At 27.5% G+C, this 98,298-nt stretch carries 93 protein-coding genes, 2 tRNA genes and 1 riboswitch; of the genes, 24 read left to right on the top strand and 71 right to left on the bottom strand.

Going from position 1 to position 98,298, the window contains the following annotated elements; genetic code table 11:
- Positions 1-85 precede the first annotated feature (85 nt).
- From secF to R5Z65_RS01255, 5 genes are all read right to left on the bottom strand, one after another.
- Positions 86-970 (bottom strand): protein translocase subunit SecF, encoded by an 885-nt coding sequence (gene secF, locus R5Z65_RS01275; RefSeq protein WP_317366554.1) that lies wholly within the window; start codon positions 968-970, stop codon positions 86-88.
- Between the two features lie 12 nt (positions 971-982).
- Positions 983-2,362, bottom strand: coding sequence for a protein translocase subunit SecD (secD, locus tag R5Z65_RS01270; RefSeq protein ID WP_317366553.1), 1,380 nt, complete (start codon positions 2,360-2,362; stop codon positions 983-985).
- Positions 2,363-2,490: 128 nt separating this feature from the next.
- On the bottom strand, positions 2,491-3,852 hold the full coding sequence (gene scfB, locus R5Z65_RS01265) for a thioether cross-link-forming SCIFF peptide maturase (RefSeq protein WP_317366552.1): 1,362 nt from the start codon (positions 3,850-3,852) through the stop codon (positions 2,491-2,493).
- 199 nt (positions 3,853-4,051) lie between these two features.
- Complete coding sequence (gene scfA / locus R5Z65_RS01260) at positions 4,052-4,195, bottom strand: six-cysteine ranthipeptide SCIFF (RefSeq protein ID WP_317366551.1); 144 nt, start codon at positions 4,193-4,195, stop codon at positions 4,052-4,054.
- 101 nt (positions 4,196-4,296) lie between these two features.
- Complete coding sequence (locus tag R5Z65_RS01255; RefSeq protein WP_317366550.1) at positions 4,297-4,698, bottom strand: TIGR04086 family membrane protein; 402 nt, start codon at positions 4,696-4,698, stop codon at positions 4,297-4,299.
- 121 nt (positions 4,699-4,819) lie between these two features.
- Here R5Z65_RS01255 and R5Z65_RS01250 point away from each other — a divergent pair, with 121 nt between their 5' ends.
- Positions 4,820-5,656, top strand: coding sequence for a PHP domain-containing protein (locus R5Z65_RS01250; RefSeq protein WP_317366549.1), 837 nt, complete (start codon positions 4,820-4,822; stop codon positions 5,654-5,656).
- A gap of 9 nt (positions 5,657-5,665) precedes the next feature.
- The gene (gene smpB, locus R5Z65_RS01245) at positions 5,666-6,136 is read left to right on the top strand and encodes an SsrA-binding protein SmpB (RefSeq protein ID WP_317366548.1); all 471 of its coding nucleotides are present in this window, start codon (positions 5,666-5,668) and stop codon (positions 6,134-6,136) included.
- Positions 6,137-6,522: 386 nt separating this feature from the next.
- On the opposite strand, the gene R5Z65_RS01240 is transcribed toward smpB, so the two are convergent.
- Together R5Z65_RS01240 and R5Z65_RS01235 are read right to left on the bottom strand one after the other, a co-directional pair.
- Positions 6,523-6,681, bottom strand: a complete 159-nt coding sequence (locus R5Z65_RS01240; RefSeq protein ID WP_317366547.1) for a hypothetical protein — start codon at positions 6,679-6,681, stop codon at positions 6,523-6,525.
- 80 nt (positions 6,682-6,761) lie between these two features.
- Positions 6,762-7,493 carry a pseudouridine synthase gene (locus tag R5Z65_RS01235; RefSeq protein WP_317366546.1) on the bottom strand — a complete coding sequence of 244 codons (732 nt, stop codon included), beginning with the start codon at positions 7,491-7,493 and terminating at the stop codon, positions 6,762-6,764.
- Positions 7,494-7,617: 124 nt separating this feature from the next.
- Between R5Z65_RS01235 and R5Z65_RS01230 the strand changes: the two genes are divergently transcribed.
- Both R5Z65_RS01230 and tpx read left to right on the top strand, forming a co-directional pair.
- Complete coding sequence (locus R5Z65_RS01230; protein WP_317366545.1) at positions 7,618-8,031, top strand: endosialidase; 414 nt, start codon at positions 7,618-7,620, stop codon at positions 8,029-8,031.
- Positions 8,032-8,289: 258 nt separating this feature from the next.
- On the top strand, positions 8,290-8,775 hold the full coding sequence (gene tpx, locus R5Z65_RS01225; protein ID WP_317366544.1) for a thiol peroxidase: 486 nt from the start codon (positions 8,290-8,292) through the stop codon (positions 8,773-8,775).
- Positions 8,776-8,844: 69 nt separating this feature from the next.
- Here the strand turns inward: tpx and dnaB are convergent, their stop codons facing one another.
- From dnaB to R5Z65_RS01185, 8 genes are all read right to left on the bottom strand, one after another.
- On the bottom strand, positions 8,845-10,209 hold the full coding sequence (dnaB, locus tag R5Z65_RS01220) for a replicative DNA helicase (protein ID WP_317366542.1): 1,365 nt from the start codon (positions 10,207-10,209) through the stop codon (positions 8,845-8,847).
- Between the two features lie 8 nt (positions 10,210-10,217).
- Positions 10,218-10,667, bottom strand: coding sequence for a 50S ribosomal protein L9 (gene rplI / locus R5Z65_RS01215; protein WP_317366541.1), 450 nt, complete (start codon positions 10,665-10,667; stop codon positions 10,218-10,220).
- A complete protein-coding gene (locus tag R5Z65_RS01210) occupies positions 10,668-12,368 on the bottom strand; it encodes a DHH family phosphoesterase (protein WP_317366540.1) in 1,701 nt (566 codons plus the stop codon). It lies immediately after the preceding gene.
- Positions 12,369-12,426: 58 nt separating this feature from the next.
- Positions 12,427-12,738, bottom strand: coding sequence for a MazG-like family protein (locus R5Z65_RS01205; RefSeq protein ID WP_317366539.1), 312 nt, complete (start codon positions 12,736-12,738; stop codon positions 12,427-12,429).
- 169 nt (positions 12,739-12,907) lie between these two features.
- Positions 12,908-13,741: a YihY/virulence factor BrkB family protein gene (locus R5Z65_RS01200; protein ID WP_317366538.1), complete on the bottom strand. Its 834-nt coding sequence runs from the start codon at positions 13,739-13,741 to the stop codon at positions 12,908-12,910.
- A 115-nt stretch (positions 13,742-13,856) separates the two neighbouring features.
- On the bottom strand, positions 13,857-15,068 hold the full coding sequence (locus R5Z65_RS01195) for a D-alanyl-D-alanine carboxypeptidase family protein (protein ID WP_317366537.1): 1,212 nt from the start codon (positions 15,066-15,068) through the stop codon (positions 13,857-13,859).
- Between the two features lie 127 nt (positions 15,069-15,195).
- Positions 15,196-16,995: an ABC transporter ATP-binding protein gene (locus R5Z65_RS01190; protein ID WP_317366535.1), complete on the bottom strand. Its 1,800-nt coding sequence runs from the start codon at positions 16,993-16,995 to the stop codon at positions 15,196-15,198.
- A 2-nt stretch (positions 16,996-16,997) separates the two neighbouring features.
- Positions 16,998-18,740, bottom strand: coding sequence for an ABC transporter ATP-binding protein (locus R5Z65_RS01185; protein ID WP_317366534.1), 1,743 nt, complete (start codon positions 18,738-18,740; stop codon positions 16,998-17,000).
- Positions 18,741-19,100: 360 nt separating this feature from the next.
- Between R5Z65_RS01185 and R5Z65_RS01180 the strand changes: the two genes are divergently transcribed.
- On the top strand, positions 19,101-19,928 hold the full coding sequence (locus tag R5Z65_RS01180; RefSeq protein ID WP_317366533.1) for an AraC family transcriptional regulator: 828 nt from the start codon (positions 19,101-19,103) through the stop codon (positions 19,926-19,928).
- A 193-nt stretch (positions 19,929-20,121) separates the two neighbouring features.
- Here the strand turns inward: R5Z65_RS01180 and R5Z65_RS01175 are convergent, their stop codons facing one another.
- The 6 genes from R5Z65_RS01175 to R5Z65_RS01150 form a co-directional block, all read right to left on the bottom strand.
- Positions 20,122-20,469 (bottom strand): type II toxin-antitoxin system PemK/MazF family toxin, encoded by a 348-nt coding sequence (locus tag R5Z65_RS01175; RefSeq protein ID WP_317366532.1) that lies wholly within the window; start codon positions 20,467-20,469, stop codon positions 20,122-20,124.
- Positions 20,470-20,631: 162 nt separating this feature from the next.
- The gene (alr, locus tag R5Z65_RS01170; protein ID WP_317366531.1) at positions 20,632-21,771 is read right to left on the bottom strand and encodes an alanine racemase; all 1,140 of its coding nucleotides are present in this window, start codon (positions 21,769-21,771) and stop codon (positions 20,632-20,634) included.
- A 37-nt stretch (positions 21,772-21,808) separates the two neighbouring features.
- Positions 21,809-22,456: an outer-membrane lipoprotein carrier protein LolA gene (locus R5Z65_RS01165; RefSeq protein ID WP_317366530.1), complete on the bottom strand. Its 648-nt coding sequence runs from the start codon at positions 22,454-22,456 to the stop codon at positions 21,809-21,811.
- A 70-nt stretch (positions 22,457-22,526) separates the two neighbouring features.
- Positions 22,527-23,819 carry a methionine gamma-lyase family protein gene (locus R5Z65_RS01160; protein ID WP_317366528.1) on the bottom strand — a complete coding sequence of 431 codons (1,293 nt, stop codon included), beginning with the start codon at positions 23,817-23,819 and terminating at the stop codon, positions 22,527-22,529.
- Between the two features lies 1 nt (position 23,820).
- The gene (gene miaA, locus R5Z65_RS01155) at positions 23,821-24,762 is read right to left on the bottom strand and encodes a tRNA (adenosine(37)-N6)-dimethylallyltransferase MiaA (RefSeq protein WP_317366526.1); all 942 of its coding nucleotides are present in this window, start codon (positions 24,760-24,762) and stop codon (positions 23,821-23,823) included.
- Positions 24,763-24,868: 106 nt separating this feature from the next.
- Positions 24,869-25,069 (bottom strand): bL28 family ribosomal protein, encoded by a 201-nt coding sequence (locus R5Z65_RS01150; protein WP_317358429.1) that lies wholly within the window; start codon positions 25,067-25,069, stop codon positions 24,869-24,871.
- Between the two features lie 234 nt (positions 25,070-25,303).
- Between R5Z65_RS01150 and R5Z65_RS01145 the strand changes: the two genes are divergently transcribed.
- The 9 genes from R5Z65_RS01145 (at position 25,304) to R5Z65_RS01105 (ending at position 38,345) form a co-directional block, all read left to right on the top strand.
- Positions 25,304-25,660 carry an Asp23/Gls24 family envelope stress response protein gene (locus R5Z65_RS01145; RefSeq protein WP_317366557.1) on the top strand — a complete coding sequence of 119 codons (357 nt, stop codon included), beginning with the start codon at positions 25,304-25,306 and terminating at the stop codon, positions 25,658-25,660.
- A gap of 19 nt (positions 25,661-25,679) precedes the next feature.
- Entirely contained in the window at positions 25,680-27,311 is a 1,632-nt protein-coding gene (locus R5Z65_RS01140) for a DAK2 domain-containing protein (RefSeq protein ID WP_331677987.1), read from the top strand.
- Positions 27,312-27,381: 70 nt separating this feature from the next.
- On the top strand, positions 27,382-29,436 hold the full coding sequence (recG, locus tag R5Z65_RS01135) for an ATP-dependent DNA helicase RecG (protein WP_317366524.1): 2,055 nt from the start codon (positions 27,382-27,384) through the stop codon (positions 29,434-29,436).
- 163 nt (positions 29,437-29,599) lie between these two features.
- Positions 29,600-30,151, top strand: a complete 552-nt coding sequence (rsmD, locus tag R5Z65_RS01130; protein ID WP_317366522.1) for a 16S rRNA (guanine(966)-N(2))-methyltransferase RsmD — start codon at positions 29,600-29,602, stop codon at positions 30,149-30,151.
- A gap of 20 nt (positions 30,152-30,171) precedes the next feature.
- A complete protein-coding gene (gene coaD, locus R5Z65_RS01125) occupies positions 30,172-30,657 on the top strand; it encodes a pantetheine-phosphate adenylyltransferase (RefSeq protein WP_317366520.1) in 486 nt (161 codons plus the stop codon).
- 1 nt (position 30,658) lies between these two features.
- A complete protein-coding gene (locus R5Z65_RS01120) occupies positions 30,659-31,183 on the top strand; it encodes a hypothetical protein (RefSeq protein WP_317366519.1) in 525 nt (174 codons plus the stop codon).
- A 26-nt stretch (positions 31,184-31,209) separates the two neighbouring features.
- Positions 31,210-32,091, top strand: coding sequence for a YitT family protein (locus R5Z65_RS01115; RefSeq protein WP_317366518.1), 882 nt, complete (start codon positions 31,210-31,212; stop codon positions 32,089-32,091).
- A gap of 186 nt (positions 32,092-32,277) precedes the next feature.
- Positions 32,278-37,173 (top strand): M60 family metallopeptidase, encoded by a 4,896-nt coding sequence (locus tag R5Z65_RS01110; protein ID WP_317366517.1) that lies wholly within the window; start codon positions 32,278-32,280, stop codon positions 37,171-37,173.
- Between the two features lie 26 nt (positions 37,174-37,199).
- Positions 37,200-38,345: an S-layer homology domain-containing protein gene (locus R5Z65_RS01105; RefSeq protein WP_317366515.1), complete on the top strand. Its 1,146-nt coding sequence runs from the start codon at positions 37,200-37,202 to the stop codon at positions 38,343-38,345.
- A gap of 135 nt (positions 38,346-38,480) precedes the next feature.
- Here R5Z65_RS01105 and R5Z65_RS01100 read toward each other — a convergent pair whose 3' ends face one another.
- The 16 genes from R5Z65_RS01100 to R5Z65_RS01025 form a co-directional block, all read right to left on the bottom strand.
- Positions 38,481-39,158, bottom strand: coding sequence for an ABC-2 transporter permease (locus R5Z65_RS01100; RefSeq protein WP_317366513.1), 678 nt, complete (start codon positions 39,156-39,158; stop codon positions 38,481-38,483).
- Positions 39,159-39,172: 14 nt separating this feature from the next.
- A complete protein-coding gene (locus R5Z65_RS01095; protein ID WP_317366512.1) occupies positions 39,173-39,808 on the bottom strand; it encodes an ABC-2 transporter permease in 636 nt (211 codons plus the stop codon).
- The gene (locus R5Z65_RS01090) at positions 39,805-40,659 is read right to left on the bottom strand and encodes an ABC transporter ATP-binding protein (RefSeq protein WP_317366511.1); all 855 of its coding nucleotides are present in this window, start codon (positions 40,657-40,659) and stop codon (positions 39,805-39,807) included. The genes R5Z65_RS01095 and R5Z65_RS01090 overlap by 4 nt, the downstream gene beginning before the upstream one ends.
- Positions 40,660-40,661: 2 nt before the next feature.
- Positions 40,662-41,036, bottom strand: coding sequence for a GntR family transcriptional regulator (locus R5Z65_RS01085; RefSeq protein ID WP_317366509.1), 375 nt, complete (start codon positions 41,034-41,036; stop codon positions 40,662-40,664).
- A 224-nt stretch (positions 41,037-41,260) separates the two neighbouring features.
- Entirely contained in the window at positions 41,261-42,019 is a 759-nt protein-coding gene (dapB, locus tag R5Z65_RS01080; protein WP_317366507.1) for a 4-hydroxy-tetrahydrodipicolinate reductase, read from the bottom strand.
- Between the two features lie 372 nt (positions 42,020-42,391).
- Complete coding sequence (gene dapA / locus R5Z65_RS01075; RefSeq protein ID WP_317366506.1) at positions 42,392-43,273, bottom strand: 4-hydroxy-tetrahydrodipicolinate synthase; 882 nt, start codon at positions 43,271-43,273, stop codon at positions 42,392-42,394.
- A gap of 23 nt (positions 43,274-43,296) precedes the next feature.
- Positions 43,297-44,295, bottom strand: coding sequence for an aspartate-semialdehyde dehydrogenase (locus R5Z65_RS01070; RefSeq protein WP_317366504.1), 999 nt, complete (start codon positions 44,293-44,295; stop codon positions 43,297-43,299).
- 247 nt (positions 44,296-44,542) lie between these two features.
- A riboswitch (Lysine riboswitch) is annotated at positions 44,543-44,720 on the bottom strand.
- A gap of 41 nt (positions 44,721-44,761) precedes the next feature.
- Complete coding sequence (locus R5Z65_RS01065; protein ID WP_317366503.1) at positions 44,762-45,145, bottom strand: hypothetical protein; 384 nt, start codon at positions 45,143-45,145, stop codon at positions 44,762-44,764.
- A gap of 13 nt (positions 45,146-45,158) precedes the next feature.
- On the bottom strand, positions 45,159-46,076 hold the full coding sequence (locus tag R5Z65_RS01060; RefSeq protein ID WP_317366502.1) for a D-alanine--D-alanine ligase: 918 nt from the start codon (positions 46,074-46,076) through the stop codon (positions 45,159-45,161).
- 23 nt (positions 46,077-46,099) lie between these two features.
- Positions 46,100-46,996 (bottom strand): DUF4931 domain-containing protein, encoded by an 897-nt coding sequence (locus R5Z65_RS01055; RefSeq protein WP_317366501.1) that lies wholly within the window; start codon positions 46,994-46,996, stop codon positions 46,100-46,102.
- 10 nt (positions 46,997-47,006) lie between these two features.
- Entirely contained in the window at positions 47,007-48,650 is a 1,644-nt protein-coding gene (locus R5Z65_RS01050; protein ID WP_317366500.1) for an ABC transporter substrate-binding protein, read from the bottom strand.
- Between the two features lie 22 nt (positions 48,651-48,672).
- Complete coding sequence (locus R5Z65_RS01045; protein WP_317366498.1) at positions 48,673-49,239, bottom strand: lytic transglycosylase domain-containing protein; 567 nt, start codon at positions 49,237-49,239, stop codon at positions 48,673-48,675.
- A gap of 2 nt (positions 49,240-49,241) precedes the next feature.
- Positions 49,242-49,847, bottom strand: coding sequence for a dephospho-CoA kinase (gene coaE, locus R5Z65_RS01040; protein ID WP_317366496.1), 606 nt, complete (start codon positions 49,845-49,847; stop codon positions 49,242-49,244).
- Positions 49,834-52,473, bottom strand: a complete 2,640-nt coding sequence (gene polA, locus R5Z65_RS01035) for a DNA polymerase I (protein WP_317366495.1) — start codon at positions 52,471-52,473, stop codon at positions 49,834-49,836. Before polA ends, coaE begins: the two co-directional genes overlap by 14 nt.
- A 201-nt stretch (positions 52,474-52,674) precedes the next feature.
- Positions 52,675-52,747, bottom strand: a tRNA-Lys gene (locus tag R5Z65_RS01030).
- Between the two features lie 7 nt (positions 52,748-52,754).
- A tRNA-Phe gene (locus R5Z65_RS01025) sits at positions 52,755-52,827 on the bottom strand.
- Between the two features lie 167 nt (positions 52,828-52,994).
- Here R5Z65_RS01025 and R5Z65_RS01020 point away from each other — a divergent pair.
- From R5Z65_RS01020 to R5Z65_RS00975, 10 genes are all read left to right on the top strand, one after another.
- On the top strand, positions 52,995-53,225 hold the full coding sequence (locus R5Z65_RS01020) for a hypothetical protein (RefSeq protein WP_317366494.1): 231 nt from the start codon (positions 52,995-52,997) through the stop codon (positions 53,223-53,225).
- Between the two features lie 19 nt (positions 53,226-53,244).
- Positions 53,245-54,903 (top strand): glutamine--tRNA ligase/YqeY domain fusion protein, encoded by a 1,659-nt coding sequence (locus R5Z65_RS01015; protein ID WP_317366493.1) that lies wholly within the window; start codon positions 53,245-53,247, stop codon positions 54,901-54,903.
- Positions 54,904-54,938: 35 nt separating this feature from the next.
- Positions 54,939-56,264 (top strand): MATE family efflux transporter, encoded by a 1,326-nt coding sequence (locus R5Z65_RS01010; RefSeq protein ID WP_317366492.1) that lies wholly within the window; start codon positions 54,939-54,941, stop codon positions 56,262-56,264.
- 47 nt (positions 56,265-56,311) lie between these two features.
- Positions 56,312-57,676: an LCP family protein gene (locus R5Z65_RS01005; protein WP_317366491.1), complete on the top strand. Its 1,365-nt coding sequence runs from the start codon at positions 56,312-56,314 to the stop codon at positions 57,674-57,676.
- A gap of 252 nt (positions 57,677-57,928) precedes the next feature.
- Positions 57,929-59,164, top strand: coding sequence for an NAD(P)/FAD-dependent oxidoreductase (locus R5Z65_RS01000; RefSeq protein ID WP_317366490.1), 1,236 nt, complete (start codon positions 57,929-57,931; stop codon positions 59,162-59,164).
- A 12-nt stretch (positions 59,165-59,176) separates the two neighbouring features.
- Positions 59,177-60,763 (top strand): FAD-dependent protein, encoded by a 1,587-nt coding sequence (locus R5Z65_RS00995; protein WP_317366489.1) that lies wholly within the window; start codon positions 59,177-59,179, stop codon positions 60,761-60,763.
- 99 nt (positions 60,764-60,862) lie between these two features.
- Positions 60,863-62,773 (top strand): molecular chaperone HtpG, encoded by a 1,911-nt coding sequence (gene htpG / locus R5Z65_RS00990; RefSeq protein ID WP_317366488.1) that lies wholly within the window; start codon positions 60,863-60,865, stop codon positions 62,771-62,773.
- A gap of 140 nt (positions 62,774-62,913) precedes the next feature.
- Positions 62,914-63,444 carry a hypothetical protein gene (locus R5Z65_RS00985; protein ID WP_317366487.1) on the top strand — a complete coding sequence of 177 codons (531 nt, stop codon included), beginning with the start codon at positions 62,914-62,916 and terminating at the stop codon, positions 63,442-63,444.
- Positions 63,416-63,964, top strand: a complete 549-nt coding sequence (locus R5Z65_RS00980; RefSeq protein ID WP_317366486.1) for a 5-formyltetrahydrofolate cyclo-ligase — start codon at positions 63,416-63,418, stop codon at positions 63,962-63,964. The genes R5Z65_RS00985 and R5Z65_RS00980 overlap by 29 nt, the downstream gene beginning before the upstream one ends.
- 13 nt (positions 63,965-63,977) lie before the next feature.
- Positions 63,978-65,003 (top strand): 3-deoxy-7-phosphoheptulonate synthase, encoded by a 1,026-nt coding sequence (locus tag R5Z65_RS00975; RefSeq protein WP_317366485.1) that lies wholly within the window; start codon positions 63,978-63,980, stop codon positions 65,001-65,003.
- A gap of 114 nt (positions 65,004-65,117) precedes the next feature.
- Here the strand turns inward: R5Z65_RS00975 and sigK are convergent, their stop codons facing one another.
- The 34 genes from sigK to plsX all read right to left on the bottom strand — a co-directional run bounded on the left by sigK (position 65,118) and on the right by plsX (position 97,810).
- Positions 65,118-65,759 carry an RNA polymerase sporulation sigma factor SigK gene (gene sigK, locus R5Z65_RS00970; RefSeq protein ID WP_317366555.1) on the bottom strand — a complete coding sequence of 214 codons (642 nt, stop codon included), beginning with the start codon at positions 65,757-65,759 and terminating at the stop codon, positions 65,118-65,120.
- A gap of 247 nt (positions 65,760-66,006) precedes the next feature.
- Positions 66,007-67,245 (bottom strand): stalk domain-containing protein, encoded by a 1,239-nt coding sequence (locus tag R5Z65_RS00965; RefSeq protein ID WP_317366484.1) that lies wholly within the window; start codon positions 67,243-67,245, stop codon positions 66,007-66,009.
- 277 nt (positions 67,246-67,522) lie between these two features.
- The gene (locus R5Z65_RS00960; RefSeq protein WP_317366482.1) at positions 67,523-67,996 is read right to left on the bottom strand and encodes a hypothetical protein; all 474 of its coding nucleotides are present in this window, start codon (positions 67,994-67,996) and stop codon (positions 67,523-67,525) included.
- Positions 67,997-68,186: 190 nt separating this feature from the next.
- The gene (locus R5Z65_RS00955) at positions 68,187-68,855 is read right to left on the bottom strand and encodes a hypothetical protein (protein ID WP_317366481.1); all 669 of its coding nucleotides are present in this window, start codon (positions 68,853-68,855) and stop codon (positions 68,187-68,189) included.
- 31 nt (positions 68,856-68,886) lie between these two features.
- Positions 68,887-69,294, bottom strand: coding sequence for a DUF1292 domain-containing protein (locus R5Z65_RS00950; protein WP_317366479.1), 408 nt, complete (start codon positions 69,292-69,294; stop codon positions 68,887-68,889).
- Positions 69,295-69,387: 93 nt separating this feature from the next.
- Positions 69,388-69,945 carry an SMC-Scp complex subunit ScpB gene (scpB, locus tag R5Z65_RS00945; RefSeq protein WP_317366478.1) on the bottom strand — a complete coding sequence of 186 codons (558 nt, stop codon included), beginning with the start codon at positions 69,943-69,945 and terminating at the stop codon, positions 69,388-69,390.
- Between the two features lie 3 nt (positions 69,946-69,948).
- Positions 69,949-70,701 carry a segregation/condensation protein A gene (locus tag R5Z65_RS00940; protein WP_317366477.1) on the bottom strand — a complete coding sequence of 251 codons (753 nt, stop codon included), beginning with the start codon at positions 70,699-70,701 and terminating at the stop codon, positions 69,949-69,951.
- Positions 70,702-71,334 carry a site-2 protease family protein gene (locus R5Z65_RS00935; RefSeq protein WP_317366476.1) on the bottom strand — a complete coding sequence of 211 codons (633 nt, stop codon included), beginning with the start codon at positions 71,332-71,334 and terminating at the stop codon, positions 70,702-70,704.
- A 12-nt stretch (positions 71,335-71,346) separates the two neighbouring features.
- Positions 71,347-73,320, bottom strand: a complete 1,974-nt coding sequence (gene mutL, locus R5Z65_RS00930; protein ID WP_317366475.1) for a DNA mismatch repair endonuclease MutL — start codon at positions 73,318-73,320, stop codon at positions 71,347-71,349.
- A 16-nt stretch (positions 73,321-73,336) separates the two neighbouring features.
- Positions 73,337-75,976: a DNA mismatch repair protein MutS gene (gene mutS / locus R5Z65_RS00925; protein ID WP_317366474.1), complete on the bottom strand. Its 2,640-nt coding sequence runs from the start codon at positions 75,974-75,976 to the stop codon at positions 73,337-73,339.
- Between the two features lie 14 nt (positions 75,977-75,990).
- Positions 75,991-76,389, bottom strand: coding sequence for a YlbF family regulator (locus R5Z65_RS00920; RefSeq protein WP_317366473.1), 399 nt, complete (start codon positions 76,387-76,389; stop codon positions 75,991-75,993).
- A gap of 28 nt (positions 76,390-76,417) precedes the next feature.
- Positions 76,418-77,764 carry a tRNA (N6-isopentenyl adenosine(37)-C2)-methylthiotransferase MiaB gene (miaB, locus tag R5Z65_RS00915; RefSeq protein ID WP_334309011.1) on the bottom strand — a complete coding sequence of 449 codons (1,347 nt, stop codon included), beginning with the start codon at positions 77,762-77,764 and terminating at the stop codon, positions 76,418-76,420.
- Between the two features lie 274 nt (positions 77,765-78,038).
- A complete protein-coding gene (gene pknB / locus R5Z65_RS00910) occupies positions 78,039-80,174 on the bottom strand; it encodes a Stk1 family PASTA domain-containing Ser/Thr kinase (RefSeq protein WP_317366471.1) in 2,136 nt (711 codons plus the stop codon).
- Between the two features lie 10 nt (positions 80,175-80,184).
- Positions 80,185-80,910 carry a Stp1/IreP family PP2C-type Ser/Thr phosphatase gene (locus R5Z65_RS00905; RefSeq protein WP_317366470.1) on the bottom strand — a complete coding sequence of 242 codons (726 nt, stop codon included), beginning with the start codon at positions 80,908-80,910 and terminating at the stop codon, positions 80,185-80,187.
- A gap of 15 nt (positions 80,911-80,925) precedes the next feature.
- On the bottom strand, positions 80,926-81,957 hold the full coding sequence (gene rlmN / locus R5Z65_RS00900) for a 23S rRNA (adenine(2503)-C(2))-methyltransferase RlmN (protein WP_317366468.1): 1,032 nt from the start codon (positions 81,955-81,957) through the stop codon (positions 80,926-80,928).
- An 11-nt stretch (positions 81,958-81,968) separates the two neighbouring features.
- A complete protein-coding gene (rsmB, locus tag R5Z65_RS00895; RefSeq protein WP_317366467.1) occupies positions 81,969-83,300 on the bottom strand; it encodes a 16S rRNA (cytosine(967)-C(5))-methyltransferase RsmB in 1,332 nt (443 codons plus the stop codon).
- A gap of 149 nt (positions 83,301-83,449) precedes the next feature.
- Positions 83,450-83,722, bottom strand: coding sequence for a hypothetical protein (locus tag R5Z65_RS00890; protein WP_317366466.1), 273 nt, complete (start codon positions 83,720-83,722; stop codon positions 83,450-83,452).
- Positions 83,709-84,302 (bottom strand): rhomboid family intramembrane serine protease, encoded by a 594-nt coding sequence (locus R5Z65_RS00885; RefSeq protein WP_317366465.1) that lies wholly within the window; start codon positions 84,300-84,302, stop codon positions 83,709-83,711. Before R5Z65_RS00885 ends, R5Z65_RS00890 begins: the two co-directional genes overlap by 14 nt.
- A 44-nt stretch (positions 84,303-84,346) precedes the next feature.
- Positions 84,347-85,576, bottom strand: a complete 1,230-nt coding sequence (locus R5Z65_RS00880; RefSeq protein ID WP_317366463.1) for an ABC transporter permease — start codon at positions 85,574-85,576, stop codon at positions 84,347-84,349.
- Positions 85,577-85,590: 14 nt separating this feature from the next.
- The gene (locus R5Z65_RS00875) at positions 85,591-86,808 is read right to left on the bottom strand and encodes an ABC transporter permease (RefSeq protein WP_317366461.1); all 1,218 of its coding nucleotides are present in this window, start codon (positions 86,806-86,808) and stop codon (positions 85,591-85,593) included.
- Entirely contained in the window at positions 86,808-87,515 is a 708-nt protein-coding gene (locus tag R5Z65_RS00870; protein ID WP_317366460.1) for an ABC transporter ATP-binding protein, read from the bottom strand. Before R5Z65_RS00870 ends, R5Z65_RS00875 begins: the two co-directional genes overlap by 1 nt.
- A 12-nt stretch (positions 87,516-87,527) precedes the next feature.
- Positions 87,528-88,937, bottom strand: a complete 1,410-nt coding sequence (locus R5Z65_RS00865) for an efflux RND transporter periplasmic adaptor subunit (RefSeq protein ID WP_317366459.1) — start codon at positions 88,935-88,937, stop codon at positions 87,528-87,530.
- A 126-nt stretch (positions 88,938-89,063) separates the two neighbouring features.
- A complete protein-coding gene (gene ruvB, locus R5Z65_RS00860) occupies positions 89,064-90,056 on the bottom strand; it encodes a Holliday junction branch migration DNA helicase RuvB (protein ID WP_334309010.1) in 993 nt (330 codons plus the stop codon).
- A gap of 12 nt (positions 90,057-90,068) precedes the next feature.
- Positions 90,069-90,665: a Holliday junction branch migration protein RuvA gene (gene ruvA, locus R5Z65_RS00855; RefSeq protein WP_317366457.1), complete on the bottom strand. Its 597-nt coding sequence runs from the start codon at positions 90,663-90,665 to the stop codon at positions 90,069-90,071.
- Positions 90,666-90,674: 9 nt separating this feature from the next.
- Entirely contained in the window at positions 90,675-90,854 is a 180-nt protein-coding gene (locus R5Z65_RS00850; RefSeq protein ID WP_317366456.1) for a DUF4250 domain-containing protein, read from the bottom strand.
- Between the two features lie 373 nt (positions 90,855-91,227).
- Positions 91,228-91,896: a diphthine--ammonia ligase gene (locus R5Z65_RS00845; protein ID WP_317366455.1), complete on the bottom strand. Its 669-nt coding sequence runs from the start codon at positions 91,894-91,896 to the stop codon at positions 91,228-91,230.
- A complete protein-coding gene (locus tag R5Z65_RS00840) occupies positions 91,893-92,945 on the bottom strand; it encodes a histidinol-phosphate transaminase (protein ID WP_317366454.1) in 1,053 nt (350 codons plus the stop codon). The genes R5Z65_RS00845 and R5Z65_RS00840 overlap by 4 nt, the downstream gene beginning before the upstream one ends.
- Before the next feature lies 1 nt (position 92,946).
- Entirely contained in the window at positions 92,947-93,894 is a 948-nt protein-coding gene (cbiB, locus tag R5Z65_RS00835; RefSeq protein WP_317366453.1) for an adenosylcobinamide-phosphate synthase CbiB, read from the bottom strand.
- A gap of 1 nt (position 93,895) precedes the next feature.
- A complete protein-coding gene (locus R5Z65_RS00830; RefSeq protein ID WP_317366451.1) occupies positions 93,896-94,504 on the bottom strand; it encodes an HAD-IB family phosphatase in 609 nt (202 codons plus the stop codon).
- Between the two features lie 11 nt (positions 94,505-94,515).
- The gene (locus R5Z65_RS00825) at positions 94,516-95,040 is read right to left on the bottom strand and encodes a cob(I)yrinic acid a,c-diamide adenosyltransferase (RefSeq protein WP_317366450.1); all 525 of its coding nucleotides are present in this window, start codon (positions 95,038-95,040) and stop codon (positions 94,516-94,518) included.
- 78 nt (positions 95,041-95,118) lie between these two features.
- On the bottom strand, positions 95,119-95,583 hold the full coding sequence (locus tag R5Z65_RS00820) for a DUF5721 family protein (RefSeq protein WP_317366448.1): 465 nt from the start codon (positions 95,581-95,583) through the stop codon (positions 95,119-95,121).
- Positions 95,584-95,649: 66 nt separating this feature from the next.
- On the bottom strand, positions 95,650-96,324 hold the full coding sequence (gene rnc, locus R5Z65_RS00815; RefSeq protein ID WP_317366446.1) for a ribonuclease III: 675 nt from the start codon (positions 96,322-96,324) through the stop codon (positions 95,650-95,652).
- Between the two features lie 149 nt (positions 96,325-96,473).
- The gene (gene acpP, locus R5Z65_RS00810) at positions 96,474-96,701 is read right to left on the bottom strand and encodes an acyl carrier protein (RefSeq protein WP_317359104.1); all 228 of its coding nucleotides are present in this window, start codon (positions 96,699-96,701) and stop codon (positions 96,474-96,476) included.
- A gap of 92 nt (positions 96,702-96,793) precedes the next feature.
- Positions 96,794-97,810, bottom strand: a complete 1,017-nt coding sequence (gene plsX / locus R5Z65_RS00805; protein WP_317366444.1) for a phosphate acyltransferase PlsX — start codon at positions 97,808-97,810, stop codon at positions 96,794-96,796.
- Positions 97,811-98,298 lie beyond the last annotated feature (488 nt).

Genomic DNA, 98,298 nt, shown 5'->3' with positions numbered 1-98,298 from the left:
AAATAAATAGACTATCTATAAAGATAGCCTATTTACATATTTTTTAAATATAAAATTTTTATAAAATCTCTAAATATTAATATATTTAACTATTTTTTGTTTTAAAATTATTTAACATATACCATATAGGACCTGCTATAAATATAGATGAATAAGTTCCACAAATAATACCAATAGCAATAGGTAAAGCAAATACTTTAACAGATTCTACACCAAATATATATAAACTAATTACAGTAAAGAATGTAGTTAAAGATGTAAATATAGAACGTCTTAAAGATTGATTTATACCATCATTTATAAGTTTTTCATCTATTTTACCTGCTCTGCCTTTATTTTCTCTTATTCTATCAAAAATAACTATTGTAGCATTTATAGAATAACCAAGGACAGTAAGTATAGCAGCTATAAAAGCATCGTTTAAAGGTACTCTAAAAATTGCATAAAATGCTACTAATATTAAAGCATCGTGTAAAAGAGCAATTATAGCACTAGCTCCTGTTTTAAAGTTTTTAAATCTAAAAGAAACATATATAAGCATAGCTATACAAGACACTACAATAGCTAAAATAGATGACCTTTTCATTTCACTACTTATTGTAGCGCTTATATCTCTAATAGAGTAATCTTTATCAGTTAAGCTATATTTTTTTGATATAGCATCTGTAAGAGCAACTCTTTCCTCTTGATTTAATGAACGCATTTTTATAATAACACTTTCACCATTACCAACAATCTGTATTTGAGCATTATCTATGTTTACACTATCTTTTAATAAATTAGCTATATCTTCGTTTTTAACCTCTTTACCACCTAAAGATACCTCAATAGATGTACCTCCTGTAAACTGTATATCATAATTAAAAAATCCTTTACCTTGACTATTGTTATAAAACATAAATCCAAGTCCAACAGCTATAATAATAATGGATATAGCAAAATATATATATCTATTTTTTATTATATTCATTTTAAAGCCTCCTTATTTACCACCATATAATTTAGGCGATTTTATCCCTGCATTAACCATAGCTTTAACAATTATTTTTGTAACAACTAAAGCTGTAAACATAGAAAGAACTATACCAAGCATTAATGTTTGAGCAAAGCCTTTTATAGGACCACTACCAAGCCAGTATAAAACTGCACCGGCTATAAGAGTTGTAATGTTACTGTCTAATATAGCAGGAAATGCTCTAGAAAAACCTTTGTCTATGGCTAATTTTAAAGTTCTTCCTTGTAAAATTTCTTCTCTTATTCTTTCAAATATAATAACGTTAGCATCAACGGCCATACCAACAGATAATATAATACCAGCTATACCGTGTAAAGTTAAAGTTATGTTAAGACCATTTAAGAATATAAGCTCTAAAAGTATATATATAACAAGTGCAAGGCTTGCTGCAAACCCTTTTGCTCTATAGAATAAAATCATAAATACTAATACTAAAGCTATACCAACAGCACCACCTGTAATACTTGTTTTTAAAGCATTAGCCCCAAGTGTTGCACCTATTGTGTTCATTTCTAATATTTCAAGCTCAAAAGGTAAAGACCCAGCTCTTATTAAAGATGCTAGTTCTTCGGCAGATTCTATATCAAAGTTACCCTCAATAATGGCTTTACCATCTGGTATAACAGCATTAACAGTAGGTGCACTTATAATCTCATCATCAAGCATAATAAGTATAGGCTTTCCTATGTTAGCCTCTGTTGCAATTTTAAAGTCTTCTTTACCTTTTTCATTAAATTCTAAGCTTACTACTATTTTAGATTGGCCACCTTGGTCTGTATATGCTTGTTTTTTAGCATTAATAACATCTTCGCCTTTAACAACAACTTGACCATTAATATCTACAAAAGATAATTTAGCAGTTTGTCCTATTTCAGATACAGCAGTTTCAACATCATCAATCCCAGGTATTTCTACCCTTATTCTTTTGTCGCCTTCTTGATAAACATTAGCCTCTGTCCAGCCTTTTCTATCAAGCCTTTGTTGTATCATAGAAATAGCAGACTCCATTTTTTCTTTCCAAGATGCTTCACCTAAAGATTCTACATCTTCTTTTTTGTCAGATTCTTCTTCGCTTTCATTTTGGCTACTTTCTTCGCTAGATACTTCTTTAGATTCATCTTCTACCGTTGTATCGTATTCGCTAGAAATTTCTTTATTATTACTTTCTATTTCTTCTTGTGCTTCATATACAATATAAACACCACCACTTAAATCAAGGCCTTTTTCTATGTTTTTATAGCTAAGTATATGCCCATTTCCGTATCCATTGTAAGATGTATAAAAAAGTACTCCAGTAATAATAAATATTATAAAAAGTAGTAATACATTTTTATTTTTTGTTTTCATATATTTACTCTTCCTTTCTTGTTTAAGCTATTAATAGTTAAACAATACTGTATATTAATTACTTATTTTTTATATTTATAGTATGTTCTATTTTTTTAATAATATTTTTAAAATTGTTAAGTCATATTTTAATCTTGATTTATAGCTTCATAAACTTTCATCATTATAGAACATTCTGTTCTTTTCTTTTGCATTTCACAGCCTATATCATAAGGCGTAACTAAGTCGTTGTGCATATTATTAGAGCTAGCAGCACAGCCACCACTACAATAAAATTTTGCCCAACAGCTTTTACAAGCAGGTTTAGAGTATACATTTATACTTTCAAAATTTTGTCTAATATCTTTTCTTAAAACACCCTCAAAAACACTACCCATTTTAAAATCATCTTGTCCTACAAATTGATGACAAGGGAATAAATCTCCCTCTGGTGTAACAGCTAAATATTCTGTTCCAGAGCCACAGCCAACTAACCTTTTATATGCACAAGGGCCACCAGTTAAATCTATCATAAAGTGGAAAAAGTTAAATCCTTTACCTTCTTCTTTTCTTTTAATCATTTCTTTAGCCAAACTTTCATATTCTTCAAATATTAAAGGCAAATCTTCTTTTCTTATGGCATAGTCTTCTGTTTCTTCTGTAACAACAGGCTCTACACTAATTTGCTTAAAGCCCAAATCGGCAAGATGTAACACATCTTTTGCAAAATCAAGGTTATTTCTTGTAAAAGTACCTCTTACATAATAATCCATTTGGTTTCTATCTTCTGCCATTTTTACAAATTTAGGAACAATATTGTCATAGCTACCTTGCCCACCAGCACGCACACGCATTTTATCATTTATTTCTTTTCTACCATCTAAGCTCAAAACAGCATTGTGCATATGCTCATTTATATAGCTAGCTATTTCATCATTTAATAAAATACCGTTTGTTGTCATAGTAAATCTAAAAACTTTGTTATGTTGCTTTTCTACACTTCTTCCATATTCTACTATTTCCTTAACAACATCAAAGTTCATTAAAGGCTCTCCACCAAAAAAGTCTATTTCAAGGTTTCTTCTAGAGCCAGAATTTTCTATTAAAAAGTCTATAGCCTTTTTACCAACTTCAACACTCATAAGAGAACGTTTACCGTGGTATTCTCCTTCTTCTGCAAAGCAATATTTACATTTAAGGTTACAATCGTGGGCTATATGTAAACATAGTGCTTTAACAACAGGTTGCCTGTTATCAACCTCTGGTATAATTCCAGAAAATATATCTGGAGAAAATAAAATTTCATTTTCTTCAAGCTCTTTTAACTCTTTATAGGCTTCTTTTATATCATTTTCGTCATATTTTTGTTTTAATATATTAGTTATATTTTCTAATGTTTCTTTCTTATAATAGTCTAATATATCATAAGAAACATCATCTACACAATGAACAGAACCACTATTAACATCTAATACAATGTTTAACCCGTTCATTTTATACTTATGTATCATTTTAATCCCCTTTCAAATATATTATTAAAATAATACTTCACTATTTTATAGCTAGATATCCAGTATAATAGAGCATAATTTAAATAATACTATCCTATTAAAGTATCCTTACTAAATTTTTATTATTTTAATATATTTTTAATAGTACTTACTAATAAACCATAGCTTAAAATAGCTTAAGCTATGGTTTATTAGTAAATTATTGTACCATTTCACATTTTTGGTTAGCAACTGTACAAGATGTTTTACAAGCAGATTGACAAGATGTTTGACATTCACCACAACCACCTTTTGCCATAGTGCTTTTAAGTAATTTAGTGTTTAACGTTTTAATATGTTTCATTTTGTATCCTCCTAAAAATGCTAAGTTTAATTTATGTACAAAATATTATAACACAACTTTCATATTTTTTCCACTTTTTTTTAATAATTTAACCTTTAAAATTAGTTTTTTCTAGTATTTATTCCAATGATACCACCTATCCCACCAGCAGATATAGACAATATAATAATCATTATCATTTTAGATGTTATTTTCATAACAGGTAAAACACAAAAGCTAATCATAATCATAATAATAGCATATACTAACCCTACTATCATTCCAAATAGTAGCCCCTTGCTATTTACTCCTTTAGATGCTATAAAACCACCTATTAATACAGATACAACAGTAGTTATCATTACAACCATTTGAATGTTTTTTTCTGTTACTTCTGTATATGCTAGTAATATTCCATATACAATAAAAACTATTACGGTTAATAAATATGAAAAGACAGTGCCTTTTGTTAAAGACAATATAGCATTATTCCCTTTATTACTGGTTTTATTATTATTTGCCATAAATATCCCTCCTAATAAATATATTTTTATAAAAAACTTTTTCATTACTATTGTATTAATTTAAAATTTGTTTTATGATATTAATAGTTTATTTATAAAATTTATTAAAGGAGATGTTTTTATGATAGACCTTCACACACATTCTACTTATTCTGACGGTACATATAGCCCAAAAGACCTTATAGAGCTAGCATATAAAAATGGTATCAAAGCAATAGCTATAACAGACCACGATACAATAGAAGGTATATCTTATGCTAAAGAAAAAGCAAAAGAGCTTAATATAGAGCTTATTAATGGGGTAGAATTTTCTGCAAACTATAAAGGTATAGAAATACACATTTTAGGCTATTTTTTAGATATAACTAATAAAAACCTTTTAAATTTACTAAAAGATTTAGAAAAAACAAGGAATAAAAGAAATTTAGAGCTTATAGAAAAACTAAACAATATAGGGCTTGATATATCTTTCGATTATGTAAAATCTTTATCAGGTTCAGGGTTAATTACAAAAGCACATTTTGCAACTGCATTAGTAAAAAAAGGCTATGCAAAAACAAGAAATGATGCCTTTAGCCTATATCTTGGTAAAGGTAAACCGGCATATGTACAAAGAGTTTTAATATCTTATAAAGATGCAATAAACTTTATACATAATGCAAATGGTATTTCTGTTTTAGCACACCCTATAATATATAAATTATCAGAAATGGATTTAGAACTAGCTATAAAAGACTTAAAACATAGTGGACTTAATGGTATAGAATGCTATTACCCTTCCAATACATTAAAACAGACTAATTTTTTACTGTCTTTAGCCAAAAAATACAATTTAAAAGTAACAGGTGGTAGTGACTTTCACGGAGAAAATAGACCAAATGTATCATTAGGAAATATTTTTTTAGAAAAACAACTAGATTATAAAATATTAGAAGACTTAAAATCTATAAGGAGGTAAATATAAAATATGAAAGATAAAAATAATATAAAAATAATATCACAAAATAAAAAGGCATATCACGACTACTTTATACTAGAAACTTACCAAGGGGGCATAGTTTTAAAAGGAACAGAAGTAAAATCTTTAAGAGCAGGAAGATGTAACCTTAAAGATAGCTATATAAAAATAGAAAATAATGAGGCATATATAAAAAATATGCACATAAGTCCATACGACCACGGCAATATTTTCAACCACGACCCTTTAAGAGATAAAAAACTTCTTCTTCATAAATATGAAATTAACAAGCTAATAGGTGCTTCTACAATAGATGGGCATACACTTGTTCCTACTAAAATATATTTTAGTGGTAGCTATGTAAAAGTAGATGTAGCAATAGCAAAAGGTAAAAAGCTATATGACAAACGTCACGATATAGCTAAAAAAGACCAAAAAAGAGAAGCAGAAAAAGACTTTAAGCTAAAGCTACAAGCATAAATAAAAAGCTCATTGTAAATACCATAATAACTTAACCTAAATAATATTTTTATTAAATAAAACCTAATAGCTACATATAGCCACTAGGTTTTTATTTAAATTATTTAGATGTTAATCTAACTGTTTTTAATACTAATATATAAAAATTTTAACTCTTTTATGTTAATAAAAATAATTCTATAAGCAAATAAATATAAATGCCCAAATCAAAGATAAAGCAAGCTCAATAATACTTCTATATTGCCTTATTATATATCTCTATGTTATATTTTTAAAACAAGTATATAACTTTCATTTTAAAAATATAACTATCTTACCTTTTTTAAGTGTATATTTATATTTTATATTTTTCTTAATTTTAAATACTATTTAATAAAAAAGTATTTTTATTGTTCATTTTCTCTTAATATTCTAGTACTGTCATTAATATTTTCTACAAATCTACTATTATTTATAATAACAACTATACTCATTAAAAAAACTCCAATAATAATAAGTAACCCTGGTGTTATCTTACTTTTCTTTTTAACTTCTTCTTGAAACATTAACCTACCTCACTTTTATGATATAAAATATTATATTATTTTTCATACTTATTTAAACGTAAAAAATATATAAATGTTTTCTATTTTCCGATAAATTTTTCAATAATTCTCATTTCTTCGTCATTAGCTAATCTATACTCCCCTTCTTCAAGGTTTTCATCTAACTTTATGTTATCAAAACTAGTTCTTTTAAGGTAAACAACCTTTCTACCAAAAGCTTCAAACATTCTTTTTATTTGATGATACTTTCCTTCTCTTATAGTAATATTTACTTTAGAAAAATTATCGGCACTATATTCTATAGATAATTTTGCAGGCAAGCACTTATACCCCCCACCAATAACTACACCTTCTTTAAATTTTTCTATATGCTCTTCAGTTATTTTACCATTTATATGGGCATAATAAGATTTTTCAATATGTTTTTTAGGGGATAATGTGTTATGGGCAAATCTTCCATCGTTAGATAGTATTAAAAGTCCAACTGTATTCTTATCAAGCCTACCAACAGGGAATAATTTCATTTTTTTGTATTTTTCTTCTAATAAATCTATTACAGTTTTTTCGTTTTCATCTTCTGTAGCAGATATAACCCCTTTTGGCTTATTTAGTATAATGTATATATATTCATCATAAGATACAACTCTTTTATCAAAAGTTACAACATTTTTCTCCATATCTATTTTAGTATCACATTTTATACAAGGGCTACCATCTACCCACACTCTTCTAAATTTTATATAATCTCTAACCTGACTTCTACTACCTATACCAGCATTAGACAAAAATTTATCTAGTCTAACAAGTGCCATTTATTTCCCTCCTAAAATATTCTATATTTTTTTATATACAAATCATTTGTCTTTTGATATAATTATAATATATTTTATTTATTATGTCGATTATTTTATAAAATTTATTTAGGAGGATTAAACTATGTCTGCAATACAAGAAGGAATTACTTTAAATGAAGACAAAACATTAAGCTTTGGTAATTACGAAGTTACAGAAAAAATTAAAATTACAGATTTTAACGTAGATGGCAATATATATAAAATTAGAACGCATAATGAAGTTACTAGGCTTTCTAAAAACGGTAACCTGTTATTAGAAACAGTGCCAGGTGCTACAATACATAATTTTTATGTAACAGAAAAAGAAGCTAATTTTTCCATAGAAGGCTTAGGAGATACTCTTGTAACATTAGAGCTTGAGCCTAACACAAACTATTCTTTATTTATAAATGATGTTAATATAGATAAAATAAAAACAAACCTTTCAGGTAAAATAAATTTTAGTACAACTCTTTCTAAAGAACCACAAGAAATAAAAATTGAAAAACATAGCTAATATTTTATTATATATAGGTTATACTTTATTGTATAACCTAATTTTATTATTACAATTAAGATATGACTTATATTTTAAATGGAAATTATATATGATTTTAAATAAAAAGTAACCAAAAATATATAGTTTATATCTTTATATAAATTATACAAAAATACAATAAATAGATATTTTTTTAAAATTGCTATTGACTTATTTTAATTTAAAGTGTATTATTTTACTATACATTAATTTATTTTAGATAGGAGATTGATTTTTATGAATATAACTTTCGCTGGTAATCCTTTAACATTAAAAGGTAAAGAAGTTAAAGTAGGAGATACAGCTCCAGACTTTTTATTAACTAATACAGATTTAAACGATGTTTCTTTAGCAGATACTAAAGGCAAACGTGTATTTGTTGTTGTTCCATCTTTAGACACACCTATATGTGATATGTCTGCAAAAAGATTTAATGAAGAAGCTGCAAAATTAGACAACGTTTCTATTTATGTTGTATCTATGGACTTGCCTTTTGCACAAGCAAGATGGTGTGGGGCTACAAGTTCAGATAAAATAACTACTTTATCTGATTATAAACATAGAAGTTTTGGAGAAAACTACGGAACATATATTAATGAGCTTGGTTTATTAACAAGGTCTATTTTCATAGTAGATGAAAATAACAAAGTTATTTATGTAGAATATTCTAGTGAAGTTAAAAACGAACCAAACTTTGACGCTGCTTTAGCTGCTTTAAAATAATTTTTATATAATTGTAATCTACTTATTGTATTTAATAAAGGGTATGGACTAATCCATACCCTTTATATTTTATAAATCATTATATGTTCGTTCTAAATTAGCAAATTTTGTATATTGCCCAAGCCAGCTAAGGTTTACTGTACCAACAGAACCATTTCTTTGTTTAGCAATAATAACTTCTGCCTGTCCTCTTTTTTCTGTTTCTGGGTTGTAATATTCTTCTCTGTATAAAAAGCAAACAAGGTCGGCATCTTGTTCTATAGCACCAGACTCTCTAAGGTCAGATAACATAGGCTTAGGAGGTTTCCTTTGCTCCACTGCCCTACTAAGCTGAGATAGTGCCACAATAGGTACATTTAACTCTCTAGCTAACCCCTTTAAAGAACGTGATATATTAGATATTTCTTGTTGTCTATTTTCATTTTTACCACTACCGTTCATAAGCTGAAGATAATCTATAACAACAAGCCCTAAATTTTTTTCTTTTTTTAATCTTCTACATTTTGCTCTAAGCTCTGGTATAGTTATAGCAGATTTATCATCTATATATATAGGTGCATCAGATAATGCACTAACAGCCTCTGCTATTTTATACCAATCATCAGATTGTATATCACCTGTCCTAAGCTTTTGAGCATCTACCAAAGCCTCTGTGCAAATCATACGGTTTACCAGTTGTTCTTTAGACATTTCTAAGCTAAAAATAGCAGTTGTAACATTTTTATGAAGGGCTGCGTGCTGTGCTATATTTATAACAAAAGCAGTTTTACCCATAGAAGGCCTACCAGCTATAAGTATAAAGTCAGAATTTTGCAGTCCAGATGTTTTCATATCAAAATCTACAAATCCTGTTTCTATACCTGTTACTTTACTTTTATTCCTAAAAAGATTTTCTATATTTTCAATAGATGTTTCTAGTACCTTGCTAATAGGAGAAAAGTCATCTAAATTAGAGTTATCACCTATGTTATCAACTATTTTTTCTACCTTTTCCACAATATTTTCTATTGTTTCTGTATTGTCAAATGTCAAAACATTTATATCTTTAGATGCTTTTAAAATTTTTCGTCTTATAGACTTTTCTTTAACTATATCTGCATATTGCTTAGTTAAAGCACTTGTAGAAACTATATTATAAAGCTCTATTATATATTCATATCCACCTACATTATTAAGCATATCCATAGCCTCAAGCTTATTTTTTAATGTAATAACATCTACATTATGGCTATTAGAGTACATACTTATCATAGCTTCAAATAATATCTTATGTTCGGGACGGTAAAAATCTTCTGCTTTTAGCATTTCATAGGCAATAGATATACCATCTATATCAAATATCATACAACTAAGAACAGCTTGTTCTGCCTCAAAATCATTAGGTGGTATTTCAGGGTTTATGTTAGGGTTTATGTTAGGGTTTATCTCTGCCATATTTATACCTATTTTTGTTCGCTAATAGTTACTTTTAATGTAACAGTAACCTTAGGGTGTAGTTTAACACTAACTTCTTTTTCACCCAATGTTTTTATAGGGCTTGATAAAATAATTTTCTTTTTATCTACTTCTATACCTGCTTGTTCTTTTAAAGCAGTAGATATTTCTTTATTTGTAACAGTACCAAAAAGCTTTCCATTATTTCCAAGTTTTACATTCATTTGTAACGTTTTAGCCTCTATTTCTTTACCAAGAGCCAAAGCATTATCGTATTCTTCTTGTTTTTTAGCATCTTCTATTTTTTTAATATTATCCATTTTAGTAAGATTGTTTTTATCTGCTAATACAGCTAATTTTTTTGGCAATAAAAAGTTTTTAACGTATCCATCGTTTGCATTTATTATTTGGTCTTTTTTACCTACACCTTTTACATCTTCAAGTAATATAACTTTCATTTATTCTTCCTCCTTAAAATATTCATCTATTGCACCTTTAAGCATATCCATAGCCTCATCAACGGTAACATCTTTTATTTGTGTAGCAGATATAGATTGATGCCCACCACCGCCAAGTTTTTCCATTATTATTTGTACATTCACTTCTCCAAAACTTCTAGCACTAATAGATATGCCATTATTTACTTTACAAAGTACAAAACTAGCATTTATATTGTCTATGTTTAATAGCTCATCACAAGCCTGTGCCACCACTAGTAATGGGTTATCTATTTCATTTTCTAATACTGCTATTGCCATATCCTCTCTATATAACTTCATATTAGATACAACATTTGCTCTAGCATTATAACTTTCTATACTATTTTTAAATAATTTTTTAACTCTAATAGTATCAGCACCTTTTTTCTTTAAAAATGCTGCTGCTTCAAATGTTTTAATACCTGTCTTAAATGCAAAGTTTTTAGTATCTACTATAATACCTGCAAGTATAGAATCTGCCTCTACTTGTTTTATAGGAATATTTTTATTAATATACATAAGCATTTCTGTTATAAGCTCACAAGTAGAAGAAGCATATGTTTCGTGGTATGTTAAAACAGCATTTTCTATATAATCTGTTCCTTTTCTATGATGGTCAAAAACTACTATTTTTTTAACTTTATCTACAAGCTCAGGGCATTCACAAAGTCCTTGTTTGTATACATCTACTATTATTAAAAGTGTCTTTCTATTAACAAGCTTTAAAGCCTCCTCAGACGATACAAAAACATCTTTATACTTTTCATCTTTTATTACTCTGTCATATAAATATGATACAGAAGATGTTATATCATTTAAAACTATTTTACAACTTTTATCTAATGCAGAAACAATAGAGTATACACCAATACCTGCCCCCATACAGTCTAAATCTGTATGCCTATGGCCCATAATAATAACATTTGATGCGTCTTCTATAAGCTCTGTTAGAGCATATGCTTTAACTCTTGCTCTAACTCTAGAGTTTCTATTACCTTCTTTAGAATGTCCACCAAAAAATTGATAGTTTTCACCATCTTTTATAATCACTTGGTCTCCACCACGGCTAAGAGCAAGGTCTAAAGATACTCTGGCAAATTCCATATTTTCATCTAAGTTTTCGCCATTTTTACCTATACCTATAGATAATGTAACAGGTATAGTATTTCCCATATCTATTTCTCTAATGCTATCTAGTATATCAAATTTATTTTCTTTAAGTTCTTCTAGTCCTTCTTGAGATAAAATAATTATATACTTATCCTTTTCAAATTTTTTAACAACCCCACCCAAATCTTTAGCCATTTTTTTTATTTTTCTATCTACAATAGCAAGTATAAGAGGGTGTCTAAATTCTTCTAAACTATCTAAAACTTCATCATAACTATCTATAACAAGTAATCCTACTGTTGTTTTATCTTTATCTAGTGTTTTTATTTCACTAAAAAATAAGTCATAATTTTGCTCATTTTTTCTTAAAAGAACATTATACCCTATTTGATTAATAATCACTTGTTGTTCTTCTTTATTAAAGTTAAAATCTTCTATTATATCTTTTATGTTAGCCTTTTCTTCTATGTAAGGTATAATATTTTTTTCAAAAGCAATATTGTAAGAAACAAACATTCCATCTGGTGCTATTTTTAAAGCACTAAAAGGTATATTATCAAAATTTTTCATAATAAATCCTCTCCAATAAATTCTTTATCAAAAAGATTAAGAAAAATAACTTCCTGCATCATAGTTTATTAAAATATCTTAAAAGTTCTTTTACATCTTCATTAAAAATGTCAGTTTCATCTAAAACACCTATTTTTAATTTTTTATTTATTTTCAAAAGTAATGTTTCTGGGCTTATGCCAATCTTTTTAGCAAGTATATATATTAGTATAGTTAAATCGGCAAATATTTCTATCTTATCTGCTTCTGTGCTGTCAGGTTGTATAAAACTATTATGTAAGTCAGACACCCCTGCTAATATTTGCCCTTTTAATATTTCTATCATTCTAATATTTTTTGTAATATCTAGCTGATTATCAAAATTTATCATAATATCCCCTCATAAAATACTTTTCATTAGTCATAATAATATTTTACTAGTTTATGTATATTTTATCAAATATTATAAAAAACAAAATTTTTCAAAATAAATTACATTTAAACTTTTATTAATATATTTTTTTATTTTAACACATTTTATCTAACTTTTCAACATTTATCTAACTTTTAAACACCTTCTGTTTTTCTAATATAGCATTAATTTGCCCCCCCAAAAGCAAAACCAATGAAATCATATTTATCCATATAACTAACACAAATATACTCCCTATACTACCATATATTTTAGAATACCTAGAAAAATTGTTTATGTATATGTTAAATCCTTTAGATAATATGAGCCAGCTAAAAACAGATATTAAAGCTCCTGGCAATATGCTTTTTAAGGTTACATTTCTCGATATAGATATTTTGTAAATAACTAATACCATAACTAATAAAACAAGCCCTACAAGTATATATAAAAATGCACTATCTAAAAAATATGGTATAAATTCTAAAGGTGTATATTTTATTATTAAATCTCGTATATAATCGCTAAATATAAAAAGTAACAAAGAAAAATTTACCAATATAGCAAATATAAATACTAGCATAACACTTGTACCTCTTTTTAATATAAAACTTCTATTATCTTCTTGCTCATATGCTCTATTTAACCCTTGTATTATAGAATTAAAGCCAGTTGATGCACTATATATAGTTATTAAAAAACTTGTAGATAGTAAACTAACGCTTTTTGTCTGTATAACTTCTTCTAAAAATACTATTAATATATTTTCGATAGGCTTAGGTAGTGTTTTGCTAGCTTCTATAATATATTCTTCTAAATTAAGATTATAAAATCCAAGAAGCGTCATAAGAAATATTATAAAAGGAAACATTGCTATAAGTAATTTATATGTTAAAGCATTAGACATTAACATAAGCTCATTTTCAGATGCCTTTTTTATTAAAATTTTTATAAACTTTATAAATTTTAAAATTTTATTCATATTCATCACCATTTTATTTATTAAATATTTTATAATAATTATATAATAATTATTATAAAATTAAAAGTAAGTATAAATCTATTAATAAATTTATACTTACTTATATTATATAATATTATACTACCCAATCAATTATTAATTTTTTTAAAATATCATTTAAAGAGGCTTTTTTAACATCTTCTTGTGCCAAAATATCTACTCGTCCAATCTCATTACCTTCATAGGTATAAATAACCTCACCTATTTTAGTACCTTTAGTAATAGGAGCTTTTATACCCTCTAATATTTGTATATCTTTTTGTATATCAGTAGATGCACCCTTTTTAATAACAAAATTTACAGGCTTTTCTATAACACCATTTACAGTAGGCTTTTCTCCTTTATATACATTTGCATATCCCATATTTTTACCTTCTTCATCACATTTTACAACTTGATAGTTAGCAAAAGCGTAGTCAAACATTTTAGTCACTTCTTTAAATCTTACTTTAGGGTCTGGAGATGCCATAACAACAGCTATAACAGAAAGACCATTTCTTTCTGCACTACCAGATAAACAGTATAAGGCCTTTTTAGTAGAGCCTGTTTTAAGACCCGTTGCCCCATCATACATTTTTAATAATTTATTTGTGTTTGTAAGTCCAAATTCTGTTTCACCTTTTTTTGTTTTATGGGTAATAGTATCTTGCCATTTTGTTGTAAATTCTTTTATATCTGGATATTTTGTCATAAGCTCTCTGCTTATTATAGCTATATCTCTAGCACTCATATAATGGTTTGATGTATCTATATCTAGTCCACAGGCATTTTCAAAATTAGTATTTTCCATACCAAGCTCTTTAGCTTTTTGGTTCATAAGTTTTACAAATTCTTGTTCACTTCCTGCTATATGCTCTGCCATAGCAACAGCAGCATCATTTGCAGATGCTATAGCTATAGACTTTGTAAGAGTTTTTACATCTTGCTTTTCCATAGGCTCTAAAAATATTTGCGAGCCTCCCATACTAGCTGCGTATTCACTAACTGTTACAATATCTTCCCATTTTATTTTTCCATTTTCTATAGCTTCATATATTAAATAAAGTGTCATCACTTTTGTAACACTAGCTGGGGAAAGCTTTTCATCTGGATTTTTTTCATATAATACTTTACCTGTTGTAGCCTCTATAAGTATTGCAGATTTTGCTAATACATCTAATTGATTTTCGCTTCCATTTTGTTGTTGATTTTGGTTTTGTTCTTGTTCTTCATTAGCTAAAACTAAAAAACTATTAGTATTAAACATAAATATTGATAATAATAAGAAAATTAATATTTTTTTGTTCATATAATAACCTCCCATAAAATTTACCTATAAATTTATGTTTTACTAAAATTTTAATTTTATTCATATATATTCAAAAAGGCTATAGATAAAATCTATAACCTTTCTTATAAACTATTTTTAAAAGTAACTACTTTTCATCTTCTTTTTTCAAAAATTCGTATTGAGACATATAAAGTTTGTAGTAAGCGCCCTTTTTAGCTATAAGCTCATCGTGAGAGCCTTTTTCTATTATTTGTCCCTTATCTACATAAAGTATACAAGTACTATTTTTTATAGTAGATAATCTGTGTGCTATAATAAATGACGTTCTATTTTTTAATAACCCTTTAAGTCCCTCTTGTAATGCTATTTCTGTTTCTGTATCTATGCTAGATGTAGCCTCATCAAGTATTAATATTTTAGGATTTGCAAGAAGAGCTCTAGCAAAAGATATAAGTTGCTTTTGCCCAGCAGATAACCCACTTCCTCTTTCTTTTACAGTTGTGTTGTATCCGTCTTCCATATTCATTATAAAATCGTGTGCACAAACAACCTTTGCAGCTTTTATAACTTCCTCATCAGTAGCATCTTGATTGCCATATCTTATATTATCCATTATAGTACCAGAAAATATAAAGCTTTCTTGCATCATAACACCCATTTGTGTTCTTAAAGATTTTATAGTTACACTTTCTATATCTATATCATCTATGTATATATGTCCAGAATTTATGTTATAAAATCTACTTAATAAATTTACTATTGTTGTTTTACCTGCTCCTGTTGGTCCAACTATAGCAAAACTTTCACCTACATTTGCTTTAAAGTTAATACCATTTAATATATTTTGCCCTTCTTCATAAGCAAAACATACGTTATCAAATTTAACTTCACCTTTTATCTCTGGCATTTCCACGGCATCATCTCTATCTTTTACATCTACTGGCTCATCTATTGTTTCAAATATCCTTTCAAGATAAGATACTGCCGTAACTATACTGTTATAAAAACTAGCAATAGTATTAATAGGTGCCCAAAATCTCCCTATATATGATATAAATGCTACAACTGTACCTGCTGTTATAGCTATAGAGCCACCTGTTACCCAGTATACGCTTAAAACATATATTATAGCCGTTGTTATAGCAGATATATTTTCTATGGCAGGTCCTAGTAAAAAGTTGTATTTAACAGCCGTCATCCAGCTACTTCTGTAATTGTCGCTAAGCCTATTAAATATTTGTCTATTTTCTTTTTCTCTAACAAAAGACTGAGTTATTCTAACGCCATTTATACTTTCAGATATAAAGGCATTAAGGTTAGATTGTTTGTTGCTAGCCTCTTGCCAAGCTTTTCTCTGCCTAGATTTTACATACCATACAAGAGCAGTTAGCACTGGTAACCCTAACATACATACTAATGTAAATCTAACATTTATATATAACATAAAACCTACTATAAAAAATAATGAACCAGCTTCTGTCAAAACGTTTATAAGCCCTGTTGATAATAAATCACTTAAATTATTTACATAATTTACTATCCTTACTTGTATTTTACCGTGTGGTCTATTATCAAAATATGTAAAAGGTAATTTTTGTACGTGTTCAAAAATATCTTTTCTTATTTCAAATATAATGTTTTGCCCCATTTTAGTCATTACTTGTGTTCTTATTTTTAAAACAATAGATACATAAACTGATATAGCCAAAATATATACACTAAGCCTTAATATTTGGTTCATATCTTTGTTTGGTATAGAAACGTCCATAGCCTCCATAAATATAACAGGTATAAACATAGTAGCTATACTAGATGTAGCCATAAGAAATAGTATAAATACTATTGTTAGCTTATATGGTGCTACATATTTTCCTATTCTTTTCAACTTTTCTATATCAAAAGGGGTTTCTAAATTTTCATCTATCTCATAAGTATTTCTAGCCATTTTTATAACCTCCCTTCTCTAAAATCTCCATATTGGTGATGGAATACAGAATAGTAATAACCCTCTTGTGCTAAAAGCTCCTCGTGTGTACCTCTTTCTACTATTTCCCCTTTATCTAATACAAGTATTAAATCTGCCTCCATAATAGAAGATATTCTATAAGCTATTAACACTTTTGTACATTCTTTATCAAGAAGTTTTAAGTTTTCTTGTATCATATGCTCTGTTTCCATATCAAGAGCCGATGTTGTATCATCTAATATAAGTATAGATGGCTCTTTTAATAAGGCTCTAGCAAGAGATATCCTTTGTTTTTGTCCACCAGATAAGCCTACACCACGTTCTCCTACTATTGTATCATATCCCTCTGGCATCTTTTCTATAAAGTCGTGAGCACCTGCTGTTTTTGCAGCCCATTCTACCTTTTCAAAAGGGCAGTTAGGGTCGCCATAAGCAATATTTCCCTCTATTGTATCAGAAAATAAAAATACGTCTTGCATAGCCATACCTATGTTGTCCCTAAGCCAATATATATCTATATCTTTTATAGGTATACCATCTATTGTTATTTCCCCTTCTGTTGCATCATAAAATCTACTTAAAAGGTTTACAGCAGTAGATTTACCAGCACCTGTAGCACCTATTATACCTAAAGTTTGCCCTTTTTTAATAGAAAAACTTACATTTTTTAATATATCAAAGTTTTTGTCATCTTCTGGTTGATAAGATACATTTTTAAACTCTATATCTCCGTATAAACTATGGTTAGACACAGCCTCTATAGGTCTTCTTATTTTAGGTTGGTCTTTTATAGTTTTATATATTTTATCTAAAGATGTTAAAAACCTTTGAGTATCATTTATATACCAACCAGACATTCTAAGTGGGTAGTTTAACATCCAAAGGTAGTTATAAATAACTATTAATCCTCCAACTGTTATACTACCTTGTATAGCCATTTTACCACCTACAAACATTAAAACAACAGTTAGAGCATTAGATAAAAATTCAAATATTGGTATATAATTGCTCCATACTCTTGTTGATTCTAGCTGGCTTTCTCTATAAGCCTCATTTTCTTTATTAAATTTTTGTATTTCATAGTCTTCTTTTGCAAAAGCTCTAACCATACGGTTACCACTAATGTTTTCTTGCACAAAAGAATTTAAACTAGAAAAACAATCTCTTATCCTTTCAAAATATTTTTCTACGTGTTTAAACTGGATTAATGTTAAAACAAGTGTAAAAGGCAATACTAATATCATATAAAGACCTATCTTTACATTTACGGTAAAACACATAATAAGTGCCACAACAAAGTATATAATAGCTTCATATATAGCAAAAAATGTAGCTGTAAAATGTCTTATAGCGTCCATATCGCCTATTTGTCTAGACATTAAATCCCCTGTTCTATTTCTATTAAAAAACGCAAAATCTTGTCTCATAAATTTTCTATACACTTTATCTCTCATATTGTATAAAATATCTTGAGAACATTGTTCAAACAATACTAAATAATACCATCTTATAGTTGTCTTTATTATTGTAGAACCTATTAAGCCTATTAATACATATTTAAGCATACTTACATCGCCTTTTTGCATTACATCATCTACAAATATACCTATTACATATGGATTAACAAATGATAATAAAGTAGCTATAGTAACCAAAAATAAGCCATAAATATACCTTTTTTTATAAGGTTTAAAAAACGAATAAAACCATTTAAAGGCTTCCATATTATTCTCCTCCTATTATATTAAAATCAATTTTTAGGATACAATGTATCCAAGGTAAAATGTTTATAATATTTTCTTTATAAAGATATAAGCCGTATAATAATTATAACAAAAATATTATAATGTATTTTTACATTATAAACATATTTATTTAAAAAAAAATGTACTTTCTTGCTTTAATAATGTAATATATTGTGCTTTATTTTAATATTATCTTTTATAATACTATACAATTTTAATATTATCTTTATATTGATTTATTACAAAATTATTACTATTTTGTGCTTTCATTGATAATTAATTTTTTATATTGTATAATATAATTAGCTAAATATATTTATATAGATTGCAGGTGATTTTGTGTACATAACAGATATAGATTTTTCAGACTTTAACCCAAATATGCTATTTTGTGTTAAGGGTACTAGACAAACAAAAGAATGTAGCCATAAACATAACCATATGGAAGTTGCATATATTATGTCTGGCAAAGCTATCTTTAATATAAATGGGGTTTCTTACAATGTAGAAGAGGGTGATATTATTTTAATAAATCCAGAGCAATATCATTATGGTATGCCCATCTCTACGGAAAAACCAAGCCTAGAATTTTTTGTTGGCTTTTCCAACTTTAAATTTAATAATATGATAGAAAACACTCTATTTTTAAACGAATACCCCATTATAAAAACTACACTTTCATCAAGAAAAAGGTTTTTAGATTTAATATCAGATATAATGGAAGAAAACTCCTTAAGCCAAACAGGGAAAGACTTTATGCTCCAATCTTACCTTACACAATTTATCTTATTGTCAATTAGAGAAAAACAACAAGAAAATACAACAGTGTCAGAAAATAAAAAGTCTACAATTGGTAAAGAGATACAAACATATTTTCACGAGCATTTTGCAGAAAAAATATCTCTTGAGCAAATAGCTAAAAATTTATATTTAAGCCCTTTCTATATTTCAAAAGTATTTAAAGAAGAAATAGGAGAAACACCTATAAATTACCTTATAAAAATAAGACTAGAAAACGCCAAAGACTTACTATTAAAAAAACAAGATTTAAGCATAAAAGAAATATCTTCTATTGTTGGCTATGATGATGCCTACCACTTTAGTAAAAGTTTCAAAAAATATTACGGCCTATCTCCTGCCGAATATAAAAAATTGCATATATCATAGCTATTATAGTACATTTTATGCTTTTTAATCAATTTTTCAATACTTTGTATTAAAAAACAAATATTCCTATATATTTTTATTAGTAAAAATTAATACAAACACCTGTATATAATTTTCCCTTTAAAAATATAAGGCATATCTTAATTGTATTTAATAAAAACACCATAGTATTAAATACTATGGTGTTTTTCCCTTATGTATTAAGCCCTAAACTAATTAATAATGCCTTATCTACCTTGCTCATTATAATATCATCTAAATGACCTATTTTTTCCTTTATTCTCTTTTTATCAATAGTCCTTACTTGCTCTAGCAAAACTACAGAATCTTTTATTAATAGATATTTGCTACAATCTATTTCTATATGTGTTGGTAGCTTTGCCTTATTTATCTGAGATGTTATAGCAGCACATATAATAGTAGGGCTATATCTATTTCCTATATCATTTTGCACCACCAAAATAGGCCTTACACCGCCTTGTTCGGAGCCTACAACAGGGCTTAAATCTGCATAAAAAATATCCCCTCTTTTCACAATCATTTTTTTTCACACTCCGCATCAATTTCAATCTGTATGTATATATTCATAATATCACCTACTAATCTATTTATTAATTTTATTATGAACATATTTAAAAATATTTATACTATCATAAGTATAAATAATATAACTTATTATTATTTTGCAAGTGTATTTTAAAATCTATTTTTTTATCTTTAAAAACTCATTATTTTTTATATAAACACGAGGTACTCTTTTCCCTATATTACATACTATTTCATAGTTTATAGTATTTTGTAACCTTGCTAATTCCTCTGCTGTTATATCTTGCCCCATAAGTGTAACTATATCCCCTTGTTTTATATTAGGTATATTAGTTACATCTATCATAAATTGGTCCATACAAATATTTCCTACCACATTTGCATAATACCCATTTACAAAAACTCTAGCTTTATTACTTAATATTCTTGCATATCCGTCAGCATAACCAACAGGTATAGTTGCTATTTTAGTTTTTTTATTGGTAAAGTATGTACGACAATAACTAACGCTAACATTAGGCTCTATTTCTTTTACATATGTTACATAAGTTTTTAGGCTCATAGCAGGTTTTATATCTATATTTTTTAAAACTTGTGTTGACGGGTACATACCATACAATATAATACCTGCTCTTACCATATCTAACCTATACTCTTGTAAATCTAAAATAGCTCCACTGTTAGATACGTGTTTTATAAGATTATTAATACCTCTTTTTTCTAATTTATCTATAATCCACATATATTTTTCAAATTGCTCTTTAGTAAAATTTTTATCTTCCATATCCGATGTTGCAAAATGTGTAAATATTCCTGTTATATTTATATAAGGCAATTTTTTTATAGCCATTATTTCTTCTATGCTTTCTTCTGTTGGCAAAAATCCTAGCCTGCTCATACCTGTGTCTATTTTTATATGTATATCCACACTTTTTTTTATTTTTAAAGCCTCATCAGATAGCTTTTTAGCAATATCATAAGAAAAAATAGTCTGTGTAATATTATATTTTATAACTTGTAAAAGCTTGTATTCTATTGTGTTACCTAAAATTAAAATAGGTTCAAATATATTATTTTTTCTAAGCTCTATCGCTTCATCTATTATAGCTACTCCTAGCCAATCTGCCCCATTATAAAGAGCAGTTTTTGCCACCTCAACTGAACCGTGTCCATAGGCATCTGCTTTTACAATTGCCATTATTTTTGTTTTTTCATCTACACTTTTTCTAATATTAGCCATATTATAAGCTATATTGTCTAGGTTTATCTCTGCTATTACTCTTTCATACTCTATCATAAATATCACCTTCTAAAGTTTATAATAATATATGATACTAATTTTCTGGTGTGTTTGCAATATTTTCTATATTAAATTTGCTATCTTCTATTTTAGGGTTATATACAAAACTATTGTATTTAACTAAAACTCTTTCTTTACCATCTTTGTCATATATAACTAATTTTTCTGGAGATTTTGTTTCATTATTTATCCAAAGCTTTTCACTATCAAAATATTTGTTACCACCTGCTATTTTGGCTTCTAGTACAGAATATATACTATCGTCTATATTAGCTGTTTCTAATGCTATATCTTTACTTTTTAAATGATTTTCTAAAAATGAAAAAAGACATATTTCTTTTCTAGCCATTTTGTCTTTATCCCCTATAGATATTTTGCTATCTAAACTAGGGTTGTACTGCCAGAGTATATTTCCATCAAAAAGTATTATATTCCCTTTTACATTATCTGGTGCCGTTGTTTCTATGTAATACCTACCATCATTTTTAGCTTGTTGGCTTATTGTATATGTATTTTCTCCTTTATTAGAATAAAAAGTTACCTCTGCATTACAAGAATAAGACTCCATATTAACAAATTTTTCTTGTACGCTAGCGTAATCATCATTAGAATTATTTCCTTTTGAACAACCTACCAATACAAAAGTAAGCATAATAAAAAAAGATTTTTTTAGTATTTTCATATTATTCTCCTTATCTATTTTTTATAAATATACTAAAAAAATCTTATTGTATGCTATTTTTTTATAAAAACTACAATCCTAAGTCTATACCTTTTTTATACATTTCATCTATTGCAAGTATTATCCCCACCTTGCTATGAAACCAAGTAAGTCCTCCTTGCATATAAACAGTATAAGGTGGCTTTATAGGGGCATCTGCACTAAGCTCAATAGAAGAGCCTTGTACAAAAGCTCCAGCAGCCATTATAACAGGACAATCATATCCTGGCATATCCCAAGGCTCTGGCACTACAAAACTATCAACAGGAGCACCCTTTTGTATACCTTGACAAAAAGCTATAACCTTGTTTGCATCTTTCATTTGTATAGCTTGTACTATATCGCTACGCTTTTCTAAGGCTTTAGGTATTACATCATATCCTAAGTTTTCAAATATTTTAGCACAAAATACAGCTCCTTTTAAGCTAGATGCAACAACAGTTGGAGCTAAAAATAGCCCTTGTATTAAAGCACCAGTAACGCCTAAAGAAGGGCCTACTTCTTTTCCAAGGCCTGGAGCTGTTAGCCTATATGCACAATTATCTACATATTCTTGTTTTCCTACTATATATCCTCCCACAGGTGCAAGCCCACCACCAGGATTTTTTATTAAAGACCCAACAACCAAATCTGCCCCTACCTCTGCTGGCTCTATAATATCTACAAATTCTCCATAGCAATTATCCACCATACATATAATATCTTCTCTTTCAGCTTTTACTATTTCTATTATTTTTTTAATTTCTTCTAATGTAAGGCTAGGACGATAGCTATACCCTTTAGAACGTTGTATAGTTACCATTTTTGTTTTATCTGTTATATTTTTAGCTATATTATTAAAGTCTACACTTCCGTCTTCTAGTAGCTCTAACTGTCTATAGGATATACCGTGTTCTTTTAAAGACCCTTTTGTTTCTCTAGCATACCCTATTACTCCCTCCAATGTATCATAAGGCTTTCCTACTGGAGAAAAAAGCTCATCTCCATATCTTAAATTGCCAAACAAAGCAACTGTTAAGGCGTGTGTACCAGATATTATTTGAGGTCTTACCAAAGCACTTTCTGCATTAAATACGTCTTTATATATTCCCTCTAATGTATCTCTGCCTATATCATCATACCCATATCCTGTTGTCATACCAAAATGACAATCGCTAAGTTTATTTTTTTGCATAGCCTGTAACACTTTATACTGGTTTATTTCTGCGTTTTTATCTATACTGTCAAATATACTTTTAATGCTTTCTTCTGCATCTTTACAAAAAGCTAAAACTTTTTCATCTACATCAAATTTTTCTTTTATATAATTGTATGCTACGTCCATCTTATTCTCCTTTGTTAATAAATATATCTTTCATATATTCTGATAATATTTCCTCATCTTTAAAACTACTAGTATCTATCCATATAGAATCTTGTGCCTGATGTTTAAACCAAGTAACCTGTCTTTTGGCAAAATGCCTTGTGTCCCTTTTTATTATTTCTATGGCATAATCTAGCGTATACTCACCCTCTAAATATTTTATTATTTCTTTATACCCAATCCCTTGCATAGATACAAGCTCTTTTTTATAACCTTTATCTAATAGATTTTTAACCTCATCTACAAGCCCATCTCTTATCATTATATCCACTCTTAAATTTATTCTATCATATAATTTTTTTCTGTCCATATTTAATACAAAAAATGTTGTGTTATACTCTTTTTCTTTTTGTTTTTCTCTTTCGTTATGTATAGATATTTTTTCTCCTGTTAGCTTATAATATTCTAAAGCTCTTATAACTTTTTTTACATTATTTTTATGTATATCTTCTGCCGATTTTTTATCTATTTCCTTTAGCATATTATGTAAAAAATCATTTCCCTTATGTATTGCTATATTTTCTAGCTCTTTTCTGTATGTATCATCTTTATCAGTTTTTGTAAAGTCATTGTTGTAAATAACAGAGTTTATATAAAATCCAGTGCCACCTACTAATATAGGTACTTTCCCTTTGCTATGTATCTCATTTATATACTTTGTTGCCCTTTCCTTAAAAACGGCAATAGAAAAATCTTCGTCTGGATAAAACTCATTTATTAGATAGTGCTTTATCCCCTTTGTTTCTTCTTCTTTTATTTTTGCAGTACCTATATCCATATATTTATATACCTGCATACTATCTGCCGATATTATTTCTCCATTTATTTTTTTAGCTAATAAAACAGATGATGCCGTTTTACCACAAGCTGTAGGGCCTGCAATAACTATAAGTTGTTTTTTCATAGTCTACCTCTTTAATATTAATTTTACTTAATAAATTTAAAGTTAATAAGTGAAAAGGCTTTTTGTCAATAGTTAAAAATAAACAATTGACAAAAAGCCCAAAATATTATATCGCACGAGTAACTTTATTAGAACGTAAACATCTTGTACAAATATTGATAGATTTTACAGTCCCATTTTCAATAATTTTAGTTTTTTTAACATTAGGTTTCCAAGTTCTGTTAGCACGACGAGAAACTTGGCTACGGTTAATGCTAATTCTATGACCAGTACGAACTGATTTTTCACAAATTTCACATTTAGCCATTACTACACCTCCTTAATAGGTTTAAAAATCATCGTTTAAAATTATAACAGATTTTTTTCTAAAAATCAACCTTTATATTAAATTTTTTTACTAAGTTTAAAAAATTATTAATTGTAAAGCTTAAAATTTTTATTTTTATAATAACCTTTAATATAGTTGATAAATATATCTTTTTTGGTGTATAATATAATAAAACTTTGTTATAATAATAAAACTTTTTATGGAGGTAAATATATTATGGCTAATATAGAGAATCAATTAGGCACAATTAATATAGAGCCAGAGGCTATTGCTAAAATAGCAGGGCTTGCTACAACAGAGTGTTATGGTATAGTTGGTATGGCAAGTAAAAATATGAAAGATGGTATAGTTAAGCTTTTAAAAATAGAAAGCCTTACAAAAGGTGTTAAACTTCACATAGATAACAACAAACTTATAATAGATTTACATATTATTGTAAAATATGGTACTAATATAAAAGCCGTAGCAGAAACTATTATAAGTACAGTTAAATATAAAGTAGAAGAGGCTACAAGTATGCAAGTTTCTTCCATAAATATCTTTGTTGAAGGCATAAAAATAAACGATTAACTTAGGAGGATACAAAAAATTGAAATTATTAATGATAGATGGACATAAACTAAAAAAATTTATTATATCTGGTGCTAATAAGCTTAATAAAAACAAAGAAAATATTGATGCTTTAAATGTTTTCCCTGTTCCCGATGGAGATACTGGTACAAATATGTCTTTAACTGTATTATCTGCTGCCAAAGAAGTATCAAAAGTAAATTCTCCTAATATACACGATGTTGCTAAAGCCCTTTCTTCTGGCTCTTTAAGAGGTGCTAGAGGTAATTCTGGCGTTATATTATCTCAGCTTTTTAGAGGTTTTTCTAAAGCCTTAGAGGGAAAAGATATAGCAAATGCCAAAGATATAGCAAACGCTTTTACAAAAGGTATGGAAACAGCTTATAAAGCTGTTATGAAGCCAAAAGAAGGTACTATCCTTACCATATCTAAAGCCATAAGCGAAAAATCTTTAGAAATGGCAAACAAAACAGAAGATATTATGGAAATGATGAAAGAAGTAATATCTTATGCAAATACTGTATTAGATAAAACAGTTAATATGCTCCCAGAGCTTAAACAAGCTGGCGTAGTAGATGCTGGTGGAAAAGGACTTTTAAACATACTAGAGGGTGGATTATTTGATAATGATACCTACATAGAACTTGACTTAACACTACCTAAAGAAAACAACCCCCCTAAAAATATAGAAAATGTAGATATAAAATATGGATATTGTACAGAGTTTTTTATTAATCTTAACAATAATAACCCTAATATAGAAAAAGATTTAAAAGACTTTTTAGAAAATGTTGGAGATTCCATAGTATTAGCTAGTGATGATGATTTTATCAAAATACACGTTCACACAGATAACCCTGGTAAAGTTTTAGAACGTGCTTTATTGGTAGGTAGCCTAGATAACATAAAAATAGAAAATATGAGAACACAACATACTAATCTTATAGATTTTAACGTAAAACAAGAAGATACTAAAGCAGATGAGAAAGAATTTGGTTTTGTATCGGTGTCTATTGGAGATGGTATAAATGAGCTTTTTAAAGAATTTGGTGTAGATGAAATTATACAAGGTGGGCAAACTATGAACCCTAGTATAGAAGATGTTTTAATAGCTGTTGAAAAAGTTAATGCTAAAAATGTATTTATATTGCCTAACAATAAAAATATTATACTAGCAGCCAAACAAGCTAAAGAAGCTTATAATAAAAAAAATATTTGTGTTATAGAAACTATTAGTATAACACAAGGCTTTGCAGCTCTTACTAGCTTTTTACCTACTGCTAGCTTAGAGCAAAATGTAGAAAATATGCAAGATGCCATAGAAAGTGTATCTACGGGGCAAGTTACATTTGCAGTTAGAGAAACAAAAATAGATTGTTTTGATATAAAAGAAAACGATATTTTATGTATGCTAGAGGGCAAAATTAACAATGTAGATAAAGATATACAACAAGGTACAAAAAATCTTATTGATGATATGATAAAAAATACACAAGACCCTAGCATTATTACTATATACTTTGGTGAAGATATAAAAGAAGAACAAGCCACACAATTAGAAGAATATATTAACGAAAAATATGACTATCTTGATACAGAAATTATATACGGTGGCCAGCCTTTATATTATTATGTAATTTCCGTAGAATAAAAATATGTTAATTATAAAGGAGCTAAAAAGCTCCTTTTATAATTTAAATAAACTAACTTAGGAGGCTAAAATGTTATTATCCGATAATATTATAAGCATAAAAAATATAGGAGAAGAACGTTCAAAAAAATTACAAAAGTTAGGTGTATTTACAGTAAATGACCTTATAGAATATTTCCCTAGAGATTATGATGATAGAAGTAATGTATGTAAAATAAAAGATATAGAGCTAAATAAAATAAACACAGTAAAAGGTAAAGTTATATCTAAGCCAGAAACAACTAAAATAAAAAATATATCTATTACAAAAATACGCATAGATGATAATACTGGATTTTTAGAAATTGTTTGGTTTAATCAACCATACTTAAAAAATACTATAAAATATAAATCAGACTACATATTTACAGGTAAAATAATACAAAAATATGGTAGAACACAGATGGAATCTCCAGATTATGAAATAATAGATGAAAGAGAATTGCTATCTAGTGGACGTATAGTACCTATTTATGCCTCTACATATAAATTTTCACAAAAACTTTTTAGAGAAGTAATAAACCAAACTTTATCTAATGTTAAAGAGCAAATAAAAGAGTTTTTACCAGATGAAATATTAACACAAAATAACCTTTGCTCTAGAAAGTTTGCCATAGAAAATATACATTTTCCTAAAGATAATAAAAGTTTTTTTATAGCAAGGAGAAGACTAGTTTTTGAAGAGCTATTTTTATTACAAACAAAACTTTTACAAATAAAAGGTATTTTAGAGCATAAAAAATGTAATGTTAATATAAAAAATACAAATATTACACCTATCTTAAATATGCTACCCTTTAAACTTACAGATGCTCAAAATAATGTGCTAAAAGAAATATTAGAAGATTTAAATAAAGATAAAGCTATGAACAGGCTTATACAAGGAGATGTTGGCTCTGGCAAAACTGTTATAGCACAAATACTTGCATACATAACAGTAAATAATGGTTATCAAGTAGCTATAATGGCTCCTACCGATGTTTTAGCAAGCCAACATTTTGAAGGGTTTAAGGCAATATTTGATAATCTAAATATTAAATGTGTTTTTTTATCTGGCAACCAAAAGGCTAAAGAAAAGAGAGAAAATTATGCTCTTATACAATCAGGAGAAGCTAAAATTATAGTTGGAACACACGCTATTATACAAGATAAAGTTGTATTTAACAACTTAGGAGCAGTTATAACAGATGAGCAACATAGGTTTGGTGTTAAACAAAGAGAAATTTTATCACAAAAAGGAGAAAATCCTCATACACTTGTTATGACAGCAACCCCTATACCTAGAACATTAGCACTTATTTTGTATGGTGATTTAGATATATCTACAATAGATAAATTACCTCCAGGTAGACAAAAAATAGATACTATATTTGTAAACTCTACATATTATCCTAGAATATATAATTTCATTAAAAAAAATGCAGACGAAAAAAGGCAATCTTACATTATATGCCCTATGATAGAAGAAAACGAAAAAATGGAGCTAAAAGCTGTTTTATCATATACAGAACAATTAAAAAATGAAATATTTATTAATTATAGTGTAGAATGTATTCACGGAAAAATGAAAAATGCCGAAAAACAAGAAATAATGGATAATTTCTATAAAGGAAAAATAGATATTTTAGTGTCTACCACTGTTATAGAGGTTGGTATAAACGTACCTAATGCAACAATAATGATTATAGAAAATGCAGAAAGATTTGGTATATCTCAGTTGCATCAGCTTAGAGGACGTGTTGGTCGTGGTAGTGATAAATCTTATTGTGTTTTAGTAAGCGATAGCAAAAGTAAACAGTCTAAGCAAAGGCTAGATACTATGGTAAAACATAGCGATGGATTTATATTAAGTGAAAAAGACCTAGAGCTTAGGGGCACAGGCGACTTTTTTGGAACAAGACAACACGGTGTACCAGATATGAAAATAGCTAACTTGTATAAAGATATGGAAATATTAAAGCAAGTGCAAAAAGCTTCCATTACTCTATATAAAAAAGACCCTCTACTTATAGATAATATAAATAAACCTCTAAAAGAAAAGATTGACCAATTTTTCAATACTATAAATAACACAGTTTCATTATAGCAATATTAACAGAATATAACATTTATTGTCTTTTGTTTTTTTGTCTATTTTTTATAAAAATTGTATATATTTTTATAAAATTTTCCTTTACTAATATATTAAAATTAGTTATAATTAAAGATAATGACTTATATACTACTCAATTTTTGAAAGGAAATTTTTTATGCGAGTTATTTCTGGCTCTGCTAGAGGCCTTAAGCTAAAATCTCCAGAAGGTTTAAACACTAGGCCTACTGCTGATAGAATAAAAGAATCTTTATTTAACATAATTTCACCATACATATACGGCTGTTCTTTTTTAGACTTATTTAGTGGCAGTGGTGCAATTGGTATTGAGGCCCTATCCCGTGGTGCAAAAGACGCTACATTTGTAGATTTTAATAAAGATAGCATAAATATAATAAAACAAAACATATCTTTAGCAAGGTTAGAACAAAAATCCACCGTGTATAATATAGATGTGTTAAACATTATAGATATGCTAGCTAAAAACAACAAAAAATTTGATATAATATTTTTAGACCCACCATATGATAAAGGCTTGCTATTACCTACATTAAAAAAAATAGAACAATTTAAGTTATTAAAAGAAGATGGCTTTATTATTTGTGAGCAACATATAAAAGAACCCGAAATAATATTAGACAAGCTATATACATATAGAACTAAAGAATATAAAATAACAAAAATGGTGTTTTTAGAATATAAAAACTAATTTAACAAGGAGGTTATTTTTTGAAAGCAGTTTATCCTGGTAGTTTTGACCCACCTACAAACGGACATTTAGATATAATAACTAGAGCTAGCAAACTAACAGATACACTTATTGTAGCAGTTTTAAATAACCCTTCCAAAACTCCTATGTTTTCTACTAAAGAAAAAATAGAAATGTTAGAAGAGCTTACTGAAAATATACCAAATGTAAAGGTAGCTAGTTTTTCTGGCTTATTAGTAGATTTTTGTAAAGAAATGGATTGTAAAATAGTAATAAGAGGACTACGAGCCCTAACAGATTTTGAATACGAATTTCAAATAGCCCTTACTAATAAAACACTAAATAAAGAAATAGAAACTCTTTTTATGCCAACAGATACTCAAAACCTTTGGTTAAGCTCTAGTGTTGTTAAAGAAATAGCTATATTTGGTGGCAAATATGATGCTATGGTTCCCAAAATTGTAAAAGATAGATTAGAAAAAAAAGTTAATAGAGGAGAATGTTAATATGCAAGAGTATACAAAAGTAGACGATTTAATAGATGAGCTATTTAATTTAATAAGTGAAAGTAAAAGTGGTAGCCTCTTTGGAGGAAAAGGTATAGATAAAGATGAAGCATTTAATATTTTAGAAGATATTAGGTATAATTTACCTAGAGAGCTAAAAGAAGCTAAAAAAATAATTGATAATGCAGATAAAATTTTACAAGATGCCAACCTAGAAGCAAATAAAATAATAAAAATGGCAGAAGAAGACGCTCAATCTATGGTTAGCGAGCATAACATAACTAAAATGGCAAAAATAATGGAAGAAAACAAAAGAAAAGAAATGAAAGAATATGTTACAGAAATGAGAGATGGTGCTATAAACTATGCTGATAGCTGTCTTTTAGATGTAGAAAAAATATTACAAGATTCTTTAAAAGAAATTACATACATAACAAAAAATATGGAAGAACGCCTTTCTCAAGAGCTAGAAAGAGTGTATGCCAATAGACACGAAATAAAAATGGAAGATTTATATAATAATTAAAATAGGAGCTTAAAAGTAGGATAAAAATGGGTAAACATCTTAAAAATAATAAAAAAATAGCACATATATTTACTATAATCTCTGTTATAATATCAGCATTATTACAAACATTTATAATAAAATCATTTATACAACCTGCAGGCTTATTATCAAGTGGATTTACAGGCGTTGCAATATTAATAGATAAAATATCCACAGCGTTTTTAGGAAAATCCATATCTATTTCATTTTCATTACTAGCTTTAAATCTACCTGTTGCACTATTATGCTTTAAAGCTATTAGCAAACGCTTTGTGCTTTATTCTTTACTACAAGTATTTCTTAGTAGTATATTTTTAAGAGTTTTAGATTTTAAACCTTTTTTTAGTACAAGTGATGATATATTAAATGTTATATTTGGTGGATTTTTATATGGTATATGTATTGTTTTGGCCTTAAAAGGTCGTGCATCTACTGGTGGTACAGACTTTATAGCACTTTATGTATCCAATAAAAAAGGAAAATCTATTTGGAACTATGTATTTATATTTAATGTAATAATATTATGTATATTTGGTATCTTATTTGGTTGGACAGAAGCAGGATACTCTATATTATTCCAGTACGTTACAACTAGAGTTATATCTACTTTCCATCAAAGATATGTACGCGTTACATTACAAATGACTACTTGTAAACCTAATGAAGTTGTAGATGTATATATTAAGAACTTTAGACACGGGTTATCCTGTGTAGATGCTATTGGTGGTTATAGCAAGAAAAATGTTACTGTTATACATACCGTTGTATCTTCTTATGAAGTGCCAGAAATTGTAGAAACAGTAAAAATGGTAGACCCATATATAATTATTAATAGCTTTAAAACAGAGCAATTCTACGGAAGATTTTATCAAGCTCCTTTAGATTAATTTTATAGCTAAGCTACCTCTAGGGGTAGCTTTAATTGTATACAAAATATATTATTTTATGTATAATTGCATAAATATGGACTTTTTTATTTATATATGGTATAATATAACAAATAATCTGTATAATTTAATTACTATTTTATATAAATTATTTATTTTAATAAATATACTGGAGGTGTTTTTTTTATGAAGAAAAAACTTTTAACATTAGGACTGTCTTCAACATTAGCATTAAGCTCTGTAATGCCAGCTTTTGCTAATTCTATCGCACCTAATGTTGATAAAACATATATAGAAACGGCTATTGGTTTTAAATATCCCGAAACTATATCAAGTTTAAAAGAAAAAAATCTTAAAGCAACTTTAAAAGGACCTGTTAATCTAAGTATAGATTTAAATGCCTTTTTACAAAATCCTAAACATTCTGATAATATTGGGGGATATAATGTTATATCAGAAAGCATAATAGAAAATGGCAAAATTACTGTTTTAAAATTTACAATACAAGGGCTAGATGCTAAAGATGGTTATACACTTCAAATAGAGGGTAAAAACTATGTGTCAACTGTTGTAAATTTAAGTACTGCTAATTATTCTAAAAGGGTAAACATTGGCACAGATGTAAATATGCTTCTTGGTGATGTAAATAAAGATAATAAAGTAGATGCTTCTGATAGGAAGATACTAGAAGACAATCTTAATGCCAATAATTTAGAGTACGACCTTAATAATGACGGAAAAATAACAGTATCTGACATAGCTATTGTTAATTCTAATATGAAGCCTACTACACCTGTTAAAACTTTCGATACAGAAATAGTTGCTTCTAAAGTTATTAAAAATATTAATTCAGATAAATTTAATAATATTACTAATGAAAATGGTAGCAACATATCAGAAATAAAAGGCAATTTAGAAAATATTTTTAATAATAGTGGTAGTATTTCTTTTAAAGCTAAAGAAAAAGAAAATAATATTTCTATACCTTTAGAGTTTAACAAACCTCAAGAAATGTCTAGTATAGAAGTAAAAATACCAGTAGGAGCTGATGATGCTCAAGTTATTTTATATGATGAAAATGATAAAGTTATAAGCACATCTATAGAAGAACCTAATATCTCTACATTTACTAGTATGGAAAGAAATACTTCCAATACATTAACTAGAGAATCAAATAATAAAGAAAAAGTAGTTGTTGTTAATCTTGGGTCTAGACGCCCTGTCAAAAAAATAACTATTAATGTTGTGCCTAATAAAGATAATGAATATGTAGTTTTAGAAGAAGTTAAAATTATAGGCGACATAGTTAATGAAAATATAATACAAGATAACACAGTAAAAGATGTTAAGGCTATGGCTGGTAGCGAAGAAGTTACTCTATCTTGGAAAGCTGTGCCTAATGTTACAGGATATAAAGTATACTATGGAAAAAGTGCTGATAATTTAGATAATGTAGTTACAACAGATATTACAAATATTAAAATATCTAACCTTAAAAATCTTCAAACATATTATTTTTGCGTAAGTGCTACATCTGGAGATTGGGAGAGCAATAAATCGGAGATTGTGTCTGCAACACCTCAACCAGAGCAAGCACCAAATAGACCAGACTTTGTAAAAGGCATTGCTGGTGATGGCATTATATCTCTTAACTGGAAAAATGCTAAAAATGCCAAAACGTATAATATCTACATAAAAACAAAAGAAGATTCTGCTCCTAAAAAAGTTAAAAGTGGCATAACTAACACAAGTTATAATCTAACTGGACTTACAAATGATGTAGAATATACAGTATATGTTACATCTCAAAACAGCGTAGGAGAAAGTAGCTTTTCAGAGCCTGTACAAGCAACTCCAAAAAGAGAGGTTATAGTTATACCTACATTACCTACAAAAGATAGAATTTCTAATGATAATATAGAAAAAGTAGAAATGTTCCACCCTCATTATGCAGATGAAACACTACACCCAAATGGCTTTGACCCTAAATTATTAATAGATGAAGACTTTTATACTAGTTGGGTAGCAAGAAGCTATCAGGAAGTTAATGCTTTTACATTTACTTTCAAAGAACCTAAAACAATGGATTATTTAATATGGGTGCCTAAGCTAAATGGTAATTATAGAAATGCTAATCTAGGCTACACTATTAAGGTATGGACAGAAGACAATATAAATGGCAATGGTACTGTTATATCAAATAAAACAACTATAACAGAACGTTTTGAAAATAATAGCTATTATGCCTTTACATTTCCTAAAACAGAAAATATTAAAAAGATTTATATACAACTACACGAAACACCTGGTAGCATACGTGTAAACGCTTCAGAAGTAGCATTTTATGATTATAACAACTTGCCTGATAGAATAGATGCACTTTTTGCAAATGGCTCCAGAACAAAATTAGCTAATAACATTAAGCAAGAACAAATAGATGCCCTTAGAGCAGAAGTAAATACTGTGGAAGGCTTTGTTGTTGATAGGAATATTTTATTAAAAGAGCTTGACATAGCTCAATCACTTTTAAATAAAAATGAAGAAAATTTAGGATTTATTAAAGACAATGTATTTTCTATAAATCCTGAAGAGGATAATAAAAATTTTGGTAAAGCAATAAATAACTGGCAACCTTTAGGCCTAGTAGGTATTGCTAATGAAAAAGTTGCCATATATGCAGATATTCCAGAAGGTGAAAGTGTTTCCCTTGTTCCTACACAATTTTTTGAACAAGCAGACTCTCTTTATAGCTCACCTATCACACTAAAAAATGGTAGAAATATTATAACTATACCAAAAATAGGCAATGTTAATAGAGATAGGGGTGGCTCATTATATATAACATATAGTGGCAAAAATCCTTCTGATGTTAAATTGCAAGTTATAGGTGCACACAAAATACCTTATTTAGAGCTTAAAGACTTATATAGCATTACACCAGAAAAAGCTAAAGAAAGAATATCTAAATTTGTAGAAGACCTTACAAATTATATCCAAAATGGCTTAAAAGGTAATTTAGAAATAAACCCTCTTAACCATACAGAAATATCTTTACCTAATGTGTTGTTATCTTTACCTGCTACAAAAGTTCTAGAAGGTATTAACAAAGATTCAAGCACATTAGAGGATAAAACAGATAAAATGTATAAAAATGTACTTGCTTGGGAAGAACTGCTAGATGTAATCTACCAAACTTACGGTATAGATGACCATAAGCAAAATAGCTTACAAACAAGAAATAATATTCGTTATATGAAAATGTTTGCAGATGCCTTTATGTACGCTTCAGGAAACCACATAGGTGTACCATATGATTCTGCTTATGGCTTAATGAATGGTAAACCTATATCAGAGCTAAATGGCCAAGACCAAAATAATCTATTTGGTTGGGGTATAGCTCACGAGATTGGACACGTTATGGATAAATTAGGAAAAGCAGAAGTTACTAACAATATTTATTCATTAATGGTACAAACTTATGACGGCAACCAAAATATTTTAAAATCCAGAATAGAGCTTAACGATGGTTACGACAGAGTATTTAAAAAAGTTTCCGATGGAAAAGAAGGGCTTCCTAACGATGGCCTTACACACCTTGCTATGTATTGGCAACTTCATTTAGCTTATGATAATGGGGATAACCCATTTAATTTCTACAATAGATTACATAAAGAATTTAGAAATACATCTCTTAGTGATATGAACCAATTTGCTATGGCAGCTAGTAAAATAGCAAATAAAGACTTAACAGAATTCTTTACAAGATGGGGTGTATCTTTATCAGATGAGGCTAAATCTAATATGGCTCAATATTCAAAAGAAGACAGAGCTATATATTATCTTACTGACGAATCTAGAAGAGCAAGGTTAAATGGTACACAAGATAATAAAAATGTAGATGTAGATGCTACTGCTAAACTTCAAAATTCACAAGATAGTAAAAATGATAAAGCAAAAGAAGTAATTATTACAATTAATAATAAAGATGATAGCCTACAAGGTTATGAAATATTAAGAAAAGGTTCTAACGATAAAGACTTTAAACCTATTGGATTTACTAAAACAAACACTTATGTAGATTATATAGGCTCTGCTAATAATTTAACATTTACTTATGCAATTAGGCCAATAGATATTTTAGGTAACCCTAGTCCAATAAAAACAATCAACCAAGTTAGAATATCTTATGATAATACAATAGAAAAATCTTTATATACAATTGATGAAAACCAAATTGTAACATTTAAAGAACCTACTATTGTTACTGGTATTAAAGTTACACCTAAGTCTGAGGGTACTCAAATTCCAAATAGTGGCAATTATAAAGTTTTTGCTGATATAGTTGACAACATATCTCAACCACCTACTGCTAATGAAGATTTTGTATTAGCTAAAAATGGTGATTTTGCAAACAACTTTGCAACTACACCTAATACATATATAAGCTACTTTAATAAGCCAAATTCTAGTGAAGATAAAATATGGGCATATGACGTTACAAAATTAAAATTAGAAGGGTTTGATACTAATAACTACAACATAGAATTTTTATCCTATCCAGGAGATAATGTAGAATTTATGGAAATGGGTATTGGTAGATTATCCAATGACTATAAATATGGTGAAAATTCTGATGATTTTATTCCTAAAGATTCTTTAGTTATTGTAGGTAAATATAGAGGTAACTCTGTTTTAAGTAATGTTTATATTAAAGGTATATATTCTACACAAAATCCTATAAGTGAAGAATCTAAAATAGAAGAACGCCCTGTTGGTGGTTACACTCTTATGTTCGACACATTAGATGAAGATGGTACTATTACATCTTCTACTGCCGAAGGTATATTTATATTTGTACCTCAAATACAAGGAGAGGGAGAAAATAAAGGATACGAAAGCATAAGCGATTTACCAATAGAGATAATGGCAGAAATGTGGCAAGGTAAATTTAATGAAGATGGTTCATTTACTAAAGAACGTTTAACAAGTGACACTACTTGGGTTTCTATGCCTACTGATGAAAGCCTGCCTACAATAGTTCTCCAAGGTGGCAAAAAGGATTTAAAAGTAGATTTTAAATAATTATAAACATAAAAGGAGTTTTTACAGTGATAAAAAAATTATTATTTAGTAGCTTAATAACTTTATTATTTGTAACAAATGTTTTTGCATCAAATAATTCTGTAACAATAAATGTAAAAAATAATGTTGCAAATATAACTTTATCTGGCTTAGATAAAAATGTAAATGCGTTACAGTTAGATATAGTAGATGAAAATGGTAACACTAATGTAAACTTTAGCCCTGATAAAAATTTTAAATACCAATTAGTAAAAGAAAGCAATAATTCTGGTAAAACTACTATATCCATAGTTTTAGATGATAATAATCTTACACAAAATGGTACATTAAATATCGGTATTTTAACATTTAAAAACAAACCTAATTTATCAAAAAATGTTAAACTAGAGCTTGTAAATTTAGATGCAGATTTAAAAGGAAAATTGCTAGATGTTGTAGCTACTGTTAATGTAGATGACACTACAACATCTAATAACAACAATACTAGTAATAATAGCTCTACTAATGGTGCAATTATAGGTACTACTTCTAATAATGATGAGAATAATAAAACAGAAAATAATATCTCAGATAAAAAAGAACCTACTAAAATAGATATAAATGCTATGTATCCTGTTGTTAAACAATCTAACTTTAGCGATATATCTAATCATTGGGCTAATGAACCTATAAAATATCTTGCAGATAGAGGTATTATAAATGGTATGAATGATACTACATTTGCTCCTAACAATAATATTACTAGAGCAGAATTTATAACACTTCTTGCAAAAATGGATAATATAGACATCAATAAGTATAAAGCAGAAAACTTTATAGATGTATCTAAAGATGCTTGGTTTAACCCTTATGTAGATTGGGCAGCTAAAAGTGGTATAACAAGTGGTATAACTTCTACTACATTTGCTCCTAATGATAACATTACAAGAGAACAAATGGCCGTTATGATAGAAAGATTTTGTAATTATAAAAACTTTAGCCTAAATAAAAATAAAGAACAACTAAACTTTATAGATACTAATAATATATCTAGCTATGCTAGTTCTTCTATTGCTAAAGTTCAACAAGCTGGTATAATAAATGGTAGACCAGATGGTAGCTTTGCTCCAAAATCAAATGCAACTAGAGGCGAATCTGCTCAAATGCTTTATACTATGCTTACTATACAATAATATAATTTATAACTAAACAAAATATTTAAAAATTAATATAAAATTTTAATAAAATATATTAAAAAATAAAAGACTATGAATTTGTTTATATTGTCCATTTTTACGGACTTATTAAAATTCATAGTCTTTTAACTTTTAACATAAATTTTTCTTATATTTTAAGCAAGTTATTTTATATACTTTACAAACTATTATAGCTGATATAAAAGTACATATTAATCCACATATTAAAAACATATCTTCAGATAATATATCACTGCTAAAGTCAATTTCTAAAATATTTTTAAATAAAATTAACATTAAAAATATTAATAAAAAATTTAATAATAATGAAATAACCATTCCAATTAAATTTGAAACTATAATAGATGCTAAGTTATTTTTTAAAGATATAAAAATTAAATATGCTATTGGGAAATATACATAATAAAAATTAAATACAAATATATATAATGAATAATACTTTATCTGACTTAATAAATCTACCTCCCATTTAATAAAAATTGAACCTACAATACAAATAAATAAAAGTATTGTTGTAATAGATAACATAAATAAATATTTTGCCATTATAATTTTATTAATATTTATAGGTAATGTATTTAAATACATATTAAAGTTATTCTCATTATTTAATAGCTCTTGTTTTAAAAAGGTATTTACTATAATAATAAATATAACAATCGATGTTGAAAATTCAAAAAATGGTACTTTTAAAAATTTGTATAATATCATAAAAAAAATAGTTGAAATAATAAAACTAGGTATATCATCTTTCATTTGATAAAATTCTTTTAAAACTATCCCCTTCATATTTATCCACTCCTCTAAAGCTCTTTTTTCAAATATTTATTAGTAGTTATTAAATAAGAAAATATATAAACACAAATAGAAATAATTAAATATCCTAATGTTATTACCCTTATATTTAAAACATTTAATTTAAGTATAATAATATAAATACCACTTATAAATAAAGCCATAAAAGATACTAACGTTGATAAAAATTTATTTTCTTTATTTTGCAATATAGATGCTGGAAATAAAATACCCGTTGTAATTAGTCCAAAACCAAAGCTATTTAAAATTAACATTAAAGGATTATAATTTAACTCAATATCTACAACTGATTTTATATGTATAAAATATTCTCTAATAAAATAAAACATAGAAAACATAGTAGTTATAATAAAACTTGAAATTAACCCTACTATATAACCTGTATTTATAATTGTTTTTCTTCCTAAAGGAGTGCTAGCCAAAAATATTTCAAAGTTTGTATTTTTTCTTTTTAATATCAATGCTCCATATAAACTCGCAAATATATAAGAAACTAAAGGTGCTACTATTATTTCTGGATTTGAAAATATAGGTATATATAAAAAATATATAAATAAAGTTACAATTATCCCAGATAAAATAGCTTTTTTTTCATAAAAAAATTCTATCATTAAGGCTTTCATACATTATCCCCCTTTGTATATATAACCATTAGCTCGTCTATTGTGCAAGTATCAATAATCAAACTAGGGTATTGTTGTTTTATATGTTCTCTGTCATTTAAAACAGCATCATAACCATAGTTTTTCTTTATCTTTTTTAAAATATATTTATTATCTATCTTTTTTAAGTCTTCTTGGCTACATTTTAATATGCCATATTCATAAATTATTTTATCTTTACTTTCAAAAAATATAACGTTTCCTTTATCTATAAATACTATATAATCTGCCACCTTTTCCAAATCACTTGTAATATGCGAAGATACTAAAATGCCTTTATTCTCATCTTGTATAAAGTCTAAAAAAATATCTAATATCTCTTCCCTAACAACAGGGTCTAAGCCACTTGTAGGCTCATCTAAAATTAAAAGCTTGGCATCATAGCTTAAGCTAACTATTATAGATAATTTCATCTTCATACCTTTAGAAAATTGTTTAAACTTTTTATCAACAGGTAGCTCTAGCTTTTCAACATACTTAAAATATAATTCTTCATTCCAATTTTTATAAATATTTTTAAGTATGTTGTTAAGATTTTTTACAGTTAATGTTTCTGGGAAAGTATCTCCATCAAAAACTACACCTATATTATTTTTTATTTTTTCATTAATATCGCTATCTCCCAATATAACAACTTCTCCACTATCTTTTTTAGCTATATCTAATATTGTTTTTATTGTAGTTGTTTTACCTGCACCATTTCTACCTATAAGCCCAACGATACTCCCTTTTGGTACATTAAAACTAATATTTTCTATACCTACATCTTTATATTTTTTAGTTAAATTTTTCACTTCTAATACATTGTCCATACCTACTCCTCCTCAAAAATAATATCAACAATTTCCTTAAATTCATCTAAAGTAATATTAGATGCTTTGGCAATAGCTATACATTCAACTAACTTTTGTTCTATAAGCTTAAAGTTTTTTTCTTTTAATCTTTCTTTATTAGTGGAAGATACAAAAGTACCTTTGCCAGAAACTGTTGTTATAAAGTTTTCTTTTTGCAAATCTTCATAAGCCCTTTTTGTTGTAATAACACTAACTTTTAAATCTTTTGCTAAAGCTCTTATAGAAGGTAAGCTATCCCCTTCTTTTAAATCTCCATTTAAAATACTCATTCTTATTTGGTATGCTATTTGCTCATAAATTGGTTTGTTAGAACTATTTGATATAATTATCTTCACATATAACCTCCATATCATATAATATAAATCGTATATATCTTATATATACACTATATACAATTTATCAAGTTTTGTCAATATAAAGTTTTTAATTTTTATAATCAATTTTTTAGGCATAAAAAGAAAACTTGACCCCTGTTTATCTTTTTTATTAAAAAAATAAGTTATACCTTAATTGATATTAATAAAAAAGACAGCTATTTCTAGCTGTCAAAATTAATACATTATAAACTATCCATTATATCTTGCATATCATATTTCCCAGCAGGCTTATTAGCTAAAAACTTGCTAGCCTTTACTGCACCAATGGCAAATACCTCTTTAGAATGAGCAAAATGTGTAAATTCTATTATTTCATCTTTACCTGCATATATAACAGAATGCTCACCTACAATGTTTCCACCTCTAATAGCAGATATACCTATTTCTTTGTTGCTTCTTTTTTCTCTTACTTGGCTTCTATCGTACACATAGTCAAATTTATTGTCCATAGACTCGTTTATAGCATCAGCAAGGAGTAATGCTGTACCACTAGGTGCATCTATTTTTTGGTTATGGTGTTTTTCTATTATTTCTATATCAAAACCATTTTCATCTAATATAGCCGATGCTTTTTTTAATAGACTAGCTATAAGGTTAATACCAAGGCTCATATTAGCAGATTTAAAAACTGGTATATATTTAGATGCTTCTTCTATTTTTTTAATAGTTTCATCATTAATACCAGTAGTACATATAACAACTGGCATTTTTTTATTTACACAATAGTCTATAAGCCTATCAACTGCTGTGGCTGTAGAAAAATCTATAATAACATCTGCCTCTATATTACAGTCATTTATATCTGAAAAAGTAGGAAAAGTTGCATTGCTAGGGTTTATATCTATCCCTGCCACTATTTCACTATTTTTATCATCTTCTACTATTTTACAAATTGCTTGTCCCATTTTACCGTTACAACCGTGCATTATTATTTTTGTCATATTATCACCTCTTTTAATTAGTCATCTTTAATCAATTTTTTAAATACTAAGTCATATCTTAATTGTAATAAACAATTTTTTAAATACTTCGTATTAAAAACCACATATTCCTATATATTTTTATTCTTAAAAATTAATACAAAAACACGTATATAATTTTTCTTCTAAAAATATAAGTCATATCTTAATTGTAATAATCAATTTTTTAAATACCTCGTATTAAAAACACATACTCCTATATATTTTTATTCTTAAAAATTAATACAAAAAACGTATATAATTTTTCATTTAAAAATATAAGTCATATGCTAATTGTAATAAACAAGCCTACCCTAAAATTTAGAATAGGCTTTTGTTTAAATTACTTATTTATTATATTAGCCCATAGTTTTTCATAGCATTTTTTAAAACTATAACATCTTGATCTTCCATATCTATAAGAGGCTCTCTAAAATATGCTTTACCATATCCTATAAATTCTAATGCAGTTTTTATAGGTATAGGATTTACTTCACAAAATAGAGCATTAGAAAGCTCTATTGCTGATAGCTGTAAATTTTTACTTTCTTCAAAATCTCCATCTAAAAATTTTTTTACAATATTATGAGTATCTTTAGGTATAATATTTGACATAACAGATATAATACCTTTACCACCAATAGATAATATAGGTAAAATTTGGTTGTCATTGCCAGAATAGATATAAAAATCTTTAGGGCATATGCTAGCTATATCTACAACTTGAGATATATTACCACTAGCCTCTTTTATAGCTACAATATTATCTATTTTTGATAATTCCAAAACAGTTTTAGGCAAAATGTTAAGCCCTGTTCTAGAAGGTACATTATAAAGTATAATAGGTAAATTTACACTTTCTGCTATTGTTTTGTAATGATTAATAATACCTTTTTGAGTTGTTTTGTTATAATAAGGTGTAATTATTAAAAGCCCATCTACACCAACTTCTTCACACTTTTTACACATTTTAACGCTTTTCATTGTGTTATTACTGCCTGCACCTGCTATAACTGGTACACGCTTTGCAACCTTATCTACACAAAATTTAACAACTTCAATGTGTTCTTCTTCTGTTAAAGTGCTAGCCTCACCTGTTGTACCGCATACAACAATTGCATCTGTGCCATTTTCTATTTGAAAGTTTATGAGCCTTTCAAACGTATCAAAATCCACTGTTTTATCTTCTTTAAAAGGGGTTACTATTGCAACACCTGACCCTGTAAAAATACTCATTTTTTCCACCTCTTTTATTGGTTTTAAATCATTTTATTTTTTATAATATATTCTGCTATTTCAACAGCATTAGTTGCTGCACCCTTTCTTATGTTATCTGCAACAACAAACATATTTATACCACTATCTAGGCTTTCATCACGTCTTATTCTTCCTATGTATACTTCATCTGTGCCATTAGCTATTGTAGCTAAAGGATATTCATTTTTTGTGTAGTCATTTAAAACTACAACACCTTTCATATTTTCTAAATCTTTTATTAGCTCGTTAATATCAAATTGCTCATAAAATTCTACATTTATAGATTCGCTATGAGAATTTTCTACCGGAACACGAACAGTAGTTGCTGTAATTTTTAAGCTATCATCGTGTAATATTTTTCTAGTTTCATTTATCATTTTCATTTCTTCTTTTGTATACCCATTATCTAAAAAGTTATCAATATGTGGTATACAATTATTAGCAATAGGGTGTAAAAACATTTTAGGTTCTTCCCCTTTTAAGCCATTTTGCAAATCTATTATACCTGCTCTACCAGCACCAGAAACAGCCTGATAAGTAGAATATACTATCCTTTTTATTTTATATTTGTCGTGTAAAGGTTTTAATGCAACAACTGCCTGTATAGTGGAACAATTAGGGTTTGCTATAATACCTTTATTTTTGGAAATATCTTCTGGGTTTACCTCAGGTACAACAAGAGGCACATCTTTATCCATTCTAAACTGAGAGCTATTATCTATTACAATACAACCTTTACTAGCTGCTATAGGAGAATATATTTTACTTGTTTCCCCTCCTGCAGAAAATAATGCTATATCTATCCCTCTATCAAAAGAATCTTCTTTAAGCTCCTCCACTTCATATTCTTTACCATTAAAAGTTATTTTACTACCTGCACTTCTTTTAGAAGCAAATACATAGAAATTATTTATAGGCAAATTTTTTTCTTCTAAAACTTTTAAAAAAGTTCTTCCAACCATACCCGTAACACCAACAACAGCTAAATTTACTTTTTTCATAAATATTATCTCCTAAAACATAATTCTCAACTTTTTGGATATTTAATACAAAAATAGATATTTTTAAATATTTTATTGATAAAAATTAAAGCAACAAATATCTATAAGTTTTTAATAAAACAAGTATTTTACTATAAAATATAACTCATATCTTAATTGTATTTAATAAATAAAAGACTGACTAAAAAGCCAGTCTGAAAATTTTATAGAACTAGCCAAAAGGCTAATAAGGATACAATTGTTCTAACTTTCAGATAGCTCTCCGTCAACAAAAAGACGACAGTCGTATAGCTCTTAACTAATACAACCAGGCATAAAACATTTAGGTATTTTAAACCTTCGGCATTTTTTCCTTTTAGTATATTTCTTTTGTCCCTAAATACATCTACATACTTACTGATAAAAAACGCACCTCTATCATTTTTTATATAATAACATTTAAATTTTTTTATGTCAATATATTATATTATGTTTCAACAATTTTATGCTTGTTTTTTCTTCTATTTATTAAAAATACTATTAAAAATATTGCTAATATAAAAGTTATAGAAGTTGCCAATAATAAGCATATAATAGCTATAATCATATAATAGTTGTTGCCTTCACCTTCTACATTTCCATTGTCTCCATTTTGGCTTTTTATAATATCAATTTTTTTACCCTTATTTTTGTTTTTAATATTACTGTTAATATTTTTATTTCCACCACTATTTTTACCAAATGTTACAATATTTCTATTTCCACCATTTGTCGATACATTTATATTTCTTCTTGGAGAATTAAATATTGTCATTATAAAAAGTGCTAAAAATAAAAATATTGCTAAAATCATAATTATCTTCTGTTTCATAATATCACCCTATCTATTTTGCAAAATCTATAATATCATTTAAAAAGTCTTTTAATGTGTTATTACATAAAGTTATACCTTTAGGCAATAAGCTTTTATCAGTAAATCCTGGTATTGTATTTATCTCTAAAACATATATATCGTCATCTTTTATAATAAAATCTACATTGGCATAACCCTCACATTTTAAAATATTAAAAGATTTTTTAGCAACTTCTTGTATCATTGTTTGTAAAAATTTTGGTAATTTAGAAAAATATATATTAGTATCTTGGTTATATTTTGCACTATAGTCAAATATATAACTATCTGTATTAATATCTAATATAGATATAATGTTAAGCCCCTGTTTATTTTGTACAATACTACATATGGCTTCTTTTCCGTCTATAAATTTTTCTATCAAAATATCATCATCTAAATTTTTTATATAGTTTATAGCTTCAAACACTTCATCTATATTTTTAGCAATTTTTATCCCTATACTAGAGCCACCTTTATTAGGCTTAACTATTAAAGGATAAATAAGCTCATCTATTTCATTTTTATATAAATAAGGGTTCTCATCTTTTTTTATATACACATAGTCTATAATAGGTATATCGTTAGCTTTTAATATAGTTTTGGAAAGATTTTTATCCATACATATCCCACTAGATAATGCTTTACTCCCTACATATTTTATATTTAGCATAGATAAAAGTGCTTGTATAGTTCCATCTTCTCCTATACCTCCGTGCATAAGGTTTAAAACAATGTGAGGGTTAAAATCTTTTATAGCTTTTATAAGTGTATCTATATCTATTACATCAATATCTAAAATATTATATTTTTGTGTATCAATATTTTTTATAACATTTTCAAAAGATTTTAAAGATATTTCTCTTTCTAAAGACGTTCCACCTTTTAAAATCATAAGATTAGTTTTCATAAAACCCCTCCAAAACTATAATACTATATTTTTCTTAATCTTTTTGCTGCATCTTTTGGTAAAACAGAATTTACAAACATACCTGTAGAAAATTCAAATCCACCTAAATACCCCATTCTAGGTATAATCTGTATAAAAAAATGATATTCATATTTAGCTCTAAAGCCATTTTGTACGCTTATATTATAGTCTAAATCATTATATACTAAATTTAGCTTAATCAAGCATTTTTTTAGTATACTACCTAGCTCATTTAGCATATAATCATCTAAATATTTAATATTAGTAATATGCTTTTTGGGTATAATATTTATCTCATAACAATATAAGCTATCATCAGGACAAAATGCCAAAAATTCATTATTTTCGCACACTAAATTATCTGTGTAGTCCATACTGCAAAAATAGCATCTTCCATTATCTTTTTCATATTCTTTTAGTGTATCTAGCATATACTTTTGTCTATTAGGTAACATAGATAATGCTAAAATTTGCCAATGAGAATGTGATTGAGATGCACCAGCATTTGCCCCTTTATTTTTAAAAATCTGCACGTATTCAAGCTTTTCATCTTTTTCTAAAATATTTAATATATCTTTCATAGATTTTATCAAATAGTACATATGCTCATCTGTATAATCTACTATATTTTTTTGGTGTTCTTTTGTATCAATTAATACATAATGTATTCCATATTTTTCTCTATTTATATCTATTATAGGGTACTTATTATCTATTATCCTTATTTCCTTATTAAAGCTTGTATATATAGGGTTAGATGTCATATGTTCATTTTCTATACAAAATGGACATATTTCTATCGGTGTTTTTAGGGTATTTTTTTTAATGCTTTGTGGCCTATTTGCCCTATCTAAAGAATAAATAACATACTCTCCAGTTAAAAAATTTTTTTTAATCATTTTCCACTTCCTATTCTATATACCACTTTTCTATATTGTTAAATTGGTTATAAATATTAGGCTTTTTATCACCTTTTACTGTATAATCTGTAAGAAGTATTTCGTCCTTAAAAAATATCCCTACAACTGGTAATTGCTCTGCAAAATACTGTTGCATATCTATAGTAGCTTTAATAAAGGCCTCTTCAGATGTAGCTGTATATATATTTCCAACTAAAAAGTCCATTCTAGCATCTTTAAAGTTTTGGTAATTAATGCCACCTTCACCTGTTCCCGAAGACATTAAAAAGCTTTTTAAATTTGGCACTATGCCAAAATCTATACCAGCTAAAAACATATCAAAATTACCTTGCTCTAAATCTTTTTTATATTCTTCAAAAGGTTTTTTTACAATATTAACATTTATACCTATTTGTGATAACCTTTTTTGTATAAGCTCTGCAGATTCTACTCTTTCTTTATTTTCTACATTAACTAATATACTAAAATTAGCCATATCTTTTGTAATATTTGCTTTGCCTAGAGCCTCTATAGCTTTTGGTACACTATATTCATATGTTTCTATATCTTTATAAGCTAAAAATGTAGTAGAGTTTATAGGTGCCAAAGATTTTACTCCATTATCTAAATATATATTTTTTATTATTTCATCTTTAGGTATAATATAAGCTATAGCTTTTCTAATATCTATATTTTTAAATATTTGTTTGTCAAAATTAAAACCTAAATATTCAAAGTTATTACTAATTATATTAGTGCTTATTTTTTCTCTTTTATAATTTAAATTCCCCCAGCTAGAAAAATCTATATTCAAACTATTTATTATGTTTTTTTCAAAAGCATATAAATCTGTTTGTCTATCTGGTGTTATTATTATTTTTATAGTATTAATATAAGGTGTTCCTTTAAAAGATGTTGTTTTTTCTAATATAAGCTCATTTGCCAGCCTATAACTAGAATATTTAAAACTTCCACTTCCTATGGGTTTTAGGCTTCTACTATTTTCTATATCTAAATTATTTTTATAATAATGGATAGGTATAATAGGAAAGCACAAATTATACCTATAAAAGCTATAAGGCTCTGTATAGTTTATGATAACTTGATTTCCTTTGTTACTATATGATGCTACATTATCTAATGCACTTTTATATAAAGAATTTGGTATAGATTTTATAACATCTAAAGAAAATATAACATCTTTAGCTGTTAACTGTTTTCCATCGTGCCAGTATATATCATTTCTAATATCTATATAAACTGTTTTACCATCTTCAGACATAGAATAAGAGCTAGCTATGTTAGGTACAGGCTTTAATGTATCACTATCTATGCTAAATAATGGTTCAAAAATAAGCTTTAATATATTATCTATTGTTACATCTTCATTTACTAGAGGGTTTAATGTTTTTGGCATACGCATAGAAAGTACTAATTGTCCACCTTCTACTGGTATTTCTTGTTTTGGCTGTATATTATTTTCTTCACTTGTTGCTTCTGGTGTTGTTTCTTTAATAGAATTTATTGTATCATCTGTTTTGTTGTCTATTGTATTATCAAATTGTGTAACAGTTGTTTCTGTTATAACATTGTCTTTACAACCAGCTAAAACAATAAAAACAAAAATAACAAAAAACAATTTATATATTTTCATATTTCCTCCAAAGTATTTTATCTTAAAACCAATATTTTAATAATATGCTATAACCTTTTTTAAATATTTTTATTTTCTTTATATATTTATCTGTTTCTTTAAAAGGTATTGTGTGTATATATCCATCTTTAGAATATTTATCATCGTTAAGCCATCTATAAACATTAGTACTTCCTGCATTATAAGCACAAAGTGCCAATGTTTCATCTTCAAATTTATTTATTAGTTCTTTTAAATAATAGCAACCAAGATTTATATTAATTTCTTCATCATATAGCATTTCTTTAGAAAAATTTTCTATTTTTATCTTTTTTGCAAGCCACTCTCCTGTTTCTGGCATTATTTGCATAAGCCCTATTGCCCCTTTATTAGATATAGCCTCTTTATTAAATCTACTTTCTGCATTTATAACTGCAAAAACTAGCTCTTTTTCTATACTATATTTTTTAGCATATTTTTCTATTATATTTTGATGTTTTACAGGTAATATATAATTTACAAACCATATAAATAACAGTATTAATATAATAAAAAATATTATTATTTTAAAAATTTTTATTATTTTCTTCCCATTTAAGATATAAAACATTATCAAACTTTCCTTTTTAATCTTTGTTTTATTATTTCTTCAAGATTTGCTCCGTCTTCATTAAATATAATAAAATTAGCATATTTTTTATTTTGTTCAAAAGGTGTCTGGCTATTTATTCTTTTTATCAATATTTCTTCCGATAAATTATCTCTTTTAACAAGCCTTTTAAGCCTAGTATGTAAAGAGCAATGTACTATCCATACTTCATCTACTATTTTATGTAGGTTAGTTTCTATCAAAAGTGGAGCATCTATAACTATATAGTTATATTCTTGTTTATCTTTTGCCATATTTATACTATCTTTTATTTCTCTTATTATGTATTTATGCGTTATATTATTTAAATAAAATAATTTTTCTTTATCACTAAATACTATTTTTCCTAATTTTTTTCTATCTATTTCATTTTCACTATTTAAAATATCTTTTCCAAAATAATTTATTAGCTCAAAATAAGCATTATTTCCTTTTTTTATAATACTATGCGCTATTTTATCTGCATCTATAATATAAGTATTATATGTTTTTAATATAGAACAAACTGTGGACTTACCACAGCCTGTTCCTCCTGTTAGCCCTATTACAATAGCTTTATTTTGTATCATACCAGTTTTCACCTTCGTTTATATCTATAAGAAGCTTTACAGAAAATTTTATGGCATTTTCCATTTCATCTTTTAATATTTGTCTTATAGTATCCTTTTCATCTTTGTAGGCTTCTATTAAAAGCTCATCGTGTACTTGCAAAATTAACCTAGATTTTAAATTTTCTTTTTTTATACGTTTATACACTTTTACCATAGCTATTTTTATAATATCTGCTGCTGTGCCTTGTATAGGAGTATTCATAGCTATTCTTTGTCCTACACCTCTTTGCATAAAATTAGAAGAATTTATTTCTGGCACATATCTCATTCTATTAAACATTGTTTTTGTATACCCTGTTTCTTTTGTACTTTCTACAATGCTATCTAAAAATTCTTTTATTTTAGGATATTTGTCAAAATAATCGTTTATATATTCTTCTGCTTTAGCCTTTGTTATGCCTAAATCTTGTGCTAAAGAAAAGGCTTGCTTTCCATATATAAGTCCAAAATTTATAGCTTTAGCAGCACTTCTTTCAAAACTTGTTACATCTTCTAAAGGCTTTTTAAAAACTTTAGCAGCTGTTGTCTTGTGTATATCTTGCCCTTCATTAAATGCTTGTATAAGGTGTTCGTCCTTAGATAAATGGGCAAGCACTCTAAGCTCTATTTGGGAATAATCAGCATCTATAAAAATATAGTCTTTTTCTGGCTTAAACACTTTTCTAACTTTATGTCCAAGCTCTATTTTTATAGGTATATTTTGCAAGTTTGGTTCTGTACTGCTTATTCTACCTGTGGCTGTTGCTGTTTGGTTAAAGCTAGAGTATATTCTGCTTGTTTTTTCATCTAAAACATTTAATAATCCATCTGCATAAGTGCTTTTAAGCTTAGCATATGTTCTATACACTAATATTTTAGGTATTATTTCGTGTTGGTCATATAATTTTTCTAAAACATCTGCCGATGTAGACCAACCTCTTGTTGTTTTTTTGCTTCCTTTAAGGCTAAGCTTTTCAAATAGTATATCTCCTAGTTGCTTAGATGAATTTATGTTAAATTCTTCTCCTGCTATCCAATGTATTTCCTTTGTTAGTTGTTCTATTTCTTTGTCAAGAGCCTGTTGATATTCTATAAGCTCCTCCTTACTTACTTTTATACCATAAATTTCCATACTAGCTAAAACTTCTATAAGAGGCATTTCTATATTGTAAAAAAGCTCTTGTTGGTTGTTTTCTTCTATATTTTTACTTATAATATCCTTAGAATTGTATGCTACATAGCTTTGCCTTACACAATATTTAAACCAGGTTTCTTTTTCTATATCATAAATAAATTTTTTAGATTTTTTAGTACCTAATATCTCGTCTTTATCCTCATAGCTTATGTCTAATATTTCTTCTGCAATGTTATTGTATTCATATTTATCTTTTGTAGGATTTAAAATATATGCTCCTATCATAACATCAAATATTAAATTATTTAATTTTATATTATTTTTATTTAAAAATATAATATCTGCTTTTGCATCTATTGTTATTTTTTTATAATCTTCTTCAAAAAAAGGTTTATATATATTTAATATTTCATCTTGTGATATATTATCTCCAACTTTTATAAAAGTTCCTACATCATTTTTTGTTGTAAACCCTATCCCTACAAGTATATTATCATCATATACTATTTTATAAGCTATTTCTTCATCTTTTTTAAGATTATTAAAGTATGCTTTTGCATCTTCTATATTTTCTATAAGCTTAAAATCTAATGTTTCTTCTGTATTTGTAGGTTCTTTAAATTTTGATAATATAGTTTTTAATTCATATTTTTTACATTGTAAAAAGAATTCCTCATTAAATATGTTTTCTGTTTTTTCGTTTAAAAAATCTATAGGAACGTTAGTATCTATTGTAACTAAATATTTGCTAAGCAATGCTTGGTCTTTATATTCTAAAATATTTTCCCCTGCCTTTTTAGGCTTAATATTACAAGCATTTTCTATAGCATTTTCCACTGTTTTATATTCATTAATAATTTTTATAGCCGTTTTTTCGCCAATAGATGGTACTCCTGGCACATTGTCTGATGTGTCCCCCATAAGAGCTTTCACTTCTATAAATTCTTTTGGCGTAACGCTATATTTTTCCATAACATCTTTTGCAAAATAGTCTTCTATTTCTGTTTTACCTGCTTTTGTTTTAGGAATTTTTATTTTTATATTGTCCGTAGCTACTTGTAGTAAATCTCTATCGCCACTTACAATAATAGGATTTATACCTATATTTTCTGCCTTTTTAGCAATAGTAGCTAAAACATCGTCTGCCTCATATCCTTCTTTTTCATATATAATAATATTCATAGTTTTTAATACTTCTTTTATTAAAGGTATTTGGCTTTTTAGCTCATCTGGAGTTTTTTTTCTGTTTCCTTTGTAGTGGCTATATTTTAAATGTCTAAATGTAGGTTTAGGTAAATCAAAGCTAACCCCTATATATGTAGGTTGTTCTTCTTCTATAAGCTTAAATAAAATATTTAAAAAGCCGTATATGGCATTTGTATACTGTCCATCTTTGTTAGTTAAAATGGGTATTGCATAAAAAGCTCTATTCATTATACTGTGGCCGTCAATAAGCATTAATTTTTCCATATAATTCTCCTTTTTAAAATTTTTAGCTATTTATGATATAAATCTATATAAATTAAAACGTATTTCTATTATAATTATAGCCAATATAGATAATTTTAACATAAAGTAAAAAATATATCTATATAATAAAAATCTATTTTATAAAAATTAATTTATATACAAAAAAAGCATACGCTAATATGCGTACACCCCTTTTTAAAATGAGTCACCCGGGGTTCGAACCCGGGACACCTGGATTAAAAGTCCAGTGCTCTACCAACTGAGCTAGTGACCCATAGCTATGCCCAGAGACGGAATCGAACCGCCGACACGAGGATTTTCAGTCCTCTGCTCTACCGACTGAGCTATCTGGGCTTGCTTAACAACAAAATTAATTATATATTATAACTTTAAATATGTCAACACTTTTTTTAATTTTTTTGAAAAAATTTTTTAGCACTTAATTCCCTAAAAAAAATTGACCTTTTTATAGCTTTATAATATAATAATATATTAATAGTTAGTATATATTGGAGGAACATATGGAACTTTTAGACAACCTAAAAGATATTATATTAAATGCTAATAGCTTTCAAAAAAGCAAAAATTATTACTTTGAAAATCATATTTGTAGCCAAACTGGTAATAATATAAAAGTAAATCTAGATTTTAAACTTTCAAACGAAGATAACGATAAAATTATGAAATTTGGTGTATGTAACCATTGTAAAAAAGTTTTTTATTATTACGACTTTGAAAGTAAATCTTTTTAACTTAGGAGGAATTTTTATTATGGAAAATGAAAATAATAATCTATCTCAAACAGGTAATTTTATACATAATTATATACAAAAAGACCTTGAGGGCAAACTTAATAAAATACACACTAGGTTTCCACCAGAACCTAACGGGTATCTTCATATAGGTCACGCAAAAAGTATATGTTTAAACTTTGGGCTTGCAGACTATTACGGTGGAAAATGCAACCTTCGTTTTGACGATACAAACCCAGCTAAAGAAGATGACGAATTTGTCCGTTCTATAAAAGAAGATATAGAGTGGCTTGGCTTTGATTGGGAAGACAGACTTTATTTTGCATCTAGTTATTTTGAAAAAATGTACGACTGTGCAGTAGAGCTTATAAAAAAAGGTAAAGCCTTTGTATGTGATTTAACACCACAAGAGATTAGAGAAAAAAGAGGCTCTTTAAATGCTCCAGGAGAAGAAAGCCCTTATAGAAACCGTTCTATAGAAGAAAACTTAGACCTTTTTGAGCGTATGAGAAAAGGAGAATTTAAAGACGGAGAAAAAACTTTAAGAGCAAAAATAGATATGTCATCTCCTAATATAAATATGAGAGACCCTGTTATATATAGGATAGCACATATACCTCATCATAAAACAGGTAATGATTGGTGCATATACCCTATGTATGACTTTGCCCACCCTCTAGAAGATGCCTTTGAAGAAATAACTCATTCTATTTGTACAATGGAATTTGAAGACCATAGACCTTTGTACAACTGGTTTGTAAATGAGCTAGACTTTAAAGTAAAACCAAGACAAATAGAGTTTGCAAAACTTAATTTATCTAACACTATTATGGGTAAAAGATATTTAAGACAACTAGTAGAAGAAGGTAAAGTAGACGGCTGGGACGACCCACGCCTTGTAACTTTATCTGGTATAAGAAGAAGAGGCTACACTCCAGAATCTATAAAAAACTTTTGCCAAATGGTAGGTGTATCTAAAGCATCAAGTGTTGTAGATACAGCTCAGCTAGAGTACTGTATAAGAGAAGATTTAAAAGACAAGGTAAATGTTGTTATGGCAGTGTTAGACCCTATAAAAGTGGTTATAACAAACTATCCAGAAGATATGGAAGAAGCCCTAACTATAGAAAATAACCCAGAAAACGAAGAGCTAGGCACTAGAGAAGTTATGTTTTCTCGTGAGCTTTATATAGAAAGAGATGATTTTTTAGAAGATGCTCCTAAAAAGTTTTTCCGCCTTTCTGTTGGTAAAGAAGTTAGGCTAAAAGGTGCATATTTTATAATGTGCAACGAAGTTATAAAAGATGAAAATGGCAATATTATAGAGCTTAGATGTACTTATGACCCAGAGACAAAAAGTGGCTCTGGATTTACAGGACGTAAAGTAAAAGGAACAATACATTGGGTATCTGCAAAACACGCTGTTAAAGCTACTGTAAATTTATATGATAGCCTTGTTATTCCATCTTTAGAAGATGAAAAAGAGCTTATAGAAAATGAAAATTCTTTAATTGTATTAGATAATGCTTATATAGAACCATCTATACTTTCTGCCAATAAAATGGATAGATTTCAATTTATTAGAAATGGATATTTTGTAGCAGATAGTAAACATTTTGATAAAAACAATCTTGTTTTTAACAGAATAGTATCTTTAAAAAGCTCTTTTAAACCTTGATTTTATAAACCAAACTTTTATGGGGGCAATTTTTTATGAAAAGCTTTAGAAACTATCACTTTGTAACATTATATCTAACTGTTATGCTAGAACAAACTCTTTCTACTGTTTCTACTATGCTTGGCACAATGCTAGTTAGTGGGTTAGGCACATCAGTTAGTGCTGGTATTGGTATGGTAGACCAAATAAACTTTGTTTTTATGAACATTTTAACTTGTATAGCAACAGGTATTACAGCAATAGTTTCTCAATGTGTAGGTAAAGGTGATATTAAAAAGGCACAAGATTGTGCTAATCATTCTATCACTATATCTATATACGCATCTATTGTTATAAGTGCTTTTCTTATAATATTTAGAGCTCCCCTTTTAAATATACTATTTGGTAAGGCAGAGCAAACCGTTTTAGATTCTGCTAGTATATACTTATTTTTTACATCTATATCTTTACCATTTTTAACATTATTTAATGTTTTTACAGGGATAAGACGTGCAACAGGAGATAATTTAAGCCCTCTTATAGGTGTATTTTTATCCAATATTTTTTATGTAATAGTAACTATATTTTGTATAAAAGTTTTAAATCTTGGTATAAGTAGCGTTGGTTACGGGCTTTTAGTTTCTCGTATTATTTCAAGCTTAATATTACAATTTTTTATTTATTTTAAACCTCGTATGTTAAAACTTCCTAAGCCTACTATTAAGGTTAATTTTAATATATTAAAGCCTGTTTTAGATATTGCTATAACAAATTCCGTTGATGGTATTATATTTAATGGTGGCAAGCTTTTAGTACAGGTATTTATGTCTGGTATGGGTACAGCAGCATTATCTGCCAATACTATTTGTAATTCTATATCAAATTTTATACAGTTACCAGGCAAAACATTTCAGGTTACTTGTGTACCATTTACAGGCACTGCTTATGGAAGTGGTGATATGGAAAAAACAAAAAAAGTTATGCTTAGCCAAACTTTAGGTGCAAATATATCTCAACTTATAATGAACATTATTTTTTACATATTTTGTAGCAAAATATATTTCCTTTATACAGACGATTTACAAGTATTAGAATATTCACTCAATCTTATAAACAGTTTTTTAATATTAAGCCCTATATTTTGGGCAACATCTTTTATGACACCTAGTGCTTTAAGAGCAACTGGCGATGCAAAATTTACTATGACCATATCTGTTTTAAGCCTTTTTATATTTAGAATATTCTTTTCTTGGCTTTTAGGTGTACATTTTAATTATGGTATATATGGCATATGGGCCGGTATGTATATTGACTGGTTGTTTAGGTCAGTATTGTATTTTTCAAGAATATTTTCTAAAAAATGGCACGCTAAAAATATTTAAATACTCACGCTTTACATAAAAAAATAAACAAAATTAAAGGAGAAAATATGAAAAACAAAAATAAAAAAGGTCGTAAAAAAAGAAAGAAAAAAAGCCTTACAAAAAGATTTTTTAAAATAGTTTTTTCTATACTCACAGTATACTTTATAGGGGTTGTTTGCTTTTTTGTATATGCCTTTATTTCTAACGAACCTAGCAATAATAATACATTTGTAAACAAGGTTGTGGATAAGGTAGCACCTAAACCACCAGAAAGAACATTAGCTCTCATAGCCTGTACAGACGAGGCAGAAGGAAGAACAGATGGTATAATGCTTGTAGGTTATAACTCTGTTAATAACCAAATATCCGTTGTATCTATCCCTAGAGATACAAAAGTATCTATACCACCTGATATGTGGCAAGTTATGGTAAAAAATGAACCTATAATAGCTAACGATAACCCTTCATTTAAAAAAATAAACTCTATCCCTAACTATGGAAAAGAAAGGGGTATGGAATTTTTACAAAGATACTTAGAAGATTTGCTAGATGTAAAAATTGACTATTACGCACATTTTAATTTTGAAGGATTTAAATATATAATAGATTCTGTTGGTGGTATAGAATTTGACGTTCCTCAAAGAATGCATTACTCCGACCCTACTCAAGATTTATATATAAATCTACAACCTGGTTTACAGCTTTTAGATGGGGATAAAGCAGAACAACTTTTACGATTTAGAAAAGATAATAATAATGTAGGATATGCAAGAGGAGATTTGCAAAGAGTAGAAGTGCAGCAGGCTTTTATGACAAAGTTTTTTGAAAAAGTGCTTAGCATAGACTCTATAATATCCAACCCTAAATCTTACATTACAACATTGACAAAATATATAGATACAAACTTTACTATATCAGACGCATTAAAATATGTAGGTGAAGTAAAAGAGGTTGATATTTCTAACACACAAACTTATACTATTCCTTGTACAACAAAAAGTATAAGTGGTATATCTTTTGTAATAGTAGATGAGCAAGAAGTAAAAGAATTTGCCTATGAAGTATTTAAAAAGCCTACTATCAACCCAGAAGATATAGTATATGAAGATAGCTTTGATAAATCTATACAAATTTTAAATGGTAGCTATACATCAGGCCTTGCTGGTAAAACTAAAGAGCTTTTAGAAGATAACGGATATATAATAGGAGATATTGGAGATTCTCAAGACACTAAATCGGAAGAAACTAAAATATATGTATCCGATGTTGGACAGGGTAACGATTTACAAAAGTTTTTTACTAAATCTAAAATAGTGGTTAATCCACAAAAAGTACAAGACTTTGGATACGATATAACCATAGTTATTGGTACAGGTGATGAGCTAAAAGATATTTCTACCCAAATATCAGATAACACCTCATCTAATTAAATAAATTTTTTAAACAATTAATATAGCCACTACAAAAGTAGTGGCTACATACTGTAGACAAAATATTATTAAGGCAACTTTTAATAATAATACGAGGCTTTGCTCTTAATTGTGTAAAAAGCTAGAGTTCAAGTGGCTTTATCCCTTGTACGCATAAATTAGCTTTTCTACCATAGAGTATCTCAAAAAAAATAAACTTGTTATTTTTTAAGAAGTCGTATTAAAATAAAAATATAAACTAAAGGTGATAAAATGAAAAAAACATTAGCTATTGTAGGTGGTGGTGCTGTTGGACTCTCTTCTGCTATACACGCTTACAATATGTCAAAAGGCTCTATAAATATAATAATACTTGAAAAAATGGATAGAGTAGGAAAAAAGATACTAGCAACTGGTAATGGCCGTTGTAATTTTACAAATATTTATGCAACATATGAAAACTACTACGGAGAAGATAAATTTTTTACAAAATATTTTTTAGAACAATTTTCTGTACAAGATACAATAGATTTTTTCTATAACTTAGGTGTTTTACATACTGTTTTAGAAAATGGAAAAGTTTATCCTTATAGTGAGCAAGCATCAAGTATATTAGATGCTTTAAGAAACAAAATAGATAGCTTAAATATACCTATAAAAACAGAATTTAACGTAAAAAATATAAAGAAAAAAAATGACAAATTTAAAATAACATCTAACAATAATGAAACTATAACAGCAGATAAAATAATATTTGCAACAGGTGGTATGGCTAGCCAAAATTTAGGCTCTAATGGTGATGGTATAAACCTTTTAAAATCTTTAGGGCATAGTGCTACAAAGCTTACACCTGCCTTAGTACAGTTAAAAACAAATCAAGAAAAGGTAAAATCTTTAAAAGGTATAAAAATAACAGGCAATTTAAAAATTTATAGCAATTCTACATTTTTAAAAGAAGACTACGGAGAAATACTATTTACAGATTATGGTATATCTGGCCCACCTGTTTTTCAGTTGTCTACACTATTTGCAAGGTATAAAAACTTAATAGCATATATAGACTTTATGCCTAGCTTCTCAGAAGAAGATGTGTTTAACATATTAAAAGATAGAAAAAAACTATTAAACTATACAAATATGGAAAACTATTTTAATGGCCTATTAAATAAACGCTTAGGTAATATTATAGCTAAAAATAGTGGTATAGAAAAACTATCATTTTTAGTAAAAGATTTAACAGATAATATATTAAAAAATATGGCTAATCTTATAAAAAATTATAAGCTAGAAATATTAGACACAAATGGCTTTAACAATGCTCAAGTTACTGCTGGTGGTATAAAAACAAGTGAATTTAATGATAAAACATTAGAATCTAAAATAATAAAAGGTCTATATTGTGCAGGAGAAATATTAGACGTTTTAGGAGATTGTGGTGGATTTAATCTTCAATGGGCTTGGTCATCATCTTATGTTGCTACAAAATCCTGTATAAAATCTATAATTTAGAAAGGTAAAAAAATGATAAGAATATCTAATATAAAATACCCTTTAGAACAAAAAATTACACAAGATAATTTAAAATCTATTGCTTGTAAAATATTAAAAACAAATATTGAAAATATACTAAGCGTAACAATAGCAAAAAAATCTATTGATGCAAGAGAAAAACGTGGTGGTTTTTATGTCCTTGCAGTAGATATTGATATAAAAGATGAAAAAAAATATTTAAAAATAAAAGATGTTTCAATGGTAGAGCCATTTATATATAATATACCTAAAAAACAATATGATAAAAGGCCTATAATTATAGGATTTGGACCTGCTGGACTTATGGCTTCATTAATACTTGCTCGCTCTGGGCTTAAACCTATTGTTATAGAACGTGGTAAAAATGTAGAAAAACGTAAAAAAGATATAGATACTTTTTGGAAAACTGGTATATTAAACGAAAATTCCAATGTACAATTTGGAGAAGGTGGAGCTGGAACATTTTCTGATGGTAAGCTTACAACAGGTATAAAAGATTATAGGTGTAGAGTTTTACTAGAAGAATTTGTTAAAGCATCTGCTCCAGAAGAGATATTGTATACTGCAAAGCCCCATATAGGTACAGATAAGCTTATAACAATGGTTAAAAATATACGAGAAGAAATAATCTCACTTGGTGGACTAATTTTATTTGAGCATCAAATGATAGACTTGCTAATAAAAAATAATACAATAAATGGTGTTACCGTAAAAAATTTAGAAAATAATGAAATTTTTGATATAAATACAGATAAAGTAATATTAGCAATAGGACATAGTGCTAGAGATACTTTTGAGCTTATAAACAATAAAAATCACCCAATAGAAAAAAAACCATTTGCAGTTGGTGTTAGGATAGAGCATAATCAAGATTTTATAAACAATGCTCAATATGGTAAATTTGCTTGTTATCTTCCCCCTGCCGATTATAAATTATCTGTAAGATTACCTAATAATCGTGGTGCTTATACTTTTTGTATGTGCCCTGGAGGGTATGTTGTAAATTCTTCTTCTGAAAAAAATAGGCTTGTTACCAATGGTATGAGCTATTTTGACAGAGGTGGAAAAAATGCAAATAGTGCTTTATTAATAGAAGTTTATCCAGATGATTTAGATAATAGTCATATACTATCTGGTGTGGATTTTCAAAGAGAACTTGAAGAAAAAGCCTTTATAGTAGGTGGTAGTAATTATTTTGCACCTGTACAAAAAATAGGTGATATTTTAAAAGGGATACCATCTACATCTGTTGGCAATATAGAGCCAACATTTAAACCAGGTGTAACACCTGCCGATTTTAGAGATATATTTCCAAATTTTATATATGAATCTATAAAACTTGGTATTATAGAAATGAACAAAAAAATAAAAGGCTTTGGAGATGAAAATGGGCTTTTAACTGCCGTAGAAAGCCGTAGCTCATCACCTATTAGAATTATTAGAGATAAAGAAACACTACAATCTATAAAATATAAAGGACTTTACCCTTGTGGTGAAGGCTGTGGATATGCTGGAGGTATAGTATCTGCTGGAGTTGACGGTATAAAATGTGCCGAAGCTATTATAAACAGCCTGTAATTTTGCTAGCACTCTTTTTAAAAGAGTGCTATTTTTTCTTGACATTTTATATTTATAGTATTAAAATATAATAAATATAAATTTTTAGGAGGTACAAAAATGAAAAAAGGTAATCTTTCAATTAATAGCGAAAATATCTTACCAATTATAAAAAAATGGCTTTATTCTGATTCTGATATATTTATTAGAGAATTAGTATCTAATGGTTGTGATGCTATAAATAAACTAAAAAAATTATCAACTATGGGCGAAGCTAACATTAGCGATGAAAACTTTAACATTAAAGTTGTACTAGATAAAGAAAACAGCACTATACAAATTATAGATAACGGTATAGGTATGACTGCTGATGAAATAGAAGAATATATTACACAAATTGCCTTTTCTGGAGCTAGCGATTTTGTTAATAAATATAAAGACCAGTTAGAAGATGGTGGAGATATTATAGGACATTTTGGTCTTGGTTTTTACTCTGCTTTTATGGTGGCAGACAAAGTTATGATAGATACTCTCTCTTATAAAGATGGTGCAACGCCTGCTAAATGGATATGTGATGGTGGTATAGAGTACGAAATAGGCGAAAGCGATAGGACAGAACGTGGTACAACTATCACTCTTTTTGTAGGAGAAGAAGGAAAAGACTTTTTAAATGCTTTTAAACTTCGTGAAATATTAAATAAATATTGCTACTTTATGCCTATAGAAATTTTCTTTGAAGACTTAGAACAAATTAAAAAAGATGCAGAAAAAGAAAATGAAAACGATACAATAGACGAAAATGAAATTAAAGAAATTAAAGAGCCTCTTCCTATAAATAAAACTAATCCTTTATGGTTAAAACAGCCTAATGAATGTACAGATGAAGAATATAAAGAATTTTATCATCAAGTATTTTCAGATTTTAATGAACCATTATTTTGGATACATTTAAATATGGACTACCCTTTTAAACTTAAAGGTATTTTATATTTCCCAAAATTAAAACACGAGCTAGATTCTATTGAAGGACAAGTTAAATTATATAACAACCAAGTATTTATAGCAGATAACTTAAAAGAAGTTATCCCAGAATTTTTACTTCTTTTAAAAGGTACGCTAGACTGTCCAGATTTACCGCTTAATGTAAGCCGTAGCTTTTTACAAAATGATGGCTACGTTACAAAAATGAGTAAGTATATTACTAAAAAGGTTGCAGATAAGCTAAATAGCTTATTTAAAAAACAACGTGAAGATTTTGAAGGCTTTTGGGACGATATAAGCCAATTTATAAAATATGGCTGCCTTAGAGAAAAAGATTTTTATGATAAAGTAAAAGATAGTTTATTATTTAAAACTATTAATAATAAATATGTAACATTAAACGAATATTTAGAGCAAAATAAAGAACATCACGAAAACAAGGTATTTTATGTTACAGATGAAAACCAACAAGCACAGTATATTAAAATGTTTAAAGATAACAATATGGACGCAGTTATATTAAACACAAAATTAGATAATCCTTATATGTCCACATTAGAAATGTACAACCAAGGCACTAGCTTTGTTAGGATAGATAGCGATTTATCCGACACGTTAAAAGATAGCTCCCAAGAAGAAAATAAAGAGCTTAACGAGGCTTTAGAAACTTTATTTAAAGATACTCTTAATAAAGGCGATAACCTTAAAATTAAAGTAGAAAATCTTAAAGCAACTGACATATCTGGTGTTATCCAGCTTAGTGAACAAGCTAGAAGAATGGAAGAAATGGCCAAAATGTATGGTATGAATATGCCTTTTGGTGCTATGCCATCAGATGAAACATTAATATTAAATGGCAATAATAATGTTGTTAAGCTCCTTTTAAAAATTAAAGATGATAATAATAAAAAAGAAGAAACAAACCTTATATGTAACCAAATATACGATTTAGCTACAATGAGCCATAAACACTTAGATATGAACTCTATGACAAACTTTATAGAAAGAAGTAACAAAATATTAGAAATCTTATTAAATAATAGCTTATAATACTATTATATAGAAATACCACCTGTTAAAAAGGTGGTATTTCTATATAATAACAATAATTATTTTATATAAATTATTGAATAAAGTTACATATTCTGTTAAAATTAAATAATAATAAAACTATAAAGTGTGGTGATTTTATGGATACTTGCCCTATTTGTAGCTGTCTTTTAACAGAAAATTCGTGTGTTATGTGTGGGTATAAGCTAAAAGCAACTATTACAGAAAAATATACTAATAGAAGTGTTTTTGATATATTCGATTTTATAGATAATAAACCTTTTAATAATACTAACGAAAATGTTAATAAAAATATCAATAATAATACAACTATTGATATTGATAATAGTAGTAATAATGATAATGATATTGATATTGATAATGATAATAATACTAATATTGAACAAAATAAAATATCAAAAAAATATGAAAAAAATGAGTATAAACAAGTTAAATATAACAAAAATAAAACCAATATAAATACTTCCTACCCTAAAACTACTGCTCCTACACTTGTTATTAAAAATAAACTTAACTTTAAAACTATTTTAAAAATATTACGTATTATCCTTTACATTACAATATTTTTGATAAAACCTAATCTTTTTATTTCTATAATTGTACTGAAAGGTGTAATTAAAAATGCAACTGAAGAAACAAATAAGATATAACCATCTAAATTTAAGAAATAACTTTCCTAACGATTACATAAATAATATAAGCAAAATAATTTCTTATAAATTATTTGATTTACCTGTATATAAACAATGTGAAAGTATATTTATTTATTTAAGCATAGAAAAAGAAATAGATACTAGCTACATACTAAAAAAAGCACAAGATGACAATAAACATATATATTGCCCTGTTATAACTAAAAATAAAAGGGAAATTATTTTTAAAAAATATAATAAAAAAAATCTTATAAAAAATAAATTTAATATTTTAGAGCCTTTATACGAAGAAGAAAAAATTAGTGATAAAAAAACTCTTATAATAGTTCCTGCTCTTGCGTATAACAAAAATAAATATAGGATAGGATATGGGGGAGGATACTACGATTATTTTTTAAAAAATAATGTATATTTAGCCTCTGTTGGGCTATGTTTTCAACAATTTATAATAGATTTTAAAGAAGATTTTTATGATGAAAATGTAAATATTATTATAACAGAAAAGAATATCTACTAAAGAAAGGAATAATATGAGCTTTAAAAAAATATCTAAAATACCAACTAAAGAAGAAATATTTAATTTACTCCCTTTAGATAAAACATTAAAAAATATTAAAGAAAAAAATGACAAAGAGATAAAAAATATACTTTCATCAAAATCTAACAAAATGTTAGTAATAATAGGCCCTTGCTCAGCTGATAGCGAAAAATCTGTATGTGAATATTTAGATATGCTCTACAAGATAAATGAGCAAGTAAAGGAAAAACTTTTTATAGTACCTAGGATATATACTAGCAAACCAAGAACAACAGGTGATGGATATAAAGGTATGATACATCAACCTAATATTAATAATGAACCTAATATTAAAGAAGGCATAATAGCTATAAGAAAACTAGATATAAAAATAATAAAAGATTATGGCTTTCCTATTGCCGATGAAATGTTATATACATCTACATATCCTTTTATGGAGGATTTATTAAGCTATGTAGCCATAGGTGCTAGAAGTGTAGAAAATCAGCATCATAGATTAATTGCAAGTGGCATAGATTGTGCCGTTGGTATGAAAAATCCTACAAGTGGAGATGTATCTGTTATGCTAAATGCTATAAGCACAGCTCAAAAAAGCCATAATTTTATATACGATGGATACGAAGTAGATACAACAGGTAACCCTTTTGCACATAGTATTTTGCGTGGTGGTATAGATTTATGCGGTAATAATTTTTCTAACTACCATTATGAGAGCCTTTTAAATGTAGAAAAACTATATAATAATACAGATTTATCTAATAAAACAATAATAATAGACACTAATCATTCTAATTCTGGCAAGCTTTTTTATAAACAACCATCTATCGTAAAAGATGTGTTAAACAGTATATCAAAAAATAATAGTATAAAAAATATAGTTAAAGGATTTATGATAGAAAGCTATATAAAAGAAGGAAACGACCCTACTGGTAAAACATATGGAAAATCTATTACAGACCCTTGTATAAGTATAGAAACTACTAAAGAATTACTATTTAATTTGGCAGATAATATTTAACTTAAATATTATCTGCATTATTTGTATTTATAAATTTTAAGATGTAATAAAATAAATAATAGCTTTGTTGGTATTTTATGTAACTATAAAGCTATTGCCTTATAGTTTTTTATATTATTCCATCTCTTTATGAAGTTTTTCAAGTGCTCTTTTCTCTATCCTAGAAACATAGCTTCTGCTTATACCAAGCCTTTTAGCTATATCTCTTTGTGTAAGCTCCTCTCCATTTATAAGCCCATACCTAAGTTCTATTATTGTTTTTTCTCTTCCCTTTAATATTTCCTTAATTTTTTGATATAATATTTTACTTTGTATATTAAGGTTTACCTGCTCATCAATGCTCATACTATCATCGGCTATTTTATCTTCCAATGTAACTTCATTTCCGTCTTTATCTATCCCCACTGTATCTTGTAAATATATATCCTTGTTATGCTTTTTATTAGCTCTTATATACATTAATATTTCATTTTCTATACATCTAGCAGCATATGTTGCAAGCTTTATGCCTTTGTCAGTTTTAAAAGTTGTAATAGCTTTTATAAGACCAATTGTACCTATAGATATTAAATCTTCACTATCTTTTTGATAGTTTTTATATTTTTTTACTATATGTGCTACCAATCTTAAATTTCTTTCTATAAGTATATTTTTAGCTTCTATACTACCATCTTCGTATTGTTTTATATATTTTTTTTCTTCTTCTAATGTTAAAGGATTAGGAAAAACATTTCCTCCAGATATACAAGAAAGCATAAAAAAACAGTTGAAAAATGAAAAAAACAAAAAAACACCCCCAACAAAGCTATTTTATATAATATGCTAAAGGGATATTTTTTGTGCAAGTCTAATTAAAATTTATCTTATATAAATAATATAAGACTGTAACCAAAATAATATTAAAGTAAATTTTTTCATTTTTATATTCTATTTATAGGGTATAAAAGTTTTTATATTAAAAAACAAGACTACTAGTAAAACTAATAGCCTTGTTATATAAAATTTAGTTTAATACTGTTATTTTAACCGGATTATTAACAGGTGGTAAACTTCTTGTCATAATAGGACTATATTCCACTTCTAATTTTTGTCCTTCTTTAATCCAATTATACTCGTTAATATTAGAACCATTTTTATGTTCTATTTTTAAATCCTCATTTAAATTTAATACAACTTCACCAATTTTTTCATCTACTACTAAAATTGTTTTCTCTTCTTTATCAAAACTTTTAATTGTAGCATTACCTTTTATCATTTCATTATCATCTTCTTCTACTTGCTTACTATCTAACAATTTTACACTTTTTGGACTATTGATAGGTGGTAGGCTCATAGTCATAGCATTACCTAAAACTACTTCTAAAGTTTGTCCTTTTTTAATTTCTTTAACATCTACCTGATTTTCCAATTTAAAATCTGGAGATAGTATTAAAACAACCTCACCCATTTCTTCATCATTAAATAATACTCTTGTATTATTTTTATCGTCTTTTTCCACATTTAAAACTTCACCATAAGAAAATTTATCAACAACTTTTATACTTTTTGGTGTATTAACAGGTGGTAAGCTTTTTGTCATAATATCTCCATATTCTACATCTAAAGCCTGACCTATAATAAGTTCTTTATCTTGTGTAGTGTATTCAATTTTAGAATTTTTAATATTTAATACAACTGTACCAAGTTCATCATCATCTACTGTAACAGTGTTGTTTTTTTCATCTATTTCTGTTATTATAGTTTGTAACTTTCTATCAATTATATCACTTTCTTCTTTAGATTGTTCCCCTATATATAAAACATTGTTAGATGTTAGTTCTACTTCCATACCCATAAGTTCAAATAACCCAATAGGAACATAAGTTACCCCTTCTTTAACAACAGGTGCATTACCTAAAGGTTGAGGTGCCATTTTTGAAAATGTATAGGCATCAGCTGTTGTAGAAAAAGTAATATAATGAGGGCCTTTTGTCATAGTTATAATTTTATGCTCTGCATTATATTCTATTTCATAGCCAAGTTTTTCAAAAATAGCTCTAACAGGCATTAAAGTTTTTCCATTTTCTTCTATAAGATTAACATTTTGTAATAGCTCACCATCTATATAGATAGTATTTTCTTTAGCATCAGATTGTTCTTTAACAATATTATCTGTATTTTTTTGGTTATTAGCAAAAACGCTAGTTCCCATTAAAGCAACAATAGCAACCATAGGTATAATTTTTTTAAGATTTTTTTTCATATTAATGTCCTCCTAATTTATATTAATAAACTATTTTATTTATATTATATTTATTAAACGTTTGTTTTTTATTTTAGTTCCAATTTATTTACGTTTTTAAATATTTATTTATATTTATTAAACGTTTATTTTTATAATTAGTTCCACCTTATTTACGTTTTTAAATATTTATTTATATTTATTAAACGTTAGTTTTTATAATTAGTTCCACTTTATTATATTTTTTATATTAAAAAACTGTGTAATACAATTTAATAATTATATTACACAGTCAATATTATTTAGAAGACTTTTTCTTCTCTTCTTTTTTAGATTGTTTTTCTTTTTCTCTTTTAGCCTTTTTAATTTCTTTAAGCTCTTTTTCAGATTTCATACCAGCTACATTAACGATATATATCCCTGCAAGGTCCACTTTAACATTTTTTTTAACAGGTATTGCGTTAAAAACTCTTTTATCACACATTAAAGTTAAAATTTGAGGTCCTATTTTTGCTTGTACAAAATATAGTTTTAAAAATTTATACATCTTAGGCATTTGTTCGGTAACAACTTTAGGCATATTAACATCTGTTATTTTAGATTTCTTCTTATCTATAACAAAGATAGTAGTTGTTTGTTTAGAACGGTCTATCATTTCTTGATGGTCGCCCATTTTTTTAGTAGCCTTTTTGTTAAGCCAATAAAGCCCCCATAATATTGCTCCTACAACTAAGGCAACAATAATTATTATATCACCAGTAGCCAAATTCAAGATAAAAATCTCCCTTCATATGTAATAATACATTTCTATAAAATACTTAAATAATTTTAACATAATTGTACATAAAAGTCAATCTATTGTAAACACTAAAAAGGACTATGGCTTATCCATACTCCTTTTTAAATTTATATAGTTATTATTATCCCTATCTAAAATATAATAATTATATCTATTACATATTTTACATAGATATATCAACAAGTATTCCTTGTTCTATTAACTTAAATGAATTATTTTTATTAAAATCTCCACTATAATTAAAATAATAAGAAAAATCTTTAAAATCCATATGGCTAGACATAGGCTTAGACATAAATTCACACATTTTATCATATATGTTACGATAAAAATTCTTTATTTTATCATCTTCTATATTATAATTTGTAATATCTTCATCTTTTCTAATCTTCAAAAAACCATTTTCAGAAATATCTATTCCTATATGGTCTAGCATATCTATGTTTTCATTAATAATATCTTCTGTTTTTCCTAAAATATTTGTAAAGTTTCCACTGTTTTCTGAATTTTCTTCTAAAAATCCTTTAAACCTATTATATGTATGTGTAAAATTTTCAAAATTTTCATATAAATTATCTAAAGATAATCCATAGTACATTTTTTCATATATATTATTAGCTACATTTTTTAATCCATTAAAATTAGAAGATAGCTCAAACATATAAGACTTTATATTATCATTTAAAGATTTATTAAGAAAGTAACTAATCTCTGTATCCTTATATTTTTGTCCTTTATTTTGTTGATAAGGAGAGGTTCTTCTCTCTTTAGCCCTTTGTTTGTCTAATATAAATGGTTTGTAGCTATTATAATAATGTAAAGTAGATATCATATTACCCCTCTCCTTTCTAACATATTAATTACTATTCTTCATCTTCTTCATCATCATAATCATCATAGTCGTATTCTTCTTCATCTTCAAAGAGGTCTTCATCAAATATATTAAAAAAAGCATCTTCCACAGCTGCAAATTCTTCATCTGTTTCTATGTTTAAAAGCTCAAAGTCCTCTTCATTATGTTCAACATATTGATATAATAAAACTTGGTCATCTCCCACAGGTAAAAGTGCTATATATTCTTTGTCATTTACATCAAATATTGATAATACGCTACATTTTAATTCTTCATCGTTTTCTAATAAAACTGTAAGGTACTGTTCTTCGTGGTCGTGGCTATGTCCCTCACAACATTCGTGATTATGGTCGTGGCTATGTCCCCCACAGCACCCTTCGCCATTTCCTCCACAACAGTTATGCTCATTTTTACTCATAATAATCCTCCTTTATTATCTTATATTTTAACTATATAAATTTTATTGCCAAATTATTTTTTATTATACCATATTATGTAATATATTTCTACACTATTTTAAATTAAATATCTCATCTTCTACTTGTTTTTTTATATCTTCTTCATTATCTATATTCGGCATACTATCTAAAGAGCTAAAGCCAAAATATTTAAGGAAATAATCTGTTGTGCCAAAAAGTATAGGCTTGCCTATTGCATCTAGCCTACCTTTTTCTTCTATAAGCTCATATTTTATAAGGCTATTTATAGCGTGCTCACAGCTTACTCCCCTTATATATTCTATTTGAGATTTTGTTATAGGTTGTTTATAAGCAACTATTGCAAGGGTTTCTAGCAATGTTTGAGATATTGTCCTTTTTTGTGGTACTGCATATAAACTTTTTATATATGAAAAATAGTTAGGATTAGTACACATTTGATAGCTATTATCTATCTTTATTATTTTTATCCCTCTATCTTCTTTTTCATATTTATTTATAATATGTTCTATTATGTCTTTAGCCTCATCTTCCTTTTTTTCTATTGCATATGCAATGTTTTTTAAAGGTACAGGCTCTCCATTTGCAAAAAGTATAGCCTCTATTATACTTTCTATGTTTTTTTTATCCATATGTTATTCCCCTTGCATTATAATTATTTCGTCAAAAATACCTTGTTGTACAACCTTTATATCTCTTGTTTTTATAAGCTCTAAAACTGCTAAAAAAGTTACAACAACCTCCACTCTAGATGAGCTTTCTTCAAATATTTTATTAAGGCTTATTTTTTCATTTAATATTATTAAGTCTTTTATATAACTTATTTTATCGTTTATATTATATAAAGCCTTTGTTACAGATTTAAACTTACTTCTTATTTTATCTGTCTTTAATTCTTTTCTTTTTAGCACTTCCTCAAAAACATTGTATAAACTTTTTAATGTTATACCCTCTAGCATTTCTTCTGCTGTAGGCTTAGTTTTTATTTTTATACTGTCAATAGCCTTTATATCTGCCTCCTTAAATATAACCTTATCAGCAAAAACTTCTATATTATATAACTTTTCTGCTATCATTTTATATTTTTTATATTCTATTAATTTTTTAACTAGCTCTTCTCTTGGGTCTATATCTTCATTAGTCTGCTCATCTTTTTCTTTTGGCAAAAGCAATTTAGATTTTATCTCTAACAATGTTGTAGCCATTATTATAAACTGGCTCATTTCTTCCATATCTATTATATTTTTGTGCTTTATATAATAAAGGTAATCATCGGTAAGTTTAGATATAGGTATATCATATATATCTATTTTATTTTTGTCTATTAGTTTTAAAAGTAAATCTAAAGGACCTTCAAATTCTTCTAACTTTATTTGTAGTATAGACATTTACATTCCCTCTAAACTAAACCTTAATAAACTAGCCATAACTTTAAATATAGATATAGATACAATATTTAAAATTTCATTTAGTATACCAGATAATAATAAAAACATAATTAATACTTGGAGTAGCTTTTCATATTGAGATAACTTAATAGCTTTATTAGCTGGTAAAATTGTTTGAAAAAGTTTTTGTCCAAAAAGTGGATATACAGGCAAAATATTAAAAACTAAAAAATTTATAAAAAATACAATTAAATTATTAAAAAATACTGATATAAAATTAAGTGGGCTTATATGTGCTACCTCTACTAACACTTTAAATATAAAAAAGCTTAAAAATGAGCATATTAAAGCAACTATAAAAGGCATAATACTAACCAAAATATTGCCTTTTTTCCTGTCTTTATAATATAAAGCAGATGTATCAATAGGTGCTGTCCAACCATAGCCAAAAACTACAAACATAATAAATCCTATTATTTCAAAATGTTTTTTTGGATTTAAAGATACCTTTCCCATATTTTTTATTGCAATATCACCTAACTTATAAGATGTATATGCTTTTGTAAATCCCATTAATGTTATACATACTAAAGCTGCCAAAGAAATTATTACATACTGTAAAATTACGTTCATTTTATCACCCCATTAGTTTTGTATTCTTTTAAAAAGTTTTTCTATTTCATATTTAGTCATCTTTATAATAGTAGGTCTACCGTGAGGACAACTAAAAGGATTTTCTAGCCTTAATATTTGTTCTATAAGAGCCTTTGCCTCTATAAAGCTAAGCCTATCATTTCCTTTTACTGCTTTTTTACAACTCATAGATATAATTTTTTCTATCTTCATATCATAAATACTAGCTATATTTTTATCTATAAGCATATCCAGTAAATCTGTAAAAAACTTTGGCTCAACAGGTGCTTTAAATATAAAAGGTACTTGTCTTATAGCATAAGAGCTTAGCCCAAATTCTTCTATATCAAATCCAAATTTTAAAAGCAACTCCATATTTTCTTCTATTGTTGCTTTTTCTAAAGGTGTTGCATTTATAATTATAGGCTCTATAAGTCTTTGGCTTGCTACATCTTGTTCTCTAAACTTTTTGCTAAGCTCCTCATATATTGCTCTTTCGTGTGCAGAATGTTGGTCTATCATAAACATTTCTTGGTTTTGCTCTACAATCCAATAAGTGTTAAATACTTGACCAACTATTTTATAATTATTAAAAAAGCTATGCTTTTTGTTATTTTCTTCTGTATATTCTTTTATTTCTTCTTTTTCAACTATTTTATCATCTTTATATATTTTATCTAAATTTTTACTATATACCATATCTACAATAGTTTTATTTGGAACACTAACTTCTTTTGGTTCTTCATTTACCATTAAGATATGAGATTTTTGTTGTATATTATCTGTGTACTGTTTATTGTCTTTATCTTCTACTAATAAAGGCTGTATATTTGTATTATCTTCATCTTCTAATAATAATGTTTTTGTATTTGTATCATTTTGGTCTTCTATTAGTAAATCTTCTAGTTTCTTTTGCATTTCTACGTTAAAAGGTTTTGTTTCTGTTACCTGTAAAAATGTATTTTTTTCTTCTATCTCTATATTTGGTATTAAAATTTCCTTTTTTAATGTTTTTTCTATTGCATCACATAAAAAACTATGGATAAAATTTTCATCTTCAAAACGTACCTCTAGCTTTGTAGGGTGTACATTTACATCTATTGTGTTTTCTGGTACAGTCATATTTATAATAAATATAGGAAATTTTCCAACCATTAATTTACCTTCGTATCCTTCTTCTATTGCAGACTGCACTATGCTACTTTTTATATATCTACCATTTATAAAAAAATTTTCATAAGAACGGTTGCCTCTTGAAAGCTCTGGCATACCTATAAGACCTTCAATATTAAATCCGTTTTTGCTAGCTTTTATAGGTATAAGCTTTTTACATATTTCTTTTCCATATATATAAAATACTGTATTTTTTAAATTATTATCCCCTGTTGTTTTTAATATTTCTACACCATTATTTATATAAGTAAAAGCTATATGTGGGTGAGCTAATGCAAGCCTATTTACTATTTCGGATATATATCCACCTTCTACCGAATCTTTTTTTAAAAATTTTCTCCTAGCAGGTGTATTAAAGAATATATTTTTTACAATAAAAATTGTCCCTTTTAAAGCTGCCGTTTCTTCCTGGCTTATTATTTGCCCACCTTCTATTGTTATTTTATTTCCTATATCATCATCTTCTGTTTTTGTTATCATCTCTACCATAGATATAGATGCTATGCTAGCTAATGCCTCTCCTCTAAATCCAAGAGTTAATATACTGTCTAAATCATCTATTTTTTCTAATTTGCTTGTTGCGTGTCTTAAAAAAGCTGTTTTTATCTGATTTTTTTGTATACCTATTCCATCATCTTGTATTTTTATAAAAGTTGTTCCACCATTTTTTATCTCTATTATAATGTTTTTGCTAAGAGCATCTATAGAATTTTCTACAAGCTCTTTAACGATAGAAGCGGGGCGTTCTATGACTTCCCCCGCTGCTATTTTATTAATGAGATTATTTTCTAAAAGCTTTATTTCTTTTTTCAAAAGTATACCTCATTTCTTATAAGTTTTTTAGCTTATTTTTTATATCAAAAAGCTTTTGCCAAGCCTCTCTAGGAGATATATTATCTATATCAAGACTTTTAAGCTCTTTTTCTAACTCATCTACAAAAAGTATAGTCCTTTTAGTAGATGCGTTATAATAAAAATCTTCTTCATCTCCATTTATTTGGTCTAAATTTTGTATTCCTACATTAGATATTTTGGTAGCATCACAATCGTTTAAAATTTGTAAAATTTCGTTGGCTCTAGCTATAACTCTGTTAGGTATACCTGCAAGCTTTGCAACGTGTATACCATAGCTACCAGTTGCTCCACCTTTTACAATTTTTCTAAGGAATATTATGTCATCACCATTATCTTTTATCTCAACACAATAGTTATTAACACCATCTATTTTTCCTTCTATTTCTGTAAGCTCGTGATAATGTGTTGCAAAAAGTGTCCTTGCACCTATCTTTTCTGCTATATGTTCTAAAACTGCCCAAGCTATGCTAAGTCCGTCAAATGTACTTGTTCCTCGTCCTATTTCGTCTAATATTAAAAGGCTTTTATCTGTTGCATTATTTATAATATTGGCAACTTCTGTCATTTCCACCATAAATGTACTTTGTCCTGTTGCCAAGTCATCGCTTGCTCCCACCCTTGTAAATATTCTATCTACAATAGATATAGTAGCATTATCACAAGGTACAAAACTACCAATTTGAGCCATCAAAACAATAAGTGCAACTTGCCTCATATATGTAGATTTACCTGCCATATTAGGCCCTGTAATAATAGCTAATCTATTTTTATCTTTATCTAATATAGTATCATTAGGTATAAAGCTATCTTCTGCTAAAAGCTCAACAACAGGGTGTCTACCAAGTGATATGTCTATCTTACCTTCTGTATCATCTAATATTATAGGCTTTTTATAGTTATTTTTCATAGCAACTTCTGCAAAAGATATTAAAACATCTATTGTAGCAATAATATTAGCCATTTTTTGTATACGGCCTATATTATCTGATAAATAATTTCTCACTTTGCAAAATTCTTCATATTCTACTTCTACCAACTTTTCATCTGCACCTAATATAGCTTCTTCTATCTTTTTAAGTTCATCTGTTACAAATCTTTCACAGTTTGCTAAAGTTTGCTTTCTAATATAAGTATCTGGTACTAGAGATAAATAAGAGTTAGTAACTTCTATATAATAACCAAAAACTTTATTAAACCTTATCTTTATATTTTTAATGCCTGTATTTTGTCGCTCTTTTTCTTCTAAGTCTAAAAGCCAGCTTGTACCTTTATTTTTTGCCTCTCTAAAGTTATCTATTTGCTCATTAAATCCATTTTTTATCATATTTCCCTCTCTTATACTAAAAGGAGGTTCTTCTTGTATAGCACTATCTATAATGCTATACAAGTCCTCTAATGTATCAAAATGGTTGCATATATCCCCTATTAAAGCTGTGTTAGATTTTAATAATATTTGCTTTATTTCTGGTAAACTTTTAAAGCTATTTTTAAGAGCTATTAAATCTCTAGCATTAGCAGTTTGATAGGATATTTTCCCAATAAGCCTTTCCATATCCTTTATTTTAGAAAGATAATCTGTCATATCTATTTTATCTAAAGGGTTATTTTTTATATATTCTACTGCTAAAAGCCTATTTTCTATATCATCTTTATCTACTAATGGCTGTTCTATCCACCTTCTAATAAGCCTAGCACCCATAGGAGTTTTTGTTTTATCTAACACCCAAAGTAATGAGCCTTTTTTAGCCTTTTCTCTTATAGTTTCTGTAAGCTCTAAATTTCTTCTAGAAGATATATCTAAAAACATATATTTATTAGTTGTATATTTTTTTACATTAGATATATGAGATAAATTATTTTTTTGTGTATCTACAAGGTATCTTATTAAAGCACCACTTACACTTATTAATATAGGCTCTTCTTCTATACCAAAACCACTAAGATTTAAAACATTAAAATGCTTTAATAATGTATCTTTAGCATTGTCTATTTCAAAATGAAAATCTAAATAATTGTATACTTTAATATTAAAAACCTTTTCTATATTAGATACTAGGCTAAATTTACTATTACATATAATTTCAGACGGGTTATATTTAGCAATTTCATCTATCACTTTAGATTTTTCATTAAGGCTAAAATCTATAGTTAAAAATTCTCCAGTAGATACATCACAAACAGAAAGACCTATTGCAGCTTTATTTTCAAAAAGGCACATAATATAGTTGTTTTTAGATTCTTCTAGTATGTTAGTGTCTATAACAGTCCCTGCAGTAACAACTCTTACTACATCTCTTTTTACAATTTTGCCACTCATATTTTTAGGGTCTTCTACCTGCTCACATATGGCAACTTTATACCCTTTATCTATAAGTTTTGCTATATAACCATCTGCCGAATGAAAAGGAACACCACACATATCTACTTTTAAAGGCTCTCCGTCTTTCTTGCCACAGCTTTTTTTAGTAAGAACAATATCAAGCTCGGCAACAGTTGTAACGGCATCTTCAAAAAATAGTTCATAAAAATCACCTAGTCTAAAAAATAAAAGACAGTCTTTATAATTTTCTTTTATCTCTAGATATTGGTTCATCATAGGTGTATACTCTATCATATTTTCCTCCTAAATTAATGACAACCAGAGCAACCTCCACAGCCTCCGCCACAACAGCCTCCGCCTTGTTGTTCGCTTTCTCCGATAAGAGTTGCATTAAATATATCCATAACGCTACCTACCATTTGGTTAAATTCGCCTTCTGCTTTAAAAAGCTCTGTTATAATAGTGTTTTTTTTCATTTCCATTACAAGTTTGTTAAGTTCTTCTCTAGCATTTTCAAATTCTGAGCCTGCATCTCCTCTTTGCATTCTCATTTGAAAATCTTGAGTTTTTTTAGTGTAGTCTTGTAACATATTAATGGCGTCATCATCACCCTCAAAGATGTATTTAGCCTCTTCATATTTTTTACCTTCTTTAGTTTCTAATAATGCTTTTGCAAGTTCTCTTGCTTGTTCAAAAAGATTGTTCATAGTTTTTTCCTCCTAAAATTTTAAATTTTTATATAACTTCACCCATTAAATAGAACGTTTTGCAATCTACTATTTTTACATCAATAATATTTCCTACAAGCCTTTCTCCACCGCTAAAGTGCACAAGGCTGTTATCTTCAAGTCGTCCTTTTAAAGTTTTAGTTTCATCATCATATTCTTCTGCTAGTACTTTATAAGTATTGCCAACTTTTTCTTTATTAATCTCTAATAAAATAGGATTTAATGCCTCTAAAACGTTGTTAAAGCCCTCTTTAATAACTTTTTCATCTACCTGATTTTCCATTTTAGCAGCTGGTGTACCTGTTCTTTTAGAATATATAAAAGTAAATGCACCACTAAACCTTACCTTTTTAACAACATCTATAGTATCCTCTACTTGTTCTAAAGTTTCTCCAGGAAATCCTACAATAATATCCGTAGTAATGGCAATATTAGGTATTTCTTTTTTAATTTTTTCTATAAGGCCTAAGTAATGCTCTTTAGTATAGTTACGGTTCATTTTTCTAAGCACTTGGTTGTTACCTGCTTGGAAAGGTAAATGTATATGGTTACATATTTTTTCACAATCTCTCATAGCATATATTAAGCTATCAGATAAATCTTTAGGGTGGCTAGTCATAAATCTAATACGCTCTAAGCCTTCTATCTCATTTACCTTTCTTAAAAGTCCTGCAAAATCTATATCTTCCTCAAGGCCTCTACCATAAGAATTTACATTTTGCCCAAGTAAATTAATTTCTACAACACCGTCTGCTACAAGCTCTTTTATTTCCTTTATAATGTCCTCACTTTTACGGCTTCTTTCTCTTCCACGAACATAAGGTACTATACAATAAGAGCAAAAGTTGTTACACCCAAACATAATGTTTACACTAGCTTTAAATTTATATTTTCTAATGCTAGGTAAATCTTCCACTATGTCTTTATGCTCTTTCCATATGTCAAATACAGGCTCATTAATTTCAAAGTTAGTGTATAAAAGCTGTGGAAATTTATATAGATTAAATGTACCAAAAACTAAATCTACGTGTCTATATGTTTTTTTAATAGTTTCTATAACTATGTCTTGTTGCATCATACAGCCACAAAGAGCAATTTTTAAATGCTTGTTGTTTTCCTTAGCCTTTTTAAGATACCCTAAGTTGCCATAAACTTTATTTTCTGCATTTTCTCTAACACAACAAGTGTTGTATATAATAAAATCTGCATCTTTTTCATCTTGAGCATCTATGTAGCCCATATCTTTAAGCATACCGTCTAATTTTTCGCTATCTCTAGCATTCATTTGACAGCCAAATGTAGATATAAACATCTTCTTTTTTCTACCATTAGCCTTTTCAAAATCTTCATTTATTTTCTTTATTTTTTGTATGTATTCTTTTTGTAATAAAAGTTCTTCTTCAGAAACTTGTATTTCTTCTCTTTTTCCCAAAGTTTTTTACCTCCGTATATATTTTATTGCTTTTATATAAATTTTTATTAAATAGACTTATTTACTAGTCTATTATATTTTACTTTAAAAATATTGTTTTGTAAACATAGTTATATTTTTATCTAAAATTATGTAATTTAGCATAAAAATACCCTAAATATTAGCTTATGTAAATTTAGGGTATTTTATATTTAATCTAATTAAAATTTTTAGTTTCTGTTCCTATTAACTTTCCGTCTATATAAAGCTCAAATTGAGTTGGTTTATCCCCTGTAACAGTTATAGATAAAGGAAAATTATTGGCAATATGATTGCTAGACCATATTACACTAGACTGCCCATCTACTACCTTTATTACCTTTACTTCTACACTTTCTGTACCCTCTGGCAAGGTAGGATTTATAACTAATGTTTCCGATTTTAAAGTTTGTTGTACTGTTGTAGTTGTTTGTTCTACTATTGTAGGTTGAGCCGTTGTATCTTCAACTATTGGTTGTGTTGTCGTTTCTGTTGTTGTTTCTGTTGTTGTTTCTTTTTTTCCACTACTAACAACAATACTTACAGCTGTTCCTTCAGAAACTTTTTGCCCATAAGAAACGCCTTGTTCTATAACATTTCCTTCTTTTACACTATCACTTTCTGCCTTACTAACTCTACCAACAGATAACCCTTCCCTTTTTAGCTTATCTTTAGCCTCTTTTTCGCTAAGTCCTATTAAATTTGGCACTTCTACATCTGTGTCTTTATCTTGGTTACCTTTACTTATATAAAGAGTTAAATCTTCACCAGGTTTTAAAGTACTTCCTTCTGATGGTATTTGTTTTATAACTTTACCTATTTCTATTTTTTCGTCTGCTATATACTCTTCTTTAAGGCTTACATCTAATGTTTCTACCTTTTTATAAACTTCAGATATGTCAAGTCCCACAAAATTTTCTAATTTAAATTTACCATCACCTAAGCTAATTGTTACATTTATATTAGTTCCTTTTTCAACTTTTTCTCCAGGTTTTATATCTTGCTCTATTATGCTTCCCTCTTCTATTTTATCATCAAAATCTTCTTTTATGTTTGTTATATATATTTCTTTTTCTTTAGCAATCTTCACAGCATCTTCCCAAGATTTCCCTACAAAATTTGGCACTTTAGAATTTGCTCCAGACACTCCCCAAACTATTAAAAATCCTGTTATTATCCCTATAAGTATTAAAGATGTTATAACAGCCCATATAGTTACTTTACGCTCCATAGATTTATCATTTTGTTTTTCCATATTTTCTGGTGCAATTTTATAAGTTGTCTTTTTGTTAGGTTGCTTTTCTAAATTTCTAATAGGTTGACTTTGCTTAGGTTTTTCCTTAGCCATATACACTTTATCTTCATATTTATCTTTTGGTTTATTATTATTTGTTTTATTAGCCATATTTTTTATTTGTTCCATTTCTTCTGGTTTTATTACAACAGTTGGACTATCTTCGTCAATAAAATTATTATCTGTTACAAAATCTCCACTTTCGTCTGAAAAGGCTTGCTTAAGGTCATTATTAAGTTCTTTTGCAGATAAATATCTATTGTCTGCATTTTTAGTAGTAGCCTTTAATATAATTTTTTCTAAACTATTAGATATATTAGGGTTTATCTCCTTCATATCTGGCAAAGGCTCATTTATATGTTTCATAGCAAGCTGAACAACACCTTCTCCATCAAATGGTAGCTTACCTGTAATCATCTCAAACATTATTATACCAAGAGAGTATATATCGCTTTTAAAGTCTACATATCCACCCCTTGCTTGTTCTGGTGAAAAATAATGTACACTACCCATTGTATCTGTTGTTATAGTATTAGAAGTAGTAGCCCTTGCTATACCAAAATCGGTAACTTTTATACCACCTTCTTTAGTTACTAGTATATTTTGAGGCTTTATATCTCTATGGACAATGTTATTATTATGTGCAATCTCTAAAGCATTTGCTATCTGTATAGATATCCCCAAAACTTCTTCATTATTAAAAGGTGCTTTTGTTTTTATAATATCTTTTAATGTATACCCGTCTACATATTCCATAACAATATAGTATATATTACCGTCATTTCCTACATCGTACACATTTGCTATGTTAACGTGAGATATTCTTGCAGCTGCTCTAGCCTCTTTGCTAAATTTTCCTATAAACTCTTCATCTATAAATTCTTCTTTTAAAACTTTAAAGCTAACTTTTCTATCTAATTTTAAATCTTTGGCACAGTACACATTAGCCATTCCACCTACACCTATTAGCTCTATTATCTCATATCTGTCGCTAACAACCGTTTTTGGCTCTAGTTTCATATTATCACCTCTATTCTTCTATAATAATAACGGCTATATTATCTCTACCACCGTTATCATTAGCTTTTTGTATAAGGACATCAACCTTTTCTTCTGTAGACATATTTTTATTAGATGCTATGTTAAGTATTTCGTCATCTGTTAACATATCACTTAATCCGTCAGAACACATTATAAAAATATCATCTTTAAATACATCACAAAATAAAGCGTCTGCCTTTACATTTTTATCTGTGCCTAAAGCTCTTGTTAAAACATTAGATTCTTTAGAATTTTCTGCCTCTTCTTTAGATATTACCCCTGCCTTAAACAAGTCCATAACATATGTATGGTCTGATGTCATTTGTGCTATTTTATTATTTCTTATCCCATATAACCTACAATCGCCTACGTGTGCTACAAATATTTTATTGTTTTTAATAGTTGTTGCTAAAAGGGTTGTCCCCATATTTTCGTATTGTTTGTTAGTTTTTGATAGCTTAAAAACTTGCTCATTGGCATATGCTAAAGCTGATACTAAAAGGTCTAGCACCTCATCATCTTCTGTTTCGTATATAAACTGTTCAAAAAAATCTATGGCAGATTCACTAGCAACTTCTCCTGCTTTATGCCCACCAACACCATCTGCAACAATATATAAATTGTTAAGGCTACCTATTGGTTCATTATTAATATATACATAATCTTGGTTTACTTTTCTAAGTTTGCCAACATTAGTATTACCAAAACCTATCATAATAACACCTCTTTTCTAGTATTTATAGCTTTTTCTAAGCTGTCCACAAGCAGCATTTATATCACTACCTAGCTCACGCCTTATAGTTGTTTCTATCCCTGCATTAATAAGAGTATCTGCAAACTTTCTAATCTGCTCTTTAGAGCTTTTTATATAATTTCTTTCTTTTACATCATTTACAGGTATAAGATTTATATGGGCAAGGCTACCCTTTAATAATCTTATTATCTCTTTAGCATCTTCTTCTCTGTCATTAACACCTGCAATAAGAGCATACTCATAGGTTACACGTCTTTTTGTAGTATTTGCAAAATATTTACAAGCTTCTACTATTTCTTTAACTGTATATTTATTAGCAATAGGCATTATTTTTTTTCTATCCTCATCTGTTGGAGCGTGTAAAGATAAAGCAAGGTTTATTTGCATTTTTTTATCTGCAAGCTCATATATTTTAGGTACAATACCACAAGTAGAAACTGTAATATGTCTTTGTCCTATATTTAGTCCATCTTTATGATTTATTATTTCTATAAATTTTAAAAAGTTTTCAAAATTATCAAAAGGCTCACCACTTCCCATAAGAACGATACTTCTTATTTTTTGTTTGCTCTCCTTTTGTATTTCGTATATTTGAGATACCATTTCTGCTACTGTTAGGCTTCTTTCTAGTCCATCTAATGTAGATGCACAAAATTTACACCCCATTCTACAACCTACCTGAGAAGATATGCAAACAGCATTTCCATAGCTATATTTCATTAATACACTTTCTATAATATAATTATTTTCTAACTTAAATAAATATTTTGTTGTCTTGTCTACACTAGATACTAGTTTATCTAATATTTCTATTTCTGTAATTTTAAATTTATTACTTAATTTTTCTCTAAAATCCTTAGATATGTTAGACATTTCATCAAAAGAACAAACATTTTTTTGGTGTAGCCAGCTAAAAATCTGTTTTGCTCTAAATTTTGGTTCTCCCATATATAATATTTCTTTTTCCAAATCATCTAGTGTAAGAGTTTTTATATCTATTTTATCCATAAATTACCTTTCTAATTTATTCTTTTTAGTTTTGCAATAAAAAATCCATCTGTATTAAACATACTAGGTAAAATTGTTATATACCCTTTATGTTTGTCTTCTATATTTAAAGGAATATCTATGCTACAAAGCTCAAATCCATAATTTTTACAAAACCATTTTACATTTTGTATATTTTCTTCTTCAAATAAGGTACAAGTACTATATAAAAGTGTTCCACCCTTTTTTACATATTTATAAGATGCCTTTAATATTTCTCGTTGTATACATACAAGTTCTTTTATATCATCTTCTGTTTTTGTATATTTTATATCTGGTTTTTTTCTAACTATACCAAAGCCAGAGCAAGGAACATCTACTATTATTTTATCTGCAATTTCTTCATTTTCTTTATAAAATATTGTTCCGTCTTTAAGCTCTAAATCTATATTTTTTATATCTAATCTTTTTATAGTGTCTTTAATAAGCTCTATTTTATGGCTATGTATATCTCTTGAGAATATTTTTCCTTTATTTTTCATAATATAAGAGCAATAAAAAGATTTACCACCAGGAGCAGAGCATACATCTATTATCACATCGTCTTCTTTAGGGTTTAATATTTCTACTAAAAGCATAGAGCTTTGGTCCATAATATGAAAGTACCCTTTTTTAAAGGCATTGCTATTTGCTATATTTTTAGTTTTTGTTATATACAAGCTATTGTTTGATATGTTACCTTCTTCTACATTCATACCTTCTTTTATAAGCATATCTTTAAGCTCATTTTTTGTTATTTTATTAGTATTTACACATATAGAAACTTTAGGTGCTAAAGCATTAGCTTTGCATATTTCTTTTGCTTTTTCATACCCAAATTGTTTTATAAGTTTTTCAATTACCCACTTTTCATAAGAATATTTAGTAGCTAAAAATTCAATTGGTGTTTTTTCTTCATCTGGTAATGCTATATTATCAATATTTCTAGCTATATTTCTTAAAACACCATTTACAAAACCACTAAGCCCATTAAATTTTTTCTTTTTAGTAAAATTTACTGCCTCATTACATACAGCAGAAGTAGGTATTTTTTCCATAAACTTTATTTGATAAACAGATATTCTAAGTATATTTAATATAAGTGGTTTCATTTTTTTAGTTTTTGTATTAGAAAAGCTATTTATTATATAGTCTATATAAATAATATTTCTAAGAGTACCATTTACAAGCTCTGTTATAAAAGCTCTATCTTGAGTGCTTATATCTTTATTTTCACTAAAAATCTTTTTTAATGTTAAATTGTTATAAGATTGTTGTTCTAATATATCTATCAGTGCATAAACTGCAATTTCTCTAGCATTCATATTTTCACCTAAATTTCGATTTTAGTCATATTTATACAAAATATAACACTATAATTTTATATTAAAAAAATATAATTTTCAAGCAATTTTTATTTTTTATATATAAAATAGATAGAATACCTTAATAAGCACTCTATCTATTTTATGTACTATTGAAATTTTTTCCAATATTCTTCTATTTTATTCCCGTCTACTGCATAATAATACTCGTCTGCTATATCAAAAATTTCACTTTCATCATCTATTAAGTAATAAGTGTTTCCTTTTTCTATTTTTATATTTTTCTTTTTTATTTTATCATCTTTAAGCCAAGCCAAAAAAGATTGCTCCCATTTATCTGCATATTCTTTTCCTAGCTCTTCATAGCTTAGTATTTCATCTTTTACTTCAAATATAAATTCTTCTATTTCAAGTTTTATCATAATAAGTTCTCCTTTTATAATATTTAGATATAATTATACCAATTATTATACCACAAATACCCCCTATAATATGAGTTATCCTAGACACATTGTCTTTATACATTATACCATAATATACTTCTTTGCCAAGATACATAATGGTAATAAGTATCATAGTTATAGGTATTTTCCCATCTTGAACATTTGTAAAAGATGTTAATATAACAAGCATAAAAGCTATCCCACTAGCACCTAAAAGCGCATCTTTTGATATAATAACCTGTACAATACCTGTTATAAATGCCGTTATAATAATAAGGGCTAAAAGCATTTTAGAACCGTACTTTTCTTCTAACATAGGCCCTACTATAAGTATTATTAAAAAATTATTAAAAAAATGTTCAAAGCTAGAGTGTCCTAATATATGTGTAAAAACTCTTATGTAAGATAAAGGGTCTGTAAAAGATGAACGATAAACACAAAATAGCTTTGATGTTGTATAGCCACCTGTTATATTTCCTAAAAATAAAACTATTAAACATATTAAGGTAAAGGTAAGTATAACTGGAGAATTATACTTTAATTTTTTTAAATGCTCCATTTATTTTCCTCTTTATTTTTAAATATATTTTAATAAAAGTCTTGTTATTCATATCTAAGGCATTCTATTGGGTCTAGCTTAGCTGCTTTACCTGCTGGATATACCCCAAATATAACACCGACTATTGTAGATATAATCATCGCACCTATTGCAACTGTTATAGATAACTCAGGTGGTTTCATCTCCATACCTGTATTAACTGTAAAGAAAACATTTAAATAATGTCCTAATGTCATACTAACAACATATCCAAATAATATACCAATAATACCACCTAAAGCACATATAAACATAGATTCTATTAAAAATTGTGTTTTTATATTTCTATTAGTAGCACCTAAAGACTTTCTTATACCTATTTCTTTTGTTCTTTCTGTAACTGTTACAAGCATTATATTCATAACCCCTATACCACCTACTAAAAGGGATATACCTGCCACAAATCCTATAAACATAGTAAACATATTTATAACTTTTTCAATAATTTCCACTTGCTCCATATTAGAAAGAGCCATATATTTATCATCTGTTGTATTATGATTTGATGCCAACATTCTAATAATTTCATTTTTTGACCTTGTTAAATTTTCTGTATCGTGAAGCTCTACATATAGCATATCAATTTCTTCTGTTTGATGTATATCAAGAATAGTATTAATAGGCATAGATATAATGCTACCCATCATAACAGCATTTTCTCCACTAGTAACACCAACCACCTCAAAGTCGTAGTCTTTATTATTAATAAATAGATTTACTCTTTCACCTACAACATCTTTTCTACCAAAAACTTCCATAGCTATATTTTCATCTATGATACATACCTTTGCTTTAATATCATCTTCTTTTTCTGTAAAAACTCTTCCATATTTAATTCTAAAAAAGTTTTTTTGCATATTAGAAAACTCTACTTCCGAACCAAATATACTTAGTGCCTTTTCCTCATCTGGATTTTTTAAAGTTATGCTTGCTCTTGATGAAAAATACGCCGAGCTAGATTTTACATTAGGGTGTTTTTTTATATTATCAGAATCTTCTAAAAATATTTTATCTTTAGCAGTAAGCCCTGAACCCCAGTTTTTCATTATTTGTATTGCTTTAGAATTTAATATTTCAAATGTAGTTGAAATAGTGTTTTCAAAGCCTTTGCCAAGAGCAGTTATAGTTATAACAGATGATACACCAATTATAATGCCTATCATAGTAAGAAATGTTCTCATTTTATTTGAAAAAACACTAGATATAGCAGCAGATATATTTTCAAAAATATTCATATTATCACACTCCTTTATTCATATCTAAGCGCTTCTATTGGGTCTAGCTTAGCAGCTTTACTTGCTGGATATACTCCAAATATAATACCTATAATACTAGATACTAAAGCTGCACCTATAACAACTGGTATAGAAATTTCTGGCTTTAATGTAGACCCTAAAATAGATATTACCTTACCTGCTAAAAAGCTCCCTATATAACCAAATATTATCCCTGTAATCCCTCCAAGTAATGCTACAGTTATAGCCTCTATTAAAAATTGCATTTTTATATTCCCATTAGTAGCACCTAAAGATTTTCTTATGCCTATTTCTCTTGTTCTTTCTGTAACTGTTACAAGCATTATATTCATAACTCCTATACCACCTACTAAAAGGGATATACCTGCTACAAGCCCTATAAATACTGTAACTATTTGTATAGTCCCATTCATAGAATTAATCATATCAAATGCAGAATTAACTATATATGTATCTTCTTCGTTATTATGGTTAGCAGATAATGTTTTTAATATTAAAGTTTTTGTTTCTTCAAATATACCAGTATCTTCAACCTTTAAACTAATACTTTCAATATTTTGTTGTCTATTATCTAAAAAATCCATAGCTGTTTCTATTGGGTAATATATTTCTGGTGTGTAAAATTCGCTTTCTGTTTCATAGATACCTATTACTTCCAAATCTATACTTTTTATATTACCAAAAACTGTTTCTGCTTTTATTATTTCTCCTAATGCATCTTCTCTACCAAATATTTTTTTAGCAAGCTTATTATCTATTACTGCTACTTTAGATTTACTATTTCTATCTCTTTCATCTATAAATCTACCATATTTCATTTTTAAGCCTGATAACCCTTTTGTGTCTTCATTAGAGCCATTTAAAACACAGCTTTCTAATTGTGAAGGGTCTTTTAGCTCTACAGAAACATCAGCTCCGTAACTTGGCGATGCAAAACTTATATTATGTATCTTTTTTAAATCTTCTACATCATCTAATGTAAATTTATCTTTATCCCTTATTGTTTTGTCCATTGATGTTGCAACTGATACAGAATCTACATTTATACCCGAAAAACTTTCATTCATATCATTTTGAAAGCCTCTACCAATAGCTGTTATTATTATTACAGCTGTTATACCTATAATTATACCAAGAGTAGTAAGAAAAGTTCTCATTTTGCTAGCTAGAATATTAAATATAGCCGATTTAAAATTTTCTATAATATTCATTAGCTTTCACCTACTATCTTTTGGGTTTTATTTAAATAATCCTCCAAAACTAAACCATCTTTAAAACGAATTATCCTCTTTGTATATTCTGCAACATCTGGCTCGTGGGTAACCATAACTATTGTTACACCTTCATTATTAAGCTTTTGAAAAATCTCTATAATCTCAAAAGTAGACTTAGAATCTAAGTTACCTGTTGGCTCATCTGCCAATATTATAGCTGGGTCGTTTACAAGGCTTCTAGCTATTGCTACCCTTTGTCTTTGCCCACCAGACATTTCATTAGGCTTATGGTGTTCTCTTCCCAAAAGCCCCACTATATCTAAAGAGCATAAAGCTTTTTTTCTTCTTTCTTCTCTACCAATGCCTGCATACACCATAGGGAGCTCTACGTTTTGTAATGCCGATAATTTAGGCAAAAGGTTAAAAGATTGGAATACAAACCCTATTTTCTTATTTCTAACAAATGCAAGCTTTTTGCCAGATATTTTGCTAACATCTTCCCCATCTAATATGTACTCTCCTAATGATAGTGTGTCTAAACACCCTAAAATGTTCATCATTGTAGATTTACCACAACCAGAAGACCCCATTATAGAAACAAATTCGCCTTTTTCTACTTTAAAGTTTATTCCTTTTAATGCCTCCACTTCTATCTTGCCATTTTTATATATTTTTCTTACATCTTTTACTTCTATTATGCTCATATTAGTACCTCCTTACATACTAGGCTTAGCACCTTTTTGCCCCTGTTGTACGGAACTATCCATTGGTGTAACTTTCATACCATTTTGCATATTTTCTGTTGGAGCAGATACAACCTTTTCCCCTTCAGAAAGTCCTTCCACTGATGCAACAGAATTTTTAATATTTTTAACTTTTATATTTCTTTTTTCAATAGTACCGTCTTCTTTAACTACAAATACATATTCTGAGCTAACATCATCTACCTTTTCAGACATATAAGACATAATAGGTATAACTAAAGCGTTTTCATCTACTTTTGTTGTAATAGTTAAATCTGTTGTATATCCTGCTTTTAAAGATGTATTAGCAGGCATAGATATTTCAACTTTTACAACACTTTTTTCGCTACCACCTATATTTTTTAATTCTGCTAAAGGATACACTTTTGTTATTTGCCCCTTAAATTCTTCATCTGTTGTGTCGCTTTTTATTAAAACTTCTTGCCCAATGGCAACTCCATTCATATCATATTCTGGTATGTAAGATTCTATAACAAGGTCGTTTAAGTTTCCTACCTCAGCTACAATTTTACCTTCTGTTACAGCTTCTCCGTCTGCAACATAAAGTTTTACTAAAGTACCTGTTATTGGTGATGTAGACACTGTTTCAAAATCATTTATGTCTTCTGTAAGTTGATTTACTCTAAGCTGAGCCTGTTGTACCATAACCTTTTGGCTTTCTATTTTATTTTTCATATTAGGGTCTTGATTTTTATTTTTTGCACTTTCATATTGTGCTTTGTTAGCCTCTAATTGTTTTTTAGCAGAATTTAAGCTATTTTCTACACTTATTTTTTGATTTTCAAAGTTTGTAAGAGTAGTTTGAAAATTATTAAATTCTGTTTGAGATATTGCCCCTTGAGAGTATAATATATTTGCCCCATCTAAATCAGACTTAGCTTTTTCTATATCTTTACCTAACTGTGTAATATTATTTTGTAAATCTATTATTGTTTTTTCTGATTGACTAATTTGTGCCTCCAACTGTTTTATTTGGCTTTCATCAGTTGGTATCATAAGCCCCTGTAAAGCTAAATTAGCCGATTTTAAAGAAAGTTTAGCATCTTCAAGCTGTCTTTGTAAATTTTCTAAAGCCGATTTATCATAATTTACTAAAACATCACCTGTATTTACTAAATCGCCTTCCTTTATAGGTAAATTATTTACTTTGCCTGTATTTTTTGCATAAATAGATATTTTATCTCTAAATGCAACAGTACCATCTGCATCTACCGTTATTTCCATTTTTTGGTTTTTAACATTATCTATTTGCACTGTAGGTATAGCCTCAGCATTTTTTGGCTTTTTAGAAAGTGTTACCACCCCTATACCAGCTACACCTATTACTATAACTCCTATTATTATTGCTATTTTATTTTTCATATTAATTAACCTCCTAAAGTTTTACACATTATAATACGATTATTTTTTTTAAAGTATTATAATATTAAATAAAATATTAATTTATTTTTAATATTTATTAAAATAATATAAAATAATTTGTTATAGCTAAAAATTTATTCCAAAATGTTTATAACCTATTTCTGTTATTTCTCTACCCCTTGGTGTTCTTTTTATAAAGCCTAACTGTATAAGATAAGGTTCATATACCTCTTCTATTGTATCACTTTCTTCTCCTATAGATACAGCAAGGTTATCTAACCCAACAGGGCCTCCAGAAAATTTTTCTATAATAGTTTTTAATATTTTTTGGTCAATAGGGTCAAGGCCTAGTTTATCTACATCTAAAAGATTTAATGTTTCATTTGCAACATTTTTTGTTATGTTACCATCATATCTAACTTGAGCAAAATCTCTTACCCTTTTTAATAATCTATTTGCTATTCTAGGTGTCCCACGAGAACGCCTTGCTATTTCAATTGCCCCTTCATCTTCTATATCTATCCCTAAAACGCTAGCAGAACGTTTTACTATTTGGCTTAGTTCATCTGGGTTATACATTTCCAAACGGCTTATTACACCAAATCTATCTCTTAATGGATTTGTCAAAAGTCCTATCCTTGTAGTTGCCCCTATAAGAGTAAATTTTGGCAAATCTACTCTTATACTTTTACTGCTTGGCCCTTTACCTATCATTATATCAAGAGAAAAATCTTCCATAGCAGGATATAACACTTCTTCTATTGTTCTATTAAGCCTATGTATCTCATCTATGAAAAGTATATCACCCTCATTTAAAGAATTTAATATAGCTGCCATATCCCCTGCTCTTTCTATGGCTGGCCCTGATGTTGTTTTTATACTAACTCCCATTTCGTTAGCTATAATGTTAGATAATGTTGTTTTACCAAGCCCTGGAGGGCCATATAGCAAAACGTGGTCTAAAGGTTCATTTCTCATTTTTGCAGCTTTTATATATACCTTTAAGTTTTCCTTTACTTTTTGCTGTCCTATATATGTATCTATACTCTGTGGGCGTAGCTTTGTTTCTACCTCTATATCTTCTTGCTTAAAATCTGATGTTATTATTCTATCTTTTATACTAATCATCTCCTACTTAGATAATTTTTTAAGACATAAGCTTATCATTTTATCTACTGGTATATTTTTATCTTCAATAGAGTTAATAGCTTTTAGTATTTCTTGCTTAGTAAACCCAAGTACAACTAAAGCCTCTAAAGTTTCTTTAGTTGTACTATCTTCTTCTATATCTTCTACTATTTGTGGCTCTATATTTATAGCGTCTAGTATATCCACCTTATCTTTTAGCTCTAAGGCTATTCTCTGTGCTATTTTTTTACCTATGCCTTGTCCACTAGATAAAGCCTTTATATCCGATGTTATAATAGCAGATATTATCTCTTGTGGGCTCATAACATTTAATAGAGATATTGCTCCTTTTGGGCCTACACCAGACACAGTTATAAGCCTTTCAAAAAGTTCCAATTCTTCTAATGTTAAAAATCCAAAAAGAGAAATATCATCTTCTTTTACGTTCATAAATGTATATAGCTTTACATTTTCTTTATTTTTACATAAATAACCATATAAATTTTCAGAAACATTTACTCTATAACCTATACCATTATTTTCTATTATTATTATACCGTCTTTTAATACTTCTATATTTCCCTTTATAAAACTAATCATTTTTTACACCTAAGCCTTAAATTGATTTTCGCTACATACATATTTATAGCCTATATCTTGTAATTTTTTTAATATTTCTTGTTTATTAGTATTATAATTATCACAAAAACTATCTAAGCTATCAAAATCATCTCTAAGCTTTGTATTTATAAAACTTAATAACATATATGGGTCTTTTGGTATATTCATATTTATATTCTCCTTAAAATTTTTATCATTTCTTTACTTTACTTAAAGTATATTATATAATATCCATATATTTAATAAAATATAGGGGGTGTTTTTATTAAAAATTTTATTAATAAAAATATTGATAAAATAAGCCTTTCTTTATGTATATTTAATATTATTATGTCTTGTACACAAACAAAATATGGCACTTTATATTATTACATATTTAAAAACTTTTCTGGTATATTTACTATTTGCATATTTGTTTTATGCTATTTTTTAGCTAAAAAGAAGTATAGTAAATATTCATCAATAACATTAGTAGTTTTAAAAATATTTATTGCAATAATTATAACTTCAAATTTAATATTATTATTTTTATCAATTATTTCTAGTCTAAAATAGGTAAAATAGAATAGCCATTACTTTCTATTTTATTACCAACATTAAATTTAACTTTTTCTTTAAAGATAGGGCCATCAGATACAAAAGTATGGTACTCTCCATTTTCTCCACATATATCTGCCCCTTCTTTTTCTATTTGTTCGCATATTTCTTTTGTCATAGTCATACCTAAAAATCTATCATCTAACTTTTTAGTGTTTATAACAGTAAATGTAGCTGTAAATCCACTATCTAAAAATTCATATACAAGCTTTTTTCTATCTTCTTTCCAAAGTGGAAAACAAGGTTTAATCCCTACATTATCACATCTTTGGCTACACCATTGTAAGTGTCCCTCTAAGTCTATATCTCCAAATATACAAACTTCTGCTCCTAGCTCTTTTGCCTTAGCAAGTCCTTTTTCAAAATTTTTAGTATATTCTTCCCCATTTGTTTCTATAAGCCATATAGGTATATTTAAAGATTTTGACACACTATCTAACAACCCTTTAGGCACACCGTGAAACCAAGATAAATTTCTGTCCTTATTATATGTTATAATAAAGCATAAAGGCTCAAGCCCTGCCTTTATAGCTCTATATATAGCAAGCATACTATCTTTTCCACCACTATAAGATGCTACAAACTTTTTTCCTTTTAAATTTTGTTTTATCATTTTATCCCCTTTTCTATTTGTTCTATTGCTTCTATTAGCTTTTTGTTTTGTTCCTTTTTATATATTCCTATCCTAAAATACTCGTCTGTAAGGTTAGTATAATTACCACAATTTCTTATACAAATATTGTATTTATTATATAAAATTTTATCAAATCCTTTATATCCTTTAAAAAATATATAATTAGCATTACTTCCTATTATTTTAAAATTTAAATTTTTAAGGCTCTCTATTATTTTGTTTTTTTCTACATTTATGTATGCTAAACTTTTTTCTAAATATTCTTTACAATCTTTAAGGCAATATACTCCCATTTCTTGAGAAAATATAGAAACTGCCCAGTCTGCTCCATAAAAATATAAGTTATTTATAGTTTTTAAATTAGATGTTATACAATACCCAAGCCTAAAACCTGCTAATGCAAATATTTTAGTAAATGCTTTTAGTATAATTAACTTATCATATTTATTTGTAAGCATTTTACAAGTATATTTATCATTCCCCTTTATAAAATCTATAAAACATTCATCTACAAAAACATAACCTTTGCTAATTTTTAAAATTTTTTCTATTAATGTATTTTCTATTAATTGACCTGTTGGGTTGTTTGGATTACATAAAAATATTATGTCAAATTGTTGTTTTTTAATAAATTCTAATATATCCTCTTTTAAGTTAAAATCGTTTTCTTGTAACAAAAAATGCTTATATATTTTACAATTTACAGTTTTTAAAGCTCTTTCATAATCTGCAAAAGTAGGCGCTAATATTAATGCTTTTTTAGGCTTTATATAATTAACTATTCTAAAAATTATATCCGATGCACCATTGCTACAAAATATATAATCTTCATTTATATTTTCATATTTACCAATAGCTTTCCTTAAATTAGTAGAAAAATTATCTGGATAAAAAACACTTTTATCTAAAGCATTTTTTAATATATCCAAGCTATTTTCTTTTAACCCTAAAGGATTTATATTAGCAGAAAAATCTATTATATTTTTATTTTTAAAAATTTCGTTTCCACCGTGTTCGTATTTATACATTTTACCACCATATAATTAATAAAATTATTACATAAATTATTGTAGATATATACATAAGCTTGTTAGCAAGTACTATATCTTCTATATTAGCCTTTCTAAGACTATCTCCTATTGTTTTCTTTTCTACAATTTTTCCTTTATATGTGCTTGTTCCCCCTAATTGTATACCTAAAGCTCCTGCACATACCGACTCTGTTTGAGCAGAGTTTGGGCTTAAATGATTATATCTATCTCTTATATAAATTTTTATTGCATTTTTATAGTTAAGCCTTGCTAAAAAGCTTGCTATTATCATAAAAATTGCTGAAATTCTAGCTGGTATAAAGTTTACAAAATCATCTAGCTTAGCAGAAAATCTACCAAAATATATAAATTTTTCATTTTTATAACCTATCATAGAATCTAAAGTGTTAATAGCTTTATACACCATACCTAAAGGCACACCACCAATAGCTAAAAATATTAATGGTGCTATAACACCATCTGATAAATTTTCTGATATAGTTTCCACTGTTGCCTTAACTATTTTTTCTTCTTCTAAATTTTCTGTATCTCTACCAACTATATAAGATAAATATACCCTAGCATTTTTTATATTGTTATTTTTAAGCTCTTTATATATTTTCATACTTTCTGTATAAAGACATTTAGGTGCTATTATAAAATAGCTCATTATACTTTCAAATATAATGCCTAAGTAAAAGTTTATACTATAAAAAATTTTAACTAAAAATGTACAAAATAAAAAAACTAAAACAAGTATGCTTATATTCATTATAATACCATATATAAATTGTATCTTAGCCTTTTTTATATTTAAATTATCATATATTTTTATCCCTATGTTGTTTATATAGCCTAATAATCTTATTGGGTGTAGTGGATTTTGTGGGTCTCCTAATATACAATCTATTATAAATCCTATTATTATAGCATATTTAAACACCATATTAACCTCTCATCAAATTATATAAAAATCTATATAATTCTTTATCATCATAAATAACATAGTCGGCACTATTTTTTAGGTTACAAGATATCTCTCTGCTACCTCCAAAGCCTATGCCAACATCTGCAAGTTTTATCATATCTATATCATTATCACCATCACCAACGGCAACAAATTTAAAGTTAAAATTTTTAACTACGTCTTTTTTATTAATAACTTTTGTTACACTATGTATTTTGTTATTTTTAATTATCCCTTTACAAGAAAAATATCTGTCTTCCATATTAAGCCTTTTTAAAATAGGCTTTATTATTATATCTAAATTTCCTGTTACAATATAACATTTTTCTTTATTTTCTAAAATAAATTTTTCTATATATTCGTTTAGCTCTACTTTTTCTACTATTTTATGTATTTTTTCTAAAGGTATATCCTTTAGCATATTAACTCTATTTATAAAATTACAAGAAAAGTCTTCTAGTCCATTCATAGCTTTTTCTGTTAAGATTTGTATTTCTTCATAAAGTCCTATCTCTTTAGCCACTAGTGGTAATACTTCTTCTTTTGTTATTGTAGAGTCTAAATCGAAAACAAATTTATAATCTATCATATGTCCCTCTCTTATTTTTCTATACCAACACGAGCCATAACCCCTTGCTTGTAGTAATGTTTTATCTCCTTCATTTCTGTAACTAAATCTGCCTTTTCTTTAACACTTTCTAAAGCATATCTTCCAGTTAATATAAGCTCTGCCTTTTCTGGCTTTATATCTATCAAATCTAGTATTTGCTTTTCTGTTAATATTTCCATATAAACAGCCACATTTATTTCATCAAAAATATATATATCGTATTCATCTTGTTTTAAAATTTCTATTGCTCTGTCGTATCCATTGTTTCCACAAGATATATCATAATCTTTTAATGCACCTTTTTTAGCAAAACCTTTACCTGTTCCATATTGCTCAACTGTAACATTAGGTAAAAACTGCCTTATAGCTTTTATCTCACTATATTCGTCATCTTTCATAAATTGTCCTATATATATTTTTTTACCTGCACCAGATGCTCTAAGCGTTAACCCTAACATACAAGTTGTTTTCCCTTTACCGTTTCCTGTGTAAATTTGTATATATCCTTTTTCCATAATATCCTCCTTATAAAATCTTAATTTTAATTATAATAGTTATACAAAAGGCAAGATAAATATCTTGCCTTATAATTTTTAATTTTCAATATTTATATTTATCCCATTTTTCTTAAAAAATTTTAAAATAATATCTTCCCATACTTTATCCTCTTTTTTATCTAAGGAAAATACCTTTTGGCTTGTACCTGTTGTGCCTGTTATTTTATCATTTTGATAAGTTATATTTAAAAACATAGCATTAGCATTATCACAAACACTATTAACAATATTATCGTCTAAAGAAAATACTATTTTAAAAAACTTAGGCTTTACATTACCTTTTATAATGCTTACAATATATGGTTTTAGTTCTTTCCATTTAACAAAATATCTATTTTCATCTTCTTGTAAATAATCTTTATTTATATTTCCCAAAATTTCATATTTTACAATAGTTTCTAAAGATATATTTCTAATTTCTAATTTGTCAAAAGCCTCTTCTCTTAAAAGTTTTTGCATAAAAATTTTTACTTCATCGTTTTCGATAGAAAAAACTAACATAAATTTCACCTCAAGGGTTATTATATCAAAAAAAAGTATATATAACAAGTATATATACTATAATAATTATTGTTGTTCTAATAGCTTTATAGCTTTATAAGCTGCTGCTTGCTCTGCATCTTTTTTATTTTTACCTTTGCCTATGCCTAGCTCTTTATTGTTATGCGTTACCTTTACTGTAAATACTTTGTCGTGTGCTGGACCTTCTTCGTTTATTATTTCATATTTTAAAGGCTCTATACTGTCTTTTTGTATAATTTCTTGTAAATATGTTTTACAATCGTTCATTTCAAATGTATACCTTTTTTCTTTTATAATATCTTCCATTTTAGTTAATATAAAATTTTGAGCCTCCAATATATCGTTAGAGTCTATATATATAGCACCTATAATTGCCTCAAAAGCATCTGCTAGTATAGAATCTCTTTCTCTACCACCTGTAATTTCTTCCCCTTTGCCAAGCATAATATTTTGCCCTATATTTATTTCTCTAGCCTTTTTAGCTAAAGACCCTTCACACACTATACTTGCTCTAAGCTTAGTAAGCTCTCCTTCTGATAGCTCGCCAAACCTTGTAAAAATATGCTTGCTTATAACAAGCTCTAAAACGGCATCTCCCAAAAACTCTAATCTTTCGTTATTTTCTATATTTTCTCTTCTTTCGTGGCTAAAAGATGTATGAGTTAATGCAACTTTTAATAAATTTTCATCTTTAAAATTATACCCTAAATTTATATTCATTTATCCTCCTTGTAATAAATCTTTCTTAAAAATAAATACAATATATATCTATTATTTATATTTAACAAAAATTTATTCATTTAATATTTTATAAAAAAGTGAGCTTAACCTATAATAATTAAAGGTATGGCTCACTAAAAATAATATAATTATTTTGCAGCTTCTATATAATTTACTGCATCTCCAACAGTTTTGATTTTTTCTGCATCTTCGTTTTGAAACTCAATACCAAAGCTATCTTCTAAATCAGATATAATTTGGAATAAATCTAAAGAATCTGCACCTAAATCATCAGCAAAAGTTGTTTCTAAAGTTATTTCATCTTCAGATATACTCATTTGTTCTGCAATAATTTCTTTAACTTTTTCAAATACCATATTGAATTACCTCCTTATATTTTTTAACACATATAAATATACTAGATAAAAGTAAATTTTACAAGTCTTTTTTGCATTTTTTATAAATTTTTTTACAAGTTATTATCTTCTAAAATAGCATTTTCTATTTTTGTTGCTATATCTGATTCTATAAATTTATAGCATTGATTTATAGCACTTTTTATAGCTTTAGCATTAGAGCTGCCGTGAGCTTTAACAACAAGAGATTTAAGGCCTAAAAAAGGTGCTCCTCCAACCTCTGCATAATCAAATTTCTTTTTAATATTTTTAAAAGCACCTTTAGATAAAACACCTCCAATAGAATATAAAATATTAGAAGTTATTTCTTTTTTTACTACTTGTGAAAATGTTTTAACAATACCTTCAGATAGTTTTAATATAACATTACCTACAAATCCATCACATACAACAATATCGGCTTCTCCTGCTGGTATTTCCCTACCCTCTATATTACCAACAAAATTTATATTTTTAGTTTGCTCTAAAAGTTCATAAGCCTCTTTTGTAAAAGTGTCGCCTTTTTCTTTTTCTGAACCTACATTTACAATAGCAACTTTAGGGTTATTAATTTTCATTATATTTTCCATATATATTTTACCCATTTTAGCAAAGTTAGGTAAATAAGAAGGCTTGCAGTCCATATTAGCACCAGAATCTATTAAAAATGTATATCCATTGTTAGCATTTGGTATTAACGTAGCAAGAGCTGGCCTTTCCACACCTTTTATACGCTTTATAATAACAGTTGCACCTGTAAGGAGAGCACCAGTACTACCAGCAGATACAAAAGCTTTTGCCTTTTCTTCTTTTAGTAATTTTAAGCCTACTACAATAGAAGAATCTTTCTTCTCTCTAATAGCAGATGTAGGGCTTTCCGTTGTTTCTATTACTTGTGTTGCATTTTGCACTATTAATTGTTCTTTATTATACTGGTATTTTTGCAATTCCTGATTAATAATATCCTCTTTACCAACTAATATAAGCTTTATATCTTTATTTTCATTAATAGCATCTATACTGCCTTTTATTGTTTCATAAGGTGCATTATCTCCACCCATAACATCTATGGCTATTATATTTTGTTTCATACCATCACCTAATATCCTTTTATTTTTTCACTATTAACATAAATTATACATTTTTAAATATAAATTATCAAGTAATTTAATTAATTTTTTAAATACTTTATTTATAAAATAAATGCTTATTTAATTTTCCCTTTAAAAATATAAATCATATCTTAATTGTATTTAATCAATTTTTTGAATTCTTTGTATTCAAAAACAGATATTCCTATATATTTTTATTCCCAAAAATTAATACAAACACCCGTATATAATTTTTACTCTAAAAATATTAGTCATATCTTAATTGTTTTAATCAATTTTTTGAATTCTTTGTATTCAAAAACAGATATTCCTATATATTTTTATTCCCAAAAATTAATACAAACACCCGTATATAATTTTTACTCTAAAAATATAAGTCATATCTTAATTGTTTTAATCAATTTTTTGAATCCTTTGTATTCAAAAACAGATATTCCTATATATTTTTATTCCCAAAAATTAATACA

The sequence above is a fragment of the uncultured Tyzzerella sp. genome, from assembly GCF_963558545.1.
Classification (GTDB): domain Bacteria; phylum Bacillota; class Clostridia; order Lachnospirales; family CAG-274; genus Tyzzerella.
This window is presented reverse-complemented; position numbering and strand designations above follow the sequence as displayed.

Excerpts from the sequence above, each read along its gene's own strand:
- secF (WP_317366554.1), bottom strand. The coding sequence starts at position 970 with ATGAATATAATAAAAAATAGATATATATATTTTGCTATATCCATTATT.
- secD (WP_317366553.1), bottom strand. The coding sequence starts at position 2,362 with ATGAAAACAAAAAATAAAAATGTATTACTACTTTTTATAATATTTATT.
- scfB (WP_317366552.1), bottom strand. The coding sequence starts at position 3,852 with ATGATACATAAGTATAAAATGAACGGGTTAAACATTGTATTAGATGTT.
- scfA (WP_317366551.1), bottom strand. The coding sequence starts at position 4,195 with ATGAAACATATTAAAACGTTAAACACTAAATTACTTAAAAGCACTATG.
- R5Z65_RS01255 (WP_317366550.1), bottom strand. The coding sequence starts at position 4,698 with ATGGCAAATAATAATAAAACCAGTAATAAAGGGAATAATGCTATATTG.
- R5Z65_RS01250 (WP_317366549.1), top strand. The coding sequence starts at position 4,820 with ATGATAGACCTTCACACACATTCTACTTATTCTGACGGTACATATAGC.
- smpB (WP_317366548.1), top strand. The coding sequence starts at position 5,666 with ATGAAAGATAAAAATAATATAAAAATAATATCACAAAATAAAAAGGCA.
- R5Z65_RS01240 (WP_317366547.1), bottom strand. The coding sequence starts at position 6,681 with ATGTTTCAAGAAGAAGTTAAAAAGAAAAGTAAGATAACACCAGGGTTA.
- R5Z65_RS01235 (WP_317366546.1), bottom strand. The coding sequence starts at position 7,493 with ATGGCACTTGTTAGACTAGATAAATTTTTGTCTAATGCTGGTATAGGT.
- R5Z65_RS01230 (WP_317366545.1), top strand. The coding sequence starts at position 7,618 with ATGTCTGCAATACAAGAAGGAATTACTTTAAATGAAGACAAAACATTA.
- tpx (WP_317366544.1), top strand. The coding sequence starts at position 8,290 with ATGAATATAACTTTCGCTGGTAATCCTTTAACATTAAAAGGTAAAGAA.
- dnaB (WP_317366542.1), bottom strand. The coding sequence starts at position 10,209 with ATGGCAGAGATAAACCCTAACATAAACCCTAACATAAACCCTGAAATA.
- rplI (WP_317366541.1), bottom strand. The coding sequence starts at position 10,667 with ATGAAAGTTATATTACTTGAAGATGTAAAAGGTGTAGGTAAAAAAGAC.
- R5Z65_RS01210 (WP_317366540.1), bottom strand. The coding sequence starts at position 12,368 with ATGAAAAATTTTGATAATATACCTTTTAGTGCTTTAAAAATAGCACCA.
- R5Z65_RS01205 (WP_317366539.1), bottom strand. The coding sequence starts at position 12,738 with ATGATAAATTTTGATAATCAGCTAGATATTACAAAAAATATTAGAATG.
- R5Z65_RS01200 (WP_317366538.1), bottom strand. The coding sequence starts at position 13,741 with ATGAATAAAATTTTAAAATTTATAAAGTTTATAAAAATTTTAATAAAA.
- R5Z65_RS01195 (WP_317366537.1), bottom strand. The coding sequence starts at position 15,068 with ATGAACAAAAAAATATTAATTTTCTTATTATTATCAATATTTATGTTT.
- R5Z65_RS01190 (WP_317366535.1), bottom strand. The coding sequence starts at position 16,995 with ATGGCTAGAAATACTTATGAGATAGATGAAAATTTAGAAACCCCTTTT.
- R5Z65_RS01185 (WP_317366534.1), bottom strand. The coding sequence starts at position 18,740 with ATGGAAGCCTTTAAATGGTTTTATTCGTTTTTTAAACCTTATAAAAAA.
- R5Z65_RS01175 (WP_317366532.1), bottom strand. The coding sequence starts at position 20,469 with ATGATTGTGAAAAGAGGGGATATTTTTTATGCAGATTTAAGCCCTGTT.
- alr (WP_317366531.1), bottom strand. The coding sequence starts at position 21,771 with ATGATAGAGTATGAAAGAGTAATAGCAGAGATAAACCTAGACAATATA.
- R5Z65_RS01165 (WP_317366530.1), bottom strand. The coding sequence starts at position 22,456 with ATGAAAATACTAAAAAAATCTTTTTTTATTATGCTTACTTTTGTATTG.
- R5Z65_RS01160 (WP_317366528.1), bottom strand. The coding sequence starts at position 23,819 with ATGGACGTAGCATACAATTATATAAAAGAAAAATTTGATGTAGATGAA.
- miaA (WP_317366526.1), bottom strand. The coding sequence starts at position 24,762 with ATGAAAAAACAACTTATAGTTATTGCAGGCCCTACAGCTTGTGGTAAA.
- R5Z65_RS01150 (WP_317358429.1), bottom strand. The coding sequence starts at position 25,069 with ATGGCTAAATGTGAAATTTGTGAAAAATCAGTTCGTACTGGTCATAGA.
- recG (WP_317366524.1), top strand. The coding sequence starts at position 27,382 with ATGTTATTATCCGATAATATTATAAGCATAAAAAATATAGGAGAAGAA.
- rsmD (WP_317366522.1), top strand. The coding sequence starts at position 29,600 with ATGCGAGTTATTTCTGGCTCTGCTAGAGGCCTTAAGCTAAAATCTCCA.
- R5Z65_RS01120 (WP_317366519.1), top strand. The coding sequence starts at position 30,659 with ATGCAAGAGTATACAAAAGTAGACGATTTAATAGATGAGCTATTTAAT.
- R5Z65_RS01115 (WP_317366518.1), top strand. The coding sequence starts at position 31,210 with ATGGGTAAACATCTTAAAAATAATAAAAAAATAGCACATATATTTACT.
- R5Z65_RS01110 (WP_317366517.1), top strand. The coding sequence starts at position 32,278 with ATGAAGAAAAAACTTTTAACATTAGGACTGTCTTCAACATTAGCATTA.
- R5Z65_RS01100 (WP_317366513.1), bottom strand. The coding sequence starts at position 39,158 with ATGAAGGGGATAGTTTTAAAAGAATTTTATCAAATGAAAGATGATATA.
- R5Z65_RS01095 (WP_317366512.1), bottom strand. The coding sequence starts at position 39,808 with ATGAAAGCCTTAATGATAGAATTTTTTTATGAAAAAAAAGCTATTTTA.
- R5Z65_RS01090 (WP_317366511.1), bottom strand. The coding sequence starts at position 40,659 with ATGGACAATGTATTAGAAGTGAAAAATTTAACTAAAAAATATAAAGAT.
- dapB (WP_317366507.1), bottom strand. The coding sequence starts at position 42,019 with ATGACAAAAATAATAATGCACGGTTGTAACGGTAAAATGGGACAAGCA.
- dapA (WP_317366506.1), bottom strand. The coding sequence starts at position 43,273 with ATGAGTATTTTTACAGGGTCAGGTGTTGCAATAGTAACCCCTTTTAAA.
- R5Z65_RS01070 (WP_317366504.1), bottom strand. The coding sequence starts at position 44,295 with ATGAAAAAAGTAAATTTAGCTGTTGTTGGTGTTACGGGTATGGTTGGA.
- R5Z65_RS01065 (WP_317366503.1), bottom strand. The coding sequence starts at position 45,145 with ATGAAACAGAAGATAATTATGATTTTAGCAATATTTTTATTTTTAGCA.
- R5Z65_RS01060 (WP_317366502.1), bottom strand. The coding sequence starts at position 46,076 with ATGAAAACTAATCTTATGATTTTAAAAGGTGGAACGTCTTTAGAAAGA.
- R5Z65_RS01055 (WP_317366501.1), bottom strand. The coding sequence starts at position 46,996 with ATGATTAAAAAAAATTTTTTAACTGGAGAGTATGTTATTTATTCTTTA.
- R5Z65_RS01050 (WP_317366500.1), bottom strand. The coding sequence starts at position 48,650 with ATGAAAATATATAAATTGTTTTTTGTTATTTTTGTTTTTATTGTTTTA.
- R5Z65_RS01045 (WP_317366498.1), bottom strand. The coding sequence starts at position 49,239 with ATGTTTTATATCTTAAATGGGAAGAAAATAATAAAAATTTTTAAAATA.
- coaE (WP_317366496.1), bottom strand. The coding sequence starts at position 49,847 with ATGATACAAAATAAAGCTATTGTAATAGGGCTAACAGGAGGAACAGGC.
- polA (WP_317366495.1), bottom strand. The coding sequence starts at position 52,473 with ATGGAAAAATTAATGCTTATTGACGGCCACAGTATAATGAATAGAGCT.
- R5Z65_RS01020 (WP_317366494.1), top strand. The coding sequence starts at position 52,995 with ATGGAACTTTTAGACAACCTAAAAGATATTATATTAAATGCTAATAGC.
- R5Z65_RS01015 (WP_317366493.1), top strand. The coding sequence starts at position 53,245 with ATGGAAAATGAAAATAATAATCTATCTCAAACAGGTAATTTTATACAT.
- R5Z65_RS01010 (WP_317366492.1), top strand. The coding sequence starts at position 54,939 with ATGAAAAGCTTTAGAAACTATCACTTTGTAACATTATATCTAACTGTT.
- R5Z65_RS01005 (WP_317366491.1), top strand. The coding sequence starts at position 56,312 with ATGAAAAACAAAAATAAAAAAGGTCGTAAAAAAAGAAAGAAAAAAAGC.
- R5Z65_RS01000 (WP_317366490.1), top strand. The coding sequence starts at position 57,929 with ATGAAAAAAACATTAGCTATTGTAGGTGGTGGTGCTGTTGGACTCTCT.
- R5Z65_RS00995 (WP_317366489.1), top strand. The coding sequence starts at position 59,177 with ATGATAAGAATATCTAATATAAAATACCCTTTAGAACAAAAAATTACA.
- htpG (WP_317366488.1), top strand. The coding sequence starts at position 60,863 with ATGAAAAAAGGTAATCTTTCAATTAATAGCGAAAATATCTTACCAATT.
- R5Z65_RS00985 (WP_317366487.1), top strand. The coding sequence starts at position 62,914 with ATGGATACTTGCCCTATTTGTAGCTGTCTTTTAACAGAAAATTCGTGT.
- R5Z65_RS00980 (WP_317366486.1), top strand. The coding sequence starts at position 63,416 with ATGCAACTGAAGAAACAAATAAGATATAACCATCTAAATTTAAGAAAT.
- R5Z65_RS00975 (WP_317366485.1), top strand. The coding sequence starts at position 63,978 with ATGAGCTTTAAAAAAATATCTAAAATACCAACTAAAGAAGAAATATTT.
- sigK (WP_317366555.1), bottom strand. The coding sequence starts at position 65,759 with ATGCTTTCTTGTATATCTGGAGGAAATGTTTTTCCTAATCCTTTAACA.
- R5Z65_RS00965 (WP_317366484.1), bottom strand. The coding sequence starts at position 67,245 with ATGAAAAAAAATCTTAAAAAAATTATACCTATGGTTGCTATTGTTGCT.
- R5Z65_RS00955 (WP_317366481.1), bottom strand. The coding sequence starts at position 68,855 with ATGATATCTACTTTACATTATTATAATAGCTACAAACCATTTATATTA.
- R5Z65_RS00950 (WP_317366479.1), bottom strand. The coding sequence starts at position 69,294 with ATGAGTAAAAATGAGCATAACTGTTGTGGAGGAAATGGCGAAGGGTGC.
- scpB (WP_317366478.1), bottom strand. The coding sequence starts at position 69,945 with ATGGATAAAAAAAACATAGAAAGTATAATAGAGGCTATACTTTTTGCA.
- R5Z65_RS00940 (WP_317366477.1), bottom strand. The coding sequence starts at position 70,701 with ATGTCTATACTACAAATAAAGTTAGAAGAATTTGAAGGTCCTTTAGAT.
- R5Z65_RS00935 (WP_317366476.1), bottom strand. The coding sequence starts at position 71,334 with ATGAACGTAATTTTACAGTATGTAATAATTTCTTTGGCAGCTTTAGTA.
- mutS (WP_317366474.1), bottom strand. The coding sequence starts at position 75,976 with ATGATAGAGTATACACCTATGATGAACCAATATCTAGAGATAAAAGAA.
- R5Z65_RS00920 (WP_317366473.1), bottom strand. The coding sequence starts at position 76,389 with ATGAACAATCTTTTTGAACAAGCAAGAGAACTTGCAAAAGCATTATTA.
- pknB (WP_317366471.1), bottom strand. The coding sequence starts at position 80,174 with ATGAAACTAGAGCCAAAAACGGTTGTTAGCGACAGATATGAGATAATA.
- R5Z65_RS00905 (WP_317366470.1), bottom strand. The coding sequence starts at position 80,910 with ATGATAGGTTTTGGTAATACTAATGTTGGCAAACTTAGAAAAGTAAAC.
- rlmN (WP_317366468.1), bottom strand. The coding sequence starts at position 81,957 with ATGGATAAAATAGATATAAAAACTCTTACACTAGATGATTTGGAAAAA.
- rsmB (WP_317366467.1), bottom strand. The coding sequence starts at position 83,300 with ATGAATGCTAGAGAAATTGCAGTTTATGCACTGATAGATATATTAGAA.
- R5Z65_RS00890 (WP_317366466.1), bottom strand. The coding sequence starts at position 83,722 with ATGATAAAACTTGAAATAGAAGAATTTATATTTGAAGTAAAAGATGAA.
- R5Z65_RS00885 (WP_317366465.1), bottom strand. The coding sequence starts at position 84,302 with ATGGAGCATTTAAAAAAATTAAAGTATAATTCTCCAGTTATACTTACC.
- R5Z65_RS00880 (WP_317366463.1), bottom strand. The coding sequence starts at position 85,576 with ATGAATATTTTTGAAAATATATCTGCTGCTATATCTAGTGTTTTTTCA.
- R5Z65_RS00875 (WP_317366461.1), bottom strand. The coding sequence starts at position 86,808 with ATGAATATTATAGAAAATTTTAAATCGGCTATATTTAATATTCTAGCT.
- R5Z65_RS00870 (WP_317366460.1), bottom strand. The coding sequence starts at position 87,515 with ATGAGCATAATAGAAGTAAAAGATGTAAGAAAAATATATAAAAATGGC.
- R5Z65_RS00865 (WP_317366459.1), bottom strand. The coding sequence starts at position 88,937 with ATGAAAAATAAAATAGCAATAATAATAGGAGTTATAGTAATAGGTGTA.
- ruvA (WP_317366457.1), bottom strand. The coding sequence starts at position 90,665 with ATGATTAGTTTTATAAAGGGAAATATAGAAGTATTAAAAGACGGTATA.
- R5Z65_RS00850 (WP_317366456.1), bottom strand. The coding sequence starts at position 90,854 with ATGAATATACCAAAAGACCCATATATGTTATTAAGTTTTATAAATACA.
- R5Z65_RS00845 (WP_317366455.1), bottom strand. The coding sequence starts at position 91,896 with ATGATAAAACAAAATTTAAAAGGAAAAAAGTTTGTAGCATCTTATAGT.
- R5Z65_RS00840 (WP_317366454.1), bottom strand. The coding sequence starts at position 92,945 with ATGTATAAATACGAACACGGTGGAAACGAAATTTTTAAAAATAAAAAT.
- cbiB (WP_317366453.1), bottom strand. The coding sequence starts at position 93,894 with ATGGTGTTTAAATATGCTATAATAATAGGATTTATAATAGATTGTATA.
- R5Z65_RS00830 (WP_317366451.1), bottom strand. The coding sequence starts at position 94,504 with ATGATAGATTATAAATTTGTTTTCGATTTAGACTCTACAATAACAAAA.
- R5Z65_RS00825 (WP_317366450.1), bottom strand. The coding sequence starts at position 95,040 with ATGGAAAAAGGATATATACAAATTTACACAGGAAACGGTAAAGGGAAA.
- R5Z65_RS00820 (WP_317366448.1), bottom strand. The coding sequence starts at position 95,583 with ATGTTAGTTTTTTCTATCGAAAACGATGAAGTAAAAATTTTTATGCAA.
- rnc (WP_317366446.1), bottom strand. The coding sequence starts at position 96,324 with ATGAATATAAATTTAGGGTATAATTTTAAAGATGAAAATTTATTAAAA.
- acpP (WP_317359104.1), bottom strand. The coding sequence starts at position 96,701 with ATGGTATTTGAAAAAGTTAAAGAAATTATTGCAGAACAAATGAGTATA.
- plsX (WP_317366444.1), bottom strand. The coding sequence starts at position 97,810 with ATGAAACAAAATATAATAGCCATAGATGTTATGGGTGGAGATAATGCA.